Here is a 111,711-nt window from a genome sequence, read left to right as displayed (position 1 = left end):
GCCCGCACATCGCCTCCTATCGCCTGCCCGGCCTGTCGGCGGCGGCGCAACTCATCCGGTTCGACATGGCGGGAATCGCGGTGTCGGCGGGATCGGCGTGCTCGTCGGGGACGATGCGCCCCAGCCACGTGCTCGGCGCGATGGGGTGGGAGGGGGCGGCTGCGGGCGAGGTCATCCGCGTCAGCTTCGGGCGCGACACGACGCCTGCCGATATCGAACGCTTCATCACCGCCTGGGCGAACATCGCCCGCGAAGTGCGCGCGCGCGCCGCCACCACCACAGAGACGCCGGCGTGACCTATCTCGATTACCAGGCGACGACCCCGCTGGCCCCCGAGGCGCTGGCGGCGATGTTGCCCTGGCTGGAGCATCAGCACGCCAACCCCCATTCCGCCCACGCCCCGGGCCGTGCCGCGCGTGCCGCGGTGGAGGCGGCACGCGCACAGGTCGCCGCGCTGTTACCTACAGGGGGCACGGTCACCTTCACCAGCGGCGCGACCGAGGCGCTGAACTGGGCGATCAAGGGCACGCGCGGGGGCATCGTGACGCTGGCGACGGAGCATGCCGCGGTGCTCGACACCGTCACCGCGAGCGGACGCGCCGCCACCGTGTCGCCGGTCGACCAAGACGGGCGCGCCGACCCGAACATCCCCGCCGGCACCGGGCTGGTCGCGGCGATGCTGGTCAACAACGAGATCGGCGTGATCCAGCCAATCGCCGCCATCGCCGCGCGCGCGCGCGACGCCGACGCGCTGATGCTGTGCGACGCGGTGCAGGGCTATGGCCGCATCGCCATTCCCGACGGCTGCGACCTGATCGCCATATCCGCGCACAAGATCCACGGACCGAAGGGCATCGGCGCGCTCTGGATTCGCGACGGTATCACGCTCGCCTCGCTGCTTCACGGCGGCGGGCAGGAGGCGGCGGGACGCTCGGGCACGCTCAGCCCGGCGCTGTGCGCAGGCTTCGGTGCCGCGGCGAAGCTCGCCGCCGACCGATCCGACGCCGACGCCGCGCACGTCGCCCGCTTGTTCGACCGCGCGCTCGATCGGCTCGGGGCGGACTGGGTCGTCAACGGATCGCTCGAGCAACGCTACAAGGGCAACCTCAACATCCGCCGCGACGGCCTCGACGTGGCGCGGTTGATGAGCGAGTGCCGCGACATCGCCTTTTCGGCGGGATCGGCCTGCGCCAGCGGATCGGGGCGGCCCAGCCACGTGCTCCGCGCGCTCGGGCTCACCGACGCGCAGGCCCGCTCCAGCATCCGCATCGGCTTCGGACGCTACACCACGGAGGCCGAACTGATCGCCGCGCTCGACCGCATCGACGCCGCCGCCCGCGCCCAGCGGATCGCGGCATGATCCGCGTCCGTTTCGTCGCCACCGACGGCAGCGTGCAGGCGGTCGATGCGCCCGAGGGCTATGCCCTGCTCGAAGTCGGGCAAAACGCCGGCCAGCCGCTGGAGGGCACGTGCGAGGGGCAGATGGCGTGCTCCACCTGCCACGTCATCGTCGCGCCCGAGGATTTCGCCCGCCTGACCCCGGCAAGCGAGGAGGAGGAGGACATGCTCGACCTCGCCCTCGGCGCCTGCCGTACCAGCCGGCTGGCGTGCCAGATCGTGCTGACCCCCGAGCTCGACGGCCTGACCGTCCGCATGCCGCCCGGCGCGCGCAACATGCAGGGGCGGTAGGCCAAGCTGAACGAAGCGTTCAGGCGAGGCTCATGGCCGGGGCCTATCTTCACCCGAAGCCCGCGTAATGGGCGAGTTGAGGAGATGGACCATGAAATTGTTCGCTCTTGCAGCGGCCGGACTGGTCGCGGTGACCGGCATCGCCGCCACCCCGGCCGAGGCGCAGTACCGCGGTGACGGCTATTATCACCAGGACCGCGGCTGGAACGATAGCCGTGACTACCGCCGCTGGGACCGCGACCGCAACTGGCGCGACGACCGCGGATGGCGCGGCGACCGACACTGGCGCGGCAACCGCGGCTGGCGCGACCGCAGCCGCGTCGCGTGCCGCTGGGACCGCGGCTATTATGGCCGGGTGAAGCGGTGTTTCCGGGTGTATCGGTGAGGCGGGTGGATGGTTGAGGCCATCCGCCCAAACCACATCCGTTCGCTTCGAGTAGGGATCGAGCTTGTCGAGAGCCCGTATCGAGAAGGCCCCTCGATGAGGCACCCCCCTCTCGATACGTCGTCTCGACAAGCTCGACGACTACTCGACGCGAACGGAATTGGGGTGGGGAGCGGGACGCCAGGGTGTGTATCCGTGCTGCGGCGCATGGCGTAAGTTAACGACCCCTCTAGCGAACGACAGCTCAAGACCGCTTGCGACACACAACCGCTTGATCGCGCCGCGCTCTCCCCCTATCTGCGCCCACGGAAGTCGGGCGGACGGGGTCGTCGCCAACCTGGTCAGATCCGGAAGGAAGCAGCCACAACGATTTCGCCCCGGGTCGTCCGGCTTCCACCGCATAGTTTGCAAGAGCGCGATTGTATCGCGCCATGCAAACAAGCGCGGCCGGCGGGCCAAGCCCGTCCGACGACGCGGCTTCGCCGCGGCGCAGCCGCCCGGCAAATTACCCAGCAATCACAACGACTTGCGCTGATCAACTCGGATGCGCAGCACTTTCCTCGCTCGCCGGCGTCCGCCCGTTATCCTGAATCGCATCGCTATACGCGGCTGTTTCGTCAGCCACCCCGGCCTCCTCGATCTTCTTCGCCGCGTCTTTCGCATCGATGTCGGTCGGTTTCCGCTCGTCCATGCCATCCTCCTGTGTCACACCCCATCAACGCGCCGACCGCGGATAAGCCCCCCAAGTTTCGCTGTCCTAAGCATTCGCCCGGCGCTAATCCGGAACGCATGATCCCGCCGCTCCCGACACCTGCGACCCTGCCGCCCCGCACCCCCCCGATCGGCCGTCAACTTTGTCAACATTCGCGCAGGCACGCGGCGTGAGCGACGGCTTCGATCTCGGCGAGCCGCCGCAGCCCAAGGGCGCCGCCTACCGCGTGCTGGCGCGCAAATATCGGCCGCAGACGTTCAGCGAGCTGATCGGCCAGGACGCGATGGTCCAGACGCTGGGCAATGCCATCAAACGCGACCGGCTGGCGCACGCCTTTCTGCTGACCGGGGTGCGCGGGGTCGGCAAGACGTCGACCGCGCGGCTGATCGCGAAGGCGCTCAACTGCATCGGTCCGGACGGGCAGGGCGGGCCGACGATCGACCCGTGTGGCGTGTGCGAGCCGTGCCGCGCGATCGCCGAGGGCCGCCATATCGACGTTATCGAGATGGACGCCGCCAGCCACACCGGCATCGACGATATCCGCGAGATCATCGAGGCGTCGCGCTATGCCGCGGTGTCGGCGCGCTACAAGATCTACATCATCGACGAAGTCCACATGCTGTCGAAGGCCGCGTTCAACGGCTTGCTGAAGACGCTGGAGGAGCCGCCCGGCCACGTGAAGTTCCTGTTCGCCACGACCGAGGTGAACAAGGTGCCGGTGACCGTCCTGTCGCGGTGCCAGCGGTTCGACCTGAAGCGCATCCCCGCCGACCTGCTCGCCGATCACTTCGCGCGGGTGGTGAAGGCCGAGGGCGTCGAGGCGGAGGGCGACGCGCTCGCCCTGATCGCCCGCGCGGCGGAAGGCTCGGCGCGTGACGGCCTGTCGATCCTCGACCAGGCGATCGCGCATGCCGATATCGAGGGCGGGGCGGTGAACGCCGCCGCGGTTCGCGACATGCTGGGCCTCAGCGACCGCGGCGCGATCCGCGCGCTGTTCGCCGCGCTGCTGGCGGGCGAGGCGGCGCCGGCGCTGGCCGCGCTCCGCCAGCAATACGACCTCGGCGTCGATCCGGCGGCGGTGATGAAGACGCTGCTCGAAACGGTGCACGGCGTGACGCTCGCCAAGCTCGGGGCCGACATGGGCGCAGGCCAGGCGGCGGAGGAGCGCGAGGCGCTGGCCGACTGGGCGGCGGGGCTGTCGTTCCCGGCGCTCCATCGCCTGTGGCAATTGCTGCTGAAGGGCCATGAAGAAGTGTCGCGCGCCGCGCTGCCGATCGAGACGGCGGAGATGGCGCTGTTGCGCGTGATCCATGCCGCCAGCCTGCCCGATCCCGGCGAGCTTGCCCGCCAGATCGCGACCGGCGCCACGCCGACCGCGCCTGCGCTCCCTGATCGCGCCGCCACGCCCGCCGAATCGGCGTTGCCGAGCAGCGTCGCTGCGCTTGCCGACCTGCTGGAAGGGGCGAGCCGCCATGTCCTTGCCGCCGGGGTCCGCAACCGCCTGCGCCCGGTGCGCTACGACCCGCCCGAACTGGTGATGAGCAGCGCGGTGCCGATGCCCGCCGACTTCGCCCGCGACCTCGCCACCGACCTGCGCACGATCACCGGGCGGGCGTGGAAGGTGACGAGCGATCCCGCGCAGGGCGAGCCCACGCTCGTCGAGCAGGCCGCGGCGGTGAAGGATGCGGAGCGGGCCGCCGTGCTCGCCTCTCCGATCGTCGCGGCGGCGATGGACCATTTCCCCGATGCCGAGTTGATCGGCTGGACGAACAGCAAAAGGGCATGAAGCAGTGAAGAGCATCGAAGACATCATGGCGATGGCGCAGAACGTCCAGGCCGAGCTGACCAAGGCGCAGGCCAATCTCGACGAGATCGAGGTCGAGGGCGCGTCGGGCGGCGGTCTGGTCAAGGTGAAGGCGTCGGCGAAGGGCCGCATCATCGCGATCGACATCGACGCGTCGTTGCTGCAGCCGAGCGAGAAGCAGATGGTCGAGGATCTGGTCGTCGCCGCCTTCAACGACGCCAAGGCGAAGGCGGATGCCGCATCGCAGGCGGAGATGGGCAAGATGACCAGCGGCCTGCCGCTGCCCCCGGGCTTCAAGCTGCCGTTCTGATGCGATCGTTGCGCGGCGGGAACGTAATTCGCGCGGCGCCGTTATCGCCCCATCATCAAGTGTAATGAAGGGGATGCGTAATGAGCGATGATCGAGTGACCGAGACGACTGTCGTCCGTGAACAGCCTGTGCACACCACGACCGTCGTCGAGCGGAGCGGTGGCGGCGGCGGGCTGCTGATCGGGCTGATCGTCCTGATCGTGGTCGCGGTCGGTGCCTTCTTCCTGCTGACCCAGAACAGCAGCGAGACGCGCAAGAACAACGCCATCACCGCCGCGGCCAAGGACGTCGGGTCCGCCGCGAAGGACGTCGGCGATTCAGCCAAGAAGGCCGTCGAGTAACGCCATTCGCGTAGATGTAGGGCTGGAGTCGTGGGCGCAAAGCCTGCGGCTCCGGCCCTATCCTATTTCAGGCAGGCATCGAGCCCGTCGTTCCGCACGACCCCGATCCGCCGGCTGATCGTGTTGCCATATCGGCGCGTGAACCCCGTGGGGCTGATCCCCGCGCGCTTCTTGGGGAGCGGCAGCACCGCCGCCAGCTGCGCCGCCTCGCGCGGGGTCATTGTGCCCGCACCATGCCGGAAATAGCGCCGCGACCCGGCCTCGACCCCGTAGGTGCCGATGCCCGTCTCCGCGACGTTCAGATAGACTTCCATGATCCGGCGCTTGCCCCAGATCGTCTCGATCAGGACCGTGAAATACGCCTCCAGCGCCTTGCGCGCATAGCCGCCGCCCTGGAACAGGAAGACGTTCTTCGCGGTCTGCTGGCTGATCGTCGATCCGCCGCGGATGCGCCCGCCCTTGCTGTTGCGATACGCCGCCGCCGCGATCGCCTTATAGTCGAAGCCCGAATGCGCGCAGAATCGCGAATCCTCCGCCGCAATCGCCGCGCGGGGCATGTCGCCGTCGATCCGGCTGAGCGGCACCCAGTCCTTGGTCACGCCGTGCCCGCCGATGACGTCGCCGATCATCGTCCAGGTAATCGGCGGCGGCACGAAGCGGTAGAGGATCGTCATCCCGACCGATGCGAGCAGGAAGGCGAGCACGACTGCTCCGATCCAGCGCATAATTCGCTGGGTCAGCGTCGGGCCCGTCTTTCGACGGCGGCGTGCGGTGGTGGTGCGGGCGTGGGCTGGCATCACCCGACGCCTAGGAGCAATCGCCCGCGGGTTTCAACCCCGCCTGCGACAGGGGTCAGACGGCAAGCAGTCGCTTGCCGCCGGCCAGGCGCATCATCGCCTTCTGCAGCTTCTCGAACGCCCGCACCTCGATCTGGCGGACGCGCTCGCGGCTGACGCCGTACACCTGGCTCAGTTCCTCCAGCGTCTTGGGCTCGTCGGTCAGGCGACGTTCGGTCAGGATGAACTTCTCCCGATCGTTCAGGTCGTCCATCGCCTCGACCAGCATGTCGTGACGCACGGTCTTTTCCTGCGCGTCGGCGACGATCGTGTCCTGCAGCGGCGCATCGTCGGCCAGCCAGTCCTGCCACTGACCCTCGCCATCTTCGCGCATCGGCACGTTCAGCGACGTGTCGCCGCCCATCGCCATGCGGCGGTTCATCGAGGTCACCTCATCCTCGGTTACGCCCAGGTCAGTCGCGATCTTGGTGAGGTGCTCGGGTGACAGGTCGCCGTCCTCGAACGCATCCAGCTTCGACTTCATCCGGCGCAGGTTGAAGAACAGCTTCTTCTGCGCCGCGGTCGTGCCCATCTTCACCAGCGACCAGCTGCGCAGGATGAATTCCTGGATCGACGCGCGGATCCACCACATCGCATAGGTTGCGAGGCGAAAACCGCGATCGGGCTCGAATTTCTTCACACCCTGCATCAAGCCGATGTTGCCCTCGGAAATCAGCTCGCTGACCGGAAGGCCGTAGCCGCGATAACCCATCGCGATCTTCGCGACGAGGCGCAGGTGGCTGGTGACCAGCTGGGCCGCGGCCTCAGGGTCGCCATGCTCCTGAAACCGCTTGGCGAGCATGTACTCCTGCTCGGGCGCCAGAATCGGGAATTTCTTGATCTCGGCCAGATAGCGGTTGAGGCTCTGCTCCCCGCCGAGTGCAGGAATCGTCGCCGGGACGTTGCTGCCGTTTGCCATGACCTCGAATTCTCCCTTCAGCGCGCACCCGCCGTTCCGCGGCACCGCACAATATCTATACGAGAAGCTGGTTGAACAGTTCCTGCATGTCAGCAGGCATTTCGCTATCGAACGCCAAAGCGTTACTTGTGAGCGGGTGGATGAACCCCAGATGCGCCGCGTGCAATGCCTGCCGGCGGAAATCCAGCGTTTCCAGCAGCGCCCTATGGGCCGGTTTTGTTCTACCGTAAACCGGGTCGCCGAGCAAGCCGTGGCCGATCGACGTCATGTGGACGCGCACCTGATGCGTGCGCCCGGTTTCCAGCCGGCATTCGACGAGCGCCGCCTCCCGAAGCGGGCGGACCATGCGGTAGTGCGTTACCGCGCGTTTGCCGTTCGGCACGATCGCGACCTTCTTGCGGTTTTGCGCGCTGCGGGCGAGCGGCGCGTCGACGGTGCCTTCGCTTGGCGACGGACGCCCCGAAACGATCGCCTTGTAGCGGCGGTCGATGCTGTGCGCCTTGAACTGGCGGGCGAGGCCGACGTGCGCGCGGTCGGTCTTGGCGGCCACCATCAGCCCCGACGTGTCCTTGTCGATCCGGTGGACGATCCCGGGACGCGCGACCCCGCCGATGCCCGACAGCGATCCCCCGCAATGATGGAGCAGCGCGTTGACCAGCGTCCCGTCGGGATTGCCCGCCGCGGGATGGACGACGAGGCCCGCGGGCTTGTCGATCACGATCAGATGCTCGTCCTCATACGCCACCACCAGATCGATCGCCTGCGCTTCATTGTGGGCGGGCGCTGGGTCGGGCACCAGAATCGTGAACACCGCATCGGCAGCGGCCTTTCGTGCCGGATCTCGGATCAGGCCGTCGGGACCGGTGACCTGCCCGGTCGAGATCAGCGCCTTCAGCCGCTCGCGCGACATCGCCGGGACTGCATCGGCCAGCGCGCGATCAAGCCTCCAGCCATCGGCAGAGGCGGCGATGCGCGCTTCGATAGTGGAAACCCCCCGGTCCATGTGGCACGCGAGATGGGGATGACGCTCAGGATTTCAAGATCGGTGGCGGACGCCATCCTCGCCGAAGCGCGCGCCGGCGGGAGTCGCGAAGTGTGCGGCCTCCTGTTCGGCAGCGCGACGCGAATCGACACCGCCCTTCGCTGTGCGAACGTCGCCGAAACCCCCCACCGCGCGTTCGAGATCGATTCCGCCGCGCTGCTCGCCGCCCACCGTGCCGCGCGCGGCGGTGGGCCGCGGATCGCCGGTTGCTACCATTCGCACCCCTCGGGCACCGCCACGCCCTCACTACGCGACGCCGCCGCGGCGGCGCCGGACGGCTGGCTGTGGGTGATCGCCGGCGGCGGGGCGCTCGCCGCGTTTCGCGCGGTGGCCGCGGGCGCGATCCACGGGCGGTTCGATCCCGTCCCGCTCGTGATCGACGAAGGCTGAGCCGCTTGCGGCCAAGCCGGTTGCGGCCAAGCCGGTTGCGGCGGCGGCCAAGGTCCGCGTAAAGCCGGTGGATTGCCGGGAGCCCAACGCCTTGACCCTGTCCCCTACCGATTTCGCCAGCGTGCTCTGTTCGCGCCTGTGCCACGACCTGCTGAGCCCGGTCGGCGCGCTCAACAACGGGCTGGAGCTGCTGGCTGACGAGCACGACCCGGAGATGCGCGCGCGCTGCCTGGAACTGCTGTCGGAAAGCGCGAAGGCATCGGCAAACAAGCTGAAATTCTTCCGCCTAGCGTTCGGCGCGGCGGGCGGATTCGGCGAGAGCGTCGACACGCGGGAAGCGCGCGCAGCGATCAGCGGGCTGTTCGGCGACAACCACCGCGTCAAGGTCGGCTGGATGGTGGAGGAAGAGACGCTACCCAAGGGCGCCATCAAGGTTTTGCTGAACCTCGCGATGATAGGCGGCGACGCGCTGGTGCGCGGCGGGCAGCTGGATATAGGGGCTGAGACGGTCGGCGATCATGTCGAGATCGTGATCCGCGCGGAGGGTCAGCGCATCATCCTCGACGAGGAAATCCGCGCGACGCTGAGCGGTGAGGGCGACGGGGCGGTATCGGCGCGGTCGGCGGCGGCGCACCTCGCCCGGTCGCTGGTGCTGGAGGGCGGCGGCGAGCTCCAGGTGTCCGACGCAGACTCACCCGTGCTAATGTTCGGCGCAATTCTGGGCGCGGCGTAAACGGCGCCTTAACCAGCATCGTCCAAGGATCGTCCGTCAGTGCGGCGGGGACCGATGGACGAGCTTCTTCAGGAATTCATTGCCGAAACGCGCGAGACGCTCGAGGCTCTCTCGGGTGAGATCGTCGCGTGGGAGGCTGATCCGGCCGATCGCGCGCGGCTCGATGCGATCTTCCGCTTCGTCCATACCGTCAAGGGCAGCTGCGGCTTCCTCGACCTGCCGCGGCTCGCGCGGCTGAGCCATGCTGCGGAGGACGTGTTGGCCGCGGTGCGCGACGGCACCCGCACGCCCGACCGCGCACTCGTCAACGCCGTCCTGGCGATCGTCGACCGCATCGGCGAGCTGGCCGAGGCTATCGATGCCGAAGTCGCGCTGGACGACAGTGGCGAGGACATGCTGATCGCCGCGCTGGCCGAGGGGCAGGAGGCGATTGTCGCCACTGCGCCGACGGGGCCGCGCGCGCCGGCGCGCAGCGTCCGCCTGAACGTCGACCTGCTCGACCGGATGATGTCGGGCATGTCGGACATGGTGCTCGCCCGCAACGAACTCGCCCGGCGCGTGCGCGACGAGGATCCCGATCCGGCGCTGGAGGCGGCGCTGGAGCGGCTGTCGGCGACCGTCGCCGACATGCGTGATACCGTCACCCGGACCCGGATGCAGACCGTGGACGCGCTGTTCTCGGCCCTGCCGCGGATGGTGCGCGACACCGCCGCCAGCCTCGGCAAGTCGGTGACGCTGCACATCGAGGGCGCCGACGTCGAGCTCGACCGCGAGATGATCGAGGTGATGCGCGACCCGCTGGTCCATATCATCCGCAATTCGATCGACCACGGTATCGAGCCGCCCGCGATCCGCCGAGCCGCCGGCAAGCGCGAGAACGGGCGCCTGACCGTCAGCGCGCGCCAGTCGGGCAACCAGATCGTGATCGAGATCGCCGACGACGGGCAGGGGATCGACACCGACCGCCTGATCGCGAAGCTGGTCGCGAACGGCGCCCGCGACGAGCGCGAACTGCGCGCGCTGAGCGCCAAGGCCAAGCGCGAGCTGGTGTTCGAGCCGGGCCTGTCGAGCAAGGATATCGTCTCCGACGTGTCAGGGCGCGGCGTCGGCATGGACATCGTGCGCACCGCGATCGAACAGATCGGCGGGCGGATCGAACTGGACAGCGTCGTCGGCCACGGCCTGCGCATCGCCATCCACGTGCCGCTGACGCTGTCGATCATCCCGACGATCGTCGTCGGCGCGGGCGACCAGCGGTTCGCTATCCCCCGCCAGGCGATCGAGGAGATCGTGAGCGAACATGGCGAGGCGATCCGCATCGACCAGATCGGCGACAGCCAGGTGGTGACCGTCCGCGATCGCCGCCTGCCGCTGGTCGATCTCGCGGGACGACTACGGCTCGCCGCACCGGCGTCCGCGCAGCCGCGGATGCTGGTGATCGTGGGGATCGGCGTCGGCAGCTATGCCGTCGCGGTCGACGCGGTGCTGGACGCCGAGGAGCTGGTGGTAAAGCCCGCCGCGCCCGCGGTGATGGCGTGCGGCCTGTTCGCGGGCCAGACCCTGCCCGACACCGGGCGCCCGATGCTGCTGCTCGACTGCGCCGGGTTCGCAAACGACGCCGGGCTCCAGTTCGAGCGGGTCGCCGCGTTCGAGGACGACAGCGAAAAGATCGCCGATCCGACCGTATCGGCGCTGATGTTCCGCGACCTCGACGATCGGGTGCGCGCCATCGCGCTGGCCATCGTCGACCGCGTGGAAAGCGCCGCGCCCGATGCCATTTCGCATGCCGCCGGGCGCCTGCGCCTGACCGTCGACGGCCACATCATTCCGATCGCCGCGGTCGTCGATCCCGCCGGACACGGCACCGTCGGCATCCTGCGGCTGAAGGACGGGGCGAGCGAACTCGCCTACGCCATCGCCGAGCCGCTGGATATCGTGACCCTGCCCGCCGATGCGGTGTCCTCGGTCGGCGTCGGCCTGGTTTCGGGCGTGGTGCTGATCGACGACCAGCCGGTCGAGCTGCTCGACCCGCACTGGCTGTTCGCCACCCACGCCGCGTCCGCCGGCACCGCCGACGAACGTCCGCTCTGCCTGATCGAGGGCGATGCCGCCTGGTTGACGCATTTCGTCCGCCCGATGCTGGAACAGGCCGGATACCGCGTGACGGCGACGCTGGGCCGCGGCGATGCGCCCGCGGCGGTGCTGCGACTGGACGAGCCCGGCGATGCGGGCGGGGAGGGCGGGGGCGCCGTCATTCGCCTGGCCCACGCACCGGGCGGTATCGGCGGAATCTACCGCTACGACCGCAATGCCATCCTCGCCGCGGTGGCGGCCCGGGTCTCTGGAACCGCCGCATGATGGAAGACCTCTACCTGATCGCCCACGTCGCCGGTCGCACCGTCGCCATCGCCTCTGCGCAGGTCGAATCGGTGGTCGATATCGGCGAGGTCACCGCCGTGCCGCGCGCGCCCGACCAGGTCCGCGGTCTCGCCGCGCTGCGCAGCCGGGTGGTGACCGTCGTCGATACCCGCGCCGCACTGGGGCTGGAGGGGCGCAGCGCCTCGGGCCGCGCCATCATCGTCCATGACGAGGGGCATCATTACGCGATGCTGGTCGATGCCCTCGACGATATCGCGCCGTTCGTGCGCCAGCCGCTGGCGGGCGGCATCGGCCTGTCGCCGGCTTGGCGCCGGGTCGCGCTCGGCCTGATCGAGCGCGACGGCGAGCCGGTGCTGGTCGTCGACCTCAACGCGCTGATCCCGCGCGGGCTGGCGGCGGCGGCATGAAATCGTTTCGATTAACGCGACGCTTACGCTTGTGCGCCCATGAAGGGACGGCAACGCCTGCAACGGGAAGTGCGAACACATGAAGACCTGCCTCGTCGTCGACGATTCCAAGGTGATCCGCAAGGTCGCCCGTCACATCCTCGAAACCCTCGATTTCGAGGTGCGCGAGGCCGGTGACGGTCGTGAGGCGCTCGATGCCTGCATGGCGACGCCGCCCGACGTGATCCTGCTCGACTGGAACATGCCGGTGATGAGCGGCATGGATTTCCTGCGCGCGCTGCGCGACACCGACATCGGATCGAAGCCGAAGGTCGTGTTCTGCACGACCGAGAACGGCATGGCCTATATCCGCGCCGCGATCGAGGCGGGCGCCGACGAATATGTCATGAAGCCGTTCGATCGCGAAACGCTAGAGAGCAAACTCCAGATCGTCGGCATGGCCTGAGCGTTCCCGTGACGCTCGCCACCCATAATCGGATCGAGGCGGAGCCCGCGCCGTCGATCGCCAGCGTGCTGATCGTCGACGATTCGATCGTCGCGCGGGCGGCATTCGGGCGGATCATCGACGCGACCGCGCGCTTCGTGGTGGCGGGAGCCGTGGGCACGGTGGCCGCCGCGCTCGACTTCCTCGACCGGCACCGGGTGGAAATCGTTCTGCTCGACCTCGAATTGCCCGGCACCGACGGCCTGACCGGCCTGCCCGACCTGATCGCGGCGGGGCAGGGTGCGAAAGTGTTCGTGGTGTCCGCCGCCGCCGGCGAAGGCGCGGTCGCGACGCTGCAGGCACTCGCGCTGGGGGCCGCCGACACGCTGGTGAAGCCCGGCCTCGGCGCCGGGGGACGACGTTTCTCCGACGTGCTGATCGAGCGGCTCGAGCGGCTGGTCGATGCGAACCCCGATCCGCTGCCGGCAGCGCCGCCCCGTGCCGAGCATGCGCATCCGCCGTTGCCGCCGTTCGACATCGTCGCGATCGGCGCCTCGACCGGCGGCATCCACGCCCTCAGTGCGCTGCTGCGCGCACTGCCCGCGACCTTCGACGTGCCGATCCTGGTGACCCAGCATCTGCCGGCGTCGTTCATGCCCTATTTCGCTGCGCAGCTCGCGCTGCTCGCCGGGCGGCCGTGCGACGTCGCCGAAAACCATATGCGCGTCCGTCCGGGCCGGATCGTGATCGCGCCCGGCCACGCCCATATGCGGCTGGCGAAGATGGACGACGGCGCCTCGATCCGCCTGACCAGCGAAGCGAGCGCCAGCGGGTGCCTGCCCTCGGTCGATCCGATGTTCGCCTCGCTGGCCGAGGTGTACGGGAAGCGCGGCCTGGGCGTCGTGCTGAGCGGCATGGGCCGCGACGGCGCGATCGGCGCCCGCGCCCTGACCGCCGCCGGCGCATCGGTGGTGGTGCAGGACCGACGGACCTCGGTGGTCTGGGGGATGCCCGGCGCCGTCGCCAACAGCGGCGGCGCGACCGCGGTGCTGCCCCCCGACGCGATCGGTCGGCTGATCGCGCTCCAGCGGTCGGCGCCCGGTGCGGCGACGCTGGGCGTGGCGCGGTGATCCAGGCTCCGATCGCCCACCCGACCGGCTCGGCCACCGCCCTCGGCATGATCGCGCGGCTGCTGGAGGATCGCACCGGCCAGCAGATCGCGGCGTCGCGGGCATGGCGGCTGGAAACGACGCTCAAACCCCTCTTGCGGGACCACGGCATGACGACCCTCGATGATCTGGTGAGCGGCCTGGTGACGGCACGCGATGCGAAGCTGTCCGACCAGGTCGTCGATGCGCTGCTGAACCAGGAAAGCTCGTTCTTCCGCGACGCCGCGGTCATCGACCTTGCCGGCGATGCGGCGCAGGCGCTGCATGCCGAGCGCCAGCGCCGTCTGCGCATCTGGTCCGCGGGCTGTTCGAACGGGCAGGAGCCGTTGAGCCTCGCCATCCTGTGCGAAGAGCGCGGCCTTGGCGAGGATTCGGTCGAGATCGTCGCGACCGACGTGTCGCACGGCGCGATCGCCCGCGCGAAGACCGCAAGATTTTCGCAGTTCGAAATCCAGCGCGGCCTGTCGATCCGCCGCATGATGACCTGGTTCGAGGGCGGGGGCGAGGACTGGACCGCGCGCCGCGAGCTCGTCCGCCGCATCCAGTTCCGCCAGCAGAATCTGGTGACCGATCCGGCTCCGGCGGGGGGATTCGACATGATCCTGTGCCGCAACGTCCTGCTGTACCTGTCGCCGGAACTGCGCGCCGCGACGTTCGAGAACTTCGCCAAGGCGTTGCGCCCCGGCGGCGTGCTGGTGCTCGGCGCGAGCGAAACCGTGATCGGCCAGACCGACCGCTTCGCGCCGTCCGATCGCTGGCGCGGGCTCTACACGCTCGCTGCCCGGCGCGATTAGGTTGCGTTTCGCGGGCGTCCGCCGCAATCTCGCCCGCGATGGACTTCATCGACAGCCCCTCGCCGAATTTCGACGATCGCCTGATGCCGATATCGGCCATCGTGCTCCACTATACCGGCATGGAGGATGCGCCCGCCGCGCTCGCCCGGCTGTGCGATCCCGCCGCGAAAGTGTCGTCGCACTATCTGGTGTATGAGGACGGCACGATCCACCGCCTGGTGGCCGAGGACAAGCGCGCCTGGCACGCGGGGCGCTCGCACTGGCGCGGCCTCACCGACCTCAACAGCTCGTCGATCGGGATCGAGATCGTCAATCCGGGCCACGAGTTCGATTACGTGCCCTATCCCGATGCGCAGATCGACGCGGTCGTGCGGCTTGTGTCCGACATCAAGGATCGCCACCGGATCAGCCGCGGCAACGTCGTCGGCCATTCCGACATCGCGCCGGCCCGCAAGCGCGACCCCGGCGAGCTGTTCCCGTGGCATCGCCTCGCCCGCCTGCGCCTCGCGTTGCCGCGCCCGACCAAGAATTTGATGGACCCGGGCTGGACCGAGGCCGGGTTCCTGCTCGCGCTCGAACGCTTCGGCTATGACGTCACCAATCCGATGGCGGCGATCAGGGCGTTCCAGCGGCGTTTCCGCCCCGAGCTGATCGACGGCGAGATCGACGCGGAGTGCCGCATGATCCTGCTCGCGCTGCTGCTTCCCAAACCGACCGGCGACGAGTAGGACGGCCGTGTCAGAGGGTCGGGCGGCCGCCGGCCTGTGATGAAGCGACGGGGGCTTGCCCGCCGAAGCGTCGGCGCAGGCGGGAGGAAAGTCCGGGCTCCACGGAAACGACGGTGCCGGCTAACGGCCGGCCGGGGTGACCCGAGGGAAAGTGCCACAGAGAGCAGGTTGCCGACCTTCGGGTCGGTGAGAGTGAAAGGGTGCGGTAAGAGCGCACCGCGCGGCTGGTGACAGCGGCGGCACGGCAAACCCCACCGGGAGCAAGACCGAATAGGGACGGCACATGCGCCTCGTTCCGGCGCGTCGTCCGGGTTGGTTGCTGGAGGCGGCGCGCAAGCACCGTCCTAGAGGAATGGTCGCCCATCCCCGCGAACGTGGGGTGGACAGAACCCGGCTTACAGACCCTCTGACGCTTTACCTGCGCTTCGTCGTTCGCCATGCTGCCCCAAATAAAACAGGGGGTTGGAATGGGGTTTGAGGCAGGCGCGATCCTGATCGCGGCGATCGGCGTAGCGAGCGGGCAGGTGGCGCCCGCGTCCCAGACACCGCCGCCGGCGGCACCCCAGACCGTCCAGCAGGCCTATGAAGCGGCGACCGCGCTCGCCAACGCGCGCAAGGATGCCGAGGCGCTCGCCGCCTGGACCGCGCTCGAGCCGCGCGTGGCGAAGACGCCGCGCAGCATGGCGATCGTGCGCGTGCGCAAGGCGGTGGCGCTGCTGCGGCTCAACCGGCTCGACGAGGCGTCGGTCGCGGCGCGTGAAGGGCTCGCCGGCATGCCCACCACGGACGCGACGCTGCGCGCCGATCGACATAACGCGCAGATGACGCTCGGGCTGATCGACCGGGTCGCGCTCGATTACCCCGGCGCGCTTGCCCATTACCGCGAGGCGCTGGCGCTGTCGGGCGAGCCGGGCGAAACGCTGTCGGCGCTGGTCGGTATCGTCCGGACGGGCACGTTCGTGACGCCGGCAGAGGTGCTGCCCGAAGCCGCCCGGATCGAAACGATGATGCAGGTCGCGACCGTCGCCGCCGATGCGAAGGGCGCGATCGGCGCCGTGCTGAGCGAACTCTATCTGAACCTCGGTCGCTACGACGATGCGAAGCGGGCGGCGGGCGTCGCGGTCAAGAGCCTCGGCGGGTTGACCCTGAAGACCAGCGTCGCCGACGTCACCGCGCGCTGGGACTATGCGCTGGCCGCGCTGAAGCTCGGGCGCGACGAGGAGGCGCGCCAGTACCTCGCCTATACCGGGGCCGGGCGGTCGAAATCGGCGTTCGATCCCGCCGCGCAGCTGGTGTCGCCCGATTGCGGGGGCGATGCCGGCATCACGCCCGACGACGTTGCCGTCATCGAATTCAGCGTGGACGACGACGGCGCGGTGAGCGACAGCGCCCCCGTCTGGGGATCGCGGCCCGGCGCCATGCCGATCGCCTTCGCGCGCGCCGCGCGCGGCTGGTCGTGGACGCCCGAACAGGTGAAGGGCCTGCCGACATTCTACCGCACTCGCGTCCGGGTGGAGATGCGGTGCTCGACCGCGTTCGCACGTCCGGCGAGTGCGGATTATCTGCGCGACGGGCTGCGCGAGTTCCTGGCCACCAAGGGCGTGGCCCTCGGCGATCGCAGCACCACCGGCGATGCGTCGCGGCTGCCGGCGCTCCGTGCGGCGATGGCGTCGGCGCCGACGGGGGGCGTGGCCCCGCTGTCGCTGGCGCCGACGTTCTACGATCTCATCGAAAACGTCGCCAGCACGCGCGAGGAATCGGCCATCGCCGCCGAGCGGTTGCGCGCCAGCCTCATCGCGGCACAGGCACCGCCGGTGGCATTGCTGGCGGCGGAGGTGAAGGTCGCGTCGATGGCGGCGGTCGATCGCACCAGCAGCGAAAGCTATTTCGGGCGGCTCGCGGCGATGCGCGCGGCGCAGCCCTATGCCAGCGACGCCGAAGCACGCGGCATCCTGGCGCTGATGATGTCGGACGCCGCGCCTTATTCGAAAGCGGGCAAGCGTAGCGACATACGTGCGTATCTGGCGCAGGTCTCAAACGACCTCGCGCTCCCCGCCGCGCATCCGCTGAAGGTTGCGGCACTGGTCCGCTCCGCCTCGCTCGCGCAGGCCGCGGGCGACACCGCGGCGGCGCAGGCGGCGTTCGCGAAGACCGGGCTGGCCGCCAATCAATGCGCGCTGCTCGACAAGCCGCCGGCCTTCAAGTCGCTGGGCAACAACACGTTTCCGATGGAGGCGCTGCGCTGGGGCTTCGAAGGTTGGGGCAGGGTGCAGTTCGATATCGATGCGAAGGGCCGGACGACCGGTCAGCGCATCGTCGCGGCTTTCCCGCCGTTCGTGTTCGGCAAGGCGGCCATCGACACGGTCGCCGCGTCGCGGTTCGAGGAAAGCTATCGCCCCGATGGCGGCCTGGGCTGCGGCGGCACCATCCGCGGCGTTGTGTTCCGGCTGCCGGGGTGACGGGGAGCTAGACCAGCACCTTCTCCGGCCGGCCCACATCCTCAAGCACGGTGTTGCCGTCGATCTCCATCATCGGCTTGATGAGGCCGTCGCGCAGGTCATAAACCCAGCCGTGCAGGAACAATTCCTGCCCGCGGGCAAACGCGCCCTGCACGATGTCGGTCTGCGCCAGGCGGATCAGCTGATCGCAGACGTTGACCTCCACGAAGCGGTTGACGCGCGACTCTTCGGTGGGGCAGCCGTCGATCTCGTGCACGTGATCGCGGTACACATCGCGCGCGGGGGCCAGCCATTCGTCGACCGGCCCGGTCGTGCCACCCTTCAGCGTGGCGATCAGCCCGCCGCAGGCGTAATGGCCGCACACGATCACGTGCTTCACCCCCAGCACATCGACCGCATATTGCACGACTGACATCAGGTTCAGGTCGTCGGGATCGACCAGATTGGCGACGTTACGGTGGATGAACATGCCGCCGGGCTGGGTCTGCGTCATCTGTTCCGGCGACACGCGGCTGTCCGAGCAGCCGATCCACAGGAAGTCGGGCTTCTGTCCCGCCACCTGGCGCGAGAAGAACTCCGGATTCTCGTCGGTCAGCTCGGTCGCCCAGGCGCGGTTGGAGAGCAGGAGTTGGCGATAGTCCTTCATGCGAAGCGAACCTCTTGTGACGGAGCGTTAATCAGGGCGGCGCTGCGCTGGCTGATGTCGCCGCGGACGACGACGGTGATGTCGCGGAACTCGGCGCCCTTGATGAACGCGTTGATGATGTCGACGTTGTCGAGGTCGACGTAGCTGGTCGATGACAGGTCGATCATGACGTTCGAATTGTCGGGGATCTGCGTCAGCACGCGCTGCAACTCCACCTTGTGGATGAAATACAGGTTGCGCCGCGCGCGGACCAGCACGTCATGCCCTTCGTGGATGTAGGTGATCGCGGTGCGGAAATTGCGCGCGATCACGAACACGAAGCCGACGGCCAGACCGATGACAATGCCGACCAGCAGGTCGGTGAACAGGATCGCGCCGATCGTGACGACGAACGGCACGAACTGCGTCCACCCCTGGGCGTAGCGCTTCACGAACAGCTGCGGCTTGGTCAGCTTGTAACCGGTCGCGATCAGGATCGCGGCCAGCGCGGCGAGCGGGATAAGGTTCAGGACGGTCGGGATCAGCAGCACGCTCAGCAGCAGCCAGGCGCCGTGCATCATCGTCGACGCCTTGGACTGGGCATTCGCCTCGACGTTGGCCGACGATCGCACGATGACGGAGGTGACCGGCAAGCCGCCGAGCATTCCCGACACGATGTTGCCGCCGCCCTGCGCCATCAGCTCCCAGTTCTTGTCGGTGGTGCGGCGGCGGGGATCGATCTCGTCGATGGCCTTCACGCTCAGCAGCGATTCCAGGCTGGCCACGATGGCGAGCGTGGCGGCGACGGTCCACATCGCCGAACTGCCGATGGCCGAGAAATCGGGAAGCGAGAACAGCTTGGCGAATTCCCCGATCGATGCGGCGACGGGCACGCTGACGAGATGCGTCTGGCCGAGCGCAAGGCTGGGGGCGACCAGCCCGAACACGGCGTTCAGCCCGACGCCGAGCAGCACGACGACCAGCGGGCCGGGCAGGTAGCGCAGCGGGCCGTCCTTCGGCTTGTTGGCGTCCCACCAGAAGAGGAAGGCGAGGCCGAGGACCGCGATGATGACCGCGCCCGCCGACACGCTTTCGGCAACCGCGTACCAGATTGCGGTGAAGGTGTTCTTGCCGTCCGCCTGCCAGAACTGGAACGTCCCCTCGTAATCGCCGTCGTAGCCGAAGGCGTGGGGCACCTGCTTCAAAATCAGGATCAGGCCGATCGCGGCGAGCATGCCGGTGATGACCGACGACGGCACGAATTCGGACAGCACGCCAGAGCGGGTGGCCGAAAACGCGAGCTGGAGGACGCCAGCGAGCACCACCGACAGCAAGAAGACCTCGTAGCTCGGCAGGCTCTCGATCGCAGCCAGCACGATCACGGTCAGCCCGGCGGCCGGGCCGCTGACCGACAATGGCGATGTCGACAGGCCGCCGACGACGATACCGCCGACGATCCCCGCGATCAGCCCGGAGAACAGCGGCGCCCCCGATGCGAGCGCGACGCCCAGGCACAGCGGCAGTGCGACGAGGGCCACGACGATCGAGGCGGGCAGATCCGCCTTCAGGGTCGATGGAAACGATGCTTTGGGCGGCACATGGCCTCCTGATGACAGAATGAGACGAATTTTCCCCGCAGCATCTATGCCGCGACGCGCAACCGCGTGTGATGGCCGTGTGAGGAAGTGTTGCGGGCGCCGCCGCTTGCCGCTCGGCTTGCACTGGTCGGCGGTCCCACTATGTCGGGGCGATGGCGCGATCGACACGTTCGGATGACTGGGGCTTTCCCCGCTGGCGCGATTATGGTGCGGCGCGGGAGGCCGCGCGCGTCCGGATCTGCGACCGTCATGGTTGCGAGGAGCCGGGCAATTGCCCCGCGCCGAAATCGCCGAACAGCCCGGAGCGTTGGTATTTCTGTCAGGCCCACGCCGGCGAATACAACCGCGGCTGGGACTATTTCGAGGGGCTGAGCGCCGAAGACGCCGCCGCGCGCGAAGCCGACGAGCGCCGCGACGCGGGCGGGTTCGCGCAGTCGAAACACAATGCCTGGGCCGGTCGCGGCGACGGCAGCCGCTCGCGTGACGAGATGCGCGCGCTCGAGGTGCTCGATCTCGACCCCGACGTCGAATTCGAGGCGGTGCGCGCGGCTTGGCGCAAGGCGGCGAAGGACAGCCACCCCGACGTCAATCCCGGCGATGCGGAGGCGGCAAAGCGCTTCCAGGCAGTGCAGGCCGCGTATGAAGTGCTGAAATCCGCCGAGGACCAGCGCCAGTGGAAGCCCGCGTGATCCGCCACCTGCGGTCGGACTGGCAGGACGCGGTCATGGTCTGCGGGAAATGTTCGAAGAAGCTGGACGGCGGCTTCGGGCCGAAGGGCAAGACTTCGCTCGCCAAGCTGCTCCGCAAGGCGTTGCGGCTCGGCAAGGGTCGCAAGGCGCGGGTCGGGATCGTCGAGACGAAATGCCTGGGCGTCTGCCCGAGGAAAGCGGTCGTGGTCGCGCGGGCGGGCGAGTGGCTGGTGGTGCCGGCGGGCACGAGCGTCGGGCGGGTGGCACTGGCGCTTGGTTTGGCCAGGCCGCCTGCCGCGCGCGATCAGAAAGCCGCCTGAGGCATTCTTCTCACCGTTCGCACTGAGCCTGTCGAAGTGCGTGCCCAGGGCGCCACGCTCGCGGCCCGTGCTTCGACAGGCTCAGCACGAACGGCCTATGTCACGATCCGTACCGCTCCGCCGTCGCTCGGATCAGCGCGATCATGTTCGGAATCCCTTGCGTCCGGTTCGAACTCAGCTGGTTCTTCAAATCGAACGGGGCGAGCGCAGCCTCGAAATCGGTCGCCGATATCGACGCGGGCGCGGAATCCTGCACCGTCAGCAGGACCAGCGCGATGATTCCCTTCGTGATCGCGGCATTGCTGTCGGCCAGGAAATGGAGCGTGCCGTCGTCCCGAACCGTCGGGTAAACCCAGACCGAAGCGGAGCACCCCCTGACCAGTGTTGCATCGGTCTTCAGCGCGTCGGGCATAGGCTCCAGCGCGCGGCCCAGGTCGATCAGCAGGCGGTAGCGGTCGTCGGGTTCGAGGAAGTCATATTCCTCGGCAAGGTCGGCGATACGGGTCATCGCCGCGCGGTAGCCGGGGCGGGGAAGGGCGACAAGCGTTGCCGCCCTTACAGGTCCACCCCCGCCGCGATTGCTTCGAGCTTGCGGATACGCTCCTTCAGGTCGGCGATCTCGATGCGGGCGCTGGCATTGGGGGCCGGGGCATCCAGCGTTTCGCCGCGGTGCTGCGCCAGTTCCTGGCTTTTCAGCGCCAGCCACCCGCGCCACCCCGACAGGCCGGCGACGGTCACCATGCCCAGCCCGGCGAGGCCGGCAGTCGCGATGGTGATGTACAGGTTGGGATCGATCATTTCGCTGAACTCCCGGCATTAGTCGTGGCGAGCGTCGCGCAGCTTCTCGATCTCGCGATCGAGCCGCACGCTGCCCTCGGTGTCGGTGACGACGCGCTCCAGCACCTGGATGCGCTCCTTCAGGTTCGAGATCTCGCTCTTAAGGCGATAATTCTCGGCGGTCGCGGCGGCATCGTCGGCGACGCCGTAGTCGCGGCGATCGCGACGGCGGCCGATGCCCATCTTCGCCTTGATGATGCCTGAGAAACTCGCGATCAGGACGATCATCACGACCATCCACTGTCCACCACTCATCGTATCTGCTCCCCTCGAAATCCTGTGTGTGGCGCGCCTATTCGGCGGGCTGAAGCTCGGCCATTCGGGCCGCGCGGCGGCGGGGCCGGTCGATCCGCTCGGTCAGAAAGCAGCCGACCCCGGCCACCGCCGCCATGACGATGCAAAATACCAGCATTGTTCGTATCCTGTTATCCGGTCAGGCGGAAAAGTGTCCGCCCACACCCCTCGTTCAGTTCAGCGGTCGGCTCGGCTCCACGGTGCCGTCGCGCAGTTGTTCGATCTGGTCGGCGAGTTCGATCCCGCGATCGGTGGCGATACGCTCCAGCACCCGAACCCGCTGTTCCAGCTGCTCGGTGCGCGAGGCGTATTGGGCGGCCTTTTCTGCGACCATCTGCGCCTCCAGCTCCATGCGGCGGTGACGATAGGCGAACCAGGGCTTCACGAAGACGCCGCCGAAGATCGCCAGCAGGCCGCAGGATATTCCCAGGATCGGGACCAGCATCGGGCTCATGATCGTCAAATCCTTCAGTTGGCCGGGCCGCGCAGCATCTCGATCTCCCGATCGAGACGGTGGCTGCCGTCGGTCACGATGCGCTCTACGTTGGCGAGCCGGTCCTTGATGGCACCCAGCTCGGCGCGGAGCTGGCCGTTCTCCTGGGTCAGCAGCTTCACCCGCTCGACCGTCTCGTCGTTGCGGACGGGGTAGAGCGCCTGGCCCCACTGGCCGTCGAGCGGATAGCCGTTCTTGATCCGCATCCAGGTCGTGACGACCCAGCCGGTAACGCCGATCCCGACGATCGTGACGATCAGGGGGGCGGCGTCGAGGATGAACTGCAGTTTTTCCATCGTCTGTTCCTGTCGTTCGCTGCTCAGCGCAGCGCGTCGATATCGCGGGCGGTGCGGGTCGCGGGGTCGGTGGCGATGCGTTCCAGCACCGCGATCCGTTCCTCCAGCCGCCCGACCTGTCCGGTCAGCCGCGCATTCTCGTTGGTGAGAAGCGTCACCTTGCGCTCGCCCTCCGGATCGCCGCGGTGGGCGCTGCCCGACCATTCATTCTCGATCGGATAGCCGTGCCGCGCCCTGATCCAGGTCGTCAGCACCCACCCGATCGTGCTGATCGCGATGATCGCCAGCACGAAACCCGGTCCACCCCAGCTCATCGGTCGTCTCCTGTATCAGCCGGCCTGCGCTTCAGCGCAGCGCCTCGATCTCGTCGGCCAGGCGCGTGTTGCGGCTGGTGTAGTAGGTTTCGACATCCGCCAGGCGCCGGTCGAGCTCGCGGAACTTGCTGCGGACCTCGGCGGTGGTGCGCTTGGTGTTGGTGCGCACGCCCTGCCAGAACTTCTGGTCGTCGGCGGTCTCGTAAAGGTCGTACGGCTTGGCCGGTGCGAGCTTGCCTGCGGCGAAGTAGCCGATGATGGCGACGCCGTTGGTGACGACCGTCAGCAGGACCATCGCGACCCGGACGAAGGTGACGTCGATGCCGGTGTAATCGGAAATCCCGGCGCAGACGCCCATCCATTTGCCATTGGGCTTGTCGGTGTAGAATTTGGTGCGGCTGGCGGACATTTCAGTTCCTCCGGGAAAGCGAATAATCGGTGGCTTCGGTCAGGCTGGGCGGTGTCGGCGCCGACAGCTGGCGGAAATCGGGGTTGTCGGCGGCAACGATGCGTTCGATCGTCTGCACCCGGTCCTCGATACGGCGGGCGAAGTGATAGAGCTCGTCGAGCATCTTCTCGTCCTCGTCCGTGATCCGCGGCGCCTGCTTCCACTTGGTGATGTAATGGAACACCATCCACGGCAGCCCGACGAACAGCGTGGCGACGATCAAAACGACGTAAAAGCCTTCCATCGTCTCAACCCTCCTTGTTCAGGCGCGCTTTGAGCGCGGCGAGGTCGGCATCGACCCGGTCGTTGGAGCGCAGGTCGGCAATCTCGTCGTCCAGCGTGCGGATCGCTCCCAGCCCGGCGGCGTCGGCGCGGCCCTCGGCCTCGTCCACGCGGCGCTCCATCACGTCGAAGCGCGAGAAGGCGTCGGCGGTCTTGGCACCGGCATACATGTCGCGCAGGCGGTAGCGGTTGTTGGCGCTTTCCAGCCGCGTCTCGACCGAATTCTGCCGGGCGCGTGCCTCGCTCAATTTCTTCTGCAGCTTGGCGATGTCGACTTCGTAGGCGCGCAGCGCATCCTCGAGCACCGCGATCTCGGCGTTCAGCTGGTCGCACATGTCTGCGGCCTTCTGGCGCTCGACCAGGGCGGCCTTGGCGAGATCCTCGCGGTCCTTCGACAGCGCCAGCTCGGCCTTTTCGGTCCAGCTCGACTGCAAACCCTCCAGCTTGATGATGTGGCGGCGCATTTCCTTCTGGTCGGCGATGGTGCGCGCGGCCGACGCGCGAACCTCGACCAGCGTGTCCTCCATCTCGGAGATGATCATGCGGACCATCTTGGCCGGGTCTTCCGCCTTGTCGAGCAGGTCGGTGACGTTGGCGGCAATGATGTCGCGCGTGCGGCTGAAGATGCCCATGAAACGGTAACTCCTACTCGACTGTTTGCCGGGGCGGGGAGAGGGATCCCCACCCCGGCGCGCCGATCAAGGGGTCGATCGGCGGTTGCCAACAGCTCTGCACGCGCCGTGCCAGTTTCGAAAAACGCCTGAAATCAGCGATATGGCCGATAGTTGCTGACAGCGCGATTTTGCCGCTTGCCAACATCTGGCGAAATTTGCCAATCCTCCGGATCATGCAGCGCGCCACCCAGGTCGTCGGCCAGTCCGGAGCTTTTCTCGACGCGCTCGAACGCGCCAGTCGCGCCGCCGCGCTCGACCGCCCGGTGCTGGTGATCGGCGAACGCGGGACCGGCAAGGAACTCGTCGCCGAACGCCTCCACCGCCTCAGCCCGCGGTGGGACCAGCCACTGGTCGTGATGAACTGCGCAGCGCTGCCCGAGACGCTGATCGAGGCCGAATTGTTTGGGCACGAGGCGGGGTCGTTCACCGGCGCCACCAAGTCGCGTGTCGGGCGGTTCGAGGAGGCGGACGGCGGCACGTTGTTTCTCGACGAACTCGGCACGCTCTCGATGGCGGCGCAGGACCGCCTGCTCCGCGCCGTCGAATATGGCGAGATCACGCGCATCGGCGCGTCGCGTCCGATCCGCGTCGACGTTCGTATCGTCGCGGCGACTAACGAGCATCTGCCCGAACGGGTGGAGAAGGGCACGTTCCGCGCCGACCTGCTCGACCGGCTGAGCTTCGAAGTCGTGACGCTGCCGCCGCTCCGCGCGCGTGCTGGAGACATCCTCGTGCTCGCCGACTTCTTCGGGCGGCGCATGGCGTCGGAGGTGGGGCGCGAGACCTGGACGGGCTTCGGCCCGCGCGCGATCGACCAGCTGTCCGAATATGGCTGGCCGGGGAACGTCCGCGAGCTGAAGAACGTGGTCGAACGCGCGGTCTATCGATGGGAGCAAGCCGGGCCGATCGATGCGATCGAGATCGATCCGTTCGCCTCGCCCCACCGTCCCGGCGCCACCGTTGCGGCGCGCCAGAACCCGTCTTCCGCCCCGCTTAGCGCCGACGAGCCGGTCGTCGCGTGCGAGGAGGGGCCGTCCGATTTCAAGGCCCGCGTCGCGCGGTTCGAGCGCGAGCTGCTCAGCCGCTGCATGGCCGAGCATCGCTACAACCAGCGCGCTGCCGCCGCCGCGCTTGGTCTGACCTACGACCAGCTTCGCCACGCACTGCGTCGTCACGGGTTGCTCGGCTAGCCCCGCATCTCCATATCGCTGCCGTAACGAGCCCGGAGGGTGGGAGCCAACGCCCGCGCCCTGCGTTGCCCGCACGTCATTCCCACAAGGAGATTTGTCATGGCCTTCGAACTTCCGCCGCTCCCTTACGCCTACGACGCGCTGGAGCCGACGATCGACAAGGAGACGATGACGCTCCACCACGACAAGCATCACAAGGCCTATACCGACAAGCTGAACGAGGCGGTCGCCGCCGACAGCGGCCTTGAGGGCAAGTCGATCGAGGACATCCTGAAGTCGGTCGGGGGCAAGCCGCCGATCCTGCGCAACAACGGTGGCGGCTATTGGAACCACGACTTCTTCTGGAAATCGATGAAGGGCGGCGGGTCCGAGCCATCGGGCGCGCTGAAGGACGCGATCGACGCGAAGTTCGGTTCGGTCGATGCCATGAAGGAAAAGTTCAACGCCGCCGGCGTCGGCCAGTTCGGGTCGGGCTGGGTCTGGCTGATCGTGGGCGAGGACGGCGAGCTAGCCATCACCTCGACGCCCAACCAGGACAACCCGCTGATGGACGTCGCCGAGACGAAGGGCACGCCGATCCTGGGCAACGACGTGTGGGAACACGCCTATTACATCACCTACCGCAACGTCCGTCCCGACTATCTGAAGGCGTGGTGGAACGTGGTCGACTGGGACGTCGCCGGCCAGCGCTACGACGCGGCGAAGAAGTAATCGCTCAACCCTCGGGCGGCACCGGCGTTTCGTCGGTGTCGCCCAGGGTCAGCCCGTGCTTCAGCAGCATCGGTATGTTCGCGAGCGCGAACACGACCGTGATGATCGCGCAGCCCGGAAATTTGAAGAACACCCACTGATCGGTCGTGGTCGAGCGCCACACGACTTCATTCAGCACCGCCATCGCGGCGAAGAAGACGGTCCAGTTGACCGTCAGTTTGCGCCACCCGTTCTCGCTCAGGCCCGGATACGCCGACCCCAGCAGCGCCTGCAGCAACGGTCGCCCCGTCGCCAGCCCGAACCCCAGCACGCCCGCGAACAGCGCGTAGACGAACGTCGGCTTCATCTTGATGAAGCGTTCGTCGTGGAAATACAGGGTCAGTCCGCCGAACACCAGGATCAGAACCGCCGAAATCCACAGCATCGGCGAGACGTGGCGCGTCTTCACCCACGACACGACGACCGCCACCACCATCGCGACCATGAAAGCGATCGTCGCCGCCATGATCCGCGCGAGCGCCGGTCCCGGCGCGAAGAAATTGACCGCGAAGAACACGAGCAGCGGCCCGTAATCGATCGCGGCGCGCAGGCCAGCAGAGGGCGCGGGGTTCGGGGGCTTCGGAGCGGTCACAACAGTTCCTCGACCCCGGCGATGATCCGGGCGACTTCCATCGCGTCGAACGGGCGCAGGTCATCGACCTTTTCGCCGACACCGATCGCGTGGATCGGCATGCCGTATTTCTCCGCCGCCGCCACCAGCACGCCGCCGCGCGCCGTTCCGTCGAGCTTGGTCATGACGAGGCCGGTGACGCCGGCGACTTCCTTGAACACCTCGATCTGGTTGAGCGCGTTCTGGCCGGTGGTGGCGTCGAGCACGAGCACGACGTCGTGCGGCGCCTCCGGATTCAGGCGACCCAGCACGCGGCGGATCTTGGCGAGTTCGTCCATCAGCTCGCGCTTGTTCTGCAATCGCCCGGCGGTGTCGACGATCAGCACGTCGATGCCGGTCGCCGTCGCCTGCTTCACCGCCTCATAGACGATGCCCGCCGCGTCGCCGCCCTCCGGTCCGGTCACGATCGGCACGCCGATACGCTCCGCCCAGGTGCGAAGCTGCCCGATCGCGGCGGCTCGGAAAGTGTCGCCCGCCGCCAGCATGACGCCGTAATCCTGCTCCATGAACATGCTGGCCAGCTTGGCGATAGTCGTGGTCTTGCCGCTGCCGTTGACGCCGATGACCAGGATCACCTGTGGCCGCGGAAAGGCGTCGACCTCCAGCGGTTCGGCGACGGGGGCGAGCGCGCGGGCGACTTCCTCGGCCACCACCAGGCGGATGCCCAGCTCCTCCATGTTGCGTTCGAACTGCCCGTCGGCCAGCCGCTGGCGCACCCTGGCGGCGGTGGCGGGGCCGAGGTCGGACGCGATCAGCGCTTCCTCGATCTCGTCCAATGTCGCATCGTCCAGCCGCGCCGCGCCGAGCCCGGCGAGGTTGCCGACCAGCTTGTCCGACGTCCGCTTGAACCCGCCGATCAGCTTCTGGTGCCAGGAGGGAGTGGTGCTCATGCTGTCAGGGTTCCGTCGCTGGTCGCGGTGATGTGGGTGGTCAGGATGGTGCCGGGTTCGTGCCGTTCGGACAGGCGCACCTCGGCGAAGTTGGCGGCGTGGCCGCGGTCGCCGGGGCGCTCGACCAAGATGTGCTGCTGCGTTCCGCCAAGGCTGCGCAGCCACGCGCCCCGCCGCGCCGCCGCGCGCTCGCGCAGGTCTGCGGCGCGCGCCTTCACGACCGGCGGCGACACCTGCGGCATCCGCGCTGCGGGTGTGCCGGCGCGCGGCGAATAGGGGAAGATGTGGGCGTGGACGATGTCGCAATCGTCGATCAGCGCGCGCGAGTTGGCGAACATCGCGTCGTCCTCGGTCGGGAAGCCGGCGATCAGGTCGGCGCCGATCGCGATATCGCCGCGCCGCGCCTTCAGCCGCTCGACCAGCGCGACCGACTGCGCGCGGGTGTGGCGGCGCTTCATTCGTTTCAGGATCATGTCGTCGCCGGCCTGGAGCGACAGGTGCAGGTGCGGCATCACCCGCGGCTCGCCGGTCACCAGATCGAACAGCCGCGCGTCGATCTCGACCCCGTCGAGCGACGACAGCCGCAGGCGGGGCAGCGAGGGGACCAGGCGCAGGATGCGCTCGACGAGATGGCCGAGCGTCGGCTGCCCCGGCAGGTCGGCGCCGTAGCTGGTAACGTCGACCCCGGTCAGCACGATCTCGTTATGCCCCGCCGCGACCAGCGCCGCGATGCGCTCGACCAGCACGCCTGCCGGGATCGAGCGGCTCGGGCCGCGCCCCGCGGGAATCGCGCAGAAGGTGCAGCTGTGGTCGCAGCCGTTCTGCACCTCGACAAAGGCGCGGGCGTGGCCGGAAAATTGCGGGGCCGGCGCGTCGCCAATCGCCCCCCAGGCATCGGCGGTCAGCTTCGCCATGTTGCCGACCACCCGATCGACCTCGGCCATCGCGCCGATCCCGACCGGATCGATCGTCGCGGCGCACCCCGTGACCACCAGTTCGGCGTGCGGGCGCTCGCGCCGCGCCCGGCGGATCGCGGCGCGGGTCGCGCGCACCGCTTCGTTCGTCACCGCGCAGCTGTTCACCACCACCACGTCGCGGGAACCGAGCAGCGCGCGGATGCTTTCGCTTTCGGCGATGTTGAGCCGGCAGCCGAGCGTGACGATATGGGGGCCGGCAGGAGGAGCGAGCATGGGCGGGCATCTAGGGTCAGGGACAGGCGAAGTCCATGCGGCGGCACGGGCAGTGCTCGACTTCTGGTTCGATGAGGTCGGGTCGGACAACCACTTCGCGAAGGACGACGCGCTCGACCGCATCATCGCCGAGCGGTTCGGCGGGTGGCGCGACGACGTGCTGGCGAGCGATGCGCTCGGCTGGCGCAGCGAACCGGACACGCTGCTCGCCGCGATCATCCTGCTCGACCAGTTTTCCCGCAACATCCATCGCGGCTCTGCGGAGGCGTTCGCCGCCGATCCGCTGGCGGAATCGCTGGCGCGGGAGGGAATCGAGCGCGGCTGGGACCGGACGCTGCCGCCGGAGCGTGCCGTGTTCCTGCTGATGCCGCTGATGCATGCCGAGCATGCCGACGCACAGCTGTTGAGCGTCGCCAAGTTCGAGGCATTGGGGATCGAAACGAACGCCGAATTCGCGCGCGATCACGCGGCGGTCATTGTCCGGTTCGGACGGTTTCCGTCGCGCAACGCCGCACTCGGGCGCGCCTCAACCCCGGCGGAACGCGGCTATCTCAGCCAGCCCGGCGCCGGCTGGTAGCATCGATCGGCGCGCCTGCCGCCGGCGCCTGCGGGATCAGCCGCCGTTCGGCGAGCAGGCGGCGAGCGCCCGCGACCGACAGCGGCTTGCCGTAATACCAGCCCTGGCCCTTGCTGACGCCGATCGCGGTCAGCCGTTGTTCGATCTCGGCGTCCTCGACGCCCTCGGCGGTGACCGGCAGGTTCAGGCTTTCGCCCAGCCGCGCGATCGCGCCGACGATTGCCGCGGAATCAGCGCTCTCGATCAGCGAGGTGACGAAGCTCTTGTCGATCTTGATGCGATCGAACGGCAGCGCGCGCAGATGGGCGAGCGAGGAATAGCCCGTCCCGAAATCGTCGAGCGCCAGCCGCACGCCCTGGTTCTTCAGCGATCCGACGATCGACTGGGCGAGCGCGAGATTGTCGAACAATGCGGTCTCGGTGATCTCGATCTCGCAGCGGCGCGCGGGGAAGCCGGTTTCGGTCAGCACCTTGATGATCTTCTGCGCCAGCCACGCATCGCGCAGCTGCCAGGGCGAGATGTTGATCGAGATGATGAGGCCGGGATCCCAGTCGCGCGCGGCGGTGAAGGCCTGGTGCATCACCGACAGCGACAGATCGGCGATCATGCCCGTCTCCTCGGCGATCGGGATGAACGCCTCCGGGCTGATGAGCCCGCGCGTCGGGTGCTCCCACCGCGCCAGCACCTCGAAACCGGTCAGCTTCCCGCTGCCCAATTCCACCTGCTGTTCGAAATAGGGGACGATCTGGTGCCGCGGAATGGCGACGCGCAGGCCGCTTTCCAGCTCGTTCCTGGCCTGCAGGTCGCGCTCCATCGAGGCATCGAACCAGGCGTGGCGGTTCTTGCCCGATTTCTTGGCGGCGTACATCGCGATGTCGGCGGAGCGCATCAGCGTGTCGATGCCCGAACAGTCGATGTCGGAGCGCGCGATGCCGATGGAGGCCGAGATGTGGCACTGGATGCCGCCGGCGTCGAACGGCTGGCTCATCCGGCTGACCAGCCGTTCGGCGACGCGCTCGACGGTGTCGGGATGATGGGCGTCGAACAGGAATCCGCAGGCGAATTCGTCGCCGCCCAGCCGCGCGGTCAGTGCCACCTGCGGCATGATCGCCAGGATCTCCGCCGCGACGACGCGCAACAGGGCGTCGCCGACGGCGTGGCCGTGCATGTCGTTGACGGTCTTGAAATGATCGAGGTCGAGCAGCAGCAGCGCCATCGCCTTGCCGCGCTGGTTGGCGCGCGCGATCATCGCGGCGCCTTCCTCGCCCAGGCTGCGGCGATTGAGGAACCCGGTCAGCGGGTCGCGCGCGGCCAGCACCTGCGCGCGCTCCTCGGCGGCGGTGCGCACCGTCACTTCGCGACGCAGCGCGGTGTTGCGCCGCCAGCCGAGCAGGATCAGCGCGACGTTCAGCAGCAGCGCGACGACCAGCGGCTGATCGACCGGCGCGCCGCCGTTGACGTAATGATCGAGCGTCGTGGACAGCACCGAACTGGCGATGCCGACGAACATCAGGATGGCCGCGACGCTGATCGCGCCGGCGATCAGGTCGGTGCGCCGTATCGTCACGCCCGGGCGGGCGGCGTCGCCGTCGTCATATGCCATCCGGTCCCGTCATCCTCGCGCTACGCCGTGGCGGCATCCTGGCGGGTGCGAGGTGTAGATCGGGTTAAGGGCGTGCGGCCTTGCGTTTTGCCGGTGCCGGGGCTAGGAGCCGCCGCGTAGCGACCCTTCGGGACTCGTGACGCATCTGCCGCTCCCAGGAGCGACGCCGGCCGACGAGGTTTCGTCCGCCGGCGTTTTTCGCGTTACGGTTCTCGCAGGCAACTGGAGACGTGCATGTTCGATAGTCTGAGCGACCGGCTTGGTGGGGTGTTCGACCGCTTGCGCGGTCGCGGCGCGCTGACCGAGGCCGATGTCCGCTCGGCGATGCGCGAGGTGCGGGTCGCCCTGCTCGAGGCCGACGTCGCGCTGCCAGTCGCGCGCAAGTTCGTCGACGACGTCACCGAAAAGGCGGTCGGCCACAACGTCCTGCGCTCGATCACGCCGGGGCAGCAGGTCGTCAAGATCGTCAACGACGCGCTGGTCGAGATGCTGGGGTCGGAGAATACCGGCCTCGACCTCGACGTCACCCCGCCGGCGGTGGTCATGCTCGTGGGCCTCCAGGGCTCGGGCAAGACAACCACGACCGCGAAGCTCGCGAAACTGCTGTCGGGGCGCGAGCGCAAGAAGGTCATGATGGCGTCATTGGACGTCAATCGCCCCGCCGCTCAAGAGCAGCTGGCGGTGCTCGGCACGCAGGTAGAGGTTGCGACGCTGCCGATCGTCGCCGGCCAGCAGCCGGTCGATATCGCCCGCCGCGCGCTCCAGGCGGCCAAGCTCCAGGGCTATGACGTCCTGATGCTCGACACCGCCGGCCGCCTTCACGTCGACCAGGCGCTGATGGACGAGATGAAGGCTGTCGCCGACATCGCGACGCCCAATGAAATCCTGCTCGTCGTCGACAGCCTGACCGGCCAGGACGCGGTCAACGTCGCCCAGAACTTCAGCGACCAGGTGCCGCTGACCGGCGTGATCCTGACCCGCATGGACGGCGACGCCCGCGGCGGCGCCGCGCTGTCGATGCGCGCGGTCACCGGTAAGCCGATCAAGTTCGCCGGCGTGGGTGAGAAGCTCGACGCGATCGAGCCGTTCCATCCGGGCCGCGTCGCCGGGCGCATCCTCGGCATGGGCGACGTCGTCTCGCTGGTCGAAAAGGCCGCGCAGTCGATCCAGGCAGAAGATGCCGAGCGGATGGCCGCGCGGATCGAGAAGGGCAAGTTCGACCTCAACGACCTGCGCAGCCAGCTCGCCCAGATGCGCCGCATGGGCGGCCTCGGCGCGCTCGCCGGCATGATCCCGGGCATGAAGAAGGCGCAGGCGGCGATGGCGTCGGGCGCGGTGGACGAGAAGATCCTGCTCCGCATGGACGCGATGATCGGGTCGATGACCGTCAAGGAGCGCGCCAAGCCCGAGATCATCAGCGCCAAGCGCAAGATCCGCGTCGCCAAGGGGTCGGGCACCACGGTGCAGGACGTCAACAAGCTGCTGAAGATGCATCAGGAAATGGCGACCGCCATGAAGCGCATCAAGAAGATGGGCGGCATGAAGGGGATGCTGTCGATGCTGGGCAAGGGCGGCATGGGCGGCCTTGGCAATGCGCTGGGCGGTCAGGGTCTGGGCGACATGATGGGCAAGATGGATGCGCCCGGCGCGCTTCCTGGTCTCGGCGGGCCCGACGGCATGAAGCTGCCGCCCGGCTTCGAAAATCTCATCAAGAAGAAGTGAATTTCCCTGTCGTCACCCCAGCGAAAGCTGGGGTCTCAGGCGGCAAGGGCACGACAACAACCAAAAGATCCCAGCTTTCGCTGGGATGACGATTTGAAGAGAAGGAAGAATATCATGGCAGTTAGCATTCGTCTGTCGCGTGGCGGCAGCAAGAAGCGTCCCTATTACCGCATCGTCGTCGCCGACGCGCGGTCGTCGCGCGATGGCAAGTTCATCGAGAAGATCGGCACCTACAACCCGCTGCTCGCCAAGGACGATGAGAAGCGCGTCGTGCTCGACGGTGACCGCGCGAAGCATTGGCTGAGCGTCGGCGCGCAGCCGACCGACCGCGTCGCACGCTTCCTCGACGCCGCCGGCGTGCGTGAGCGTGCCGCCCGCAACAACCCGAACAAGGCGAAGCCGGGCGAGAAGGCCACCGAGCGCGCCGAGGAGCGTGCCGAGAAGCAGAAGGCCGCCGAGGAAGCCGCCGCCGAGGCAGCCGCCGCGCCTGCGCCCGAGCCCGAGGCTGCTGCCGCCGTCGAGAGCAACGAGTCGACCCCGAACAGCGACGCCGGCGACACGCCCGCCGCTGCCGACGGCGAGTCCGCGACTGCCCCGGCTGAGGGTGCCGAGGAAGAAGCCAAGGCATAATGGCAAAATCCCCCTCTCCCCGGCGGGGAGAGGGTCGGGGAGAGGGGCAGTCGGATCGCGCTGCCGGCTCCGGCGACCGCTCTCCCTCCACCGCGCGCGCCGTCACGCTGGCCGTCGTCACCGGCGCGCATGGCGTGGGCGGCGAGGTGCGGCTGAAGGTGTTCGCCGACGATCTGTCGGCGCACCGCAGCTTCAACGCCGGCACGCTGACTGCCAGGTCGATCCGCGTCACTCCGCAGGGCGCGATCGCGCGCTTTGCGGAGGTGGCGGATCGCACCGCGGCGGAGGCGTTGCGGGGCACCGAACTGACCGTCCCGCGCGACACCCTGCCTCCGCTTGGCGACGGCGAATATTACCACGCCGACCTGCTGGGCCTGCCCGCGGTGAGCGAAGCGGGCGAGACGATTGGCGCGGTCGTCGCCATCGACAATTTCGGCGCCGGCGACGTGATCGAGATCGAGCGCACCGGCGGCGGTCGTTTCATGGTTCCGATGAATGCGCAGGCCGTTCCCGACTGGAACGACCAGCGGCTGGTGGTGGCCGACGGCTGGGCCGAATGAGCCGCGTCGCGGTTCTCTCCGACATCCACGGGAACCTCCCCGCACTCGAAGCGGTCGTCGCGGACAGTGCCGCACGCGGCTGCGATGCCGTCCTCAACCTCGGCGACTGCGTGTCCGGTCCGTTGTGGCCCGCCGAAACCGCGACTTTCCTGATGGCGCGGGATTGGCCGACGATCGCCGGCAACCACGAACGCCAGTTGCTTGCCGACCGAGCCACGATGGGCGCCAGCGACGCCTTCGCCGCCGAGCGATTGTCGTCTGCGCACCGCGATTGGATCGCCGCCTTGCCGACCGGGCTGACGGTCGGCGACATGTGGATGTGTCACGGCACCCCCGCCAGTGATGTCGAGCACCTGACCGTCACCGTCACGCCGGATGGCCTGCGCCCGGCGACCGACGACGAACTCCTCATGCGGATCGCCGGCACGTCGGAAGCGATCGTCCTGTGCGGCCACACGCATATTCCGGCCCTGCGGTCGATTGGCCAGCAGCAGATCGCCAATCCCGGCAGCGTCGGGCTACAGGCGTTCACCGACGATCGCCCTTATCCCTACAGCGTCGAAGCCGGCAGCCCCGCCGCGCGCTATGCGATGGTCGAAGACGGCGTCGCCACGTTGCTGGAGGTCGCCTACGACCACCATGCCGCCGCAGCCAAGGCGCGGCGCGAGGGCTTCGACGGCTGGGCACGCTGGCTCGAGACGGGTCGCGTCTAACGCCTGATCGGCGCCCGCTCGGCCAGCAGATTGCGGATCGCGGTCGCGGCGACTCCGGCCTGGCCCATTGCGTTGCTGATCTGGTCCAGCCCTTTCACCACGTCGCCCGCCGCGAACAGGCCGGGGATGCTGGTGCGCTGGTGCGCGTCGACCTCCAGGCAGCCCTCCTCGTTCGCCTTGGCGCCCGCCGCGATCGCCAGTTTCGACCGGATGACCGAGCCGAGCGCGGGATACACGCTGTCGAACCGGCGTTCGCCGTCCGCTGTATCGACAATGATCTCGTCGCCCGCGACACGGATCGGGGTGCACGGGCCGTCGACCCAGTCGATCCCGGCGTCGGCCAGCGCCGCGCGGCATTCGGCGTCGAGGTCATGCTCGCCGTCATGCGCGATCAGCGTGACATGCGGGGTGAAGCCGCGCAGGAAGATTGCTTCCTGCATGCCGTGATCGCCGGTGCCGATCACGCCGACGCGCTTGTCGGTGACTTCGTACCCGTCACAGATCGGGCAATAGCGCAGCAGCCCGCGAGCGAGGGCCGCGTCATGTTCGGCGACGTCCATGTCCGGCCGGTTGTTGACGACCCCGGTCGCCAGCAGGATTGTGCGGGTAGGAAAGGCACGGTCGCCGGCGTGGACCACGAAGCCATCGCCCTCCCGCTCGATCGCGGTTACCTCCACGCCCTCGCGCACCGCGCTGAACCGCTCCGCCTGCCGCAGCATCAGTGCTAGCAGGTCCGGGCCCGGTATCCCCTCGGGATATCCGGCGTGGTTGTTCGTCCGCGGGATCAGCGCGGCGCGGCTCGATCCGCAGTCGAACAGCCGGATAGAGAGGTGAAACCGCGCGAGATAGATCGCCGCGGTCAGCCCCGCCGGCCCTGCGCCGATGATGATGCAATCGTCCATTGTGACGCTGAAGTAACGAACACCGCATTCGTTCCGCTTGGCGGCACGGGCACGCGCCGGTATCGACCGGTCGAACGACGGGGAGGGTGCGATGAAGGCGATGGCTCTGGCAGTGGCGCTGGTGATGGGCGGGCCGGCAGTTGCGCAGTCGACACCTGTGGAAACATCGGCGTCCGTACAGGCGCTCGAACCGCAGATCGGCCAGTTCTTCGAAACGTGGCTGCGCGAGCAGCACGCGCCGGGGCTGGTGTACGGCATCGTCAGGGACGGTCGGCTGGTCGCGGTGCGCGGGCTCGGCACGCAGGACCAGCAGGCGAAACGTCCGGTCACCGCGGACACTCGCTTCCGCATCGCGTCGATGTCCAAGGCGTTCACCGCGCTCGCGATCCTCGACCTGCGCGACCAGGGCAAGCTGCGCCTCGACGACTTGGCGGAAACCTACGTGCCCGAGATGCGCGGCTGGAAATATGCCACCAGCGATGCCCCCCGCATCCGCATCCGCGACCTGCTGACCCACACTGCCGGCTTCGTCGACGACAACCCTTGGGGCGACCGGCAGCAGGTGCTGACCGAGGCCGAGTTCACCGCAATGCTGAAGGCCGGCGTTCCGTTCAGCCGCCCACAGCAATCGGCGATGGAGTATTCCAACTTCGGCTACGCCACGCTCGGGCGCATCATCTCGAATGTGTCGGGCAAGCCGTACCAGCGCTACATCACCGAGCGCATCCTGACGCCGCTCGGCATGACGAGCACCGGCTACGACGTGCTCGCATCGCCCCCCGGCAGCCGCGCGATCGGTTATCGCTGGGAGAACGGCGCGTACCTGCGCGAACCCGACATGAAGGACGGCGCATTCGGTGCGATGGGCGGGGTCGAGACGACCGCCAGCGACTATGCCAAATACGTCGCGTGGCTGCTGTCGGCCTGGCCGGCACGCGACGGCGCCGAGCGTGGGCCGCTCAAGCGATCGACGGTGCGTGAGATCGTCCAGGGATCGAACTTCGCCGAACTCGCCGATCGCCGCGCCGGGCTGGGGGAGGGCGTGTGCAAGCAGGCGACGGCCTATGCGATGGGCTGGCGCGTCATCCAGGATTGCGACCTGTCCTACGTCACCCACACCGGCGGCTACCCCGGCTACGGATCGGTCGTGATCTTGATGCCGGAGGCGGGCGTCGGCGTGTTCGCCTTCTCCAGTCGCACCTACGGCGCGCCGGTGCCGCCCGCGTACAAGGTCGCCAGGCTGATGAAGGACGCCGGTCTCGCCACGCGGCGCCCGGTCGCGCTGACGCCGGGCATGACGACCGGTTACGCGGCGGCGCGCGATGTATGGCAGGCGGGCGACATCCTCGCCGCGCGCGACCGAATGGCGATGAACATGCTGATGGATCGCTCCGCGGCGAACTGGCGGGCGGAGCTGGCGCGGTTGCACGGACAGGTCGGCGCGTGCGCTACCGACACGCCGATCGAACCGGTAACCGCGATGGCGGGTCGCTTCCGCTGGCGCTGCGACAAGGGTGACCTGGCGGGCAGCATCCTGCTGGCGCCGACGCCCGTGCCCTCCATCCAGGAACTGCGGTTCGTGGCGGTGCCGCGCTGATGACCTTCGCCGCCACCGTCCTGACCCTCTATCCGGAGATGTTTCCGGGGCCACTCGGCGTGTCGCTAGCGGGCCGCGCGCTCACGGAGGGGCGGTGGTCGCTGAGCGTCACCCAGATCCGCGACTTCGCCATCGACCGGCATCGCACCGTCGACGGTACGCCGGCAGGCGGCGGGGCGGGGATGGTGCTGCGGCCCGACATCCTCGCCGCGGCGATCGACAGCGTCGGTGGGGGCGTGCCGGTGCTCGCGATGAGCCCGCGCGGGCGCCCCCTGACCCAGGCCCGCGTGCGAGAGATCGCTGCCGGTCCGGGCGTCGCCATCCTGTGCGGACGGTTCGAGGGGTTCGACGAACGCATCTTCGATGCCCGTGCGGTCGAGCCGGTGTCGATCGGCGACTATATCCTGTCGGGCGGGGAGATGGGGGCGCTCGTCCTGCTCGATGCTTGCATTCGGCTGCTTCCCGGCGTAATGGGCGCGCCGTCCAGCGGTGACGACGAGAGCTTCGAAAGCGGCCTTCTCGAATATCCGCATTACACCCGACCTGTCGAGTGGGAGGGCCGCACGATCCCGCAAGTGCTGCGATCGGGGGATCATGCGAAGGTGGCGGCGTGGCGCAAGTCACAGGCCGAAACCGATACACGGCTACGGAGGCCGGACCTTTGGGAGCGCCATGCCGGCGCTCGGGTCAAGCCTCCCTCTGGCGCGCGGCACACGTCAGAGGACGAAACGAAGTGAACATCATCCAGACGCTCGAAGCCGAGCAGGTCGCCAAGTTCCTGGAATCGAAGAAGGTGCCGGAATTCCGCCCCGGTGACACGCTGCGCGTCGGCGTGCGCGTGGTCGAGGGCGAGCGCACCCGCGTCCAGAACTACGAGGGCGTGTGCATCGCGCGCTCGAACAAGGGCATGGGCAGCAACTTCACCGTGCGCAAGATCAGCTTCGGCGAGGGCGTCGAGCGCGTCTTCCCTCTGTATTCGCCCAACATCGACTCGATCGAAGTCGTCCGCCGCGGCGTCGTGCGTCGCGCGAAGCTTTATTACCTGCGTGGTCGCACCGGCAAGTCGGCACGTATCGCCGAGCGCCGCGATCCGCGTCCGGCCAAGGGCACCGTCGCCGCCGCCGAGTAATCGCCGCGCAGGCGGCCGGTCACCGGCAGCTTTTTTCGAAACGGCCGTTCCCGCGTGCGGGAGCGGCCGTTTTTCGTTGCGGGTCCGTTCGGATGTGTGTTAGCGGAATGAAACACTCCGGGGGGAGGATACTGCCATGACCGACACCGTGATGACGACCGCCACAGAACCGGACGGCGCGCCGCGCGTCGCCGGGCTCGACATTCTGCGGGGCCTCGCGATCCTTGGCATCCTGTTCATGAACATCAACGACATGGGCGGGTCGATCTGGGCGTTCTGGGCGCAGGATATCCGCCACATGGGTTGGTCGCAGGCGGATCAGGTCGCGTGGTGGCTGCGCGAGGTCTTCGCCGATGGCACCGCGCGCTGCCTGCTCGAAATGCTTTTCGGCGTCGGCATGGTGATCCTGACCGACCGCGCGGCGCAGGCCGCGTCGAGCAAATGGGCGGTGCTGCGTAGTTATTACTGGCGCAACATCGTGCTGTTCGTGTTCGGGCTGGCCCACGTCTTCATCCTGCTGTGGCCCGGCGATATCCTCCACACATATGGCCTGGCCGCGCTGGTCGCGGTGTGGTTCCGCCGCCTGGGGCCGAAATGGCTGCTTGGCATCGGCCTGAGCCTGGCGGTGCTGCAATTGGGTGGCGGCGCTTACGGATATCTGACGGTGCCCGGAAAACGCGCAGAGGTCTCCCGGCTGGAGGCGGCGCAGAAGTCCGGGGTGAAGCTCTCGGCGGAGGACGCCAAAACGCTCAAGACCGGCCTCGACGCCCGCGCCAAGCGTGAGGAAGCGCAGGCGAAGGATGCCGCGCGCATCCCGGCGGAGGACCGGGCACGCAGTGCCGCGACCGGCACCTTTGACAGCTGGGCGCGCTCGGCCTGGGACTTCTTCCTCCACCTCGAGAAACAAGGTCTCGAGATCGCCTTCGTGCTGGAGGCGGCGACGACGATGTTGATCGGCGCCGCGCTCTACAAATGGGGCATCATTCAGGGTGCGCGCTCGCGCGCATTCTACGTCCGCATGACGCTCATCGCCTACGCCTTCGGCCTCGGCAGCCGCGCGATCGGCGCGTTCCAGACGATGCGGTTCGATGACGCGCCCAACATCATGTGGTCGCTGCACGAAGTTGCCCGCGTGGCCACGACCCTGGGGCATGTCGGGCTGGTCTATGTCCTGCTCGCGACTGTCACCGGTGCGAAGCTGCTGAAGCCGTTCGAGGCGGCGGGCCGCACCGCGCTGACGATCTACATCGCCCAAACGATGATCTGCCTCTGGATCCTCTACCCGCCATTCGCGCTGGGGCTGTACGGGACGCAGGGGTGGATGGCGCTGATGCTGACTGCGGCGGCGGTCAACATCGCGCTGCTGATCGCGGCCAACTGGTACGTCGACCGCTACCGGATCGCGCCGGTCGAATGGGCGTGGCGCTCGATCATCGCCGGCCGCGCGCTGCCGTTCCGCAAGGGCCGCGGGTCGTCCGCAGGCGGGGGCGTGCCGGTCACGGCATGAGGCTTGGCGTGGGGCGGGGGGCGCGTTAGACCCTGCCCCCATGCTTCGCACCCTGCTCGCGGCATCCGCCGCCGTCGCCGCTATCGCCATGACAGCACCCCCCGTCGCCCATGCGCAGGCCCAGAGCCCGGCCCCGGCACAGGCCCAGGACCTGACGCTCCAGCGCATCTTCGCCAGCCCCGACCTGGCCGGCGAGCAGCCGCGCGGCCTGCGCCTGTCGCCCGACGGCACGCTCATCACCTCGCTGCGCCCGCGCGCCGACGAGCGCGACCGCTACGACCTGTGGGCGATGGACACGACGACCGGCGCATGGCGGATGCTGGTCGACAGCAAGAAGGTCGGCACCGGCGCCGAATTGTCGGAGGCCGAGAAGATGCAGCGCGAACGCGCCCGCATCGGCGGCCAGCGCGGCATCGTTGCCTATGACTGGACGCCCGATGGCAAGGCGATCCTCGTACCGCTGGACGGCGACCTGTACCTCGCCACCCTCGACGGCAAGACCCGGCGGCTGACCAATACGCCCGGCGGCGAGCTGAACCCAGCGATCAGCCCGAACGGCGGCTATCTGAGCTTCGTGCGCGACCAGAACCTGATGACGATGGATCTCGCGACCGGTACCGAGCGCAAGGTGACGACCGACGGCGCCGGGACGGTCCATTGGGGCGAGGCCGAATTCGTCGCGCAGGAGGAAATGGATCGCTCGACCGGGTACTGGTGGTCGCCCGACGAGCGCCATGTCGCGGTCGAGCGGTTCGACGAGGCGCCGGTCGGCACCGTCGTCCGCGCCGCGATCGGCGCCAACGAGACCAAGGTCTTCGAACAACGCTATCCCGCCGCCGGCACCCCCAATGTGCTGGTCGACCTGTACGTCATGCGTCCCGACGGCACCGGGTCGGTGAAGGTCGACCTCGGCAGCGACCGCGACATCTACCTCGCCCGCGTCAAATGGGCGCCGGACGGCAGCGCGCTGTACGTCCAGCGGCAGAATCGGGATCAGACCCGCCTCGACGTGCTGAAGGTCGATCCCATGACCGGCCGCTCGACGATCCTCTTCACCGAGAAATCGGGCCCGAAGAGCTGGGTGAACCTGTCCAGCGTGTTCGCGCCGATGAAGGACGGCAGCATCGTCTGGTGGTCCGAACGTGACGGCCACGGCCACCTCTATCGCTTCGCGCGCGGCAAGTGGACGCAGCTGACGAAGGGCGCGTGGGACGTCGCCGGGATCAACGGCATCGACGAGGCCGCGGGCAAGCTCTACCTCAATGGCAACAAGGACGGCGTGCTCGAGCGTCACATCTACGCGCTCGACCTGAAGGCGAAGGGCTATCCGCTGACCCGCCTGACGCAGGCCGGCTGGTGGAACAATGCGTCCGCCGACAAGACCGCCAGCCGCTTCATCGTCTCGCGCTCCAGCCCCGACCAGCCGACCCAGGTTTATCTGGCCGACAACACCGGCCAGCGCATCGCGTGGATCAACGAGAACCGGATCGCCCCCGGCCACCCCTATTACCCCTATCTCGCCAGCCACGCGCAGACCCGCTTCGGCGAGTTGAAGACCGCGGACGGCGCGACGCTCTATTGGGAAATGCTGACCCCGGCGCTTGTGCCCGGCAAGAAATACCCGGTATTCTTCGAACATTACGGCGGGCCGCACAGCCAGACCGTCAGCCGCAACTGGGGCAGCCCGCTGCACCAGTATCTGGTCGACAAGGGCTATATCGTCTTCCAGATCGACAACCGCGGCTCCGCCAATCGCGGCAAGGCCTATGAGGATGCGATCTGGCACGCGATGGGCAGCATCGAGGTCAAGGACCAGCTCGCCGGCGCGAATTATCTGAAGTCATTGGATTTCGTCGATCCCAAGCGGATCGCGACTTACGGCTGGTCGTACGGCGGCTACATGACGCTGAAGATGCTGGAGGCGAACCCCGGCGTCTATGCGGCGGGCATCTCGGGCGCGCCGGTGACCAAGTGGGAGATGTACGACACCCACTATACCGAACGCTACATGGGCGCCGATCCGAAGGGCAAGGATGCCAAGGCCTATGCCGCGTCGAACGCGATCGACGACGCCGCGAAGATCGCCGACCCGCTGCTGCTGATCCACGGCATGGCCGACGACAACGTCGTCCTCGACAACTCGACCGCGTTCGCCGCGAAGATGCAGGCGACGAACACCCCGTTCGAGATGATGCTGTACCCCGGCAAGACCCATTCGGCGGGCCGCGACATCCACGTCTGGACGACGATCCTGAACTTCCTCGACCGCACGGTAGGCGAGAAGAAGTAACGAGACCTCGTGCTCCCGCGCAGGCGGGAGCCCAGGGTTGCAAGCGGCATCGATCGTGGCTCTGTGCTCCCGCCCGCGCGGGAGCACGGCCTTCTCTACAACCGCACCCGCCGGATCACGTACCGCGCATCCGGAGTGTACTGCGCCGCCGCATTCGCCGGACGCGCGGCGAGCAACGGTGCCGCAGCGCCGGGCAGGCCCATGTACATCCCGGTCATCGTCACAACCAGCGGGCGACTGCCGCGCTGGACCAACTCCACGATTGCGCCCTCACAACTGCAACCGGTGCAGCGCAGCGCATATTCCCCGGACGCGTCCGTCGCCGTGATCGGTCGCGGCGCCCCGGCCATGCCGATCGCCACGATCGCCGAGTCTGCCGGAAACTGGAGCAGCACGTTCGCCGCGCCGCCGCTCTGCAAGCGGAACCGCATCCGCCGCGTCGTGCCTTCCGCCGCCACCTGACGGTCGGCTGCGTCGAGCGCGGGCAGGGGCGTCATCGGCGCTGGGGCTACCCAGCGACGCCGACCGGAATAGGGAACGTCGACGCTGGTCCATGTGCCGAACCGGTCGAAGCTGTCCGGCAGGCGCACGCCATCGGTCGCCAGCCCCCAGCGCGCGGAGCCCGCGTTGGCGTCGGCGATGTGCTCGACCACGAAGCGCGCCTTGCGATAGGGGGTGGAGCGGGGGGTGACCAGCACGACGCCCCATGCCGCGACCAGTGCCACCGCGGCGACGATGGACGCGACGCGCGGACTCAGCGTGCCGCCCGCCGCCCGCGCCTCGACCAGCAACGGCAGCACCGCCAGCACGGTCACCGCCGCGGTCGCCCAGACCGGCCCGTTTACCAGCAACAGCTCGACCTGCGCGATCAGCTCGGCAAACGTCACGAACAGCCACAGCGCCGCGACGACGCCTGCGACCCGCTCGACCCGCGGGCCGAATATCATGCCGGCCAGCACGATCGCCGGCGCGATCAGGAAATAGATCGCCGCCCCCGGCGCGAACCAGCAGGCGACCGCCCCCAGCAGCACGAAGAACAGCCACGCGCCGACCCGCGCCTGCCCGGCCTCCAGCCGTCGCCCGATCGCAACCAGCATCACCACCGCTGCCATCACCGCGCCGGCATCGACCGCCAGCGCGGTGATGTGCGGATAGCCGCGCCAATATTCGCCGGTCCGCACCGCCGCCGCGATCCAGTTGCCGACCCACCCCAATGCCAGCGCCACGGCGACCGCCGCCGCCGGCACCGTCAGCCCGCGCCCGATCGCCCCGCGCCGCCACGCGACCACGCCCAGCGCAACGACCAGCAGCGCGAGCCCGCCGATCCCGACCGCCAGCGGCAGGACGATCAGCACGCGCGTCAGCACGTCGGCATAGATGCGCGTGCCCCCGCCTGCATGGTCGCGCCCCGCCGCCCAGTCGCGGGTCAGCGCCAGCACCTGCGTGCCCATGTGGTTCAGGCTGCGCCGGTCGAGCGCGGCGGGCACGTCGCCGGGGCTGTGGTAGCGGGTTTCGTTGGCGATGATCGCGAAGTTCAGGATCGACCAGGGCTGCCCCTCGAACACCGCCACGTCGGTCGAATTGGGGATCAGGCGGTAGAAATCGGTGCTCAGCGAATTGGCCACCGGTCGCGCGGCGGCGGCGCGGAAGGCGGCGATCGGCTGTGCATTCGGACGGCTCGTCTCGAACATGAACGCGGGTCCGGACACGCCGCGCGACTCCAGGTTGACGAGGTGCGTCACGCGCCGCGCGGTGGGATCGTTGTCGAGAAACGCCCGCGCCCCGATCAGTCCGGCCTCCTCGCCATCGGTCAGCAACAAAGTGATGCCGCGCGCCGGCGTCGTCCCGCGCAGCTGGTGCGCGACCTCCAGCAGGGACGCGACGCCGACGCCGTCATCCGACGCGCCGGGGCCGACCGGCGTGCTGTCGTAATGCGCGACCAGCAGCAATGTCGGGCCGGTCGCGGGCCCGATGTCGGCGAGGATGTTACGCACCCGCGCGCAACTGACCGCGCGGCTGGTGGCGCGACCGTTACAGGTGACCGCATCGGTCACGCGCGGGCTCAATCCCTCGCGGCGCATTTCGGCCAGGATGCGCGTACGCACGCCGTCATTGGCTGCACTGTCGACCGGGTGCGGCGCGCCGTCGCCGATGATCCGCTCCAATCGCGCCTGTGCCCGGTTCGCGTCAAACGCCCCCGCCGCTGTCTGCGCAGGCACCGGCGGCGGGGTCAGCAGCGTGCCCTTGAACGACAGCGCGATCAGGACCGCCGCCAGCGCCGCCAGCATAATCGTCGTCGCCCGCGCCATCCTATCCCCCAAACCCTGACCGCGAACGCTAACAGCTTTTCTTGGGGCGTCGAGGGTTGGTGGCGGCGCGCAGGCGTACTACAGCGCAGCGCCTGGGTTGCGGAGACGAATGATGGGGTATCGGGTGGTGGTCGCGGGCGCGACGGGCAATGTCGGACGCGAGGTGCTGGCGATCCTCGCCGATCGCGAATTTCCCGCCGACGAGATCGCGGTGCTGGCCTCGGCGCGCAGCCAGGGCGAGGAAGTCGATTACGGGGAGACCGGGCGCAAGCTGAAGGTCCAGAACATCGAGCATTTCGATCCTGCCGGCTGGGACATGGCGATCTTCGCGATCGGCAGCGAGGCGACGAAGGCGCACGCCCCGCGCTTCGCCGCGGCGGGCTGCACCGTCATCGACAATTCGTCGCTCTACCGCATGGACCCCGACGTGCCGCTGATCGTGCCGGAGGTGAACCCTGAGGCGATCGACGGCTATCGCGCCAAGAACATCATCGCCAACCCCAATTGCTCGACCGCACAGATGGTCGTGGCGCTCAAACCCATCCACGACGCCGCGACGATCACGCGCGTCGTCGTTGCGACCTACCAGTCGGTCTCGGGCGCGGGGAAGGCGGGGATGGACGAGCTGTTCGAGCAGAGCCGCAACATCTTCGTCGGCGACAGCGCCGAGCCCCGCAAGTTCACCAAGCAGATCGCCTTCAACGTCATCCCGCACATCGACGTTTTCCTCGACGACGGATCGACCAAGGAGGAATGGAAGATGGTCGTCGAGACCAAGAAGATCATGGGCGCGAAGATCAAGGTCGTCGCGACCTGCGTCCGCGTGCCCGTGTTCGTCGGCCATTCCGAGGCGATCACCATCGAAATGGAGAACGAACTTTCCGCCGCCGACGCCCAGAAGATCCTGCGCGAGGCCCCCGGCATCATGCTCGTCGACAAGCGTGAGGACGGCGGATACGTGACCCCGATCGAGTGCGTCGGCGAATACGCCACCTACGTCAGCCGCGTGCGCGAAGACCCAACCGTCGAGAACGGCCTGGCGCTGTGGTGCGTCAGCGACAACCTCCGCAAGGGCGCGGCACTCAACGCCGTGCAGATCGCCGAGCTGCTAGGCCGGCGGCATCTGAAGAAAGCGGCGTGACGCGCGTCGGAGTGCCTGGCTGATGGAGGATTCCCCGGTCGTCATCGGCCTGAAATGGTTCGCGACCGGCACCGGCATCGTCGCGGCGCTGATGATCGCGTGGGATCATGGGCGGCGGACGACGGGGCTGGGGTTCGTCATCTTCGTCGCGTCGAGCATCGCCTGGATTTTGGGCGCGGTACTGGCGGGGGACGGGGCGTTGGGGACGCAGAACGCGGTGTTGCTCTGCATCAACGTCTTCGGCGTGTATCGCTACCTGATCCGCCGGAAGGATGTCTGAGGTCGCGCTTTGGCCGATCGCGCTGGGGGTGCTCGGCGCGGTGTTCGGTAGCTTCATCGCGACGCTGGCGATCCGGTGGCCGCAGGGGCGGTCGTCGCTCAGCGGACGATCGGAGTGCGATGGCTGCGGTAGGACGCTGACAGCGCACGAGCTGGTGCCGCTGCTGAGTTTTGCGGCCCTGCGCGGACGGTGCGCGACGTGCGGCGCGCGGATCGCACCGTCGCACGTCATCACCGAAACCCTCGGCGCGCTCGTGGGCATCGCCGCCGGCCTGATCGCGCCCGGCATCGATGGTGTCGCCGGGGCCGTGTTCGGCTGGATGCTGCTCGCGCTCGGGGCGATCGACTTCGCCGCCTTCTGGCTGCCCAATCCGCTGACCCTCACGCTGGCGATGCTGGGGCTGGCTAGCGGCCTCGCCGGACTCGCCCCGTCGCTCACCAACCGCGCGATCGGCGGCGTCCTCGGCTTCGGCTCGCTCTGGCTGATCGCTGCCGCCTACAAACGCCTGCGTGGTCGCATCGGCCTCGGCGGGGGCGATGCCAAGCTGTTCGGGGCGATCGGGCTGTGGCTCGGATGGCGCGGGCTCGCGCCGACGCTGTTGATCGCCGCGCTGCTGGGCCTCGCCGTCGCCATCGCCACGCGTAAAGCGATGGGCGACCGCCTGCCGCTCGGCACGCTGCTCGCGGCGGGTGGATTTGCGATGTGGCTCGCGTATCATTGGCCGGTGACGGGAGGCGTGCGATGGACCTGACGGCGACACTGGCCGCGCAACGCGCCGCCTTCATGGACGAATTGCCGGTCACGCTCGCGACCCGCAAGGACCGGCTGAAACGCGCCGTCGCGATGATCGCCGACAATGCCAACCGGCTGTGCGACGCGCTGTCGGAGGATTTCGGCCATCGCAGCCGCGACCACTCGATGCTGACCGACATCGCCGCGTCGATCGCGCCGCTCAACCACGCGCTGAAGCACGTCGACGCCTGGGCGAAGCGCGAGCGCCGTCGCGTCACCTTCCCGCTCGGCCTGCTCGGCGCGCGGGCGTGGGTGGATTACGGGCCGAAGGGCGTGGTCGGCGTGATCGCGCCGTGGAATTTCCCGGTCAACCTGGTGATGGGGCCGCTCGCCGGCATCCTCGCCGCCGGCAACCGCGCGATGGTCAAGACCAGCGAGTTCACGCCTACCGTCGCCGCGACGTTCGAGGATATCGCCCCCCGCTATTTCGCGCGCGACGAACTCGCCTTCGTCTCGGGGGGCGCGGACGTGGGCAAGGCGTTTGCGGCGCTGCCCTTCGATCACCTGATCTTCACCGGCGCGACCGGGATCGGGCGCCACATCCTCCACGCCGCCGCGGACAACCTGACGCCGGTGACGCTGGAACTGGGCGGCAAGTCGCCGGTCATCCTCGGTCGCTCGGCCGATCTGGACCGCGCCGCCGACCGCATCGTCATGGGCAAGATGATGAACGCGGGGCAGATCTGCCTCGCGCCCGACTATCTGCTGGTGCCCGCCGAGCAGGAGGATCGCGCCGTCGCCGCGCTCGTCGCGTCCGCCTCGGCGATGTACCCGCGGTTGCTCGACAATGCCGACTACACCTCGGTCATCAACGACCGCCACCATCAGCGGCTGAGCGACTGGATCGCCGACGCCCGCGACAAGGGCGGCGAGGTCGTCACCGTCAACCCCGCGGGCGAGGACTTCGCCGCCAGCAACGCGCGCAAGCTGCCGCTGACGATCGTCCGCAACCCGACCGACGACATGCTGGTGATGCAGGAGGAAATCTTCGGCCCCATCCTGCCCGTGCGCCGCTACGACGGGATCGACGACGCCATCGCCCAGGTGAACCGCCGCGACCGCCCGCTCGGTCTCTATTATTTCGGCACCGACGCCGCAGAGCGCAGCCGCGTGCTTGATCGCACGATCTCGGGCGGGGTGACGCTCGACGACGTGATCTTCCATGTCTCGATGGAAGATTTGCCGTTCGGCGGCATCGGCCCGTCCGGGATGGGGGCGTATCACGGTCACGACGGCTTCCGAACCTTTAGCCATGCCCGCAGCGTGTTCAAACAGGCGCGCGTCGACGTGGCGAAACTGGCCGGACTGAAGCCGCCCTATGGCAAGGGCACGCGCCGCACGATCGCCCAGCAGATGAAGGGTTGATGCGCGTGGCGAAGCACAGCGGGCTCAGCCTCGACAGTTTCCTGCCCTACCGCCTGTCGGTGACGTCGAACCGTGTGTCCGATGCCATCGCCGACACCTATCGCGCGCTGTTCGGACTGCGCATCCCCGAATGGCGTCTGATCGCGGTTTTGGCCGAGAGCGAGGGGCTGACCCAGCAGGCGCTAGGTGCGCGGACGCGGATGGACAAGGTGACGGTCAGCCGCGCTGCCATCGCGCTTGCCGACCGCGCGTTGATCGCCCGCACCCCGAACCCCGCAGACCAGCGGTCCCATCGTCTGGCGCTTACCCCGGCGGGGCGAGCGCTCTATGCCGAAGTCGCACCAAAGGCGCTCGAGATGGAGGCGCGGATTTTCGGCGAATTGGGCGCCGAGGATCTCGCCCGGTTTCGCACCGTCCTAGACCGGATCGAGCAGGCGGTGGCCGATGTCGAGCAGGGGGCGGCGGCATCTGATTGAACGACAAAGATAATTGACCGCGCGATGGGAGCAAAATAGGGACCCGGGCGTTGAGGCGGGAGCCGCCGATACTCCGATAATGAGGGACGTGCGGCGGCAAGGGGTGGCTTTACCGGTGCCAAGGGGTTGGGGTTTCAGGACTATTTTGCTGTCCGGTGCAGTGATGCTGCCGACGATGGCGCATGCGCAACTAGCGCAGCCCGGTGCCACACAGGGCGCGCCGTCTCGTCAGCCGGCACCGGCGACGCCGACCAGCCCGAACCCTGTTGCGCCCGTCATCGGTCAGGATACGCCGATCGTGCCCGACGCCGAATTCGAGAAGCAGATGCCGGCGCTATCGAACGATATCAATGCACCGCTGGAATCGATCGAGGCGTTCGATGCGCCGCCGCCCGCACCCGCAGCCGGCACGCCCGCCCCGGCTGTCGCGGCGCAGGATCCGGAACTGACCCAGCCGCTCGTCCCGCTCGGCAGCTTTGACGTCACGCCGGTCGAGATCGCGGGCGTCGATGACCAGAAACCCGTCGAGATCCGCTATTCGGTTAAGGTCGACGGCCTCGACGCGATCGGCCTGACCGCGCGGTTCAACGAGCTGTCGGCCCTGAAGGACGACAAGGACGCGCCGAACGCCGCGGTCGTCTCTGCGCGGGCCAAGGAGGACGAGCAGCTCGCAATCCGCCTGATGCGCTCGCTCGGCTATTATGACGCCACGGCGTCGTCGGCGATCGAGCAGCTGCCGGGCAACCCCGGTCGCGTCCGCGCGACGCTCACCGCGCTGCCGGGCACGCTCTACACGCTCGGCTCGGTCAAGGTCGTGGCCGACGCTACGATCCCGCCCGATTTGCCCGCGCGCGAACTGGCGCTGAAGATCGGCGATTCGATCGATGCCGAGCGCATCCAGGCGGCGGAAGCGAACGTCAGCCTGCGCCTGCCGCAGCAGGGCTATCCCTTCGCCGAGGTCGGTCAGCGCGACATCCTGCTCGACGAACAGGTGTTCAAGGGCGACTATACCCTGCCGGTGACGGTCGGCCCGCGCGGCAGCTTCGGCGCCATCGTGACGAAGGGCGATTCCGTCTTCGCGGTCGATCACATCGACGTCCTGCGCCGTTACAAGGAAGGCGAGTTGTACGACGCGCGCAAGGTCGACGACCTGCGCGAGGCACTGGTCGCGACCAGCCTGTTCTCCAGCGTCGCGGTCGAGCCGCAGCGCACCGGGCGCACCAATCCGGACGGGACAGAGGCGGTCGACCTGCTGGTGACGCAGAACAAGGGGCCGGCGCGCACACTGGCGGCGTCGGCGGGCTATGGTACGGGCCAGGGCTTCCGGCTGGAGGGCAGCTGGACCCACCGCAACCTGTTCCCGCCTGAAGGCGCGTTGATCGTGGCGGGCGTGGCGGGCACGCAGGAACAGGGGTTGTCGGGCACCTTCCGCCGCTCCAACGCCGGCAAGCGCGACCGCACCTTCACGATCATCGCCGCGGCCAACCACTCGAACTACGACGCGTTCGAAAGCTTCACCGGCACGCTCGCCGCCAAGATTTCCTACGATTCCACGCCGATCTGGCAGAAAAGGTTCACCTATGCGTTCGGCGTCGAGCTGACCGGCACCAACGAGGACCGCTTCGTGCCCGCCACCGGCCTGCGCGAACGGGGCACCTATTTCATCGGCGCGCTGCCGGTGCAGGGCCAGTGGGACACGTCGGACAATCTGCTGAATCCGACCAAGGGCTTCCGATTCAAGGCGAACGTCAGCCCCGAGGCATCGATCAACAGCGGCATCCGACCCTACGCCCGCGTCCTGCTGGAGGGCACGGCCTATTATCCGGTCGCGAGCAACATCGTCATAGCCGGTCGCCTGCGCGGCGGGTCGATCGCGGGCATTTCGCGCGACGACCTGGCACCGTCGCGACGCTATTATTCCGGCGGCGGTGGGTCGGTGCGCGGCTTCGGCTATCAGGAGCTCGGGCCGAAATCGATCGAGGCCAATCCAAACTTCGACCCGACGGATCCCGACGAAAAGGATCCGCCCACGGTCGCACGCCCCTTGGGCGGGCGCAGCGTGAACGAGGCTGCGATCGAGGTGCGCTACCGCTTCGGCAACTTCGGCATCGTGCCGTTCGTCGATGTCGGCCAGGTCTATGACAGCGTGCTGCCGAAGGGTTCGGACCTGCGCTTCGGCGCCGGCATCGGCGGGCGCTACTACACCAATTTCGGGCCGTTCCGCATCGACGTCGCCACCCCGATCGGGCGGCGCGCCGGTGAATCGAAGATCGCACTCTACCTCGGCATCGGGCAGGCATTCTGATGGCTGAGGAACAGGTCGTCGTCGTGGAGCGTCGCCCGGTGTGGCAGACGGTCGTCAAATGGGTCGGCATCGTGCTCGCCGCACTGGTGCTGCTGGCGATCGTCGTGGTGCTGGGGATCAACACCCAGCCGGGGCGGCGCTTCGTCGCCGATCGCCTGTCGGCCTATACGCTCGCCAACGGCCTGAACGTCCGCGTCGGGCGGATCGAGGGGTCGATCTACGGCGCGATGGTGCTGCGCGACGTGCGCGTGCAGGATCAGAAGGGCACGTTTCTCATGTCGCCCGAACTGCGCGTCGACTGGCGTCCGTTCGCGTTCGCGCGCAATCACGTCGATGTGCGCTCGCTGACCAGCCCGCTCGTCAGCATGAGCCGTACGCCCGAACTGAAGGCAACGCCGACCGATCCGAACGCACCGACGCTGCCCGACATCGACATCGACGTGAATCGCTTTGCGATCGACCGCATCGACCTGGCGCCCGCGGTCAGCGGCGCGCGTCGCCTCGCCCGTGTGCAGGGCAGCGCGCATATCGCCGACGCCCGCGCGCAGGTGGTGCTGAACGGCGCGACGCTGACCGCGCCCGGCATCGCCGGCGGCGACCGCGTCGCGCTGACGCTCGATGCTGTCCCGGATCGGGACAGGCTCGACCTCGACCTGAAGCTGAACTCTCCCGCCAACGGCCTTGTCGCCGGCATGGCCGGGCTGAAGGCGCCGCTGACCCTGTCCGTCGACGGCCGCGGCGGCTGGTCGTCCTGGACCGGTCGGGCGATCTCGACCCTCGGCGGCGGTCAACTCGCAAATCTCGCGATAAGCGCGAAGAACGGCAATTTTCAAATCCGCGGCACCACTCAACCCGGCCTGTATCTCCAGGGCCCGGTCGAGCGCCTCACCGCGCCGCGCCTCGACGTCGCGATCGACGCGGCGCTGGCTGAACGCATCGTCGATGCCAAGGTGCAGCTGCGCTCCGCCGCGCTACAGGTGTCGGGCGACGGCAAGATCGATCTGGCACAAAGCCGCTTCGACGATTTCCGGGTGGAGGGCGTGCTGCTTACCCCCGGCTCGATCGCGCCGAACCTCAACGGCCGCTCGGTCCGCACCGCGCTGGCGCTCGACGGTGCGTTCGCGACGCCCGTCGTCGATTACAAACTGCAAGCGGCGGCATTAGGCTTCGGAGAGATCGTCGCGCAGGGCGTCTATGCCGAGGGTCGGGCACAGATCGATGCCGACCGCATCATGGTCCCGATCACCGCGCGGGCGACGCGCATTTCGGGGCTGAACGCCGCTGCCGGCGGGCTGCTGACCAATGTCTCCATCAAGGGTGACTTGGCGATCGACGGCGGGACCGAGATCCTGTCCGACAATCTGCGCCTGCGTTCCGACAAGATCGACGCGACTGCGATCATCGCCGCCAATCTCGCCACGGGCCGCTATGCGGGTGCGCTGAAGGGGCGGATCAACGATTACCGGATCGACAGTTTCGGCATCGTGAACCTGACCACCGACGCCAGCCTGTACACCGCCCCCGCCGGCGGTTTCGGCATCCGCGGGCGCGTGGTCGCGCAGACCAGCCGCATCTTCAACACCGGCGCCCGCGACTTCCTGGGCGGCAACGCGATCGCGCGGGTGGACCTGAACTACACGCCACAGGGTATCATCCTGTTCAACAACGTCCGCGTCACCGCACCGCAGTTCCGCGTGCTGCGCGGGTCCGGCCGCTACGATCCGGCGGGGCCGCTGCTGGTCGATGCCGATGCCTATTCGACGCAATATGGCCCGATCAGCGCGCGCGTTACGGGCACGCTGACCGCGCCGGTCGCCGTCGTCCGCGCCGCGCGCCCCGGCCTCGGTGTCGGGCTGGTCGATGTCGTCGCGACGATCCGCGGGCGCGGCGACAGCTATGCCATCGTCGCGCGCGGTGGGTCCGAATACGGCCCGTTCAGCGCCGACCTGCTGCTGCGTCCCGGCGCACCGCTGACCGCCGACATCCGCACCGCGCGCTTTGCCGGCATCGATTTCAACGGTCGCATCCAGCAGACCCCGGCGGGGCCGTTCGCGGGCCGCCTGCGCTTCGCCGGATCGGGCGTCAGCGGCACGCTCTCTCTCGCGTCGCAGGGCGGCTACCAGCGCGCCGACGTCGATGCGCGCGCCAGCAATGCCGTCATCCCCGGCACCGCCGGGCTGACGATCGGTCGCGCGATCATCGTCGGCACCGCGGTTCTCTATCCGAACCAGCCGACCGTCACCGGCGACGCCCAGATCGCCAATCTGAAGATGGGCGAGTTCCTGCTCCGCACCGCGCGCGCCAAGGTCGACTACCGCGGCGGCAACGGCACGGCGCAGGCGTTTGCCGAAGGGTCATCGGGCGTCCCCTTCCGCATCGGCGCGAACGCGCGCTTCTCGCCGCGGCTGTGGGTCGCGGCGTTGCAGGGCACCGCCAGCGGCATCAATTTCCGCACCGCGTCGCCGGCGCGGATCGAGCCCGGTCGCGACGGCTATCGCCTGCTGCCGACCCGCGTCGATTTCGACCAGGGCTCGGTGCGGCTTGCCGGCCTCTATGGCCGCACGACGAGTCTGCAGGCAAGGCTCGACCGGCTTGACCTCGCGATCGCCAACGCGTTCGTGCCGGGTCTCGGCATCGGCGGCAACGCGACCGGCAGCGTCGATTACAGCCAGGCCGGCAATGCCTTCCCCGCGGCTCGGATGAAGCTCGATATCGCCAACTTCACCCGCTCCAGCCTGGCTTCGGTATCGACGCCGGTGAACGTCCAGATGGCCGGCGCCCTCGAAGCCAGCGGCGGCGATCTGCGCGCGCTGGTGAAGCGGGGCACGACCACCGTCGGCCGCATGGTCGCATCGCTGCGCCCGGTTGGGGCCGGCGCGGGCAGCTGGGTCAGCCGCATCACCGCCGCGCCGCTTTCGGGCGGCATCCGCTACAACGGGCCGGCGGGCGTGCTGTTCTCGCTCGGCGGATTCGCCGGACAGCAATTGTCGGGCCCGATCGGCGTCGCGGCGGACTTCGGCGGGCGGGTATCCGCGCCGCAGCTGACCGGCATCGTCCGCGCATCGAACCTGACGTACGAGAACGAGATCTACGGCACGCGCCTGACAAACATGCGGGTGAACGGGCGCTTCACCAACGACCGGTTCGAGCTGACCGAGCTGAACGCCCGCGCCGGCGAAGGCACCGTCGCGGCGCAGGGGACGGTCGGGCTGTCGTCTGTCGCCGGCTTCCCGATCGACGTTCGCGCGACGCTGAACGACGCCCGCCTTGCGAGGAGCGACGCGCTCGGGGCGACCGCGACCGGTACGATCCGCGTCACGAACAGCGCGGCGAACGGTGGGCTGATCCAGGGTGAACTGATCCTGCCCGAAGTCCGGTACGAAGTGATCCGCCAGGGTGCCGCCGAGGTGCCCGAGCTGACCGGCGTGCGCCGCAAGAGCGACGCCGCCCGCGCCACCGCGGCGCAGCAGGCCGCGCGCGCGTCGCCGCCGGGACTGTTCAAGCTCGACCTGCGCTTGCGGGCCGACAACCGCCTGTTCGTCTCTGGCATGGGGCTGGAATCCGAATGGCTCGCCGACATCCGCGTCGGCGGCACGTCGGCGGCGCCGCAAGTGACCGGCCAGGCGCGTGTCGTTCGCGGCACCTACAGCTTCGCGGGCAAGCGGTTCGACCTCTCGCGCGGGATCGTCCGTTTCGAGGGCGGGCCGCTCGGCAATCCGGCGCTCGACATCGCCGCGACGACAACGACGGAGGGTATCACCGCGACGATTACGATCGCCGGCAACGCGCTGTCGCCGCGATTGAGCTTCACGTCTTCGCCGAACCTGCCGCAGGACGAGGTGCTGTCGCGGCTGCTGTTCGGCAGTTCGGTCACGAACCTGTCGGCGACCGAGGCGATCCAGCTCGCCGCCGCGCTCAATTCGCTGCGCGGGTCGGGCGGAGGCGGGCTCAATCCGCTCGGCAAGCTGCGCTCGGTGACCGGTATCGACCGCCTCCGGATCCTGGGCGCGGACGAAGCGACGGGACGCGGCACTGCGTTGTCGGCGGGCCAGTATCTGACCGACGACATCTACATCGAGATCATCACCGACTCGAAGGGCTTCACCGCCACCCAGCTGGAGATCGCGCTGACCAAGGCGCTCAGCCTGCTGTCGTCGACGGGGTCGTTCGGCGGATCGAACGCGACGCTGCGCTACTCGAAGGACTATTGACGCCGCTTCCCCGCCGAACTTACAATCGTGTAAATAGTCGGCGGAGATGGGTGTGAGCGAGTGCGTCGATGTCTTGGTGGTCGGGGCCGGCATTTCCGGCATCGGCGCCGTCTATCACCTCCAAACCCGCGCGCCGGATCGCAGCTACGCGATCCTCGAGGCGCGGGGCGACTTGGGCGGCACGTGGGACCTGTTTCGCTATCCCGGCATCCGGTCGGACAGCGACATGTACACGCTGGGCTTCGCGTTCAAGCCGTGGACGAATGCCAAGGCGATCGCCGACGGTCCGTCGATCCTGGCGTATCTGCGAGAGACCGCAGCGGAGTACGGCATCGACCGCCACATCCGCTATCGTCACCGCGCGGTCGCCGCGGCATGGTCGAGCGCGGACGCGACGTGGACGGTGACGATCGAGCGCGGGGAGGCGCGCGAACGGAGCGAAATCCGCTGCAACTTCCTATACATGTGCTCCGGCTATTACGACTACGCCAAGGGGTACGCGCCCGATTTCCCCGGCAGCGATCGCTTCGCGGGGCGCATCGTGCACCCGCAGTTCTGGCCCGAAGACCTCGATTATGCCAGCAAGCGCGTGGTCGTGATCGGCAGCGGCGCGACCGCGGTGACGTTGGTGCCCGAGATGGCGAAGACCGCGGCGCACGTGACGATGCTGCAACGCTCCCCCACCTACGTCGTGTCGCGCCCGAGCGAGGATGCGCTCGCCAACTGGCTGCGCGCGAAGCTGCCGGCGAAGACGGCCTATGGGCTGACGCGGTGGAAGAACGTGCTGCTCGGCCAGTTCTTCTTCGGGCGGGCGCGGAAGTATCCCGCTAAGGCGAAGCAACGGTTGCTGGGCTGGGTGCGCGAGCATCTCGGCCCCGACTACGACGTTGATCGCCACTTCACCCCGCGCTACAACCCGTGGGACCAAAGGCTGTGCCTGGTGCCTGACGCCGACCTGTTCACCGCGATCAAGGCTGGGGATGCGAGCGTCGTGACCGACACCGTCGACAGCTTCACCGAAACCGGCATCCGCCTGACATCGGGGGAAGAGGTGCCCGCGGATATCATCGTCACCGCTACGGGGCTCGAAATGCAGTTGATGAGCGGGATCGCCCTGTCGGTCGACGGCACGGCGATCGATCCGGTCAGGTCGATGAATTACAAGGGAATGATGCTGTCCGACGTGCCCAATCTGGCGCTGTCGTTTGGATATACCAACGCGTCCTGGACGCTGAAGGCGGATCTGACGTCGGGCTATGTCTGTCGCCTGCTGAACGCTATGCGGGCCCGCGGCATGCGGCAGGTGACGCCGCGTCTACGGGATGATGACGTCGAGCCGGTCGATTTCCTCGACTTTTCGTCAGGCTATGTCCGGCGCGCGATGGATCGGTTTCCCAAGCAGGGATCGAAGGCGCCGTGGAAGCTCCACCAGAACTACACCAGGGATCTGATGGCCCTGAAATTCGGATCGGTGGACGACGACGCGATGGAGTTTTCCAACCCGGTGCCGAAGGGTCAGGCCGCGGCCTGATCCCTGGATTTCAGCAACGCGCTGCGCAGGCATTCGCAGGTGACCTGATCGCGCTGGTTGATGAGGCGGTGGCGGAACGTGACTATGCCTTGGCCGGGGCGCGACTTCGACGGGCGCAGCTCCACCACCTCGGTCTCGGCGCGCATCGTGTCACCGATGAAGACCGGGTTGGGCATCACGACCTTGTCGTATCCGAGGTTGGCGACGAGCGTGCCGAGCGTCGTGTCGCCGACCGACAGCCCGACCATCAGCGCGAAGGTGAAGGTGCCGTTGACGAGGATGCGGCCGAACTCGCTCGCGCCCGCGACCTCGGCGTCGAGGTGCAGCGGCTGCGGGTTGTGGGTCATCACCGTGAACAGCAGATTGTCGGTTTCGGTGACGGTGCGGGTCATGTCGTGGCGGATCGTGTCGCCGACCTGCCATTCGTCGAAAAAGCGTCCGGCCATCAGCGTAAATCCCCGAAATGCAACTTGAACCCCAAATGGCTCTGATCCCAGCCGAGCCGGGTGTAGAAACGGTGCGCGGCGGTGCGGTCGGATTGCGAGGTCAGCTGCACGAACTTGCAGCCGCGCTGACGGCAGCGGGCGACCGCCCATTCGATGAGTTGCCGGCCCAGGCCGTGCCCGCGCAGGTCGCTGGCGATGCGGACCGATTCGATCTGTCCGCGTAGCGCCCCGCGGAAGGCGAGGCCGGGGAGGAAGCTGATCTGGACCGTGCCGACGATGCGATCCCCCTGCTCGGCGACGATCAGCTCCTGATTGGGATCGGCATCGATCGCGGCGAAGGCGGCTTCGTAGGCGGGGTCGATCGGCAGCGACGCATCCTCGCGGCGGGCGCCGTTCACGTCGTCGGCCATCAGCGCGACGATGGCGGGGACGTCGGCGAGAGTGGCTGGGCGGATGGCAAGGGTCATTGCGTCCCGCCCATCGTGCTCCCGCGCCGCCGGGAGTCCAGAGTTACAATGCGCAGCGCCCGTGGCTCTGGGTTCCCGCCGGCGCGGGAGCACGGGGAGGGGGGCCGCTCGCTCACGCTTCGATCCGTTCGATCCGCACCAGCATGCGGCCTTCGCCGACCTGTTGCCCGGCCTCTGCATCGAGTTCGGCGACGGTACCGTCGAACGGCGCGGTCAGGCCGTGTTCCATCTTCATGGCCTCGAGCGTGACGAGCTTCTGGCCCTTGGTCACGGTATCGCCCGCAGCGACCTCGACCGCGATGACGCGGCCCGGCATCGGCGACAGGATCGCACCGTCCGCCGCCGCGCCGCCGGCGCTGCCGGTCGCGCGGTAGGGCGCGATCCGCCAGGTCTGGCCGCCTTCGGTCAGCAGCACGCCGTCACCGTCGACGGGCTCGCCGCCGTCCGCCGCGCCCGATGCTTCGCCCTCTACCGGCACGCCGTCCGCGAGCATCCGCACGCGGGTGCAGGGTGCGGCATTCAGGCGGAAGCCGGCGAGGGGCTGATCCTGCACGAATAGCGCCGCGGCTTCGTTGAGCGCCTCCGCGCTCGGCAGCGCCTCGGGCAGCAATGCGTCGCCCTCGCGCGCGATGAAGCCTGTGTCGAGATCGGCAGTCACGAAGGCCGGATGGTCGAGCGCGCGGACGAGGAAGCCGGCGTTCGAGCGGATCGGCCAGACGACCGCGCCTTCCAGCGCCGCAGCGAGTGCCTCGCGTGCTTCCTCGCGGTCCTCGCCCCAGGTCACCACCTTGGCGATCATCGGGTCGTAGAAAGGCGACACCTCGCCGCCTTGCTCGACACCGGTTTCGATGCGCGCGTCGTCGCCCAGGTCGAATGCGTCGAGCCGCCCGACGCTCGGCAGGAAGCCCTTCGCCGGGTCTTCGGCATACAGCCGCGCCTCGATCGCCCAGCCGTCGATCGCGAGTTCGTCCTGACGCTTGGGGAGCGGCTCCCCGCTCGCCACACGCAACTGCCATTCGACCAGATCGACGCCGGTGATCTCCTCGGTCACCGGGTGTTCGACCTGCAGGCGCGTGTTCATTTCCATGAACCAGATGCGGTCGGCGCGGAGACCGTCGCTGGCGTCGGCGATGAATTCGATCGTGCCGGCGCCGACATAGTTGACCGCCTGCGCGGCGCGGACTGCGGCGGCGCAAATGTTCTCGCGCGTGGAGTCGTCCATGCCGGGGGCGGGGGCCTCTTCGATCACCTTCTGATGGCGTCGCTGAAGCGAGCAGTCGCGTTCAAACAGGTGGACGACCTGGCCATGTTTGTCGCCGAAAACCTGCACCTCGATGTGGCGCGGCGAGAGGATGTATTTCTCGATCAGCACGCGGTCGTCGCCGAAACTCGACGCCGCTTCACGCCGGCAGGATTGCAGCATGTCGTCGAATTGCTGCGCAGCATCGACGCGGCGCATGCCCTTGCCGCCGCCGCCCGCGACCGCCTTTATAAGCACCGGATAGCCGATCGCATCGGCCTCACTGCGCAGCCGCTCAGGGCTCTGGTCGTCGCCGAGATAGCCGGGAGTAACCGGCACGCCCGCCGCGATCATCCGCGCCTTGGCGGCATCCTTCAGGCCCATCGCGCGAATGCTGTCGGGGTTGGGTCCGACCCAGACGAGCCCGGCGTCGATCACCGCCTGCGCGAAGTCGGCATTCTCGCTCAGGAAGCCGTAGCCGGGATGAATCGCCTCCGCACCGGTTTCCTTCGCGGCGGCGATGATGCGCTCGCCGACCAGATAGCTTTCGCGGGCCGGGGAGGGGCCGATGTGGACGGCCTCGTCGGCCTGCCGCACGTGCAGGGCATTGGCGTCGGCATCGGAATAGACCGCGACGGTGCGGATTCCCATCGCACGCGCGGTGCGGATGATGCGGCACGCGATCTCCCCGCGGTTGGCGATCAGCAGCGATGTCAGCATGTTTCGAATTTCTCGAAGGTCGTGCGTGTGCGCGACAGAAAAAGCGCGGAAGTTTCGGGAAGCGTCATGTGTCGGACGCTAGTCGACGGACGGCAAGTAGGACAGGCGCGGTGGGCGGTCATGGCGCGGGGCAATCGGTGGTGCGCTGCGTCCAAGTGATGTTGAGCACCCTCCACCCGCCGGCATCGCGCACCATGTCGAAATGATCGGTGCCGCAATGACTTGACTTGCCGTCGATGGTGAAGACGTACGGGCTCCAAACGACCGCGATGTCGCCATCGATATCGACCGAGGGGTTGATGAGCCGCTCCTCCAGCCGCTCGGTGCCCTTCGGCACGCCAGCGGCAAACTCGGCCCAGCTGAGCGTACGCACCACCTTCGTCCCGTCGGCCCTCGTCACCACTGCGGTCGCGCGGCCGTCCGCGCGGGTCTGCGCGGCGATCTGCGCTGCGTCGCGCGCGGTGAGCGCGGCGAACATCCGGTTGATCGGCGCGAGGACGGCGGCGCTGTCCGCGTCCGGCGGCGGCAGCGGCACCGCCTTTGGCAGAGGCTGGATGGGCGTGGTCTGGAGCAACAGGGCGAGGAGGATCATCAGAGCGTTCCTTATGCGGGCGGGCGGCGGTCGGTTCGGATCACATCCGGAACACGCCGAACGCCGGGCGTTCGGGGATCGGGGCGTTGAGCGTGGCGGCCAGCGCGAGGCCGAGCACGTCGCGGGTCTGCGCCGGGTCGATGATGCCGTCGTCCCACAGCCGCGACGTGGCGTGCCAGGGATTGCCCTCATCCTCGTAGCGTTCGCGGATCGGCTGCTTGAAGGCTTCGGCCTGTTCTGGCGTCCAGCTGTCGGCGTCGCGGTGAACGGTCGCCAGCACGCTCGCCGCCTGTTCGCCGCCCATCACCGAGATGCGACTGTTGGGCCAGGTGAACAGGAAGCGTGGGGAATAGGCGCGCCCGCACATGCCGTAGTTGCCCGCGCCGAAGCTGCCGCCGATCAATACGGTGATCTTCGGCACGCTGGCGGTCGCGACGGCGGTGACGAGCTTGGCGCCGTGCTTGGCGATGCCCTCCGCCTCATACTTGCCGCCGACCATGAAGCCCGAGATGTTCTGGAGGAACAGCAGGGGGATGCGGCGCTGGCACGCGAGCTCGATGAAATGCGCGCCCTTCTGCGCGCTTTCGCTGAACAGCACGCCGTTGTTGGCGAGGATCGCGACCGGCAGCCCGTGAATGTGCGCGAAACCGCAGACGAGGCTGGCGCCGTACAGCGCCTTGAATTCGTGGAATTCGGACCCGTCGACGATCCGCGCAATCACCTCGTGCACATCATAGGGCGCGCGAACGTCCTGCGGGATGACGCCGTAGAGTTCCTGCGGGTCGAACTTGGGCGGCTGCGGATCGATGACGTTGACGTCCGGCAAATGCTGCGGCTGCAGCGTCGAGACGATGTCGCGCACGATCGTCAGCGCGTGTTCGTCGTTTTCGGCGACGTGATCCACGACGCCCGACTTGCGCCCGTGGGTGTCGGCGCCGCCCAATTCCTCCGCCGAGATGACTTCGCCGGTCGCGGCCTTCACCAGCGGCGGGCCGGCGAGGAAGATCGTGCCCTGGCCGCGGACGATGATCGTCTCGTCCGACATGGCGGGGACATAGGCGCCGCCCGCGGTGCAGCTGCCCATGACGCAGGCGATCTGCGGGATGCCCGCCGCCGACATCTGCGCCTGGTTGAAGAAGATGCGCCCGAAATGCTCGCGGTCGGGGAAGACCTCGGCCTGGTGCGGCAGGTTCGCGCCGCCGCTGTCGACCAGGTAGATGCAGGGCAGGCGGTTCTCCAGCGCGATCTCCTGCGCGCGGAGGTGCTTCTTCACCGTCATCGGGAAATAGGTGCCGCCCTTCACTGTCGCGTCGTTGCAGACGATCATGCATTGGCGGCCGGAAACGCGACCGATGCCGGCGATCATGCCGGCACCGGGCACTTCGCCATCGTACAGGTCGTGTGCGGCAAGCTGGCCGATTTCGAGGAAGGGCGAACCGGGATCGAGGAGGTGCTCGACGCGGTCGCGGGGCAACAGCTTGCCGCGCGCGGCATGGCGGTCGCGCGACTTCGCGTTGCCGCCCATCGCAGCCGCCGCCACATCGCTGCGCAGCCGCTCGACGAGTGCAGCATTGTGCGCAGCATTGGCGCGGAAAATATCGCTGTCGGGGGACAGCGCGGTGGTCAGGACGGGCGCGCTCACTGCGCCACCCGCTCGTGCGCGCCGATCAGTTCGCGGCCGATCAGCATGCGGCGAATCTCGTTGGTGCCGGCGCCGATATCGAGCAGCTTCGCATCGCGGAAATAGCGTTCGACCGGCCAGTCCTTGGTATAGCCGGCGCCGCCCAATGCCTGGATAGCCTCGCCCGCGACCTTCACCGCATTCTCGCTCGCCAGCAGGATCGCGCCGGCAGCGTCGAAGCGCGTGGTCTTGCCCGCGTCGCACGACCGCGCGACGGCGTAGACATAAGCGCGCGCCGAATTGAGCGCGACGTACATGTCGGCGACCTTGGCCTGCATCAGCTGGAAGCTGCCGATCGGCTTGCCGAACTGCTTGCGCTCGCGGACGAAGGGCACGACCACGTCGAGGCAGGCCTGCATGATGCCGAGCTGGATACCCGACAGCACCGTGCGCTCGTAATCGAGGCCCGACATCAGCACGCCGACGCCGCCGTTTTCCGGACCCATGACGTTCTCGAACGGCACCTCGCAATCGTCGAACACCAGCTCGGCGGTCGGCGATCCGCGCATGCCCATCTTGTCGATCTTCTGCCCGATCGAGAAGCCGGGCATGCCGCGCTCGATCAGGAAGGTGGTGATGCCGCGCGATCCCTCGCCGGTCTTGGCGTACACGACCAATGTGTCGGCATAGGCGGCGTTGGTGATCCAGAATTTGGTGCCGTTGAGGACATAGCCGCTGTCGGTGCGGCGGGCCTGCAGCTTCATCGACACGACGTCGGAACCGGCGCCGGCCTCCGACATGGCGAGGCTGCCGACATGTTCGCCGGAAATCAGCTTCGGCAGGTATTTCGCCTTCTGCTCGGGGTTTGCCCAGCGCGCGATCTGGTTGACGCACAGGTTGGAATGCGCGCCGTAGCTGAGGCCGATCGAGGCCGAGGCGCGGCTGACTTCCTCACAGGCGATGACATGCTCGAGGTAGCCGAGCCCCAGGCCGCCGTCATCCTCCGGCACGGTGATGCCGTGCAGGCCGAGCTCGCCCATCGCGGTCCACAATTCGTCGCGCGGAAACCAGTCGTCGGCGTCCACCTTCGCGGCCAGCGGCGCGATGCGATCGGCAGCGAAGCGAGCCGTCGTCTCGCGGATCATGTCGGCATTCTCGCCCAGGCCGAAATCGAGCGTCGCTTCCATCAGTCTCTCCCATGCGCGCGCACGCGCTCGCCGATCCGATTGGGGCAGGCGGGGCGATTTGCCAAGGGGTTGCGGCGCGCGAACGCCGCGGGAGAGCGAATGAAACGGGGCGAGCGTCAGGCGCGCCGGGCGGCGATGATCGGTCCGCCGCGACCCTGTTGCAGCAGCAGCGCGGTGGCGAGGCCGGGGACGGCGGGCGGCAGGGCATAGCGTTTCGCCGCGCCCGACCAGCTGCCGAGCGGGGTCAGCTCGCGCACGATGTTGCGGTGCGCGATCGTCCGCCCGCCATTCTCGCCCGCGCGGATCGCGACCTGAAGCGTGCGCGGATCGTAGCGGACGAGCCACAGCGTCGCGGGCGCGCCCGTGCGGGCCGCGGGGATGCCGATCGTCGATCCGTTGACCAGGATCGCGGGGCCGGGGCGGTTGTTGCGTGCTCGGGTGATGACGGCATCGACCTCCGCCGCGCGGCTGCCGACGATGGCGGTGCGCCCATCGACGATCATCTGCGGCGTCGACACGTTGCCGCGCCCCGCGGCGCGCGCATAGTCCCACTGCCGGTCGGTGAAAGCGGGCCGGGCGAAGCTGTCCTTCCACCCCAGCCGGTCCCAGTAGGTGACCGCGAAATTGAGCGCGATCACGTCGCTGCGGGCGGCGAGCGCGTTCAGGACCGCATCGGCGGGCGGGCAGGAAGAGCAGCCCTGACTCTGGTAGAGTTCCACCACGACCGGCGCGGCGACCGGCGGCGCCGCGGGCGCGCCCGACGTGCCGGCGAGCAGGGCAAGCGCGGCGATGAAGGCGGTGCGCATGTCTAGAACTCCTTAGTGAGGATATGGTGGACCAGCCCGTCGGCGAACCAGCCGCCGAGCAGCCGCCCGGCGAGCGCCACGCCGTCGGCCTCGCCGCGCGCGGTCACCAGCATGGCACAGATTTCGGCGAAACCGACGCCGGCGGACGCGAGGGTGATCGCGCCATATTCGATCATCTCGATCGTGCGGAAACAGGGCGTGAAGCCCTGTCGCCAGACGATGAGCATGGCGGGTTCGGGCAGCAGCGTGGCGGCTGGCGGCGCTTCCCCGGCGGCCAGCGCCGACCAGATCGCGCCGGCATTGGAGCGTACCGGCAGGGTGGCGAGATCGGGCACGAGGGCGAGCGCCGCTGCGTCCCAGTCGATGCGGGCGATCTCGGCAGGGGACAGGGGCGTCACGTCGGCGGCCTCGAAACAGCGTCCGAGCATCCATTCCAGAGCGGCGAGCTCGGCCACTTCGGGATCGTCGCGGTACCGGCGCGCGAGCGTGCGGTCGAACCCCTCTCCATAGGCGCCGAGCGTCCATCCGGCGGGGGGCGTCACCGCGATATGATCCTGCATCGCCGCCAGAAATGCCGGGCCGCCCAGCCACGCATGCGTCTGCGGATAGTGCGCGGCCAGACATTCGGTCAGCTGGACGCGGTAGGCGTTGTGATAGACCTCCAGCCCCGGCGCCGCAGCATCGGTCCAGTCGCCGATGGCGCCGGGAGCGTCGACGAGATGGCGGTGAAAGCCGCGCTGCAGGGCGAGCAGGCTCATGCCGCCATCCGGTCGCGCGCAGCGGCGATGCGGCGGGCGCAGTCGAGTTCGGCGAGCAGGTCGGTGAGCGGCGGGATAGCGTCGTCGCGCTCGATCATCGTCGCGACCGGCCCGACCAGCGCCAGCGCGGCGTCGTACAGCGCCCACACCGACGCCGGCACCGGCGTGTCGTGCGTGTCGATCAGCAGCGTGCGGCCCTGGCTGTGCCCGGCGAGGTGGATCTGGCGAACGCGGTCGGCGGGTACGCCGCGCAGATACTCCATCGCGTCGAAACCGTGGTTGGTCGCGCTGACATGGATGTTGTTGACGTCCAGCAACAGGTCGCAGCCGGTGCGCGCGCACATCTCCGCCATGAACTGCCACTCGGTCGCGTCGCCATCGAAGCGGATGTAGCTCGACGGGTTCTCGATCAGCATCGTCCGCCCGAGCCGGTCCTGCGCCCGCGAAATGTTGGTGCAGACGACGTCCAGGGCTTCGCGCGTGTAGGGCAGCGGCAACAGGTCGTGCGAATTGAACCCGTCGATGCGGGTCCAGCACAGGTGATCCGACACGAACAGCGGCTCGATGCGGTCGACCAGCGCCTTCAGCCGGTCGAGGTGATCGCGGTCGAGCCCGTCGGCGGACCCGATCGACATCGACACGCCGTGCAGCGCCACCGGATGGCGCGCGCGAACCCGCTCCAGCACGTCGACCGGGCGCCCGCCGTCGATCATGAAGTTTTCCGAGATCACCTCGACGAAATCGACCGGGACGGCGCTATCGAGGAAATCGGGGTAATGCTGTGCCCGCAGCCCCAGGCCGAAGCCGTGGAACGGGGTATTTGGCGTCTGCGTCATGGGACTTTCCCGCTACAGGGGCGGGCCCGGCGGTGATGCGCCGGGCCCGCGGGAAATCACTTGGCCTCGGTCAGGCTGCCACCCGCCTTGGCGCAGGCCTTCGCCGACATCGCCTTGAAGCCCTGGCCCTTGCAGGCGTTCTGGCCCTTGCACTCGTTGGCCGCGGTCTTGCAGTCCGAGGTGCCCTTGCACGTGTTGACGCCGTAGCAGTGGACCTGCTTCGCGCCCTTCGCCGCGGCGGGGGTCGCGGTGGTGACGGCGCCGGCGGCGATGACGGCGGCGGTGGCGGCGAAGCTGACGCCGAGGATGCGGGTGTTCATGGTCGAGGTCTCCGAAGGAATTGGGCCGAGAGCGGCACTGGTCCATTCGGTCGGCGCCGGGCGGCGGTTACATCACCAGCGCAACAATCGCGGGCCGATCAGCGCCCCCACCGCGGCGGCGGCGAGGATGCCGAGCGAGTACCAGACGAGGATGAACAGCGCCGACACCTCGGGGCAGTGCAGGCCGTAGAGGGTCGCCGCGCACGCCCCGGCGGCAAGACCGGCGACGGCACCCGTCAGGCGCAGCCGCGTCGGCGCGAACGCGCGGAACGCCAGCATCAGCCCACCAAGGATCGGCAGCGACAGCGTCGCGACCTTCATCGAACAGACGCGCCAGCTGCGCCCCTGCCACAACGCCGTCCAGTCGCCGGGCGGCGTTGCCAGCAGCTGCACAATCGCCAGCACGGCGAGCACGCCCACCGGCACCGCCAGCCAGCGCAAGCCACGCGCATCGGTCACCTCGGGCCGCGCCAGATGCGCGACCGCCGCCACCGCGATCGCGCCGAGCGAGATCGTGTAGCCCCACTTCATCCAGAATGGGAAACCGCCCACCGCCTGCGGAAGGTCCGGCCGCAGCCCGAGCCAGGCGGCGACCAGCGCCAGCGTGAGGGCTCCGCTGGCGGCGATGGCGAGCGCGATGCGTCGCGGAACCGCGCCGCGCGGGACCGCACGGGACTGTGCCGCAAGCGCCGCGACCAGATCCTCGGTCCGCATCAGGCACCGCCCCGAATGCGGCGGGCAAGCGCGGTCAGGCCGCGGTGGGCCGATACCTTGACGTCGGATTCGCCGATGGTGCCGCGCCGTGCGGCCTCGGCCGTCGTCAGCCCCTCGATCCTGGTTTCGCGGATGATGCGCGCCTGCTTGGGGGACAGGGTGCCGAGCAGCCGGTCGATATCCATCCGCGCGCAGGCCGCGTCCTCGAACCCTTCGGCGACCAATATGTCCTCGAGCGCGTCGATCGGCACCGTCACCCGCCGGCGGCGGAAGAAATCGACCATCTTGTGGCGCGCGATCGCATAGCACCACGCCGAGAAGACGCGGTTGCGGTCATAGCTGGCGCGGCGGGTGTGGAGAGCGATCATCGTGTCCTGTACCAAATCCTCGACGTCCTCCGCGGCACCCGTCAGGCGCCGCGCGAAAAAGGCGCGCAGCATCGGCACGAGCGCGTCGAGCAATGCGGCATAGGCGCGCGAGTCTCCATCGAGACCCCCGATCATCCACCGCCTGAGCTGGTCCTCGCTCGCCCTCACATGCACTCCCGAGCCGGTATTCGCTGGGATCGCGCGATCGGTTACATCGCCGGCGCGGTCCCGGTTGCCGCGCGATCGCGGTCTTGAGTGTAACCGATGTCGGCGCCGGCGCGAAACACTGGACGTGACCCTGCCCCCAAAGGCCTCCCCGGGTCACCGTGCGGCGGGCCGTCCCTTTGGCTCGCCGCACGTAGAGGCCGCTGCCAAGGAAATCACCGTGACCAACACTCCCGCCACGATCGCCGCCGCGCTTGCGCTCAGCATCGCCCTCGGCAGCGCCGCCACCGCCCAGAAGGCGGGCAAGGCGATGGAGAAATGCTACGGCGTCTCCCTCGCCGGCAAGAACGACTGCAAGGCGGGCGCCGGCACCAGCTGCGCCGGCACGTCGAAGGTCGCCTATCAGGGCGATGCGTGGAAGCTGGTGAAGGCCGGTACCTGCACCGCGATCAAGACGCCCAAGGGCAATGGCTCGCTGACGCCCAAGGCTTAAGCCGCGAGCGGCCCGACGGATGGAGAGCGTGATGATCGACGATACCAATGTGTACGCACGCGCGGCGGCGCGCCTGAACCGCGCGATCCCGCGCGACCTGCTGCTGCTCGTCGCGCGGCTCGGCATCGCCGCGATCTTCTTCCTGTCGGGCCGCACGAAGGTGGAGGGGGTGCTGACCATCACCGACGGTGCCCGCGACCTGTTCGCGAACGAATACGTCCTGCCGCTGATCCCGCCCGACGTCGCGGTCTATGCCGCGACATATTCGGAGCACCTGTTTCCGATCCTGCTGGTCCTCGGCCTCGCCACCCGCGGCGCCGCCGCCGCGCTGCTCGGGATGACGCTCGTCATCCAGCTGTTCGTCTATCCCGACGCTTGGCCCACCCACCTCAGCTGGGCGGCGATCCTGCTTCCCCTGATCGCACGCGGCCCGGGCCGCTGGTCGCTCGACCGCGCGTTGGGACTGGAGACTGGCGCGTAGGCCAGTCGGAAAGCGCCGGCGAGACCATCCTCGCGCGCGCTCATTCAAATTTTGCGAGATTGGTGACCCCTACGGGAATCGAACCCGTGCTTCAGCCGTGAAAGGGCCGCGTCCTAACCGCTAGACGAAGGGGCCACGTGCCGTGGCAGAGGCGCCGGTTAGGGAAAGGTGGGCGCGGGGTCAAGCGGTCTTCGGATCAATCGCACCAGGCGGCGTCGTCGAGGTGGAGTTCGGCGGCGGGGCGGCTGCCCCAGTCGTCCAGCTTCGCGCGTCCGGCGACCCACAGGCGGCGGTGCGGGGGCGCGCCGATCAGCGCGGCGCCCAGCGGCGTGTCGGCGCTGCGGAACGCCATCGCCTTCAGGCTGCGACCGTCGTCTCCGGCGACGATGGCGCGGACGTGGCCGTTGCCGACCACATCGGCCTTCACCACCCGGACCGGGCCGGCAGCGACGCGGGGCGCGGGCCAGCCCATGCCGTAGGGGCCGCCCGCCTCCAGCGCGCCGACCAGGTCGGGGGACACGCCGCCGGGCGCGAGCACCGCGTCGAGCAGCAGCGCGCGACCATCCGCCGAGCGTGCCACCGCTTCGGTCAGCCGCTCCTCCAGGAAGTCGGCGAACGCGGCGACCCGGTCGGCGGCGATGGTCAGCCCCGCCGCCATCGCGTGGCCGCCGCCTGCCACGAGCAGGCCGTGTTCCTTGGCCGCCAGCACCGCGGCGCCGAGATCGACACCGGGGATCGAGCGGCCCGAGCCCTTGCCGACGCCGTGCTCATCGATGGCGATGACGATCGCGGGGCGGCCGGTCTTTTCCTTCAGCCGGCCCGCGACGATGCCGATGACGCCGGGGTGCCAGCCCTGGCCGGCGACGACGGCAACGGCGCGGTTGTGCTGTGCGGCGATCAGCGCCTCGGCCTCGACCTGAACGCCCGCCTCGATCGCGCGGCGTTCCTCGTTCAGCCGGTCGAGTTCCTCGGCGATGGCGCGCGCTTCGTCGGGGTCGTCGGTGGTGAGCAGGCGCACACCGAGGTCGGACTTGCCGACCCGCCCGCCGGCGTTGATGCGCGGGCCGAGCGCGAAGCCGAGGTCGCTGCACGTCGGCGCGCGGGTGAGGCGCGAGGCGGTGATGAGCGCGTTCATGCCGACGCCGCGCCGGCCAGCCATGACCTTCAGGCCCTGTGCAACGAACGCGCGGTTCAGGCCCTTCAACTGCGCGACGTCGGCGACGGTGCCGAGCGCGACGAGATCGAGGAGGTCGAGCAATCGCGGTTCGGGTCGACTCGCGAAAAAGCCGCGTGCGCGCAACGTGCGGAGCAACGCGGCGCCGAGCAGGAAGGCGACGCCAACGGCGGCAAGGTGGCCGTGGGCGGCGCCATCGGTTTCGTCGAGGCGGTTGGGGTTCACGAGCGCGTGGGCGACGGGCAGCGCACTGGCACATTGGTGGTGATCCACGACCACCACGTCGATGCCGGCGTCGGCGGCGGCCTGGAGCGGGGCAAACGCTTGCGCTCCGCAATCGACGGTGACGATCAGCCGCGCGCCCTCCGTGCCCAAACGGATCAGCGCGGCGCTGGTCGGGCCATAGCCTTCGGTCATTCGGTCGGGGATGTAAGCGGTGGGCGACAGGCCCAGATCGCGCAACAGGCGGATGACGACGGCCGCCGAGGTCGCGCCATCGACGTCGTAATCGCCGAACACCGCGACTTGCTCGCCCGCGACCACGGCATCGGCCAGGCGATCGGCGGCGCGGTCCATGTCGCGGAAGATCGAGGGGTCGGGCATGAAACCGCGGATGCTGGGGCTGCGGTACATCTCCAGCGCGTCGCGCGGGCAGCCGCGCGACAGCAGCAGGCCGGTGACGAGATCGTCGGGGACGAGGCCGTCGCGGCGGTCGTCGGCAAGCCCGCGCCAACGCCACGGCTGGCCGAGGATCGATCGTTCTATGCCAAGGACATTGCTCATCGCGGACCCCTGTAGCCGCGATGCGTCAGCGCAACCAATGGCCTTCGCGAAACCATTTGGTGATGACGTATTTCGTGCCCTTCGTCACCGCGGTACCCTCATGCAGGGTGAAGGGATTGGGGCTGCCGTCGGCGGCCATGTTATTCCAGGCGAGCAGCAGGCGCTTGCGCGGCGGGATGCGGATGCCGGCCTGGGGAAACCACGTCGTGCCGCCTTCCTCGACGTCGCTCAGGTAGATCATCGCGGTCCAGGTGCGCTGGCCGCCCTCTGCTTCCATGCGCGGCCAATAGGGCATGTCGGAGCGGAAATGGTCGTAATGCGCGCGGAACTGCTGTCCGGGGGCGTAGCGCTGGCCCTGCATCGTCTCGCCGTGCGCATGGGGAATGCCGAGCAGGTCGGCGATGCGCTCGTCGATGCGGCGCACCTGCGGGGTGTAGCGATGGAGGTCGCAGCTTTCGCTGGTGCGGAATTCGCTGTCCTGGGTTTCGGAGAGCAGGGTGGACGGACGCCGGCCCTTGTCGATCAGGAAGCACAGGCCGTGGCATTCCTCGTCGGTCACGAAGTCGGCCATGTAATAGACCTGCGCGGTGTCGATCTTCGCGCGCTTGACGCCGGGCATCGCATCGAGCCGGGCGCCGACGTCGATACCGAAGCGGGCGCGGGCGGGGGAGGGCTTGTCGGGGTTGGTGAGCGCGATCGTCATGACGCTGCCCAAGTCGCTCCACTGCCTCGCAAAAGCAAGGGGCCAGCCCGCTGACGGACCGGCCCCGTGCCGAGTTACCAGAAGATGTCGTAGATGACGTCGACGACTTCACCCGAATAGACATCGACCAGCAGCGCATCATTGTAATAGCGCACCCAGCGATACGGGCCGTACGCTTCGGGCAGGCGGTACTGCCACGGATCGTCGATCCAGTAGTTGCGCGAGTACAGCATCGCGCCGAGCGTCAGGCCGATCCCGAACCGCTGGTAGCCGTAGTGGTACCCCTGCGGCGCGTAGTAGCGCGGCAGGCGGTAGGCACCCCGGTTGCGGCTGCGGAAATCCTGCCAGTCGTAGCGGTTGTCGTTGCGCCACGTCCGGTTCCACCGCTGAGCGTTGGAGCGGTTGTCGCCGCGGCTCCAGTTGCTGCCGTTCCAGCCCGAGTTGCCGTTCCACCCGGAATTGCCGTTCCAGTTGCCGCGGCGGTCGTCACGCCGGTCGTCCCGGCGATCATCGCGCCGGTCATCGCGCCGGTCGTCCCTGCGGTCACCGCGCCAGTCGGGGCGGCGATCCTGGCTGTAGGTCGGGCGCGCCACGCCGTTGTTGCGCAGATACTGGCCGTCGGGCTGGCGATCGACCTGACGATCCGGGCGGCCGCGGTTGAAGTCGCGGACTTCGCCACGCTGTTCGCGGTTGAACACCGGTGCCGGCTGTTGCTGCTGCGGCTGTCCGCCACCACGCCAGTCGCGGCGCGGCTGCTCGGCCTGCTGCACCTGAGCGGGCGCCGGTTGGGCCTGACGCGCGGCGCGTTCTGCCTGACGCTGGGCGCGGAAGGCTTCGCGGTCGAAGGTCTGGCCTTCGGCACGCACCTCTGCCCGAGCCTCGGCGCGGGCGCCGCGCCCGTCCTGTTGCGACTGGTCACCGCCGCGGTTGCCGCGTCGGCCCTGCCATTCCTGTGCGCTCGCCGCGATCGGCACCAGCGCGGTCGCCGCGATCAGCGCAACCAAGATCGGCTTCTTCATGCCTGTTACTCCACTGGCCGGATCCCCGGCGTTGTCGGTAAAGCCGGGTTAGGCCTGCGGGGATGAGCCGTGGCTGAATTGCGTTGAAAGCAATCCGTCAGGATTGCGGGCGCGCAGGCGGCGGGGCGAGCGCGGGCACGTCGCGCGCGGCCTCCGCCGGGTCGACGTCCGGGCGCGGCGTCGGGGCGATCGTCTCGTCCCCGCGCATGACGCTGGCGGCCTGCAGGATCGCGTCGGTCAGGCGGGGATAGATGCCGCAGCGGCACAGGTTGGTGATGCTGCGGCGGACATCGTCCTCGCTGGGATTGCGGTTACGCCGCAGCAGCGCCTGCGCGGTCATCACGATGCCGGGGATGCAGTAACCGCATTGCACGACGTTCGCCGCCAGCAGCGCCTGTTGCAATGGGTGGCTGCGATCGCGCGACAGCGCCTCGATCGTGGTGACGAACGCGCCCTCAATACTGCCGATGGCGACCGTGCAGGATCGTACCGCGACACCGTCGATATCGACCGTGCACGCCCCGCAATCGCCGCTGCCGCAGCCGTATTTCGTGCCGGTCAGGTTCGATGCGTCGCGCAGCGCCCACAGCAGGGGGGTGGCGGGATCGAGGCGGTACTGGACCGGCTGGTTGTTGACCGTGAAGCGCGTCATCGGATCGCTTGGTAGCGCGGGCGCAGCGAATGGCAAACCGCGCCGGAACGCTCTCGCGCTCGCGGGGTTAGGCACCACAAATCCTGCAAGTGGAGAGTTTCGATGGCCAAGACCCTGGGGCAATTCTCGATCACGGCGGAAGCCGACGGCTATCTGCTGCATCTGGAGGACGAGGACGGCGAGACGGTCGAGTATGAAGCGACGCTGGAACAGCTGGACCTCATCAGCGAGGCGATCGAGGAGCAGCTGGAGATGGAGGACGCCGACGACCTCGACATGGAGGACGAAGACGAGGCGGCGCTCGAGGACGAATAGTCAGCGGGTGCGCGGAACCGGCGTGGCCGTCGGCTCGGGGCTGAGCGGTCGCGGGCCGTCCGTAGTCGCATCGAGCAGCGCGTCGCCGCCGATCGTCCGGTAGAGATCGACGAGGTTCTGAGCGCGGACCAGCCGCGTCGCCACCAGCGACCGCTGGGCATTGTAGAGCGACCGCTGCGCGTCGAGGCTGTTCAGGAACGTGTCGATCCCGCCGCGGTAACGGAGGTCGTTGAGCGCATAATTGTCCTGCGCGGAGGCGACGAGGCCGATTTGCGCGCGTGCCTGATCGGCGACGGTGCCGCGGCGGGCGAGCGCGTCGGAGACTTCGCGGAACGCCGTCTGGATCGCCTTTTCGTAATTGGCGAGGGCAAGGTCGCGCTGGGCGCGGGATTGGAGCACGCCTTCGCGTCCGGCCCCGGCATTGAAGATGTTGTAGTCGGCACCGGCGCTCGCGCTCCAAGTGAAGGCGTCGCCGCTGAACAGCGATCCTAGCGCGCCCGAGGCGACGCCGAGCAAGCCGGTCAGGCTGATGCGCGGGAACAGCGCCGCGCGCGCCGCGCCGATCTGGGCGTTGGCGGATCGGAGCGAATATTCGGCCTGCACCACGTCGGGACGGCGCAGCAGGACGCCCGAGTCGAGGCCCGCGGGCAGCTCGGCGAGCGTGGTCTCGACCGATTCGATCGAGGCGGGGAGCAGGGTGGCATCGACGTCAGCGCCAACCAGCAGCCTTAGCAGATTGGCGTCCTGTGCGAGCGCCGTGCGCTGCTCGGCAAGGTCGGAATTGGCTTGCGCGAGTACCAGTTCGGCTTGCCGCAGGTCGGTACGCGGCACGATGCCGCCTTCCAGTCGCAAACGCGTCAGCCGGACGCTTTGCATCGCGCTTTTCGAGGTGTTTTCAGCGATCAGCATCAGGCTACGGTCGGAGGCATAGGTCAGCCAGGCATCGGCGATGTCGCTGACGAGGGTCAAGCGCGTGGCGCGTGCGGCGGCTTCGGTCGCGAAATAGTCGTTGAGCGCTGCGCGGCTGAGCGAAGCGACGCGTCCGAACAGGTCCAGCTCGAACGCGGTGACGCCGACGTCCGCCGAATAGCTGTCGGACACGCCGCCGCCGGTCGAAACCGAGGTGCCGGTGCCGGTCGTACCCTGGCTGGTGCCGCGCCGGATGCCTGCGGTCGCGCCGGCCGTGACATTGGGCAGGCGGTCCGCGCGCTGGATGCGATACTGCGCGCGGGCGATGGCGATGTTGGCGGCGGCGGCGCGCAGGTCGCGGTTGTTGGCGAGTGCGCTTTCGATGATGCGCTGGAGCCGCGGGTCGCGGAAGATATCGCGATAGCTGACCGCGGGCAGCGCCGCCTCGCTTTGACGAAGATATGCGTCGCCGACCGGCCACGATGGCGGCACGGGCGTCGCGGGCCGCTCATAGGCGGGCGCCAGCGAACACGCGCCGAGCGCGAGCGCCGACGCGGCGGTGGTAAGGGCGCGGATCATGCGGTTTCCTCGCGCGGCTGGAACCCCGTCGGCTTGCCGCGCATCTTCGCCAGTCCGTCGCGCACGCCGCGGCGGACGAGCACGAAGAACAGCGGGATGTAGAAGATCGCCAGGATCGTCGCGGTCAGCATGCCGCCGATCACCGACGTGCCGATCGCGATACGGCTGTTCGCGCCCGCGCCGGTGGAAATGGCGAGTGGCAGCACGCCGAAGATGAACGCGAGGCTGGTCATCAGGATCGGGCGCAGCCGCAGGCGCGCCGCCTCGAGCGCGGCGTCGATGACGCGCTTCCCCTTCTTCTCGGCCTGTTCGGCGAATTCGATGATGAGGATGGCGTTCTTCGCGGTCAGGCCCATCGTCGTCAGCAGCCCGATCTGAAGGTACACGTCGTTTTCCAGCCCTCGCAGCGTCACTGCGAAGATCGCACCGACGAGGCCGAGCGGGATGACGAGCAGGACCGCGAACGGGATCGACCAGCTTTCATAGAGCGCGGCGAGGCACAGGAAGACGACAAGCAACGACAGGCCGTAGAGCAAAGGCGCCTGGCCCGAGGACAGCCGTTCCTGGAAAGAGAGCCCGGCCCAGGCGACCGACGTGCCCGGAATCTGTGCCGCAAGCTCGGCGATGCGATCCATCGCTTCGCCCGAACTGGTGCCCGATGCTGCCTGTCCCTGGAATTCGAATGCCGGCACGCCCGAAAAGCGCGAGAGGGTGGTGGGCGCCTGCGACCAGGAAATCGTGGCGAAGGACGAGAACGGCACCATCTGACCGTCCGACCCGCGGACAAACCATTTCTGGATATCCTCGGGCGCGGCGCGGTAGGGGGCGTCGCCCTGCACGTACACGCGCTTAACCCGCCCGCGGTCGATGAAGTCGTTGACGTAGCGCCCGCCCCACGCGGTCGACAACGTGGCGTTGACGTCGGCCTGCGTGAGGCCCAGCGCGGCGAGCTTGGTCGGATCGACGTCGACGCGCAGGGTGGCGATGTCGGGCAGGTCGGACAGGCGCACGCGATCGAGCATCGGGTCGGCGTTGGCGGCGGCGAGCAGGCGTTCGCGTGCGGCGACGAATTGCTCGCGCGACAGGCCGCCGGTGTTCTGCAGCTCCATCGTGAAGCCGCTCGACTGGCCGAGGCCGCGGATGGCGGGCGGTACGAGCACGAAGACCTCGGCATCGCGAAGTCCGCGGAAGGCCCCCGACGCGCGCTTGGCGATGGCGTCGGCGGTATTGTCGGCGCCCTTGCGGTCGGCCCAGTCGGTCAGGTTGATGAAGCCCTGACCCGTGTTCTGGCCCGACGCGCCGCCACCACCGCCGCCGGCGACGGTCAGCATGACCTTCGCGTTCTTGCTCTCCGGCCCCAGGAAATAATCCTGCACCTGTTCCTGCACGACGCGGGTGCGGTTCTGCGTCGCGCCTGCGGGCAGGCGGAACTGGACCGATACAGTGCCCTGATCCTCACTCGGCAGAAAGCTGGTCGGCAGGCGGAAGAACAGGATCACGAGCAGCGCGAAGACGCCGGCGTATATCAGCAGGAAGATCCACTTGCGGTCGATGACCCGCTGCGATGCGGCGACGTATTTCTCGCTCGCGACCTCGAAACCGCGGTTGAATTTTTCGCCGGCGCGGTGGACCAGATGCGCTGCGCGCGGGAAGCGGCGCTCGGCCCAGCCCTCGCGCTTTTCGGCATGGCGCTGCTTCAACAGGTTTGCGGTGAGCGCCGGGCTCAGCACGAGTGCGACGACCACCGACAGGATCATCGCCGAAATGACGGTCAAGGAAAACTGGCGGTAGATGACGCCGGTCGATCCGCCGAAGAAGGCCATCGGCAGGAAGACCGCCGACAGCACCAATGCGATCGCGATCAGCGCGACCGTGATCTCGTTCATCGATTCGATCGTCGCCTCCCGCGGCGACATTTCGGGGTTTTCCTCCATCAGCCGCTCGACGTTCTCGACGACGACGATGGCATCATCGACCAGCAGGCCGATCGCGAGGACGAGGCCGAACAATGTCAGCGTGTTGATCGAGAAACCGGCGAGCGCGAACACCGCGAAGGTGCCGAGCAGCACAACCGGCACCGCGATCGTCGGGATCAGCGTCGCGCGCCAGCTTTGCAAAAACACGAACATGACAATGACGACCAAGATCACCGCCTCGATCAGGGTCTTCACGACCTCCTCGATCGACAGCTTGATGAAGGCGGTGGTGTCGTTGGGATAGGCGTAGGTCAGGCCATCGGGGAAGTTCTTCGCGGCACCCTCGACGAATGCCTTCACATTCTCTGCCGTCTCCAGCGCGTCGGCGCCGGGGGCGAGGCTGACCGCAATGCCGGCGCCGGGGTGACCGTTGACGCGGCTGACCGCGGCATAGCTTTCCTGGCCCAGCTCGATGCGGGCGACGTCGGCCAGGCGCACGGTTGCGCCGCTCTGCTGCGTCTTCAGGATGATGTTCGCGAACTGCTCGGGCGTCTGCAACCGCGACTGGGCGGTGACGGTCGCGTTCAGCATCTGCTCGGCGGAATTGGGCAGGCCGCCGACTTCGCCCGCCGCAACCTCGGTATTCTGGTTGGTGATCGCGGTGATGACGTCCCCGGGGATCAGCCCGACGCTGGCCAGCCGCGCCGGGTCGAGCCACACCCGCATCGCATATTGCGACCCGAACACATTCGATTCACCCACACCCGGCACGCGGCCGAGCGCATCCTGCAGGTTCGAGACGAGATAGTCGGAGACGTCGGCGTTGGTCCGCTTGTCGCTTTCGTCATAGACCGCAACGATCATCAGGAAATCGGGGTTCGACTTGGTGACGCGCAGTCCCTGCTGCTGCACCTGCTGCGGCAGGCGCGAGATCGCCTGCTGCACGCTGTTCTGGACCTGGACCTGCGCGATGTCGGGATCGGTGCCCTTGTCGAAGGTCGCCGAGATGGTGACCGCGCCGCGCGAGGAAGAGGACGAGGTGAAATACAGCAGCCCGTCGATGCCGGTCAGCTGCTGCTCCAGCACCTGCGTCACGCTGTTTTCCAGCGTTTCCGCCGACGCGCCGGGATAGGTGGCGCGGATGTTCACCTGTGGCGGGGCGACGTCGGGATATTGCGCGATCGGCAGGCTGAACATGGCGCCCAGACCCGCGAGCATGATGACGATCGCGATGACCCACGCAAAGATCGGCCGGTCGATGAAGATGCGGGAAATCACGCGTTCAGCCGCCCGACCTTGTGGCGCCGCCGCCCGGCTGGGCCTTGCCGCTTGGCGCCTGCACCTTCTGCGGCGTGTTGGCGGGGACCGGCCGGATCGCGGCGTTCGGCTTCAGCTTGGCGGTGCCCTGCACGATCACCTTGTCGCCGGGGTTCAGCCCCTGGGTCACGACCCAGAAGGCGCCCTGCGCCCGCTCGGCGACGATCTGGCGCTGGACCGCTTTGTTGTCGGGGCCGACGACGTACACGGTTGCAGCGCCCCTCGCGTCGCGGGCGACCGCCGGCTGGGGGACCAGGAACGCGTTCTGGTTCACGGACTGCGCGAAGGTCGCGCGGACGAACATGCCGGGCAGCAGCAGCCCCTGCGGATTGGGGAAGCTGGCGCGCAGCGTGACCGTGCCGGTCGCCTGATCGACGGTGACCTCGGCAAACTGGACGGTGCCGGCAAAGCCATAGTCGCTGCCGTCCTCCAGTTTCAGGCGGACGTTGGCGCTGGCGGGCGCGACGTCACCCTGCTGGAGCGAGCGGCGCAGCGCGAGCAGGTTCGCGCTCGACTGCTGGATGTCGACGAACATCGGGTCGGTCCGCTGGATGACCGCCATCGGATCGGCCTGGTTGCTGCTGACGAGCGCGCCGACGGTCGCGAGGCTGCGACCGATTCGACCGGTGATCGGGGCGGGCACGCGGGTGAAGTTGAGGTTGATCCGCGCGGTTTCGAGCGCAGCGCGGTTCTGCGCGATCGACGCCTCGGCCTGGCGCTGCGTCGCGACGGCGTCGGTATAGTCCTGCTTGCTGACCGCCTCGGCCTGCGCGAGCGGGCGGTAGCGATCGGCGCGGATGCGCGCGGCCTCCGCGGTGGCGGCGGCGCTCGACAGATTGGCCTGCGCCTGGTTCGCCGACGCCTGATAGAGGCTGGGGTCGATCTGGTAGAGCGTCTGTCCGGCGCGGACCATCGCGCCTTCGGTGAACAGGCGGCGGCGAATGATGCCGGTGACCTGCGGGCGCACCTCCGACGTTTCGAACGCGGCGGTGCGACCGGGTAGCTCGGTGGTCGAGGCGACCGACGTCGGCTGGACGACCACGAAGCCGACCGCGACGGGGCCGCCGGCGCCGCCCTTGCCCTGCGCGCTGCTGTTCGCCGCCTCGTCGCCGGCGCCGCATGCCGCGACCAGCAGCGCCAGTGCGACCGCGCCGGCCGATTTGCTTAGTTTCCTATCGTTCACCGCGCTGGCAACCCCGAAGTCCGATCTTGGTTGCCCCTAGGACCGGAATTTCGGCATTGCAGCAAGGTCCGGCGCGAGTCGTGAGACATGTTGCGACAATTTTATCGGGAGGAAGCGAGCATGATCCTGCACGATTACTGGCGGTCTTCGGCGGCGTATCGCATTCGTATCGCCCTGAATCTGAAGGGCTTGGCCTACACCCAGGTCGCGCACGACCTGCGGCGCGGCGAACAGTCCGATGCGCGGTACCGCTCCATCGCGCCGCAGGGGTTGATTCCGGCGATCGAGATCGATGGCATGGTCCTGACGCAGAGCCTGGCGATCATCGAATGGCTCGACGAGACGCACCCGGAGCCGCGGCTGTTGCCCGACGGCGCCGGCCCGCGCGCGATCGTACGGGCGATGGCGCAGGTGGTCGCGTGCGACATCCACCCGGTCAATAATCTGCGCATCCTGAAGGCGCTGAAGGCCGATTTCGGGGCCGAGCAGCCGGCGATCGACGCGTGGATCCGGCATTGGGTGGGTGAGGGGTTCGCGGCGCTGGAGGCGATGGTCGCGGCGCACGGCGGGCACTTCTGCTATGGCGACACGCCCGGCATCGCCGACGTGATGCTGGTGCCGCAATGGTATAATGCGGAGCGGTTCGCGACCGACCTGTCGCCCTATCCGCGCCTTGCCGCGATCGTGGCGGAGGCGCGCGCGCTGCCCGCCTTTGCCGCCGCCCGGCCCAAGGCGCAGCCCGACGCCGATTGACGCACCGCACAACCGGGCGTAACCGCCGCGACAGATGGTGCCCGCAAGGGTGAAAAGGGAAGCCGGTGCAACTCCGGCGCTGTGCCCGCAACTGTAAGCCGGGAGCCGAAGGCCAATCATGTCACTGGGGCGTCGAGCCTCGGGAAGACGGCCCAAGGTGACGATCGGCAAGCCAGGAGACCTGCCATCGCGTCGTTCGTCGCCCGGCCGGGTCCAGCCGTGCGCGATGGGGACGTATCCCTTCGTAACGACATCCGATGGCCGCAGTCGCGCCGTTCCCTTCTGGGGCGGCGGGCCCAGACATGTCGTTGCTGCTCCGCCCGGTTCGACGCCGGTCGGGCGAGGACCGTTACCCATGAAAGCCACGTATCTCCTGCTCGCGCCCGGCCTGATCGCCGCCGCCACGCCCGCGCTTGCCCAGACCGAAACCCGCGCCGACCCGATCGTCGTCACCGCCAACCGCGACGCGCGCCCGATCGATGAGGTCGGCCAGTCGGTGACCGTCATCGATGCCGAAGAGATCGCCGCGCGTCAGTCGCAGGCTGTGATCGACCTGCTGCGCACCGTGCCGGGGGTCGGCGCCACGCGCGCGGGCGGACTTGGCACCGCTGCCTCGGTCAACATCCGTGGCGCCGACCCGCAGCAGACCCTGTTGCTGGTGGATGGCGTGAAGCTCGACGATCCGGCGAGCCCCTCGGGCGGGTTCGACTTCGGCAATCTGCTGGTCGGCAACATCGACCGGATCGAGGTCGTGCGCGGGTCGCAGTCGGTGATCTGGGGCAGCCGCGCGATCGGCGGGGTCGTCAACGTCATCACGCGCGAGGCGGGCGAACAGCCGGAGCTGCGGGCGTCCGCCGAATATGGCTGGCGCGACACCGCCAATGCCGTCGCCAACGCATCGGGCAAGTTCGGCCCGGTCAGCGCCAGCATCGGCGGGCAGTATCTGCGCACCGATGGCTTTTCCGCCTTCGACCAGCGGCTGGGCGGGCGGGAGCGCGACGGGTATCGGCAGTACGGTGCGAACGGCAAGGTCGCGGTCGCGATCGGCGACGCGCTGACGGTCGAGGCGCGCGGACGCTTCGCCGACGGGCGAGTCGACCTCGATGGCTTCGCCCCGCCGACCTATGCGTTCGGCGACACCGGCGACTATTCGACCACGCGCGAATTGAGCGGCTATGGCGGCGTGCGGCTGAAACTGTTCGACGGCAAGTTCCTCAACCGCGCCGGCGTCGCCTATTCGCGGATCGACCGCACCAACCGCGACGCGACCGATTTCGCGACATTCGATTCGCGCGGGCTGAACCGGCGCTTCGAATATCAGGGCACCGTCGATCTCGATTACGTTGCGGCGGTGTTCGGGGCCGAAAGCGAGCTCTCGACCTTCCGCGCGGACAGCTTCGGCACCCTGCTCGGCGCGCGCAACACCATCGACAGCTTCTATGGCGAAGTGACGGTGAAGCCGGTCGCGGGCGTCGCCCTGACCGGGGGTGTGCGCAATGACGACCACAGCCGCTTCGGCAGCGCGACGACCTTTGCGGTGAACGGCACCGCCAGCCCCAACGGCGGCGCGACGCGGCTGCGCGCGAGCTATGGCGAAGGCTTCGGCTCGCCGTCGCTCTACCAGTTGTTCGGCGATTACGGGAACACGACGCTCGTCCCCGAACGCTCGAAGAGTTGGGATGCCGGCGTGGTCCAACGGGTACTGGGCGAAGCGGTCGAGGTCGGTGCGACGTACTTCCACCGCGATACCGAGAACCAGATCGATTTCGTCTCGTGCTTTGGCGTGGTCGGCGGCATCTGCACCAACCGCCCGTTCGGCACCTATGACAATGTCCGCAGCACGCGCGCGGAAGGGGTCGAGGCGGTGCTGACGCTGCGCCCGGTCGCGCCGATGAAGGTCGCCTTCGCCTATACCTATCTCGATGCCCGCAACCGCCTGACCGGGCGCGAGCTGGCGCGGCGCCCGCGCGAGAGTGTCAGCATGGTCGCCGACTATGCCTGGGCTTTCGGGCTGTCGGCGGGGGCGACGATCGCGCATGTCGGCGACAGTTTCGACGATCCCGCGAACGCGCGGCGGCTCGACGGTTATGTACTGGTCGATCTGCGCGCGGCCTTCCCGGTCACGCGCAACATCGAACTGTACGGCCGCGTCGAAAACCTGTTCGATGAGGCGTATGAGACCGTCTTCCAATACGGCACCGCCGGGCGGGCGGCCTATGCCGGCGTGCGGCTGAAGCTGTGAAATCCGGGCTGGCGATCTGCCTGGTACTCGTGGGGTGCGCGCCGGCGGTGCCGGTGCGCCCGGCGGTGAAGCCGATGCGGGTCGTCAGCCTCGATTACTGCGCCGACCAATATGTGCTGAAGCTGCTGCCCGCCGCGCGCATCGCTGCGGTGTCGCCGGACGCGCGTGCGGAGTTTTCGTACATGCGTGGCGCAGCGGCGGGCGTGCCGCAGGTGCGGGCGAGCGCGGAGGATGTGCTGTTGCTGCGGCCCGACATGGTGGTGCGCAGTTATGGCGGCGGGCCGAACGTCGCGCCGCTGCTGGCGCGGGCGGGGGTGCCGGTGTTGCAGCTTGGCTATGCCGAGGATCTGGCCGGCGTAAAGCGCGTGCTGATCGAGGCGGCGGACGGGCTTGGCGAGCATGCCGCGGGTGCAGCGATGGCGGCTGAGATCGACGCGCGCGTGGCGAAGCTCGCGAAGGCGTCTGCCGCGCGATCGGCGCTCTACGTCACGCCGGGCGGGGTAACGACGGGGCCGGGATCGCTGGTCGATGCGATGATGCGGGCAGCGGGGCTGCGCAACTTCCAGACGCAGGCCGGGTGGGCGCCGCTGCCGCTCGAGCGGCTGGCCTATGCCAAGCCCGATGTCGTCGCCGCCGCCTTCTTCGACACGCGCTGGAACCGCGCCGACCCGTGGAGCGCGACCGCACACCCGGTCGCACGCGCGGCGTTCCGCGGGCGCCCGACCGCGGCGCTGCCCGGTGCGTGGACGGCGTGCGGCGGCTGGTTCGTGCTCGACGCGGTCGAGGCGATGGCGAAGGTGGCGCGGTGAGGCTGACCCTGTTCCTCGTCGTCGCCAGCATCGTCGCGATCGTCGCGGCGTGCTTCCTGGGATCGGTGCCGCTGCCGCCCGCGCGCCTGCTTGCCGCGCTGCTCGGCGGGGGGACGCCCGAGGATCGCATCGTCGTCTGGCTGATCCGCCTGCCGCGAGCGGTCGCCGCGTTCACGGCGGGGGCGGCGCTGGGGTTGAGCGGGGCGGCGCTCCAGGGGCTGCTGCGCAATCCGCTGGCTGAGCCGGGGGTGCTCGGCGTGTCGGCCTGCGCGACGCTCGCCGCGACGACGACGCTCTATTACGGGCTGGCGGGGGCATCGGCGTTCGCGCTGCCGTTCGCATCGATCGTCGGGGCGCTCGCCGGGACCGCGCTGATCGCCGCGGTCGCGCTGCGCACGTTGTCGGTGACGACGCTGATCCTGATCGGAGTCGGACTGTCGAGTTTCGCCGGCGCGATCATGGCGCTGCTGCTCAACCTTGCGCCCAATCCGTTCAGCCTGGCCGACATGATAAACTGGACGCTGGGTTCGGTCGCCAACCGCAGCTTTGCCGAAATCGGCGCGGCGCTGCCGTTCATCGGCGGCGGGGCTGCGATCCTGCTGGCGACGCGGCGCGGACTGTCGGCGCTGACGCTGGGCGAGGAAGCGGCGGCGGGCGTCGGGCTGGATCTGAAACGCCAGCGGATCGCGGTGGTACTGGGTGCAGGGCTCGCCACCGGCGGCTCGATTGCGCTGGCGGGGGCGATCGGCTTCGTCGGGATCGTCGCGCCGCATCTTGTGCGCCCGTGGGTCGGCTATGACCCGGCGCGCAGCCTGGTACCCTCCGCGCTCGCCGCCGGGCTGTTCGTCACGGTCGCCGACATCGGCGTGCGCGTGATCCCCAGCGTCAACGAATTGCGGCTGGGCGTCGTCGCCGCGATCGTCGGCGCGCCGCTGTTCATCCTGATCGCGGTGCGGAGGCGGGGGGCATGATCGTCGGCGCTGGCCTGACCCGCGATGGCATCGTCACCGACGCGTCGTTGACGGTCGCGCCGGGCGAGATGGTCGTGCTGCTCGGCCCCAACGGCGCGGGCAAGACGACGCTGCTGCGGATGCTGCTCGGGCTGGCCGCTGCCGATCGGGGTGAGGCGACGGTCGATGGGGTCGCGGTGAGTGCCCTGTCACCGGCCCGTCGCGCACGGCGCGTCGCCTATCTGCCGCAGAGCCGTCCGCTCGCGTGGCCCTCGCGGGTCGTCGACATCGTCGCGCTCGGCCGCTTCGCGCATGGTGCCGCGCCGTATCGGCTGGGCGGGCAGGATGCTGCGGCAGTCGCGGCGTCAATGGCCGCGGCAGAAACTGCGCATCTGGCGACGCGCTCCGCCCATACGCTGTCCGGCGGCGAACTCGCCCGCGTCCATCTCGCCCGCGCGCTGGCGTCGCGGGCCGGGTATATCGTCGCCGACGAGCCGGTCGCCTCGCTAGACCCGCGGCACCAACACCGCGTGCTCGGGCTGCTGGCGGACTTCGCCAAGGCCGGGGGCGGGGTGCTGGCGGTGCTCCACGACCTCGACCTCGCCGCGCGATATGCCGACCGGCTGGTGTGGATCGACCGCGGGCGCATCGTCGCCGACGGCAGCGTTGCGGACACGATGACCGCGGAGAGGATCGCCGCGATCTACGGTGTCGCCGCGCACGTCGAACGCAGCGGCTCCCGACTGTCGGTCATCATCGACGGTGCGATCGCCTAGCTAGCGTCGCCCAGAGCCTCGCCGAGGAACGCGATGAACGCCGCGACCGCGGGCGGCGGGTTGGGGCGATAGGGATGGACGGCGTGGATCGCCAGGTCGCTCGGCCCTTCCCAATCGGGCAGGACGCGAACCAGCCGGCCATCGGCGAGCGCGTCGCCGACGTCCCACAGCGAGCGCAGCGCGATGCCGACTCCGGTGATCGCCAGTTCGCGGACGACTTCGCTCGAATTGGTGCGGACGTGGCTGCGCCCATCGACACTGCGGGCGCGGCGTCCATCGGTCAGCTGCCACGGCAGTTGCCCGTCCGCGGCAAGCAAGCGATGCTGCTGGAGCGCGGCGATCGTATCGGGCATGCCGTGCGCGGCGAGATAGACGGGGCTCGCGCACAGCACGCGGCGGTTCGACCCGATGCGGTGCGCGACCAGATTTGCCGGCACATCGGCGGCAATGCGGATCGCCACGTCGACGCGCCCGCCGAGCAGATCGACATAGGCGTCGGTCAGGTCGATCTCCAGCGCCACGCGCGGATGGCGCACGAGGAAGGCGTGGAGCAGCGGCACGACATGCAGCCGCCCGAACGACGTCGGTGCGGAGACGCGCAGCGCCCCCTGCGGCTCGTCTCTGTCGCCGGTCACGCGCGCTTCAGCCTCGCGGACTGCCCGCAGGATCGCGACGACATCGCCGTGAAACCGCTCGCCCGCCTGCGTCAGCGCGAGGCGCCGGGTGGTGCGGTGGATCAGCATCACGCCCAGCCGCGCTTCCAGCCGCGCGAGGCGTTTCGACGCCATCGCCGGAGAAATGTGCAGCGCGCGAGCGGCGGCGGACAGGCTGCCGCCCTCGACCACGCTAGCGAACAGGTGATAGTCCGGGTCGATCATTAGTTCGTCCTGGGAACAGGTGCTTGTCGATTTGGGTCTCTACCGCGCAGATGGCACTCGGGCTATCGGTGTCGGACTATGGACGCGATGAGGGCGATGCGATGACCGAAACCTATGAGGATCGCGCGGGGCTGAAGGTCGCGGCGTCGCTCGCGGCATTCGTCGAGCAGCGCGCGCTGCCGGGCACAGGTGTCGATACCGCCGCGTTCTGGCAGGGAGTGGCGGACATCTTCGCCCGGTTCGCGCCGGAGAATGCGCGGTTGCTGGCGGCGCGCGACGATTTGCAGGCGCGGATCGACGCCTGGCACGATGCCCGTGCCGGGCAGCGGATCGACCACGCCGAATATCAGGCGTTCCTCCGCGGGATCGGCTACCTCGTGCCCGAGCCCGCGCCATTCACGATCGAGCCCGGAAATGTCGATGCGGAGATCGCGACGCTGGCGGGTCCGCAACTGGTCGTGCCGATCCTCAACGCCCGCTTCCTGCTGAACGCCGCGAATGCGCGCTGGGGCAGTCTGTACGATGCGCTCTACGGTACCGACGCCATTCCGGGGCGCGCGCAGGGGGAGGGATATGATGACGCGCGCGGCGCGCAGGTGATCGCGTGGGCCAAGGCGTTTCTCGACCGCGCGGTGCCGCTGGCGGCGGGGTCGTGGAGCGACTGGGCGGGCGGCGATCCGGTGCTGGCGGACCCCGCGCAGCTGGTGGGCCGCGCCGGAGAGACGCTGTTGCTGCGGCACCACGGGCTGCACATCGAACTGGTCGTCGACCGCGATCATCCGATCGGGCGCGACGATCCGGCGGGGCTGGCCGATGTGGTCCTCGAATCCGCGCTATCGACCATCGCGGACCTGGAGGATTCGATCGCCGCGGTCGATGCCGCGGACAAGGTCACCGCCTATGCCAACTGGCTCGGCCTGATGCGCGGCGACCTGGAGGAGACGTTCGAGAAGGGCGGGCGGTCGATGACCCGCCGGCTCGCGCCCGACCGTCGCTACACCGCGATCGACGGTAGCGCGCTGACGCTGCCGGGACGCAGCCTGATGTTCGTGCGCAATGTCGGCCACCTGATGACGACGCCCGCGATTCTGCTGCCCGACGGCGGCGAGGCGCCAGAAGGGATCCTCGACGCGATTCTCACGTCGCTGATCGCGCTGCACGACGTCAACGGCCCCCGCACCAACAGTCGCGCTGGCAGCATCTACATCGTCAAACCCAAGATGCACGGCCCCGCCGAGGCCGCCTTCACCAACGCGCTGTTCGACGCGGTCGAGGATCTACTCGGCCTCGCCCGCCACACGATCAAGGTCGGCGTGATGGACGAGGAACGCCGCACCTCGGCCAACCTCGCGGCGTGCATCCATGCGGTGAAGGACCGCATCGTCTTCATCAACACCGGCTTCCTCGACCGCACCGGCGACGAGATGCACACGTCGATGCGGGCCGGCGCGATGATCCGGAAAGGCGAGATGAAGGGCGCCGACTGGATCGCGGCCTATGAAGACCGGAACGTCCAGATCGGGCTTGCGTGCGGTCTCAGCGGGCGGGCGCAGATCGGCAAGGGGATGTGGGCGGCGCCCGATCGGATGGCCGACATGCTGGAGCAGAAGGCGGCGCACCCGCGGACCGGTGCGAACACCGCCTGGGTGCCGTCGCCGACCGCGGCGACGCTGCATGCGACGCATTACCACGATACCGACGTCTTCGCGCGTCAGGCCGAGCGAGTGGCGGAGGCGGTGGCGCCACTCGACGCGCTGCTGACGATCCCGGTCGCGACCGGGCGCAACTGGTCGGCGGAGGAGGTCCGCGAGGAACTCGACAACAACGCGCAGGGCATCCTCGGCTATGTCGTGCGCTGGGTCGACCAGGGCGTGGGGTGCTCGAAGGTGCCCGATATCCACGACGTCGGGCTGATGGAGGATCGCGCGACGCTGCGCATTTCGTCGCAGCACGTGGCGAACTGGCTGCGGCACGGCGTCGCGACGCGGGACGATGTCGATGAGGCGCTTCGACGGATGGCGGCGAAGGTGGACGCGCAGAACGCCGGCGATCCGCTCTACGTGCCGATGGCCGGGCGCGAGGACGCCAGTTTGGCCTTCCGAGCAGCGCGCGCGCTGATCTTCGAAGGGGAGGCGCAGCCGAACGGCTACACCGAGCCGCTGCTCCACCGCTTCCGGGCGATGGCAAAGGCTCAGGCATGAGGGTGGACCGCTGGTGACCCCTACGAGAATCGAACTCGTGTTTTCGCCGTGAGAGGGCGACGTCCTAACCGCTAGACGAAGGGGCCGTTGAGCGGAGGCGGGCGAATAGGGCGGGCGGGCGATTTCGTCAACCCGCCCAGCCGCCGATTACGCCGCGGCCTTCCGCCGCTCGCCCATTTCGACGTTGAGCATCTCGGCGAGCAGGAACGCGAGCTCCAGGCTCTGCCCCGCATTCAGCCGCGGATCGCAGTGGGTGTGATAGCGGTCGGCGAGCGACTGTTCGGTCACGTCGATCGCGCCGCCGGTGCATTCGGTGACGTTCTGCCCGGTCATCTCGCAATGGATCCCGCCGGCGAACGACCCCTCGGCACGGTGGACCGCGAAGAAGCCACGGACCTCGGCGAGGATGCGGTCGAAGGGGCGCGTCTTGTAGCCGTTGGCGGCCTTGACGACGTTGCCGTGCATCGGGTCGCAGCTCCACACGACGCTATGCCCCTCGCGCTGCACCGCGCGGACGAGTTTCGGCAAGCCCGCCTCGATCTTGTCGTGGCCGTAGCGGGTGATGAGCGTCATGCGGCCGGGGACGCGCGCCGGATTGAGGGTGTCGAGCAGGCGCAGCAGCGCATCGGGCTCCAGGCTAGGCCCGCATTTCATGCCGATCGGGTTGCCGATGCCGCGCAGGAACTCGACATGCGCCGATCCTTCGAACCGGGTGCGATCGCCGATCCACAGCATGTGGGCGGAGGTGTCGTACCAGTCGCCGGTGAGCGAATCCTGCCGGGTCAGCGCCTGTTCGTAGCGGAGCAGCAGCGCCTCGTGACTGGTGTAGAAGCTCGTCGCCTTCAGCTGCGGCACGCGGTCGGCATCGATCCCGCACGCGGCCATGAAATCGAGCGCCTCGCCGATGCGGTCGGCGAGGTCGGCGTATTTCTTGGCCCACGGGCTGCGGCCCATGAAGTCATGGGTCCACCGCTGGACCTGGTGGAGGTTGGCGTAGCCGCCGCTGGCGAACGCGCGGAGCAGGTTCAGCGTCGCCGCCGACTGCGAATAGCCGCGGATCAATCGCTGCGGATCGGGAATGCGCGCTTCGGGGGTGAAGGCGATGTCGTTGACGATGTCGCCGCGGTAGCTGGGCAGCTCGACGCCATCGATCGTCTCGGTATCGGTCGATCGCGGCTTGGCGAACTGGCCGGCCATACGCCCGACCTTGATGACCGGGAGCTTCGACGCATAGGTCAGCACGACCGCCATCTGCAGGATGACGCGGAAGGTATCGCGGATGTTGTTGGGGTGGAACTCGGCGAAACTCTCGGCGCAATCGCCGCCCTGAAGCAGGAACGCCTTGCCCGCCGCGACCTGGGCGAGATCGGCGGTCAGCTCGCGGGCCTCGCCAGCGAAGACCAGCGGGGGATAGCGTTGCAGCTCGGTGGTCGCGGCATCGAGCGCGGCGGCGTCGGGATAGTGCGGCATCTGGCGCGCGTCGGCGGCGGTCCAGCTGTCGGGGGACCAGGCGGCGGCCATATCATTCTCCGTGCGGGCGCCGACGAACCAGTCGGCGTGGTCGGCGATGCCGTTGGCGGCGATCTGGTTGGCGACCTTGGCGCTCGCGCGCTTGCCCTCCTCCTCCCAGCCCTGGACGGTGCTGCCGGGCGTGTCGAACCAAGCACCGAACGCCGCCCGGCTGAGGCCGCGGTCACTGCGGAAGGTGCGAATCTTGAGGCCGGCTTGCGTCGTCATGTCCGCCGCTTACCCCGCACGGGTAAACGCCGCAAGCGCGTATTTCCCCTACGGGGTAAATCAGCTCAGGCGGCGCTGGTAGCGATCGTCGAATTCCTCGTCGGACATGATCAGGTAGCGGATCATGTCGACGAACGCCCAGACGCCGGTGATGACGATGCCCAGCAGGGTGCAGGTAAGCACCAGCATCAGGATGCCGGTGCCGGTGCGACCAAGATAGAAACGGTGGATGCCGAAGATGCCGAGAAAGAAGGCGAGCAAGGCGGCGACGATCTTGTTGCGGTCGCTGCCGCGGCGCGGGCGGGGCTGGGCGTGCTCGGCGACGACATGGGCAGGCACGGTGCCGGGAACGCGGTAGACGCTGAGCGCACGGTTGTCCTGCGCCTCGAAATCGACGTCGGCGCCGACTGCCGGGCCGATCTTGTCGCCCCAGTCGTCCTGGCGGAAGCGATAGCGCTGCCCGTCCGAACCGGTGATGAGGCCCTCACCGCTGCTGCGATCCACCCCAAGTATCTGTCCGCGCATTCCATCCCCCTTGTCGTGCCGTGACGTGGCGGGAAGGGGGGTGCCTCGTCAATATCCCGCGTCGAGATCGACCGTATTTTTGAGCGGTTTGCCGGTCAGGAACGCGTCGAGATTGTCGAGGAACAGCGCGGCGGCACGGGCGAACATCTTTGTCTGGCTGCGCCCTGACAGGTGCATCGTCAGGATCGCGTTGGGCGTGGTCCACATCGGATGGTCGGCGGGCAGCGGCTCGGGCGTCACGGTATCGAGGAACGCGCCGGCGATGGTGCGGGCGTGGAGCGCGGCGATCAACGCATCCTGATCGACCATGTCGCCGCGCGCGATGTTGATGAGCCACGCTGACGGCTTCATCGCTTCGAGTTCCGCCGCGCCAAGCATCGCATGGGTGTCGCCGGTCGACGGGGCGGCCAGAATCACCCAGTCATATTCGCCGATCCGCGGTTTCCACTGGTCTGGCGTCAGCGTGCCGTCGCGGCCCGACCGGGTGACGGCATCGACGGCCACTCCGAACGCCTGCAATCGCTCGCCGATCAACCGTCCGATCGCGCCGTAGCCCACGATCAACGCCTTCGTCTCGTAGAGTTCGGTGGTGCCGGGCGCGGCGATGGTCCACTCGCGGGTGTCGGCCTGACGCACCACCTGGTCGAAGCGCTTCGCGGCGACGAGCACGCCCATCACGGCATATTCGGCGACCGCAAGCGCATTGATGCCGACCCCGTTGGTCAGGATCGCACCGCGCCGTTTCAGCAACTGCGTGTCGAACGCATCGATGCCGGCGTAGAGCGTGGAGGCCCATTTGAGCTTCTCTGCGCCCGCGACCGCCTCTGCGGTCCAGGCGGAGCGCTGCATGTCCGCCCACACGATCTCGGCATCGCGCGCCATCTCCGTGGCTTCCTCTCGCGTGGAGAACCAGGCCACGTCGAGCCCGGTGGGCAGCCGCGGTTGGAGCATCGGGCGGGCGAGCGCGGGGAGAACGGCTTTCATGGGCGTGGCCTAGCAAATCCTCCCCGGCACGGGGAGGGGGACCGAGAAGCGGTGGAGGGGGCATGCCGCGGGCGTTGCGCTGGTTGGATAGCCCCTCCGTCGCCGCTGCGCGGCGCCACCTCTCATGCCGGGGAGGAGTTAGAGGTCCAGTTTCCATTCCCAGGCGAGCGGGTCGCCGTCCATCACCTCGACCCCCGCCGCCGCCAGTTCGTCGCGAATCGCGTCGGACCGCGCGAAGTCCTTCGCGACGCGGGCGGCCTTGCGCTCGTCCAGCCGCGCCTCGATCGCATCCTCGTCGATCGTCGCGTCCTTCGGGCGAACGCGCAGTTCGTCGCGGGTGATCATCGCGAGCCGCAGGCCGAGCACCCGATCGATCTTGCGCGCGGCGAGCAGTCGGTCGGCAGCGTGGCCCTTGCCGCTGACGACGGTCTCCAGCAGCACCAGCACGCGGGCGGTGTTCAGGTCGTCGCCGACTGCTTCGCGCGCCGCCGCCACCTCGGTGACGTCCAGCGTCCCGCGCGGTTCGGCGTCGTGGCGCTCGCGCAATTTCTCCACTGCCTGCACCAGCCGCTTCAGCCGGGTCAGCGCGGCGGCGAGATTGTCCCAGGTGAACTCCAGCTCGCTGCGGTAATGCGCCTGAAGGCACAGCAGCCGGTAGGCGAGCGGGTGGACGCCGGCATCCACCAGCGTCTGCAGCGTCAGGAACCCGCCCGCCGACTTCGACATCTTGCCGCCGCGGTCCACAAGGAAGTTGTTGTGCATCCAAATCCGCGCGCCGGGGTCGTCGCAGGCGCAGAACGCCTGGTTCTGGGCGATCTCGTTCGGGTGGTGGATCTCGCGGTGGTCGATGCCGCCGGTGTGGATATCGAACGGATGGCCAAGTCGCGCGTGGCTCATCACCGAACATTCGAGGTGCCAGCCGGGGGCGCCCTTACCCCACGGCGAATCCCATTCCATCTGGCGCTGCTCGCCCGGCGGCGACGTGCGCCAGATCGCGAAGTCGGCGGCGTTGCGCTTGCCGTCGACGGGGTCGATGCGGCTCTCGCCCTCGTCGCTGACGGCGCGGGCGAGGCTGCCATAATTGGGCACCTTCGACGTGTCGAAATACAGGCCGGTGTCGAGCTGATAGCAGTCGCCCTCGATCGCCTTTGCGAACTCGATCATCTGCGGCACGTAATCGGTGGCGACGGTCCATTCTGCGGGTTGGGTGATGTTCAGCCGGCGCACGTCCCGCTTGAAGGCATCGGTGTAGTGCGCCGCGATATCCCAGATCGATTTCGCCTGCTGGGCGGCGGCCCTTTCCATCTTGTCCTCACCCGCGTCGGCGTCGCTGGTCAAATGGCCGACGTCGGTGATGTTGATGATGTGGGTGAGGTCGTAGCCATGCCATTTCAGCACGCGACCGAGCGTGTCGGCGAAGATGAACGCCCGCATGTTGCCGATATGCTGGTAGTTATAGACCGTCGGCCCGCAGGTATAGACGCGCGCCTCCCCCTCATGGATCGGCTGGAAGGTTTCGAGGCCGCGGGTGAGGCTGTTGTAGAGCTTGAGCGTCATGGGGAGCGCCCTAGCCGCGTCGCCACCACCCGCCAAGACCGCGCGACCGCAGGATCGCCTTGGCCGCATTGTGCCCCGGCGCCCCGGTGACGCCGCCGCCGGGATGCGTGCCGGCGCCGCACATCCAGAGGCCGGCGATCGGCGCGCGGTAGCTGCCGTGGCCCAGCACGGGGCGCGCGCTCCACAATTGGTCGAGGCTCATGCGCCCGTGGAAGATGTCGCCGCCGGCAAGCCCGAACTTGCGTTCGAGGTCCAGCGGGGTGTGGATTTGCCGCGCCACCACCGATGCGGTGAAGCCGGGCGCGTAGCGTTCGACGACCGCCAGTACGGCATCGGCGGCGCCATCGCGCTCGTTGTCCCAGTCGCGCCCGGCGGGCAGGGTGGGGGAGAAGCCCTGGCAGAACAGGCTGGCGACATGCGCGCCGGGCGGGGCGAGGCTGTCGTCGAGGGTCGAGGGGATCAGCATCTCGACCACCGGATTGCGGCTCCACCCGTCGGCCCGCGCCTCGTCGAACGCGGCATCCATATAGTCGAGGCTGGGGGCGAGGATGATGCCGGCGGACAGATGCTCGCCGACTCCGGGCTTGGCGGTGAAGCTGGGCAGCGCAGACAGCGCGACGTTCATGCGCAACGTGCCCGAGCCGACCGCATAGCCGGCGATGCGGGTGCGGAAGTCGGCGGGCAAGTCGGACGGATCGACCAGTCGCTCGTACAAGGGCTTCGGCCCGACGTTGGCGACGACCAGCGGCGCGGCGATTTCCTCACTCGAAACGAGTTTTATGCCAGCGGTCTTGCCGCCATCGACGAGCACCTTCGCGACGGGTGTTTCGAGACGGATTTCGACCCCGGCGGTGCGGCAGGCCGATGCCATCGCCTGCGTGATCGCGCCCATGCCGCCGATCGCGTGGCCCCATGCGCCGCGCGCACCGTTCACCTCGCCGAACACATGGTGGAGCAGGACATAGGCCGATCCCGGCGTGCTCGGCCCGGCGTGGTTGCCGACGACGGCGTCGAAACCGAACACCGCCTTCACCGGATCGCTCTCAAACCAGCGGTCGAGCAACTCGCGCGCGCTCCTGGTGAACAGGTCGATCAGGTCGCGCTGACTCTCGATCCCCAGGCGCGCGAAGCGGCGCCCCTGGCGGGCGGCGTCGAACAGGGTGGCAGCGCCGTCGCCGATGTTGGGCGGGATTTCGAGTGCGAGGTCGCGGATGACGTCGGCAATCCGGTCGAGCGATTCGCCGTAGGGTTCGAGCGCGTCGGCGTCGCGGGCTGAGAACTTCGCGACTTCGGCGCGGGTGCGCTGCGCCGAGCCGCCCATCGTCAGCGATTCGCCCGAGGGCAGCGGCAGGAAATTGGCGACCGGACGCAGCACCGCACGGTAGCCGTGGTCGTGGAGCGCCATGTCGGCGATGACCCGCGGCTGCAGCAGGCTGACGGTGTAGCTGGCGGTCGAGTTGCGGAAGCCGGGGGCAATTTCCTCGGTCACCGCAGAGCCGCCGACGACGCCGCGCGCCTCGACGACGCAGACCTTCAGGCCTGCGCGCGCGAGGTAGAAGGCGCAGACCAGCCCGTTGTGGCCGGCGCCGACGACGACCGCGTCGTAGCGCGCGGTCATGCCGGGGTGAGCGTCACCAGCCCCTCGCGCTCCAGATCGCGCAGCATCGCCAGCACGTCGGGCTGCGCGTCCGCGGGATCGACCGCGAATTCCTGCGCCAGCGTCTCGCACAGCGCGGTGAGCGTCGTCGGCGTCTCGATCAATGCCCACACCCGCGTCGCGGTGGGGTTGAAGCCGTAGCAGGCGCCCTTGTCGACATGCAGGCCGAGCAGTTCGCCATCGACCTCCGCCTCGAGCAGTCCGGCGTTGCGCGCGACGTTGTAATCCTGGGACAAGCGATCCTCCGACAATGGGTTGCGCATCTCTAGGGGCACCGGGCCGCCGCGCGCAATCCGTCGGCGCGGTTGATGTCGACGCGGTTGACAGGGCGGGCGTTCCTGCGCATCTGCCCGCCTCCACCGTATCGAGGCCCGATGGCGGAGTGGTGACGCAGCGGACTGCAAATCCGTGCACCCGGGTTCGATTCCCGGTCGGGCCTCCAGCGGTGCACTTCCCGACATCGGTGCATTCCCAAGGCTTGGCGAGCGCGCGGCTGCGCGATAGGGCGATGGGCGGATCAACAACTGTATTGCATGACTAACACGGTTGTGCGACACCGGAGACGATGATGGCTTCGATTGCACCCACCGGTTTCGATACCGCCCGCCAGGCGATGGTCGCGAGCCAGCTGCGCACCAGCGCCGTGAACGACACGCGCGTGATCGCGGCGATGGCGGCGGTGCCGCGTGAGGAATTCGTGGGCGCGCAGAATGCCGCGGTCGCGTACCGCGACACGCCGCTGGCGCTGGCCAGCGGGCGCCGGCAGAACGCGCCGCTGACGACCGGGCGCCTGCTGACCGAGGCGCGGATCGAGAGCGGGGACCGCGTGCTGCTGATCGGCACGGCGGGCGGCTACACGGCGGCGGTGCTGGCGCGACTGGCCGCAAGCGTCGTGGCGGTCGAGAGCGATGGAGATCTGGCCGCGGCAGCGACGATGGCGCTGGCCGAAGTGCCCGGCGTGACCGTGGTGAACGGCGCGCTGGAGGCTGGCGCACCCGAATCGGCGCCGTTCGACGTGCTGGTGGTGGACGGCGCGGTCGAGGCGCTGCCCGCAAGCCTGACCGATCAGGTTCGCCCCGGCGGCCGGATCGTCGCGGGCCTCAGCGACCGCGGCGTGACCCGGCTGGCGACCGGAGTGCGCGGCGCGGGTGCGGTCGTGCTCGAACCCTTTGCCGACATCGATTGCGTGGTGCTGCCGGGGTTTGCCCGGCCGCGCACGTTCCAATTTGCAGGATGACCATGCGACGCATTCTTCTATCGACCGCGGCGAGCGCGATCCTGTGTCTGGCCGGCGCGACGCCCGCGACCGCCCAGACCACGACGCTGCGCGACGCGCTGGTCGAGGCGTACAAGACCAACCCGACGATCACCGCCCAGCGCGCGACCCAGCGCGCGAACGACGAGAATGTGCCGATCGCCCGCGCCGCGGGCCTGCCGGGCGTCACCTCGGGCGGCGGCTATAGCGAGAATCTCTATGACACCGCCGGCGGCGCGGGGCCGTTGCGATCGGCGACGGCGCGGGTCGACCTGAGCGTGCCGGTCTATACCGGCGGCGCGGTGCGCGGGTCGGTGCGGGCGGCGGAGACGCGCGTCGAGGCCGGTCGCGCGACGTTGCGCGGTACCGAGGCGGACGTGTTCACGCAGGTCGTCGCCGCCTACAACGACGTCATCCGCGATGAGGCGATCGTGCGCCTCAATCAGCTGAACGTCCGCGTGCTCCAGACCAATCTGCAAGCCGCGCGCGACCGGTTCGAAGTCGGCGACCTGACCCGCACCGATGTCGCCCAGTCGGAGGCGCGCTATTCGCTGGCCGAGGGGCAGCTGCGCAGTGCCGAGGCGACGCTGGTCGGCAGCCGCGAAACCTATGTGCGGGTCGTCGGTTCGCCCCCGGGCGCGCTGTCGCCCCCGCCGACGCTCCCCAATTTGCCGACCGATCCGCAGAGCGCGGTGCAGGTGGCGATGGCGAACAATCCCGATCTGGATGCGGCCAGCAAGCAGCGCGACGCCACCCGCTACGACATCGCCGTGGCGAAATCGCAGCGCCTGCCGCGCGTCAGCGTCAGCGTCGGGTCGGCGTATCAGAACTACCTCGGCTCGGTGGGTAACCAGGCCGCGCTCGCCGGTTTCCGCAACGATTCGCTGGGCTTGACCGGTGGCGTGAATCTGTCGCTGCCGCTGTTCCAAGGCGGGCGCCCGGCGGCGCAGGTGCGCCAGGCCGAGGCGCGGCGATCGGCGGCGATCGAGCAGGTGACCGACACCGAACGCTTCGTGATCGCGCGCACCCGCTCTGCCTACGCCAACTGGCAGTCGTCGCTGCAGGTGATCCGATCGAGCGAGATCGCGGTCGACGCGAACAAGCTGAGCCTGGAGGGCGTCCGCGCCGAGAACAGCGTCGGCACGCGCACGATCCTCGACATCCTGAACGCCGAGCAGGAATTGCTGAACTCGCAGGTCACGCTCGTCAGCGCGCGGCGCAACGCCTATGTCGCGGGCTTCGCGCTGCTGGCGGCGATGGGCAAGGCCGAGGCGCGCGACCTGAACCTCGATGGCGGGCCGCTCTACGATCCGGTCGTCAACTACGACCGCGTTCGCCGTCGCATCAGCGATTTCGGCAGCGATGGAGAGCCGGCACCGGTGGCAACCCGCACCAGCGACACCGCGGCGCAGACGCCGGCGGTGACGGTCGATCCGGCGCTCGCCGATCCCGCGCTCCAGCGCCCCGCGGCGACGATGCCGGCACAGCGCCCGGTTGACACGCGCCCCTCCAATCCCGCAGGTGTTCGCCGTTAAGCATCTTTTCGGCGACATTTTGCGGCAGGAACACGACATGGGGGATGTCAGCAGCGAGCCGACGATGGAGGAAATCCTTTCCTCGATCAAACGCGTGATCGAGGAAAGCGAGAGCGCCCCCGCAGCTGCGCGCAGCCGCCGGGCGGCGCGCACGACGTCCGCCCGCGATGCCGAGCGCGACCTGGACCGCGACATCGACGAGGTGCTGGAACTGCACGAGCGCGTGCCGTTCCCCGCCGCCGATGCGTTGCCGCCGCGCGAAGTCGTGCGCCCGGAGCCGCCGATCGCCGCCGACGCGCCGGCACCCCGCGCCCCGGAACTTCGCACGCCCGGACCGCGCCCTGCACCGCGCAGCGAATCGATCCTGTCGGCCAATGCCGCCGAGGCGAGCCGCGGCCCGCTGGAGGCGCTGTCGCGGCTGATTGTGAAGCCCGATGTCGCCGGCAGCGACACGCTGGAGGGGATGGTGCGCGAGATGCTGCGCCCGATGCTGCGCGAATGGCTCGACGCGCAACTGCCCCAGATCGTCGAGACGATGGTCGCGCGTGAGATCGCGCGTATCTCCGACCGGGGCGCCTGACGACGCGCCGGTAAAGCCCGGCTTGCAACTGGCGCGGCTTCGCTTAGTCATTGCGCCCATGATAAAGCCCTTGCACGCAGCCCTGCTCGCCACCGCCGCCGTCACGGTCGCGGTCGCTACCCCCGCCACAGCGCGTCAGCTGACCATCGACGACGTGACGACGCTGTCGCGCGTCGCCGCTCCGACCGTGTCCAAGGACGGACGCTGGCTGGTCTGGCAGCAGCGCGAAACCGACCTTGCCGCCAACCGCGGGCGGTTCGACCTCTGGCGGCTCGACCTCAAGCGTAAAGGCGCGAAGCCGGAAAAGCTGGCGGCGGAGGCCGACGTCAACGAAACCGGCCCGCAGATCGTCGGCGAGACGGTGTATTTCCAGTCGGACAAGGGCGGCGACGATGCCGTCTGGTCGGTGCCGCTGGCCGGCGGCGCGCCGCGCAAGCTCACCGGCTTCCAGGGCGGCTTCGGCGGGTTCAAGGTCGCGCCGACCGGGGACAAGATCCTGATCTGGGCCGACCGCAAGCCTGGCGCGCCGACGCTCGCCCCTGCGATGGAGAAGAAGGACGCGAACGCGGGCTCCGCGCGCCTCTACGACAAGTTGTTCGTGCGCCACTGGGACACTTGGGCAAGCGGCGACCGGTCGCAGCTGTTCGTGCTGCCGCTCGGCATCGACGGCGCGCCGGGAGACGGCACCGCGATCGGCGGTCGGTTGATGGGTGACACTCCGTCCAAGCCGTTCGGGGGCGGTGAGGAAATCGACTGGAGCGCCGATGGCCGCACCGTCTTTTTCGCGCTGCGCGAGGCTGGGCGGATCGAGGCGACGTCGACCAACCTCGATATCTTTTCCGCGCCCGCCGACGGATCGGCGGCTCCTGTGAACCTGACCGCCGACAACGATGCGACCGACAATTTCCCGAGCGTGTCGCCCGACGGTCGCTGGCTTGCCTATGCGGCAATGAAGCGTCCGACTTACGAAGCCGACAAGTTCACGCTGATGCTGCGCGACCTGCGCACCGGCCAGGTCCGCGCGCTGACCGACAACTGGGACCGCTCGGTCGGGGCGATCGGCTGGTCGGCGGACGGTAAGCGCATTCTGGTGACCGCCGAGGACACGCAGGAGAACCCGATCTGGTCGGTCGATCCGGCGAGCGGGAAGGCGACGCGGCTGACCCAGCTCGGCAACGTCACCGCGATGGCACCCGTCACGGGCGGCGCCACGGTGTTCGCGATGAACAGCCTGACCGCGCCCGACGATTTCTACCTGCTGCCCGCCAAGGGCGCGGCAAAGCGGCTGACCAATGTCAACGCCGACAAGCTGGCCGGCATCGACATGCCGACCGTCACGCGCTTCAATTTCAAGGGCGCGAACAACGACACCGTCTGGGGCTATGCGGTGAAGCCCGCCGGCTCGACCGGCAAGGTGCCGGTAGCGTTCATGGTTCACGGCGGGCCGCAGGGGTCGAGCAACAACAGCTGGTCCTACCGCTGGAACCCGGCGGTGTTCGCGGGCGCGGGCTTCGGCCTGGTCGCGGTCGATTTCCACGGGTCGACGGGGTACGGTCAGGCCTTCACCGACGCGATCCAGAATAACTGGGGCGGCTGGCCGCTCGAGGATCTGCAAAAGGGCTTGTCCGCGGCGACGACGAAGTTCGGCTGGCTCGACGGTGACAACGCCTGCGCATTGGGCGCGTCCTACGGCGGCTACATGATGAACTGGATCGAGGGCCAGTGGCCCGATCGCTTCAAATGCATCGTCCAGCATGACGGCGTCTTCGATGCGCGCGCGATGGCGTACGAGACCGAGGAGCTGTGGTTCGACGAGTGGGAACACGGCGGCAAGACCTATTACGAGGATCCGCAGGCGTTCGAAAAGTGGAACCCGGTCAACCACGTCGCCAAGTGGAAGACGCCGATGCTGGTCATCACCGGCGAGAAGGATTTCCGCATCCCGTACACGCAGGGGCTGGCGAGCTTCACCGCGCTCCAGCGGCGCGACATTCCGTCGAAGCTGGTGGTGTTCCCGGACGAGAACCACTGGGTGCTGAAGGCGAAGAACTCGCGGCAATGGTATGGCGAGGTGCTGGGCTGGCTGAACCGGTGGACCGGCAAGGGCGAAGTTGTCGTGCGGACCTGCGAGGACAAGCCCTGCCCGCCGAAGTGACGACCGGGTTCGTGACATGGGGGTGGTGCGAGGCGCCTTACCTCGCTTAAAGCGCCCCCATGACCGAACTCGCCAAGACTTTCGACCCCGCCGCCATCGAAGCCAAATGGTACGCCCATTGGGAAGACGGCGGCCAGTTTCGCCCCGGCCGTCCGGGTGCGGAGCCGTGGACGATCGTCAATCCGCCGCCAAACGTCACCGGCTCGCTCCACATCGGCCACGCGCTCGATAACACGTTGCAGGACATCCTCGTCCGCCACGCGCGGTTGCAGGGCAAGGATGCGTTGTGGGTGGTCGGCACCGACCATGCCGGCATCGCCACGCAGATGGTGGTGGAGCGCCAGATGAATGCGGTCGGCCAGAAGCGCACCGACCTGTCGCGCGAGGACTTCATCGCGAAGGTCTGGGAATGGAAGGCGGAAAGCGGCGGCGAGATTACGTCGCAGCTGCGCCGCCTCGGCTGTTCGATGGACTGGGCGAACGAGCGGTTCACGATGGACGAGGGCTTTTCGAAGGCCGTCCTGAAGGTCTTCGTGGACCTGCACAAAGAGGGGCTGCTGTACCGCGACAAGCGGCTGGTGAACTGGGATCCGGGCCTCGGCACCGCGATCAGCGACCTTGAGGTCGAGACGCGCGAGATGCAGGGCAAGTTCTGGCATCTGCGCTACCCGCTGGAGGATGGCAGCGGCTTCATCTCGGTCGCGACGACGCGGCCCGAGACGATGCTCGCCGACATGGCGGTGGCGGTGAACCCGTCGGACGAACGCTATGCCGCGCTGGTCGGCAAGAAGGTGCGCCTGCCGATCACCGGGCGGCTGATCCCGATCGTGACCGATGAACATGCCGATCCCGAACTGGGATCGGGCGCGGTGAAGATCACGCCGGGGCATGACTTCAACGATTTCGAGGTGGGCAAGCGCGCCGGCATCGCCGCCCGCGACATGCTCAACATGCTCGATGGCGCGGGCCGGATCGTCCAGTGTGGCGACATTCCCGAGGAACTGCTCGGCCTCGACCGGTTCGAGGCGCGCAAACGCGTGGTCGAGATGCTCGACGGCGCCGGCTTCCTAGAACGCGTCGAGGACCGCGTGATCCAGACCCCGTACGGCGACCGATCGGGCGTGGTGATCGAGCCGTGGCTGACCGACCAATGGTACGTCGATGCGGCCACGCTCGCCAAGCCGGCGATCGAGGCGGTGCGGTCGGGCGCGATCAAGATCGTACCGAAGACGTGGGAAAAGACCTTCTTCAACTGGATGGAGAACATCCAGCCGTGGTGCGTGAGCCGGCAGCTGTGGTGGGGGCACCAGATCCCGGCGTGGTTCGACGCCGACGGCAACGCCTATGTCGCGGAAACCGAAGCCGAGGCGCAGGCGCAGGCCGGGGAGGGCGTGACGCTCACGCGTGATCCGGACGTGCTGGATACGTGGTTTTCGTCCGCGCTTTGGCCGTTCGCGACGATGGGTTGGCCTGACACACAAAGCCCGCTCGTTTCGAGCGAAGTCGAGAAACCTGCGATTGGGACACGTGTCTCGACTTCGCTCGACACGAACGGGGGTGGGGGTGCGCTTAAATCCCCAGAATGGCAGCGTCGCTATCCCAACGACGTGTTGATTTCCGGCTTCGATATCCTGTTCTTCTGGGATGCGCGGATGATTATGCAGGGGATGCATTTCCTGAAGGACGTGCCGTTCCGCACGCTCTACCTCCACGGTCTCGTCCGTGCGGCGGACGGGCAGAAGATGTCCAAGTCGAAGGGCAATGTCGTCAACCCGCTCGGGCTGATCGACAGCTACGGCGCCGATGCGCTGCGGTTCTTCATGGCGGCGATGGAGAGCCAGGGCCGCGACATCAAGATGGATGAGAAGCGGGTCGAGGGGTATCGCAACTTCGCGACGAAGCTGTGGAACGCCAGCCGCTTCTGCCAGTCGAACGGCATCGGCGCGAGTGCGCAAATCGAGCCGCCCGCGGCGACGCTGGCCGTCAACAAATGGATCATCGGCGAGACGGTTCAGGCCATCCAGGCGGTCGACCTGGCGCTGGCGGACTATCGCTTCGACGGGGCGGCGGACGCGATCTACCAGTTCGTGTGGAGCCGCTTCTGCGACTGGTATCTGGAGCTCATCAAGCCGGTGCTTTCGCCCGCGCCGGGCGAACGCGGCGAGGGGCCGGATGCGGACGAGACGCGCGCCGTTGCCGGCTGGGTGCTCGACCAGATCCTGGTGCTGCTCCACCCGTTCATGCCGTTCATCACCGAGGAACTGTGGCACGCGATGGGCCAGCGGTCGTGCGACCTGATCGTCGCGAAATGGCCGATGGCGGACGCGCGGGCGCTCGATCCGGAGGCGAGCCGGGAGATCGACTGGCTGATCCGCCTCGTCGGCGAGGTCCGCGCGGCGCGGACAGAGTTGAACGTGCCGCCGGGTGCGCGGCTGATCGGATATTCGGAGGATGCAGACGACGCGTTCGCGCGACGTATGGCCGATCACGATGCGGTCTTCACCCGGCTGACTAGGGTGTCATGGCAACCCGTTGAAGGGGGGCGGGGCGGGGCATGCCTACGCATTCCGGCCGAAGGCGGAACATTGGTCATGCCCCTTGATGGTGCGATCGACCTCGCCGCCGAAAGTGCGCGCCTGACCAAGGCGATTGCCACGGCGGAGAAGGAGCGGGATGCGCTGGCTGGGCGCCTCGGCAACGCAAGCTTCGTCGAGCGCGCCAAGCCCGAGGCGGTGGAGAAGGCCAGGGCCGATCATGCCGAAAAGTCGGCGGAGGCCGAGCGGCTGACGGCGGCGCTGGGGCGGTTGGGATGACCCGACTCCCATTCGCTTCGAATGAAGCCCGTTTCTCGACTTCGCTCGAAACGAACGGATAGGCGTGGCCCGTCCACGCGACCTCACTGCCGGTCCGATCACCGGCACGCTCCTCGCCTTCGCGTTGCCGACGCTCGGCAGCAACGTGCTGCAATCGCTCAACGGGTCGATCAACACGATCTGGGTCGGGCATTTCCTGGGCGAAGCGGCGCTGGCGGCAACGTCGAACGCGAACATCATCATGTTCCTGATGTTCGGCGCGGTGTTCGGGTTCGGGATGGCGGCGACGATTCTGGTCGGGCAGGCGGTCGGGCGGCGCGATATCGATGCGGCGCGGCGGGCGTTCGGGTCGGCGGTGGCGCTGGTGCTGGGCGGCGCGGCGGTGATCGCGGCGCTCGGCTGGGTGTTCGCGCCCGAGATACTGACGTTGCTGGCGACGCCGGGCGGGGCGTTTCCGCTGGCGCTTGCGTACCTGCGCGTGATCTTCCTCAGCCTGCCGGCGTCAATGCTGAGCGTCCTGCTGATGATGGGGCTGCGCGGTACGGGCGATTCGACGACGCCCCTGTGGTTCATGGGGCTGAGCGTCGCGATCGATGCCGGGCTGAACCCGTTCCTGATCGCTGGGATCGGGCCGTTCCCGCAGATGGGCATCGCCGGGTCGGCGACCGCGTCGCTGATCGCGAATCACGTGTCGGTGCTGGGGCTGATCGCCTATATTTACTGGCGCGACCTGCCGCTCAGGCTGCGTAGAGCGGAACTCGGCTACCTTCGACCCGACCCGGCACTGGTCCGCGTCATCACCACCAAGGGCCTGCCGATGGGCGCGCAGATGCTCGTCATGTCGTCGGCGGGGCTGACGATGGCGGGCTTGGTTAATCGCCAGGGCGTCGATACGGTCGCTGCGTTCGGTGTCGCGCAACAGCTGTGGACCTATATCCAGATGCCCGCGCTCGCGATCGGCGCGGCGGTCAGCGCGATGGCGGCGCAGAATATCGGGGCGGGGCGATGGGACCGTGTCGATCGGATCACCCGCGCCGGCCTCATCACCAACCTGGCGCTGACCGGGGTGATGGTCGCGGTGACCACCGTGTTCGACCGACTGGTGCTCGGGCTGTTCCTGCGTGAGGGCAGCGCGGCCATGCCGATCGCCGAGCATATCCAGCTGGTCGCGGCCTGGGGTTTCATCCTGTTCGGCGCGACGATGGTGCTCTTCTCGACCGTGCGCGCGAACGGCGCGGTGCTGGCGCCGCTCGTCATGTTGTTCGTGTCGATGTACCCGGTCCGCATCGGCTTTGCCGCGGCGTTCCTGCCGTCGTGGGGCGCCGATGCGCTGTGGTGGAGCTTCCCGCTCGGGTCGGTCGCCAATCTGGTAATGGCGGCGCTTTATTATCGTTACGGCAACTGGCGGCGCGGCGCGCTGATGGTGGCGCCTGCCGAATGCGAGGAGCAGGCCCACGCCGACGCAGAGCCGGCGGGCATGGTCAGGCCGACGGCGTAGCGGGCACCATCACGTCGATCGCCGCGGCGGCGATCTTCACGGTGGCGGGGGTGTGGGCGAGTACTTCGCCGTCGATCGAGATCGGCAGCCGCGGTTTGGTGTCGATACGCAGCGATTTGCCGCGGAAGACGACGATATCCTCACGCCGCGCCTTCAACTTCAGGACCGTCGCCGCCCAGTTCGCGACCAGGCGCCGTTTGAAATGGCCGCGGACGCATTCGATGACGATGTCGCCGCTGTCGATCTCGGCCTCGTCCATCATTTCCTCGCCGCCGTGGAACCGACCGTTGGCGATGCGGACCTCGACGACCTTCAGATGCTGCGGTCCGGCGCCCGCATCCACGGTCAGCCAGAAGGGGCGGAATTTCAGGAACTGGATCGCCGCCCAGCTGAGATAGCCCAGCCGCCCGAGATATTTCTTCAGATTATGCGGCACCGTCTCGGCGATCTGCGGCGCGATGCCGAGCGTCGCGGCATTGGCGAAATAATCGTCGCCGATCATCCCCAGGTCGATACGACGCTTCTGCCCGGTCCGGATCACCGCGACCGCGCCGGGGATGTCGAGCGGGATGCCGAGCGTGCGGCAGAAGCTGTTGGCGGTCCCGAGCGGCAGCACGCCCAGCGTCACGCCCTTGCCCACCAGATGATCGACCAGCCCCGAAATCGTGCCATCCCCGCCGCCCAGGATGACGAGCTCGGGCTTCTTCGCCAGCGCGCGCTCGATCGTCGCCTCGAGCTGGTCGGGATCCTCCACGGCGTGGGCATCGACGGGAAAATCGACCGCATCGAGCGCCTGGCACGCCTGTTTGAACAGCGCCTGACCCTTGCGGGACTTGGCATTGACGATGAGCGCGGCGGAGGAAAAGCTGGTCATGGTGCGTCGCAACGCACGGGTTGCGGTTTCGGGTGCGTAACGCTTGATCGACCGCGTCACAGGGCGCAAAGCCCTTGCCCATGTCGCATTATCCCGCGCTCCGCTTGCGTCGCACCCGCGCCTCCGCCTGGAGCCGCCGGCTGCACGCCGAAACCGTCCTGACCCCCGCCGACCTGATCTGGCCGCTGTTCGTCAGCGAGGGCGCCGACGAAGAGCCGATCGCCAGCCTGCCCGGCGTGTCGCGCTGGTCGATTGCCAATATCGTCGCGCGGACGCGCGAGGCGCGCGACCTAGGCATCCCGTGCATCGCCTTGTTCCCGAACACGCCCGCCCACCTGCGCAGCGACGACGGGGCGGAGGCATTCAATCGGGACAATCTGATGTGCCGCGCGGTGAAGGCCATCAAGGACGCGGTGCCCGAGGTTGGCGTGCTGACCGACGTCGCGCTGGACCCCTATACCAGCCACGGGCACGACGGGCTGGTCGATGCCGCCGGCTACGTCCTGAATGACGCCACCGCCGACGTGCTGGTGCGTCAGGCGCTGGTGCAGGCGGAGGCGGGGGCCGATATCGTCGCGCCGTCGGACATGATGGATGGGCGCATCGGGCTGATCCGCGAGGGGCTCGAAGGCGCCGGCCACGGCAATGTGCAGATCATGTCGTATGCCGCCAAATATGCGAGCGGTTTCTACGGCCCTTTCCGCGACGCGGTCGGCAGCCGCGGGCTGCTGAAAGGCGACAAGAAAACCTACCAGATGGACCCCGCCAACGCCGAGGAAGCGATCCGCGAAGTCGCGCTCGACATCGCCGAGGGCGCCGATAGCGTGATGGTGAAGCCGGGGCTCCCTTATCTCGACATCATCGTCCGGGTGAAGGCGGAGTTCGGCGTCCCGGTGTTCGCGTACCAGGTCAGCGGCGAATATGCGATGATCGAGGCGGCGGCAGCGGCGGGAGCGGGGGACCGCGACGCGCTGGTGCTGGAGACGCTGATGGCGTTCAAGCGGGCGGGCTGTTCGGGCGTGCTGACCTATCACGCAGCGCATGCGGCGCGGCTGCTGGGGGCGTGATCAAAACTGAACGACTGCTGCTGCGCCGCTGGCGGGCGGCGGATATCGATCCGTTTCACGCGATGGGGCAGGACGCGGAGGTCATGCGCTTCATCGGCCCGGCAATGTCGCGCGCGGATTGTGCCGCGGCGGCGGAGCGGATGAACGCGGTGCTCGACGCGACAGGAACGTGCTTCTGGGCGATCGAGCGGCGCGCGGACGGCGCGTTCCTGGGATTCTGCGGCATCAAGCCCGGACCCGCGGGTACCCCGATCGCCGACCTGCCGGAAATCGGATGGCGATTGCGGCGCGATGCCTGGGGCGCGGGCTATGCGCGCGAAGCGGCGCAGGCGAGCATCGACCGGGCGTGGTCGGAGGGCAACGCGGGCGAAATCTTTGCGATCACGGTGGCGGCAAACACGCGCAGCTGGGGGCTGATGGAACGGCTGGGCATGGCGCGCGTCGCGGACAGCGACTTCGATCATCCCGCGCTGGCCGAGGACGATCCGCTGCGGCGGCACATAACCTACCGGATCGCCCGGCCGGCATGACCGCCGCCGCGATCGGGGTTGCGCCGGTACGCTCTCGCCGGGCGCTGTTCGTGGCGACGATCCTGACGGGGTCGTTCCTGCTGTTCCTGGTCCAGCCGATGGTCGCGCGGATGGCGCTGCCCAAGCTCGGCGGGGCGCCGGCGGTGTGGAATTCGGCGATGCTGGTGTATCAGGCGCTGCTGCTCGGCGGCTATGCCTATGCGCACTGGCTGGCGACGCTGTCGCAGCGGCGGGCCGCGACGATCCATCTGGGCGTGCTGGCGCTGGCCGCCCTGTGGCTGCCCCTGGGTCTGTTCGCCAGCGGCATGCCCGCCGGGGCGGAGCCGGCGCTGTGGGTGCCGTGGCTGCTGGGCGCGTCGATCGGGCCGCTGTTCTTCGCGGTGTCGGCGCAGGCGCCACTGATGCAGCGATGGTATGCGCTCGCCGAGCCGGGGCGCGACCCCTACGCCCTCTACGCCGCCTCGAATGTCGGCAGCTTCGGCGGGCTCATCGCCTATCCCCTGCTGGTCGAGCCGGGGCTGGCGCTGAAGATGCAGAGCCTGGTGTGGAGCGGCGGCTATGTGCTCCTGATCGCGCTGGTTGCGCTGTGTGCCTGGCGACTGCCGCGCGGCGACGATGCGATCGCTGCAGCCGCCACCGTCAGCCCGCCGCCGCCGCGCCGACGCGTCGCGCACTGGATCGTGCTGGCAGCGGTGCCCTCGGGCCTGATGCTGGCGACCTCCACCTTCCTGACGACCGATATCGTCGCGGTGCCGCTGCTGTGGGTGCTTCCGCTGGGGCTGTACCTGCTGAGCTTCACGGTCGCCTTCGCCGCCGATAGCAGGGTCGCGAAGCTGGTGACGACGTTCGCGCCGGTGATGATCCTGCTGTTCGGTGGCGCGGTGATCGCCGGACGGCAGGACACGCCGTATCTGAACGCATTGATGGCGCTCCTGCTGCTGTTCGCGGTCGCGGTGGCGCTGCACGCACGAATGTATGCGCTGAGGCCCGAACCCGACCGGCTGACCGGCTTCTATCTGGCGATGGCGATCGGCGGCGCGCTGGGCGGGGTGTTCGCCGGGCTGCTGGCGCCGGTGATTTTCGACTGGACCTACGAATATCCGCTGCTGATCCTGGCCGCCGGCGCGCTGGCGCCGCAGCTGTTCCTGCTACCGTTCGTCGGGCGGTTCTGGCGGGTAGAGGGGTGGCCGCGTTCGATCCGCATCGCCGCGGTCGTGGCGCTGACCGGTGCGCTGATCCTCGTCGGCCTGCGCAATCCCGGCGGATGGCTGGGGCACACGCCGGAGAACTTCGCGTTCCTGGCGCTCGCCGTGCTCGGGGTGCTGACGGTCGGCGCCCGTATTTCCTATGTCGTCGTGCTGGCCGGCGCGCTCTTCCTGTTCGGCGGGTACCGTGCGCTGGAAGTCACGATGCAGGGCGACCAGCGCACCCGCAGCTATTTCGGCGTGTACACGATCCGCGACTATCCCGATGTGCGGACGCTGGCGCACGGTACGACGCTGCACGGCGTCGAGCTGACCGGATCGCCGCTGCGAGAGCGCGTGCCGACGAGCTACTATACGCCGGGGTCGGGGGTCGGGCGCGCGATGATGGCGGTGCCGGCGTTGTACGGCCCCAACGCGCGCATCGGCGTGGTCGGTCTGGGGACGGGGACGCTCGCCTGCTACGCACAGCCGGGGCAGGACTGGCGTTTCTTCGAGATTGATCCCGCGGTAGTGCGGATCGCGCGAGACCCGGCCAAGTTCCGCTTCCTGTCACGGTGCGCGCCGGACGCCACGATCGTGGTCGGCGACGCGCGCCGGCAATTGCTGGAACAGCCGACCAGCGGGCTCGATCTGCTCGCGCTCGACGCCTTTTCGTCGGACGCGGTGCCGATGCATTTGATGACGCGCGAGGCCTTCGCCACCTACGCCCGCGCGCTCCAGCCGCGCGGGCTGCTCCTCGTCCATATTTCGAACCGCTTCCTCGACCTCGAACCCGTCGTAGGGGCGGCGGGAGCGGGCGGCGGCTGGTACGGCGCGCAGATCACGTTCGAACCCGGCATCGACGACGGCACATCCGCCTCGACGTCGGACTGGATTGCGCTCAGCCGCGATTCGGCGGTGCTGGGCGCGCTGGTCGCACAAGGCGGCGCGTGGCGACCGCTGCGGCTGCGAAAGGGTTTCGTCGGCTGGACCGATGACTACGCGACGATCCTGCCGCTGTTGCGGGGCTGGCGATAGCTCAGTTGGGCAGCAGCGCGCGCAGCCGCTCCTCGGCGACCGCCGCAGCGTCCGACCGGGCCTGTGCCGCGGCGATCGCCGAATCGAGCGCGGGGTAGGGCGGGGCCAGCGCCTCCGCTCGCGCGATCGCCAGCGATTCGATCGCGGCCAGCGCGGTGTCGATCGCGGCATGCGCCTGGCCGATCTCCCCGATCGCGGTCTGGCCGTCGAACCAGGCGGGCGTCCCCTCCGCCGCGCGCGCGCAGGCCTTCACCGCCGGCCCGCGCGCCGCGACGATCCGGTCGAAATCGGCGGCTGCCGCGTCGAACTCTTTTCGGCGGGAGGCGATGGTCGCGTCGAGGGTCGCATCCGGCGTCGCGACGGCGGCGGGCCGCTCGGGCTCGGCAAAGCCACGCCCCTCGACGGCGCGCGGCGCGAGCGACGGGGTATTGGCCCGCGGCGCGGCGCAGGATGCAAGCGTGACGGAGAGGGCGAGGGCGGCGAGACGGGCGGTCGACATGGCCACCGGGGTAGGCGTGCAAATTCTCTCACGCAACGGGGTTGCATCCCCCGAAAACCCCTTCTATCAGCCCACCTCCATTGCGCGCCCGTAGCTCAGCTGGATAGAGCATCAGACTACGAATCTGAGGGTCGGACGTTCGAATCGTTCCGGGCGCGCCATGGTTTTCCTGCACATCGTCGCTGGCGTCTAGCGCGACGGCACGCCCTTCGCGGCCAGTCGTCGTCAGCGCGACGCCAGGCCCGCTGCGGCGACGACCGCGAGCAGCCCCACCGACATGCCGCGCACGCTTTCGGGCTTGGCGACGTCGATCCATTCGTCCGGCGCGTGGGCGCGCCCCGCCTGGCCACCCGATTCGATCGTGACCGCAGGGATGCCGAGGTTCATCGCGACGTTCGAATCGGTCGAGCTGGCGTTGAAGTCGGGCGTGAAGCCCATCGCCGCGACCGACGCCGCCGTCGTCGTTACCAGGGGAGCGGTGCGGGGCGTCGCGCCGGCAGGGCGATCGCCGATCACCTCCCGCACCGCGCTCACCGTGCCGAAGCGGGTCGATCGCGCGACATTCTCCGCAGCCACGGCGCGGTCCACGATCGCGAGGAACCGCTGTTCGAGCCGGGCGAGCTCGCCGCCGTCCTCCGAGCGCATGTCGACATCGACGAAGACGCTGTTGGGTATCGCGTTGACCGACGTGCCCCCGCCGACGACGCTGGCGGCATAGGTGGTGCGCGGCGTCTTGGCCGGGACGACCGCATAAAGCTCGGCGATCGCGCCCGCCATCGCGGCTGCGGGGTTGACGATGCCGAACGCGCCATAGCTGTGCCCGCCCGGTCCCTTGAAGGTCACGCGGTAGCGTTTCGAGCCGACGCCGCCGATCGTGACGCGCGACGGGTCGGCACCGTCCATCGAGAAGAAGGCGCCGACGCGTCCGCGGTAGGGGCCCTTGGTCAACAGGTGGCGCACGCCGCGCAGGTCGCCGCGCCCTTCCTCGCCAACGGTGCCGACGAACAGGATCGGCGCGCGGGTCGCGACCTTGGCCGCGTCCATCGCGCGGGCGTAGGCGAGCAGGACCGCCAGGCCGCGGGTGTCGTCGCCGATGCCGGGTGCGAACAGCTTCGTGCCTTCACGCCGCACCGTCACGTCGGTACCCTCCGGAAACACGGTGTCGAGATGCGCCGAGAGCACCACCAGCTTCGCCGCGCGATCGGTGCCGGGGCGAAGGCCGGTGACGTTGCCCTCCGCATCGATGCTCACGTCGCGCAGGCCCGCGGCACGGAATTTCGCGGCATAGGCGGCGGCGCGCGCCGCTTCCTTGAAGGGCGGGGCGGGGATCTGCGTCAGCTCGACGATTTCGGCGACGGTGGCATCGTGGGTGCGGTCGAGCTCGGCAAGCGCCGCGCGCACGGTGGCGGCATTCCTGACGGGCGCGATATCGGCGGTCGCCGCCTGCGCGGCGGCCAGGGTGACGAGCAGCAACAGCATCCGGACGACCTCCACCGGGGCGAAGCGGCTCGCCCATGCGGCGATGGTGTCGTCAGGCGCGGGCGTTGGCAAGCCGCGCGCGGATTTCGCCCGCGCCGCCCGGCACCGCATCGCCGAGCGCCAGCAGCCGCCGGGCCTCGAACGGCCCGGGCAGCCGCCACGCACCCGTGCGATCGGCAGAAAAGTCGAAGAAACGGGCGTAATATTCGGGATCGCCGACCAGCATCAGCGCGTCGTGACCCCGCGCGTCGCTGCACGCCGCGGCATCGAGCATGTGGCGGGTGAGCGCGCGCCCGATGCCGCCACGCTGGATGGCCGGCTCGATCGCCACGGGGCCGACCATCACCATCGGCACGACGCGCCCGTTGTCGCCGGCGAATTCGACCGGCCAGCACTGGATGGTCCCGGCAAGCGCACCGTCGTCGTCGAGCGCGGCGAAGCTCAAGGCCGCGATCGCCTGCGTCCCCGCGCGCACGCGATAGGCGGTGCGCGTGTGCCGGTCGGTCCCGAACGCGCGGTCGAGCAGCGCCTCGATCCGGGGCGCGGCGACGGTGGCGAGGGGGACGATGGTCATTGCGGCACGATCCTGACGGGAAGGGCGCGCGCTTTACGGCGTTCCCCCGCCGACGCAAGGGTTTCGGATGCCGGGCGATCTGCTATCGCGCGGGCTGCCTTATATTGCTGCCGGAAAGTCCGTCCTTGCCCGATTCCCTGACGTTGCAGGTCCACGACCTCGAGACGATGGTTCTGACCGGCGTCTATTCGGAGGAGACGCACCTGCCGCAGCCGCTGCGCATCTCGCTCGACGTCGATATCGATTGCGCGGCGCAGTTCGCGCCCGACACGCCGCTCGACGCGTCGAAAAGCTATCTCGACCTGCGCCACGCGGCGACCGACGGCTTGCCCGAAGGCGTCCATTTCACCCTGATCGAAGGCGTGGCCGACCATATCGCCGAAACCCTGTTCCTCCAGGATCCGCGGGTGTCGCGGGTGCAGGTGAAAATCGTGAAGCTGGCGATTTCGGAGGCGGGCGAAGCGATCGGCATCACGCTGGTCCGGCACCGGCGCTGACGATGGCGGGGCTTGCGCTCGTCACCGGGGGATGCCGGCGGGTGGGGGCGCATATCGCCGCGCGGCTGGCGAAGGCGGGATACGATATCGCGCTGCATGCCGGTCACGATCCGCAGCCGGAACCCTGGTTGGTCGAGGCGCTGGCGGGACGCCGGTGGCATGTCTTCACCGCCGACCTGTCGGACGCAGGCCAGGTCGCCGCGCTGCCGGGGGACGTCGTGGCGCATTTCGGCGCGCCGATCGACGTGCTCGTCAACAGCGCGTCGCGCTTCGCCGCGATCGATGACGGCGGCGTCGCCATGCCCGACGTGATGGCGCATCTGTCGGTCAATGTGGCGGCGCCGGTCGCGCTGGCGCAGGCTGTGGCGGAGGCCGCGGGCACTGAGGGCGCGGCGATCGTCAACATTCTCGACCAGCGTGTCGCCAATCCGCCGCGGGACCAAGTGGTTTATACGATTTCAAAGCAGGCGCTGGCGGAGGCGACGCGGACGCTTGCCATCGCACTGGCGCCGCGCGCGCGGGTCAACGGCGTGGCGCCGGGGCTGGTGATGCCGACCGGCGACTATGCCGAGGGGCAGGGCGACCGGCTTGCCGCGCTGATGCCGCTCGAGCGGCTGG

109 protein-coding genes, 4 tRNA genes, 2 other RNA genes and 1 riboswitch (2 of these 116 only partly in view) are annotated in these 111,711 nt (G+C 68.6%); of the genes, 62 read left to right on the top strand and 53 right to left on the bottom strand.

Annotation, left to right across the window (positions count from 1 at the left end; genetic code table 11):
* From M9980_RS06075 to ffs, 5 genes are all read left to right on the top strand, one after another.
* On the top strand, positions 1–296 hold the 3' end of the coding sequence (locus M9980_RS06075; protein WP_250754796.1) for a cysteine desulfurase family protein. 811 nt of this gene lie to the left of the window's left edge; 296 of the gene's 1,107 nt are visible here — the last part of the coding sequence; its start codon lies off the left edge, out of view; the stop codon is at positions 294–296.
* A complete protein-coding gene (locus M9980_RS06070; RefSeq protein ID WP_250754439.1) occupies positions 293–1,360 on the top strand; it encodes a cysteine desulfurase family protein in 1,068 nt (355 codons plus the stop codon). Before M9980_RS06075 ends, M9980_RS06070 begins: the two co-directional genes overlap by 4 nt.
* Positions 1,357–1,689, top strand: a complete 333-nt coding sequence (locus M9980_RS06065; protein WP_250754437.1) for a 2Fe-2S iron-sulfur cluster-binding protein — start codon at positions 1,357–1,359, stop codon at positions 1,687–1,689. Before M9980_RS06070 ends, M9980_RS06065 begins: the two co-directional genes overlap by 4 nt.
* Before the next feature lie 91 nt (positions 1,690–1,780).
* Positions 1,781–2,074: a hypothetical protein gene (locus M9980_RS06060; RefSeq protein ID WP_250754435.1), complete on the top strand. Its 294-nt coding sequence runs from the start codon at positions 1,781–1,783 to the stop codon at positions 2,072–2,074.
* A 305-nt stretch (positions 2,075–2,379) separates the two neighbouring features.
* Positions 2,380–2,474: signal recognition particle sRNA small type (ffs, locus tag M9980_RS06055), an RNA gene on the top strand.
* 135 nt (positions 2,475–2,609) lie between these two features.
* Here ffs and M9980_RS06050 read toward each other — a convergent pair.
* Entirely contained in the window at positions 2,610–2,765 is a 156-nt protein-coding gene (locus M9980_RS06050; RefSeq protein WP_250754433.1) for a hypothetical protein, read from the bottom strand.
* 190 nt (positions 2,766–2,955) lie between these two features.
* Between M9980_RS06050 and M9980_RS06045 the strand changes: the two genes are divergently transcribed.
* The 3 genes from M9980_RS06045 (at position 2,956) to M9980_RS06035 (ending at position 5,241) form a co-directional block, all read left to right on the top strand.
* Positions 2,956–4,572, top strand: coding sequence for a DNA polymerase III subunit gamma/tau (locus M9980_RS06045; RefSeq protein WP_250754432.1), 1,617 nt, complete (start codon positions 2,956–2,958; stop codon positions 4,570–4,572).
* Between the two features lie 4 nt (positions 4,573–4,576).
* Positions 4,577–4,900 (top strand): YbaB/EbfC family nucleoid-associated protein, encoded by a 324-nt coding sequence (locus tag M9980_RS06040; protein ID WP_250754430.1) that lies wholly within the window; start codon positions 4,577–4,579, stop codon positions 4,898–4,900.
* 80 nt (positions 4,901–4,980) lie between these two features.
* On the top strand, positions 4,981–5,241 hold the full coding sequence (locus M9980_RS06035) for a hypothetical protein (protein ID WP_250754428.1): 261 nt from the start codon (positions 4,981–4,983) through the stop codon (positions 5,239–5,241).
* Positions 5,242–5,303: 62 nt separating this feature from the next.
* On the opposite strand, the gene mtgA is transcribed toward M9980_RS06035, so the two are convergent.
* The 3 genes from mtgA to M9980_RS06020 form a co-directional block, all read right to left on the bottom strand.
* Positions 5,304–5,966, bottom strand: coding sequence for a monofunctional biosynthetic peptidoglycan transglycosylase (gene mtgA, locus M9980_RS06030; protein WP_250754794.1), 663 nt, complete (start codon positions 5,964–5,966; stop codon positions 5,304–5,306).
* A 127-nt stretch (positions 5,967–6,093) separates the two neighbouring features.
* Entirely contained in the window at positions 6,094–6,996 is a 903-nt protein-coding gene (rpoH, locus tag M9980_RS06025; protein ID WP_250754426.1) for an RNA polymerase sigma factor RpoH, read from the bottom strand.
* Positions 6,997–7,051: 55 nt separating this feature from the next.
* Positions 7,052–7,999 carry an RluA family pseudouridine synthase gene (locus tag M9980_RS06020; protein WP_250754425.1) on the bottom strand — a complete coding sequence of 316 codons (948 nt, stop codon included), beginning with the start codon at positions 7,997–7,999 and terminating at the stop codon, positions 7,052–7,054.
* Here M9980_RS06020 and M9980_RS06015 point away from each other — a divergent pair, their 5' ends adjacent.
* The 10 genes from M9980_RS06015 to M9980_RS05970 all read left to right on the top strand — a co-directional run bounded on the left by M9980_RS06015 (position 8,000) and on the right by M9980_RS05970 (position 17,521).
* Positions 8,000–8,428: a M67 family metallopeptidase gene (locus M9980_RS06015; protein ID WP_422921391.1), complete on the top strand. Its 429-nt coding sequence runs from the start codon at positions 8,000–8,002 to the stop codon at positions 8,426–8,428.
* A 91-nt stretch (positions 8,429–8,519) separates the two neighbouring features.
* A complete protein-coding gene (locus tag M9980_RS06010) occupies positions 8,520–9,161 on the top strand; it encodes a histidine phosphotransferase family protein (RefSeq protein ID WP_250754423.1) in 642 nt (213 codons plus the stop codon).
* 54 nt (positions 9,162–9,215) lie between these two features.
* Entirely contained in the window at positions 9,216–11,519 is a 2,304-nt protein-coding gene (locus M9980_RS06005; protein ID WP_250754421.1) for a chemotaxis protein CheA, read from the top strand.
* Positions 11,519–11,947 (top strand): chemotaxis protein CheW, encoded by a 429-nt coding sequence (locus tag M9980_RS06000; RefSeq protein WP_250754790.1) that lies wholly within the window; start codon positions 11,519–11,521, stop codon positions 11,945–11,947. The genes M9980_RS06005 and M9980_RS06000 overlap by 1 nt, the downstream gene beginning before the upstream one ends.
* Positions 11,948–12,026: 79 nt before the next feature.
* The gene (locus M9980_RS05995) at positions 12,027–12,392 is read left to right on the top strand and encodes a response regulator (protein ID WP_250754420.1); all 366 of its coding nucleotides are present in this window, start codon (positions 12,027–12,029) and stop codon (positions 12,390–12,392) included.
* A gap of 8 nt (positions 12,393–12,400) precedes the next feature.
* Positions 12,401–13,501 carry a chemotaxis protein CheB gene (locus M9980_RS05990; RefSeq protein WP_250754418.1) on the top strand — a complete coding sequence of 367 codons (1,101 nt, stop codon included), beginning with the start codon at positions 12,401–12,403 and terminating at the stop codon, positions 13,499–13,501.
* Positions 13,498–14,334 (top strand): CheR family methyltransferase, encoded by an 837-nt coding sequence (locus tag M9980_RS05985; protein WP_422921390.1) that lies wholly within the window; start codon positions 13,498–13,500, stop codon positions 14,332–14,334. The genes M9980_RS05990 and M9980_RS05985 overlap by 4 nt, the downstream gene beginning before the upstream one ends.
* Before the next feature lie 38 nt (positions 14,335–14,372).
* Positions 14,373–15,062, top strand: a complete 690-nt coding sequence (locus M9980_RS05980) for an N-acetylmuramoyl-L-alanine amidase (RefSeq protein WP_250754417.1) — start codon at positions 14,373–14,375, stop codon at positions 15,060–15,062.
* Positions 15,063–15,072: 10 nt separating this feature from the next.
* Positions 15,073–15,476: RNase P RNA component class A (gene rnpB / locus M9980_RS05975), an RNA gene on the top strand.
* A gap of 53 nt (positions 15,477–15,529) precedes the next feature.
* Positions 15,530–17,521 (top strand): energy transducer TonB, encoded by a 1,992-nt coding sequence (locus M9980_RS05970; RefSeq protein WP_250754416.1) that lies wholly within the window; start codon positions 15,530–15,532, stop codon positions 17,519–17,521.
* 7 nt (positions 17,522–17,528) lie between these two features.
* Here M9980_RS05970 and M9980_RS05965 read toward each other — a convergent pair whose 3' ends face one another.
* Both M9980_RS05965 and M9980_RS05960 read right to left on the bottom strand, forming a co-directional pair.
* A complete protein-coding gene (locus tag M9980_RS05965; RefSeq protein ID WP_250754415.1) occupies positions 17,529–18,167 on the bottom strand; it encodes a carbonic anhydrase in 639 nt (212 codons plus the stop codon).
* Positions 18,164–19,744 carry a SulP family inorganic anion transporter gene (locus tag M9980_RS05960; protein ID WP_250754414.1) on the bottom strand — a complete coding sequence of 527 codons (1,581 nt, stop codon included), beginning with the start codon at positions 19,742–19,744 and terminating at the stop codon, positions 18,164–18,166. The genes M9980_RS05965 and M9980_RS05960 overlap by 4 nt, the downstream gene beginning before the upstream one ends.
* 152 nt (positions 19,745–19,896) lie before the next feature.
* Here M9980_RS05960 and M9980_RS05955 point away from each other — a divergent pair, with 152 nt between their 5' ends.
* Together M9980_RS05955 and M9980_RS05950 are read left to right on the top strand one after the other, a co-directional pair.
* Positions 19,897–20,433 (top strand): J domain-containing protein, encoded by a 537-nt coding sequence (locus M9980_RS05955; protein ID WP_250754413.1) that lies wholly within the window; start codon positions 19,897–19,899, stop codon positions 20,431–20,433.
* Positions 20,430–20,753: a (2Fe-2S) ferredoxin domain-containing protein gene (locus M9980_RS05950; protein WP_250754412.1), complete on the top strand. Its 324-nt coding sequence runs from the start codon at positions 20,430–20,432 to the stop codon at positions 20,751–20,753. The genes M9980_RS05955 and M9980_RS05950 overlap by 4 nt, the downstream gene beginning before the upstream one ends.
* 100 nt (positions 20,754–20,853) lie before the next feature.
* Here the strand turns inward: M9980_RS05950 and M9980_RS05945 are convergent, their stop codons facing one another.
* The 9 genes from M9980_RS05945 to pspA form a co-directional block, all read right to left on the bottom strand.
* Positions 20,854–21,261, bottom strand: coding sequence for a SufE family protein (locus M9980_RS05945; RefSeq protein WP_250754411.1), 408 nt, complete (start codon positions 21,259–21,261; stop codon positions 20,854–20,856).
* Positions 21,262–21,308: 47 nt separating this feature from the next.
* Positions 21,309–21,551: a hypothetical protein gene (locus tag M9980_RS05940; protein ID WP_250754410.1), complete on the bottom strand. Its 243-nt coding sequence runs from the start codon at positions 21,549–21,551 to the stop codon at positions 21,309–21,311.
* Positions 21,552–21,569: 18 nt separating this feature from the next.
* A complete protein-coding gene (locus tag M9980_RS05935; protein ID WP_250754408.1) occupies positions 21,570–21,845 on the bottom strand; it encodes a hypothetical protein in 276 nt (91 codons plus the stop codon).
* Positions 21,846–22,056: 211 nt separating this feature from the next.
* A complete protein-coding gene (locus tag M9980_RS05930) occupies positions 22,057–22,338 on the bottom strand; it encodes a hypothetical protein (protein ID WP_250754407.1) in 282 nt (93 codons plus the stop codon).
* A gap of 14 nt (positions 22,339–22,352) precedes the next feature.
* Complete coding sequence (locus tag M9980_RS05925; RefSeq protein ID WP_250754405.1) at positions 22,353–22,673, bottom strand: hypothetical protein; 321 nt, start codon at positions 22,671–22,673, stop codon at positions 22,353–22,355.
* A 23-nt stretch (positions 22,674–22,696) separates the two neighbouring features.
* Positions 22,697–22,987, bottom strand: coding sequence for a Ctf8 family protein (locus tag M9980_RS05920; RefSeq protein WP_250754403.1), 291 nt, complete (start codon positions 22,985–22,987; stop codon positions 22,697–22,699).
* A 31-nt stretch (positions 22,988–23,018) separates the two neighbouring features.
* On the bottom strand, positions 23,019–23,396 hold the full coding sequence (gene pspC, locus M9980_RS05915) for an envelope stress response membrane protein PspC (RefSeq protein WP_250754402.1): 378 nt from the start codon (positions 23,394–23,396) through the stop codon (positions 23,019–23,021).
* A gap of 1 nt (position 23,397) precedes the next feature.
* Positions 23,398–23,679 carry an envelope stress response membrane protein PspB gene (gene pspB, locus M9980_RS05910; protein WP_250754400.1) on the bottom strand — a complete coding sequence of 94 codons (282 nt, stop codon included), beginning with the start codon at positions 23,677–23,679 and terminating at the stop codon, positions 23,398–23,400.
* A gap of 4 nt (positions 23,680–23,683) precedes the next feature.
* Positions 23,684–24,349 (bottom strand): phage shock protein PspA, encoded by a 666-nt coding sequence (gene pspA, locus M9980_RS05905; protein ID WP_250754398.1) that lies wholly within the window; start codon positions 24,347–24,349, stop codon positions 23,684–23,686.
* 215 nt (positions 24,350–24,564) lie between these two features.
* Between pspA and pspF the strand changes: the two genes are divergently transcribed.
* Together pspF and M9980_RS05895 are read left to right on the top strand one after the other, a co-directional pair.
* Entirely contained in the window at positions 24,565–25,581 is a 1,017-nt protein-coding gene (gene pspF / locus M9980_RS05900; RefSeq protein WP_250754396.1) for a phage shock protein operon transcriptional activator, read from the top strand.
* 99 nt (positions 25,582–25,680) lie between these two features.
* Complete coding sequence (locus M9980_RS05895; RefSeq protein WP_250754394.1) at positions 25,681–26,292, top strand: superoxide dismutase; 612 nt, start codon at positions 25,681–25,683, stop codon at positions 26,290–26,292.
* A gap of 4 nt (positions 26,293–26,296) precedes the next feature.
* On the opposite strand, the gene M9980_RS05890 is transcribed toward M9980_RS05895, so the two are convergent.
* From M9980_RS05890 to M9980_RS05880, 3 genes are read right to left on the bottom strand one after another with little or no spacing between them, the layout of a single operon-like run.
* Positions 26,297–26,923: a septation protein A gene (locus M9980_RS05890; RefSeq protein WP_250754392.1), complete on the bottom strand. Its 627-nt coding sequence runs from the start codon at positions 26,921–26,923 to the stop codon at positions 26,297–26,299.
* Positions 26,920–27,852, bottom strand: coding sequence for a signal recognition particle-docking protein FtsY (ftsY, locus tag M9980_RS05885; RefSeq protein ID WP_250754391.1), 933 nt, complete (start codon positions 27,850–27,852; stop codon positions 26,920–26,922). The genes M9980_RS05890 and ftsY overlap by 4 nt, the downstream gene beginning before the upstream one ends.
* The gene (locus M9980_RS05880; RefSeq protein ID WP_250754389.1) at positions 27,849–29,042 is read right to left on the bottom strand and encodes a MiaB/RimO family radical SAM methylthiotransferase; all 1,194 of its coding nucleotides are present in this window, start codon (positions 29,040–29,042) and stop codon (positions 27,849–27,851) included. Before M9980_RS05880 ends, ftsY begins: the two co-directional genes overlap by 4 nt.
* Here M9980_RS05880 and M9980_RS05875 point away from each other — a divergent pair.
* Positions 29,041–29,619 (top strand): DUF924 family protein, encoded by a 579-nt coding sequence (locus tag M9980_RS05875; RefSeq protein WP_250754387.1) that lies wholly within the window; start codon positions 29,041–29,043, stop codon positions 29,617–29,619. The two genes, M9980_RS05880 and M9980_RS05875, sit on opposite strands and share 2 nt — an antisense overlap.
* On the opposite strand, the gene M9980_RS05870 is transcribed toward M9980_RS05875, so the two are convergent.
* The gene (locus M9980_RS05870) at positions 29,594–31,222 is read right to left on the bottom strand and encodes a putative bifunctional diguanylate cyclase/phosphodiesterase (RefSeq protein ID WP_250754385.1); all 1,629 of its coding nucleotides are present in this window, start codon (positions 31,220–31,222) and stop codon (positions 29,594–29,596) included. The genes M9980_RS05875 and M9980_RS05870 overlap by 26 nt on opposite strands.
* Positions 31,223–31,456: 234 nt before the next feature.
* Between M9980_RS05870 and ffh the strand changes: the two genes are divergently transcribed.
* From ffh to M9980_RS05850, 4 genes are all read left to right on the top strand, one after another.
* A complete protein-coding gene (gene ffh, locus M9980_RS05865; protein ID WP_250754383.1) occupies positions 31,457–32,944 on the top strand; it encodes a signal recognition particle protein in 1,488 nt (495 codons plus the stop codon).
* A 114-nt stretch (positions 32,945–33,058) separates the two neighbouring features.
* The gene (rpsP, locus tag M9980_RS05860; RefSeq protein ID WP_250754381.1) at positions 33,059–33,574 is read left to right on the top strand and encodes a 30S ribosomal protein S16; all 516 of its coding nucleotides are present in this window, start codon (positions 33,059–33,061) and stop codon (positions 33,572–33,574) included.
* Positions 33,574–34,134: a ribosome maturation factor RimM gene (rimM, locus tag M9980_RS05855; protein WP_250754380.1), complete on the top strand. Its 561-nt coding sequence runs from the start codon at positions 33,574–33,576 to the stop codon at positions 34,132–34,134. The genes rpsP and rimM overlap by 1 nt, the downstream gene beginning before the upstream one ends.
* Positions 34,131–34,847, top strand: coding sequence for a metallophosphoesterase family protein (locus M9980_RS05850; protein ID WP_250754378.1), 717 nt, complete (start codon positions 34,131–34,133; stop codon positions 34,845–34,847). Before rimM ends, M9980_RS05850 begins: the two co-directional genes overlap by 4 nt.
* Here the strand turns inward: M9980_RS05850 and M9980_RS05845 are convergent.
* Positions 34,844–35,749, bottom strand: coding sequence for an NAD(P)/FAD-dependent oxidoreductase (locus tag M9980_RS05845; protein ID WP_250754376.1), 906 nt, complete (start codon positions 35,747–35,749; stop codon positions 34,844–34,846). The two genes, M9980_RS05850 and M9980_RS05845, sit on opposite strands and share 4 nt — an antisense overlap.
* A gap of 37 nt (positions 35,750–35,786) precedes the next feature.
* Here M9980_RS05845 and M9980_RS05840 point away from each other — a divergent pair, with 37 nt between their 5' ends.
* The 5 genes from M9980_RS05840 to M9980_RS05820 all read left to right on the top strand — a co-directional run bounded on the left by M9980_RS05840 (position 35,787) and on the right by M9980_RS05820 (position 42,272).
* Positions 35,787–37,346: a serine hydrolase domain-containing protein gene (locus M9980_RS05840; protein ID WP_250754375.1), complete on the top strand. Its 1,560-nt coding sequence runs from the start codon at positions 35,787–35,789 to the stop codon at positions 37,344–37,346.
* Positions 37,346–38,083, top strand: coding sequence for a tRNA (guanosine(37)-N1)-methyltransferase TrmD (trmD, locus tag M9980_RS05835; protein ID WP_250754373.1), 738 nt, complete (start codon positions 37,346–37,348; stop codon positions 38,081–38,083). Before M9980_RS05840 ends, trmD begins: the two co-directional genes overlap by 1 nt.
* Positions 38,080–38,475 carry a 50S ribosomal protein L19 gene (gene rplS / locus M9980_RS05830; RefSeq protein ID WP_250754371.1) on the top strand — a complete coding sequence of 132 codons (396 nt, stop codon included), beginning with the start codon at positions 38,080–38,082 and terminating at the stop codon, positions 38,473–38,475. The genes trmD and rplS overlap by 4 nt, the downstream gene beginning before the upstream one ends.
* 136 nt (positions 38,476–38,611) lie before the next feature.
* Complete coding sequence (locus tag M9980_RS05825) at positions 38,612–39,982, top strand: DUF418 domain-containing protein (RefSeq protein ID WP_250754370.1); 1,371 nt, start codon at positions 38,612–38,614, stop codon at positions 39,980–39,982.
* A 40-nt stretch (positions 39,983–40,022) separates the two neighbouring features.
* Positions 40,023–42,272, top strand: a complete 2,250-nt coding sequence (locus M9980_RS05820; protein WP_250754368.1) for a S9 family peptidase — start codon at positions 40,023–40,025, stop codon at positions 42,270–42,272.
* 95 nt (positions 42,273–42,367) lie between these two features.
* Here M9980_RS05820 and M9980_RS05815 read toward each other — a convergent pair whose 3' ends face one another.
* Positions 42,368–44,581 (bottom strand): M28 family peptidase, encoded by a 2,214-nt coding sequence (locus tag M9980_RS05815; RefSeq protein WP_250754367.1) that lies wholly within the window; start codon positions 44,579–44,581, stop codon positions 42,368–42,370.
* 112 nt (positions 44,582–44,693) lie between these two features.
* On the opposite strand from M9980_RS05815, the gene M9980_RS05810 reads away from it, so the two are divergent.
* The 8 genes from M9980_RS05810 (at position 44,694) to M9980_RS05775 (ending at position 56,682) form a co-directional block, all read left to right on the top strand.
* A complete protein-coding gene (locus tag M9980_RS05810) occupies positions 44,694–45,722 on the top strand; it encodes an aspartate-semialdehyde dehydrogenase (protein ID WP_250754787.1) in 1,029 nt (342 codons plus the stop codon).
* A 22-nt stretch (positions 45,723–45,744) separates the two neighbouring features.
* Positions 45,745–46,002 (top strand): hypothetical protein, encoded by a 258-nt coding sequence (locus tag M9980_RS05805; protein WP_250754366.1) that lies wholly within the window; start codon positions 45,745–45,747, stop codon positions 46,000–46,002.
* Positions 45,995–46,753, top strand: a complete 759-nt coding sequence (locus M9980_RS05800) for a prepilin peptidase (RefSeq protein WP_250754365.1) — start codon at positions 45,995–45,997, stop codon at positions 46,751–46,753. Before M9980_RS05805 ends, M9980_RS05800 begins: the two co-directional genes overlap by 8 nt.
* On the top strand, positions 46,744–48,159 hold the full coding sequence (locus tag M9980_RS05795) for a coniferyl aldehyde dehydrogenase (RefSeq protein ID WP_250754364.1): 1,416 nt from the start codon (positions 46,744–46,746) through the stop codon (positions 48,157–48,159). The genes M9980_RS05800 and M9980_RS05795 overlap by 10 nt, the downstream gene beginning before the upstream one ends.
* A gap of 5 nt (positions 48,160–48,164) precedes the next feature.
* A complete protein-coding gene (locus M9980_RS05790) occupies positions 48,165–48,635 on the top strand; it encodes a MarR family winged helix-turn-helix transcriptional regulator (RefSeq protein WP_422921389.1) in 471 nt (156 codons plus the stop codon).
* Between the two features lie 175 nt (positions 48,636–48,810).
* Complete coding sequence (locus M9980_RS05785; RefSeq protein WP_422921394.1) at positions 48,811–50,940, top strand: autotransporter assembly complex protein TamA; 2,130 nt, start codon at positions 48,811–48,813, stop codon at positions 50,938–50,940.
* Entirely contained in the window at positions 50,940–55,151 is a 4,212-nt protein-coding gene (locus M9980_RS05780; RefSeq protein ID WP_250754362.1) for a translocation/assembly module TamB domain-containing protein, read from the top strand. Before M9980_RS05785 ends, M9980_RS05780 begins: the two co-directional genes overlap by 1 nt.
* Before the next feature lie 46 nt (positions 55,152–55,197).
* Positions 55,198–56,682 (top strand): flavin-containing monooxygenase, encoded by a 1,485-nt coding sequence (locus tag M9980_RS05775; protein ID WP_340689115.1) that lies wholly within the window; start codon positions 55,198–55,200, stop codon positions 56,680–56,682.
* Here the strand turns inward: M9980_RS05775 and M9980_RS05770 are convergent.
* From M9980_RS05770 to M9980_RS05715, 12 genes are all read right to left on the bottom strand, one after another.
* Positions 56,667–57,128: a MaoC family dehydratase gene (locus tag M9980_RS05770; RefSeq protein ID WP_250754360.1), complete on the bottom strand. Its 462-nt coding sequence runs from the start codon at positions 57,126–57,128 to the stop codon at positions 56,667–56,669. The genes M9980_RS05775 and M9980_RS05770 overlap by 16 nt on opposite strands.
* Positions 57,128–57,595: a GNAT family N-acetyltransferase gene (locus M9980_RS05765; RefSeq protein ID WP_250754358.1), complete on the bottom strand. Its 468-nt coding sequence runs from the start codon at positions 57,593–57,595 to the stop codon at positions 57,128–57,130. The genes M9980_RS05770 and M9980_RS05765 overlap by 1 nt, the downstream gene beginning before the upstream one ends.
* A gap of 112 nt (positions 57,596–57,707) precedes the next feature.
* Positions 57,708–59,555, bottom strand: a complete 1,848-nt coding sequence (locus M9980_RS05760; RefSeq protein WP_250754356.1) for an acetyl/propionyl/methylcrotonyl-CoA carboxylase subunit alpha — start codon at positions 59,553–59,555, stop codon at positions 57,708–57,710.
* Between the two features lie 118 nt (positions 59,556–59,673).
* Positions 59,674–60,147 (bottom strand): nuclear transport factor 2 family protein, encoded by a 474-nt coding sequence (locus M9980_RS05755; RefSeq protein ID WP_250754354.1) that lies wholly within the window; start codon positions 60,145–60,147, stop codon positions 59,674–59,676.
* A 40-nt stretch (positions 60,148–60,187) separates the two neighbouring features.
* On the bottom strand, positions 60,188–61,789 hold the full coding sequence (locus M9980_RS05750) for a carboxyl transferase domain-containing protein (protein ID WP_250754352.1): 1,602 nt from the start codon (positions 61,787–61,789) through the stop codon (positions 60,188–60,190).
* Entirely contained in the window at positions 61,786–62,955 is a 1,170-nt protein-coding gene (locus M9980_RS05745) for an isovaleryl-CoA dehydrogenase (RefSeq protein WP_277998317.1), read from the bottom strand. The genes M9980_RS05750 and M9980_RS05745 overlap by 4 nt, the downstream gene beginning before the upstream one ends.
* Before the next feature lie 116 nt (positions 62,956–63,071).
* Complete coding sequence (locus M9980_RS05740) at positions 63,072–63,761, bottom strand: DUF1223 domain-containing protein (protein WP_250754350.1); 690 nt, start codon at positions 63,759–63,761, stop codon at positions 63,072–63,074.
* Between the two features lie 2 nt (positions 63,762–63,763).
* A complete protein-coding gene (locus M9980_RS05735) occupies positions 63,764–64,519 on the bottom strand; it encodes an HvfC/BufC family peptide modification chaperone (RefSeq protein WP_250754348.1) in 756 nt (251 codons plus the stop codon).
* Positions 64,516–65,355, bottom strand: coding sequence for an MNIO family bufferin maturase (gene bufB / locus M9980_RS05730; RefSeq protein ID WP_250754347.1), 840 nt, complete (start codon positions 65,353–65,355; stop codon positions 64,516–64,518). The genes M9980_RS05735 and bufB overlap by 4 nt, the downstream gene beginning before the upstream one ends.
* Before the next feature lie 56 nt (positions 65,356–65,411).
* Positions 65,412–65,675, bottom strand: coding sequence for a BufA2 family periplasmic bufferin-type metallophore (gene bufA2, locus M9980_RS05725; RefSeq protein WP_250754346.1), 264 nt, complete (start codon positions 65,673–65,675; stop codon positions 65,412–65,414).
* 72 nt (positions 65,676–65,747) lie between these two features.
* Positions 65,748–66,389: a DUF1109 domain-containing protein gene (locus tag M9980_RS05720; protein WP_250754345.1), complete on the bottom strand. Its 642-nt coding sequence runs from the start codon at positions 66,387–66,389 to the stop codon at positions 65,748–65,750.
* A complete protein-coding gene (locus M9980_RS05715; protein ID WP_250754344.1) occupies positions 66,389–66,925 on the bottom strand; it encodes a sigma-70 family RNA polymerase sigma factor in 537 nt (178 codons plus the stop codon). The genes M9980_RS05720 and M9980_RS05715 overlap by 1 nt, the downstream gene beginning before the upstream one ends.
* A gap of 217 nt (positions 66,926–67,142) precedes the next feature.
* Here M9980_RS05715 and M9980_RS05710 point away from each other — a divergent pair, with 217 nt between their 5' ends.
* Positions 67,143–67,415, top strand: a complete 273-nt coding sequence (locus M9980_RS05710; RefSeq protein ID WP_250754343.1) for a BufA1 family periplasmic bufferin-type metallophore — start codon at positions 67,143–67,145, stop codon at positions 67,413–67,415.
* A gap of 31 nt (positions 67,416–67,446) precedes the next feature.
* A complete protein-coding gene (locus tag M9980_RS05705) occupies positions 67,447–67,896 on the top strand; it encodes a DoxX family protein (RefSeq protein WP_250754341.1) in 450 nt (149 codons plus the stop codon).
* Positions 67,897–67,956: 60 nt separating this feature from the next.
* Here M9980_RS05705 and M9980_RS05700 read toward each other — a convergent pair.
* From M9980_RS05700 to M9980_RS05680, 5 genes are all read right to left on the bottom strand, one after another.
* Positions 67,957–68,031 (bottom strand) — tRNA-Glu (locus tag M9980_RS05700).
* A 61-nt stretch (positions 68,032–68,092) separates the two neighbouring features.
* Positions 68,093–69,853 carry a single-stranded-DNA-specific exonuclease RecJ gene (gene recJ / locus M9980_RS05695; RefSeq protein WP_250754339.1) on the bottom strand — a complete coding sequence of 587 codons (1,761 nt, stop codon included), beginning with the start codon at positions 69,851–69,853 and terminating at the stop codon, positions 68,093–68,095.
* A 25-nt stretch (positions 69,854–69,878) separates the two neighbouring features.
* The gene (locus tag M9980_RS05690) at positions 69,879–70,556 is read right to left on the bottom strand and encodes a 2OG-Fe(II) oxygenase (RefSeq protein WP_250754337.1); all 678 of its coding nucleotides are present in this window, start codon (positions 70,554–70,556) and stop codon (positions 69,879–69,881) included.
* A 74-nt stretch (positions 70,557–70,630) separates the two neighbouring features.
* Positions 70,631–71,575: an RcnB family protein gene (locus tag M9980_RS05685; protein ID WP_250754335.1), complete on the bottom strand. Its 945-nt coding sequence runs from the start codon at positions 71,573–71,575 to the stop codon at positions 70,631–70,633.
* A 97-nt stretch (positions 71,576–71,672) separates the two neighbouring features.
* Positions 71,673–72,227: a (2Fe-2S)-binding protein gene (locus M9980_RS05680; RefSeq protein ID WP_250754333.1), complete on the bottom strand. Its 555-nt coding sequence runs from the start codon at positions 72,225–72,227 to the stop codon at positions 71,673–71,675.
* Positions 72,228–72,329: 102 nt separating this feature from the next.
* Here M9980_RS05680 and M9980_RS05675 point away from each other — a divergent pair, with 102 nt between their 5' ends.
* Positions 72,330–72,542 carry a hypothetical protein gene (locus M9980_RS05675; protein WP_250754332.1) on the top strand — a complete coding sequence of 71 codons (213 nt, stop codon included), beginning with the start codon at positions 72,330–72,332 and terminating at the stop codon, positions 72,540–72,542.
* Here the strand turns inward: M9980_RS05675 and M9980_RS05670 are convergent, their stop codons facing one another.
* Genes M9980_RS05670 through M9980_RS05660 form a run of 3 tightly spaced genes read right to left on the bottom strand, consistent with a single transcriptional unit; the run spans position 72,543 to position 78,446 of the window.
* Entirely contained in the window at positions 72,543–74,030 is a 1,488-nt protein-coding gene (locus tag M9980_RS05670) for an efflux transporter outer membrane subunit (protein WP_250754330.1), read from the bottom strand.
* A complete protein-coding gene (locus M9980_RS05665; protein WP_277998316.1) occupies positions 74,027–77,224 on the bottom strand; it encodes a multidrug efflux RND transporter permease subunit in 3,198 nt (1,065 codons plus the stop codon). Before M9980_RS05665 ends, M9980_RS05670 begins: the two co-directional genes overlap by 4 nt.
* 4 nt (positions 77,225–77,228) lie before the next feature.
* A complete protein-coding gene (locus M9980_RS05660) occupies positions 77,229–78,446 on the bottom strand; it encodes an efflux RND transporter periplasmic adaptor subunit (RefSeq protein WP_422921388.1) in 1,218 nt (405 codons plus the stop codon).
* A 120-nt stretch (positions 78,447–78,566) separates the two neighbouring features.
* Here M9980_RS05660 and maiA point away from each other — a divergent pair, with 120 nt between their 5' ends.
* From maiA to M9980_RS05635, 5 genes are all read left to right on the top strand, one after another.
* Positions 78,567–79,199 carry a maleylacetoacetate isomerase gene (gene maiA / locus M9980_RS05655; RefSeq protein ID WP_250754328.1) on the top strand — a complete coding sequence of 211 codons (633 nt, stop codon included), beginning with the start codon at positions 78,567–78,569 and terminating at the stop codon, positions 79,197–79,199.
* 19 nt (positions 79,200–79,218) lie between these two features.
* A riboswitch (cobalamin riboswitch) is annotated at positions 79,219–79,402 on the top strand.
* Positions 79,403–79,554: 152 nt separating this feature from the next.
* Positions 79,555–81,441, top strand: a complete 1,887-nt coding sequence (locus M9980_RS05650) for a TonB-dependent receptor plug domain-containing protein (RefSeq protein WP_250754326.1) — start codon at positions 79,555–79,557, stop codon at positions 81,439–81,441.
* Positions 81,438–82,250, top strand: coding sequence for an ABC transporter substrate-binding protein (locus M9980_RS05645; RefSeq protein WP_250754324.1), 813 nt, complete (start codon positions 81,438–81,440; stop codon positions 82,248–82,250). Before M9980_RS05650 ends, M9980_RS05645 begins: the two co-directional genes overlap by 4 nt.
* Positions 82,247–83,221 (top strand): FecCD family ABC transporter permease, encoded by a 975-nt coding sequence (locus tag M9980_RS05640; protein ID WP_250754322.1) that lies wholly within the window; start codon positions 82,247–82,249, stop codon positions 83,219–83,221. Before M9980_RS05645 ends, M9980_RS05640 begins: the two co-directional genes overlap by 4 nt.
* Positions 83,218–83,976 carry an ABC transporter ATP-binding protein gene (locus M9980_RS05635; RefSeq protein ID WP_250754320.1) on the top strand — a complete coding sequence of 253 codons (759 nt, stop codon included), beginning with the start codon at positions 83,218–83,220 and terminating at the stop codon, positions 83,974–83,976. Before M9980_RS05640 ends, M9980_RS05635 begins: the two co-directional genes overlap by 4 nt.
* On the opposite strand, the gene M9980_RS05630 is transcribed toward M9980_RS05635, so the two are convergent.
* Complete coding sequence (locus M9980_RS05630; RefSeq protein WP_250754318.1) at positions 83,973–84,854, bottom strand: LysR family transcriptional regulator; 882 nt, start codon at positions 84,852–84,854, stop codon at positions 83,973–83,975. The genes M9980_RS05635 and M9980_RS05630 overlap by 4 nt on opposite strands.
* Positions 84,855–84,955: 101 nt before the next feature.
* On the opposite strand from M9980_RS05630, the gene M9980_RS05625 reads away from it, so the two are divergent.
* Positions 84,956–87,055 (top strand): malate synthase G, encoded by a 2,100-nt coding sequence (locus tag M9980_RS05625; RefSeq protein WP_250754316.1) that lies wholly within the window; start codon positions 84,956–84,958, stop codon positions 87,053–87,055.
* 11 nt (positions 87,056–87,066) lie between these two features.
* Here M9980_RS05625 and M9980_RS05620 read toward each other — a convergent pair.
* The 7 genes from M9980_RS05620 to M9980_RS05590 all read right to left on the bottom strand — a co-directional run bounded on the left by M9980_RS05620 (position 87,067) and on the right by M9980_RS05590 (position 93,751).
* Positions 87,067–87,141: transfer RNA gene (locus M9980_RS05620), tRNA-Glu, on the bottom strand.
* A 61-nt stretch (positions 87,142–87,202) separates the two neighbouring features.
* Positions 87,203–88,576, bottom strand: a complete 1,374-nt coding sequence (locus tag M9980_RS05615) for a class II 3-deoxy-7-phosphoheptulonate synthase (protein WP_250755077.1) — start codon at positions 88,574–88,576, stop codon at positions 87,203–87,205.
* Positions 88,577–88,852: 276 nt separating this feature from the next.
* On the bottom strand, positions 88,853–89,317 hold the full coding sequence (locus M9980_RS05610; protein WP_250754314.1) for a TM2 domain-containing protein: 465 nt from the start codon (positions 89,315–89,317) through the stop codon (positions 88,853–88,855).
* 48 nt (positions 89,318–89,365) lie between these two features.
* Positions 89,366–90,301, bottom strand: coding sequence for a D-2-hydroxyacid dehydrogenase (locus M9980_RS05605; RefSeq protein ID WP_250754312.1), 936 nt, complete (start codon positions 90,299–90,301; stop codon positions 89,366–89,368).
* Positions 90,302–90,439: 138 nt separating this feature from the next.
* Positions 90,440–91,858, bottom strand: coding sequence for a cysteine--tRNA ligase (gene cysS, locus M9980_RS05600; protein ID WP_250754310.1), 1,419 nt, complete (start codon positions 91,856–91,858; stop codon positions 90,440–90,442).
* Between the two features lie 10 nt (positions 91,859–91,868).
* On the bottom strand, positions 91,869–93,476 hold the full coding sequence (locus M9980_RS05595; protein ID WP_250754308.1) for a phytoene desaturase family protein: 1,608 nt from the start codon (positions 93,474–93,476) through the stop codon (positions 91,869–91,871).
* Positions 93,473–93,751 carry a PqqD family protein gene (locus M9980_RS05590; RefSeq protein ID WP_250754306.1) on the bottom strand — a complete coding sequence of 93 codons (279 nt, stop codon included), beginning with the start codon at positions 93,749–93,751 and terminating at the stop codon, positions 93,473–93,475. The genes M9980_RS05595 and M9980_RS05590 overlap by 4 nt, the downstream gene beginning before the upstream one ends.
* A gap of 132 nt (positions 93,752–93,883) precedes the next feature.
* Between M9980_RS05590 and M9980_RS05585 the strand changes: the two genes are divergently transcribed.
* The 7 genes from M9980_RS05585 (at position 93,884) to M9980_RS05555 (ending at position 103,351) form a co-directional block, all read left to right on the top strand.
* A tRNA-Cys gene (locus M9980_RS05585) sits at positions 93,884–93,957 on the top strand.
* A 123-nt stretch (positions 93,958–94,080) separates the two neighbouring features.
* The gene (locus tag M9980_RS05580; RefSeq protein ID WP_250754304.1) at positions 94,081–94,752 is read left to right on the top strand and encodes a protein-L-isoaspartate O-methyltransferase family protein; all 672 of its coding nucleotides are present in this window, start codon (positions 94,081–94,083) and stop codon (positions 94,750–94,752) included.
* Entirely contained in the window at positions 94,749–96,305 is a 1,557-nt protein-coding gene (locus M9980_RS05575; protein WP_422921387.1) for a TolC family outer membrane protein, read from the top strand. Before M9980_RS05580 ends, M9980_RS05575 begins: the two co-directional genes overlap by 4 nt.
* A 37-nt stretch (positions 96,306–96,342) precedes the next feature.
* Complete coding sequence (locus M9980_RS05570; RefSeq protein ID WP_250754301.1) at positions 96,343–96,885, top strand: DUF2497 domain-containing protein; 543 nt, start codon at positions 96,343–96,345, stop codon at positions 96,883–96,885.
* 58 nt (positions 96,886–96,943) lie between these two features.
* Positions 96,944–99,040 carry a S9 family peptidase gene (locus tag M9980_RS05565; protein WP_250754299.1) on the top strand — a complete coding sequence of 699 codons (2,097 nt, stop codon included), beginning with the start codon at positions 96,944–96,946 and terminating at the stop codon, positions 99,038–99,040.
* 59 nt (positions 99,041–99,099) lie between these two features.
* Positions 99,100–101,853, top strand: a complete 2,754-nt coding sequence (locus M9980_RS05560; RefSeq protein WP_250754297.1) for a valine--tRNA ligase — start codon at positions 99,100–99,102, stop codon at positions 101,851–101,853.
* Positions 101,854–101,917: 64 nt separating this feature from the next.
* Positions 101,918–103,351, top strand: coding sequence for an MATE family efflux transporter (locus M9980_RS05555; protein WP_250754295.1), 1,434 nt, complete (start codon positions 101,918–101,920; stop codon positions 103,349–103,351).
* On the opposite strand, the gene M9980_RS05550 is transcribed toward M9980_RS05555, so the two are convergent.
* Positions 103,335–104,225 (bottom strand): diacylglycerol/lipid kinase family protein, encoded by an 891-nt coding sequence (locus M9980_RS05550; RefSeq protein WP_250754293.1) that lies wholly within the window; start codon positions 104,223–104,225, stop codon positions 103,335–103,337. The two genes, M9980_RS05555 and M9980_RS05550, sit on opposite strands and share 17 nt — an antisense overlap.
* 80 nt (positions 104,226–104,305) lie before the next feature.
* On the opposite strand from M9980_RS05550, the gene hemB reads away from it, so the two are divergent.
* Genes hemB through M9980_RS05535 form a run of 3 tightly spaced genes read left to right on the top strand, consistent with a single transcriptional unit; the run spans position 104,306 to position 108,044 of the window.
* The gene (gene hemB, locus M9980_RS05545) at positions 104,306–105,292 is read left to right on the top strand and encodes a porphobilinogen synthase (protein ID WP_250754291.1); all 987 of its coding nucleotides are present in this window, start codon (positions 104,306–104,308) and stop codon (positions 105,290–105,292) included.
* Positions 105,289–105,822 carry a GNAT family N-acetyltransferase gene (locus tag M9980_RS05540; protein WP_250754289.1) on the top strand — a complete coding sequence of 178 codons (534 nt, stop codon included), beginning with the start codon at positions 105,289–105,291 and terminating at the stop codon, positions 105,820–105,822. Before hemB ends, M9980_RS05540 begins: the two co-directional genes overlap by 4 nt.
* The gene (locus M9980_RS05535; protein WP_250754287.1) at positions 105,819–108,044 is read left to right on the top strand and encodes a spermidine synthase; all 2,226 of its coding nucleotides are present in this window, start codon (positions 105,819–105,821) and stop codon (positions 108,042–108,044) included. Before M9980_RS05540 ends, M9980_RS05535 begins: the two co-directional genes overlap by 4 nt.
* A gap of 1 nt (position 108,045) precedes the next feature.
* Here the strand turns inward: M9980_RS05535 and M9980_RS05530 are convergent, their stop codons facing one another.
* Complete coding sequence (locus tag M9980_RS05530) at positions 108,046–108,543, bottom strand: hypothetical protein (RefSeq protein WP_250754285.1); 498 nt, start codon at positions 108,541–108,543, stop codon at positions 108,046–108,048.
* 84 nt (positions 108,544–108,627) lie between these two features.
* On the opposite strand from M9980_RS05530, the gene M9980_RS05525 reads away from it, so the two are divergent.
* A tRNA-Arg gene (locus M9980_RS05525) sits at positions 108,628–108,704 on the top strand.
* 64 nt (positions 108,705–108,768) lie between these two features.
* On the opposite strand, the gene M9980_RS05520 is transcribed toward M9980_RS05525, so the two are convergent.
* Together M9980_RS05520 and M9980_RS05515 are read right to left on the bottom strand one after the other, a co-directional pair.
* A complete protein-coding gene (locus tag M9980_RS05520; RefSeq protein WP_250754283.1) occupies positions 108,769–110,094 on the bottom strand; it encodes a M20/M25/M40 family metallo-hydrolase in 1,326 nt (441 codons plus the stop codon).
* Entirely contained in the window at positions 110,075–110,596 is a 522-nt protein-coding gene (locus M9980_RS05515; protein WP_250754281.1) for a GNAT family N-acetyltransferase, read from the bottom strand. Before M9980_RS05515 ends, M9980_RS05520 begins: the two co-directional genes overlap by 20 nt.
* Before the next feature lie 125 nt (positions 110,597–110,721).
* On the opposite strand from M9980_RS05515, the gene M9980_RS05510 reads away from it, so the two are divergent.
* Both M9980_RS05510 and M9980_RS05505 read left to right on the top strand, forming a co-directional pair.
* Positions 110,722–111,093, top strand: coding sequence for a dihydroneopterin aldolase (locus tag M9980_RS05510; protein WP_250754280.1), 372 nt, complete (start codon positions 110,722–110,724; stop codon positions 111,091–111,093).
* Positions 111,094–111,095: 2 nt separating this feature from the next.
* Positions 111,096–111,711: the 5' portion of an SDR family oxidoreductase gene (locus tag M9980_RS05505; protein WP_250754278.1), read on the top strand. It continues 134 nt past the right edge of the window; 616 of the gene's 750 nt are visible here — the first part of the coding sequence; it begins with the start codon at positions 111,096–111,098; its stop codon lies off the right edge, out of view.

The sequence above is a fragment of the Sphingomonas donggukensis genome, assembly GCF_023674425.1.
GTDB lineage: Bacteria > Pseudomonadota > Alphaproteobacteria > Sphingomonadales > Sphingomonadaceae > Sphingomonas > Sphingomonas donggukensis.
Note: the sequence above shows the minus strand (reverse complement) of the source record. Positions and strands in the feature narration are given on the sequence as shown.

What these genes read in the sequence shown, in the direction of transcription:
- M9980_RS06065 (WP_250754437.1), top strand. Translation starts at nt 1,357, where the DNA reads ATGATCCGCGTCCGTTTCGTCGCCACCGACGGCAGCGTGCAGGCGGTC.
- M9980_RS06060 (WP_250754435.1), top strand. Translation starts at nt 1,781, where the DNA reads ATGAAATTGTTCGCTCTTGCAGCGGCCGGACTGGTCGCGGTGACCGGC.
- M9980_RS06050 (WP_250754433.1), bottom strand. Translation starts at nt 2,765, where the DNA reads ATGGACGAGCGGAAACCGACCGACATCGATGCGAAAGACGCGGCGAAG.
- M9980_RS06035 (WP_250754428.1), top strand. Translation starts at nt 4,981, where the DNA reads ATGAGCGATGATCGAGTGACCGAGACGACTGTCGTCCGTGAACAGCCT.
- mtgA (WP_250754794.1), bottom strand. Translation starts at nt 5,966, where the DNA reads ATGCGCTGGATCGGAGCAGTCGTGCTCGCCTTCCTGCTCGCATCGGTC.
- rpoH (WP_250754426.1), bottom strand. Translation starts at nt 6,996, where the DNA reads ATGGCAAACGGCAGCAACGTCCCGGCGACGATTCCTGCACTCGGCGGG.
- M9980_RS06020 (WP_250754425.1), bottom strand. Translation starts at nt 7,999, where the DNA reads ATGGACCGGGGGGTTTCCACTATCGAAGCGCGCATCGCCGCCTCTGCC.
- M9980_RS06005 (WP_250754421.1), top strand. Translation starts at nt 9,216, where the DNA reads ATGGACGAGCTTCTTCAGGAATTCATTGCCGAAACGCGCGAGACGCTC.
- M9980_RS06000 (WP_250754790.1), top strand. Translation starts at nt 11,519, where the DNA reads ATGGAAGACCTCTACCTGATCGCCCACGTCGCCGGTCGCACCGTCGCC.
- M9980_RS05995 (WP_250754420.1), top strand. Translation starts at nt 12,027, where the DNA reads ATGAAGACCTGCCTCGTCGTCGACGATTCCAAGGTGATCCGCAAGGTC.
- M9980_RS05980 (WP_250754417.1), top strand. Translation starts at nt 14,373, where the DNA reads ATGGACTTCATCGACAGCCCCTCGCCGAATTTCGACGATCGCCTGATG.
- M9980_RS05970 (WP_250754416.1), top strand. Translation starts at nt 15,530, where the DNA reads ATGGGGTTTGAGGCAGGCGCGATCCTGATCGCGGCGATCGGCGTAGCG.
- M9980_RS05965 (WP_250754415.1), bottom strand. Translation starts at nt 18,167, where the DNA reads ATGAAGGACTATCGCCAACTCCTGCTCTCCAACCGCGCCTGGGCGACC.
- M9980_RS05955 (WP_250754413.1), top strand. Translation starts at nt 19,897, where the DNA reads ATGGCGCGATCGACACGTTCGGATGACTGGGGCTTTCCCCGCTGGCGC.
- M9980_RS05945 (WP_250754411.1), bottom strand. Translation starts at nt 21,261, where the DNA reads ATGACCCGTATCGCCGACCTTGCCGAGGAATATGACTTCCTCGAACCC.
- M9980_RS05940 (WP_250754410.1), bottom strand. Translation starts at nt 21,551, where the DNA reads ATGATCGATCCCAACCTGTACATCACCATCGCGACTGCCGGCCTCGCC.
- M9980_RS05935 (WP_250754408.1), bottom strand. Translation starts at nt 21,845, where the DNA reads ATGAGTGGTGGACAGTGGATGGTCGTGATGATCGTCCTGATCGCGAGT.
- M9980_RS05930 (WP_250754407.1), bottom strand. Translation starts at nt 22,338, where the DNA reads ATGAGCCCGATGCTGGTCCCGATCCTGGGAATATCCTGCGGCCTGCTG.
- M9980_RS05925 (WP_250754405.1), bottom strand. Translation starts at nt 22,673, where the DNA reads ATGGAAAAACTGCAGTTCATCCTCGACGCCGCCCCCCTGATCGTCACG.
- M9980_RS05920 (WP_250754403.1), bottom strand. Translation starts at nt 22,987, where the DNA reads ATGAGCTGGGGTGGACCGGGTTTCGTGCTGGCGATCATCGCGATCAGC.
- pspC (WP_250754402.1), bottom strand. Translation starts at nt 23,396, where the DNA reads ATGTCCGCCAGCCGCACCAAATTCTACACCGACAAGCCCAATGGCAAA.
- pspB (WP_250754400.1), bottom strand. Translation starts at nt 23,679, where the DNA reads ATGGAAGGCTTTTACGTCGTTTTGATCGTCGCCACGCTGTTCGTCGGG.
- pspA (WP_250754398.1), bottom strand. Translation starts at nt 24,349, where the DNA reads ATGGGCATCTTCAGCCGCACGCGCGACATCATTGCCGCCAACGTCACC.
- pspF (WP_250754396.1), top strand. Translation starts at nt 24,565, where the DNA reads ATGCAGCGCGCCACCCAGGTCGTCGGCCAGTCCGGAGCTTTTCTCGAC.
- M9980_RS05895 (WP_250754394.1), top strand. Translation starts at nt 25,681, where the DNA reads ATGGCCTTCGAACTTCCGCCGCTCCCTTACGCCTACGACGCGCTGGAG.
- ftsY (WP_250754391.1), bottom strand. Translation starts at nt 27,852, where the DNA reads ATGAGCACCACTCCCTCCTGGCACCAGAAGCTGATCGGCGGGTTCAAG.
- M9980_RS05875 (WP_250754387.1), top strand. Translation starts at nt 29,041, where the DNA reads ATGGGCGGGCATCTAGGGTCAGGGACAGGCGAAGTCCATGCGGCGGCA.
- M9980_RS05880 (WP_250754389.1), bottom strand. Translation starts at nt 29,042, where the DNA reads ATGCTCGCTCCTCCTGCCGGCCCCCATATCGTCACGCTCGGCTGCCGG.
- M9980_RS05870 (WP_250754385.1), bottom strand. Translation starts at nt 31,222, where the DNA reads ATGGCATATGACGACGGCGACGCCGCCCGCCCGGGCGTGACGATACGG.
- ffh (WP_250754383.1), top strand. Translation starts at nt 31,457, where the DNA reads ATGTTCGATAGTCTGAGCGACCGGCTTGGTGGGGTGTTCGACCGCTTG.
- rpsP (WP_250754381.1), top strand. Translation starts at nt 33,059, where the DNA reads ATGGCAGTTAGCATTCGTCTGTCGCGTGGCGGCAGCAAGAAGCGTCCC.
- rimM (WP_250754380.1), top strand. Translation starts at nt 33,574, where the DNA reads ATGGCAAAATCCCCCTCTCCCCGGCGGGGAGAGGGTCGGGGAGAGGGG.
- M9980_RS05850 (WP_250754378.1), top strand. Translation starts at nt 34,131, where the DNA reads ATGAGCCGCGTCGCGGTTCTCTCCGACATCCACGGGAACCTCCCCGCA.
- M9980_RS05845 (WP_250754376.1), bottom strand. Translation starts at nt 35,749, where the DNA reads ATGGACGATTGCATCATCATCGGCGCAGGGCCGGCGGGGCTGACCGCG.
- trmD (WP_250754373.1), top strand. Translation starts at nt 37,346, where the DNA reads ATGACCTTCGCCGCCACCGTCCTGACCCTCTATCCGGAGATGTTTCCG.
- M9980_RS05825 (WP_250754370.1), top strand. Translation starts at nt 38,612, where the DNA reads ATGACCGACACCGTGATGACGACCGCCACAGAACCGGACGGCGCGCCG.
- M9980_RS05820 (WP_250754368.1), top strand. Translation starts at nt 40,023, where the DNA reads ATGCTTCGCACCCTGCTCGCGGCATCCGCCGCCGTCGCCGCTATCGCC.
- M9980_RS05815 (WP_250754367.1), bottom strand. Translation starts at nt 44,581, where the DNA reads ATGGCGCGGGCGACGACGATTATGCTGGCGGCGCTGGCGGCGGTCCTG.
- M9980_RS05810 (WP_250754787.1), top strand. Translation starts at nt 44,694, where the DNA reads ATGGGGTATCGGGTGGTGGTCGCGGGCGCGACGGGCAATGTCGGACGC.
- M9980_RS05805 (WP_250754366.1), top strand. Translation starts at nt 45,745, where the DNA reads ATGGAGGATTCCCCGGTCGTCATCGGCCTGAAATGGTTCGCGACCGGC.
- M9980_RS05800 (WP_250754365.1), top strand. Translation starts at nt 45,995, where the DNA reads ATGTCTGAGGTCGCGCTTTGGCCGATCGCGCTGGGGGTGCTCGGCGCG.
- M9980_RS05795 (WP_250754364.1), top strand. Translation starts at nt 46,744, where the DNA reads ATGGACCTGACGGCGACACTGGCCGCGCAACGCGCCGCCTTCATGGAC.
- M9980_RS05785 (WP_422921394.1), top strand. Translation starts at nt 48,811, where the DNA reads ATGGCGCATGCGCAACTAGCGCAGCCCGGTGCCACACAGGGCGCGCCG.
- M9980_RS05780 (WP_250754362.1), top strand. Translation starts at nt 50,940, where the DNA reads ATGGCTGAGGAACAGGTCGTCGTCGTGGAGCGTCGCCCGGTGTGGCAG.
- M9980_RS05775 (WP_340689115.1), top strand. Translation starts at nt 55,198, where the DNA reads ATGGGTGTGAGCGAGTGCGTCGATGTCTTGGTGGTCGGGGCCGGCATT.
- M9980_RS05770 (WP_250754360.1), bottom strand. Translation starts at nt 57,128, where the DNA reads ATGGCCGGACGCTTTTTCGACGAATGGCAGGTCGGCGACACGATCCGC.
- M9980_RS05765 (WP_250754358.1), bottom strand. Translation starts at nt 57,595, where the DNA reads ATGACCCTTGCCATCCGCCCAGCCACTCTCGCCGACGTCCCCGCCATC.
- M9980_RS05760 (WP_250754356.1), bottom strand. Translation starts at nt 59,555, where the DNA reads ATGCTGACATCGCTGCTGATCGCCAACCGCGGGGAGATCGCGTGCCGC.
- M9980_RS05755 (WP_250754354.1), bottom strand. Translation starts at nt 60,147, where the DNA reads ATGATCCTCCTCGCCCTGTTGCTCCAGACCACGCCCATCCAGCCTCTG.
- M9980_RS05745 (WP_277998317.1), bottom strand. Translation starts at nt 62,955, where the DNA reads ATGGAAGCGACGCTCGATTTCGGCCTGGGCGAGAATGCCGACATGATC.
- M9980_RS05740 (WP_250754350.1), bottom strand. Translation starts at nt 63,761, where the DNA reads ATGCGCACCGCCTTCATCGCCGCGCTTGCCCTGCTCGCCGGCACGTCG.
- M9980_RS05735 (WP_250754348.1), bottom strand. Translation starts at nt 64,519, where the DNA reads ATGAGCCTGCTCGCCCTGCAGCGCGGCTTTCACCGCCATCTCGTCGAC.
- bufB (WP_250754347.1), bottom strand. Translation starts at nt 65,355, where the DNA reads ATGACGCAGACGCCAAATACCCCGTTCCACGGCTTCGGCCTGGGGCTG.
- bufA2 (WP_250754346.1), bottom strand. Translation starts at nt 65,675, where the DNA reads ATGAACACCCGCATCCTCGGCGTCAGCTTCGCCGCCACCGCCGCCGTC.
- M9980_RS05720 (WP_250754345.1), bottom strand. Translation starts at nt 66,389, where the DNA reads ATGCGGACCGAGGATCTGGTCGCGGCGCTTGCGGCACAGTCCCGTGCG.
- M9980_RS05705 (WP_250754341.1), top strand. Translation starts at nt 67,447, where the DNA reads ATGATCGACGATACCAATGTGTACGCACGCGCGGCGGCGCGCCTGAAC.
- recJ (WP_250754339.1), bottom strand. Translation starts at nt 69,853, where the DNA reads ATGAGCAATGTCCTTGGCATAGAACGATCGATCCTCGGCCAGCCGTGG.
- M9980_RS05690 (WP_250754337.1), bottom strand. Translation starts at nt 70,556, where the DNA reads ATGACGATCGCGCTCACCAACCCCGACAAGCCCTCCCCCGCCCGCGCC.
- M9980_RS05685 (WP_250754335.1), bottom strand. Translation starts at nt 71,575, where the DNA reads ATGAAGAAGCCGATCTTGGTTGCGCTGATCGCGGCGACCGCGCTGGTG.
- M9980_RS05680 (WP_250754333.1), bottom strand. Translation starts at nt 72,227, where the DNA reads ATGACGCGCTTCACGGTCAACAACCAGCCGGTCCAGTACCGCCTCGAT.
- M9980_RS05675 (WP_250754332.1), top strand. Translation starts at nt 72,330, where the DNA reads ATGGCCAAGACCCTGGGGCAATTCTCGATCACGGCGGAAGCCGACGGC.
- M9980_RS05670 (WP_250754330.1), bottom strand. Translation starts at nt 74,030, where the DNA reads ATGATCCGCGCCCTTACCACCGCCGCGTCGGCGCTCGCGCTCGGCGCG.
- maiA (WP_250754328.1), top strand. Translation starts at nt 78,567, where the DNA reads ATGATCCTGCACGATTACTGGCGGTCTTCGGCGGCGTATCGCATTCGT.
- M9980_RS05650 (WP_250754326.1), top strand. Translation starts at nt 79,555, where the DNA reads ATGAAAGCCACGTATCTCCTGCTCGCGCCCGGCCTGATCGCCGCCGCC.
- M9980_RS05635 (WP_250754320.1), top strand. Translation starts at nt 83,218, where the DNA reads ATGATCGTCGGCGCTGGCCTGACCCGCGATGGCATCGTCACCGACGCG.
- M9980_RS05630 (WP_250754318.1), bottom strand. Translation starts at nt 84,854, where the DNA reads ATGATCGACCCGGACTATCACCTGTTCGCTAGCGTGGTCGAGGGCGGC.
- M9980_RS05625 (WP_250754316.1), top strand. Translation starts at nt 84,956, where the DNA reads ATGACCGAAACCTATGAGGATCGCGCGGGGCTGAAGGTCGCGGCGTCG.
- M9980_RS05615 (WP_250755077.1), bottom strand. Translation starts at nt 88,576, where the DNA reads ATGGCCGCCGCCTGGTCCCCCGACAGCTGGACCGCCGCCGACGCGCGC.
- M9980_RS05610 (WP_250754314.1), bottom strand. Translation starts at nt 89,317, where the DNA reads ATGCGCGGACAGATACTTGGGGTGGATCGCAGCAGCGGTGAGGGCCTC.
- M9980_RS05605 (WP_250754312.1), bottom strand. Translation starts at nt 90,301, where the DNA reads ATGAAAGCCGTTCTCCCCGCGCTCGCCCGCCCGATGCTCCAACCGCGG.
- cysS (WP_250754310.1), bottom strand. Translation starts at nt 91,858, where the DNA reads ATGACGCTCAAGCTCTACAACAGCCTCACCCGCGGCCTCGAAACCTTC.
- M9980_RS05595 (WP_250754308.1), bottom strand. Translation starts at nt 93,476, where the DNA reads ATGACCGCGCGCTACGACGCGGTCGTCGTCGGCGCCGGCCACAACGGG.
- M9980_RS05580 (WP_250754304.1), top strand. Translation starts at nt 94,081, where the DNA reads ATGATGGCTTCGATTGCACCCACCGGTTTCGATACCGCCCGCCAGGCG.
- M9980_RS05575 (WP_422921387.1), top strand. Translation starts at nt 94,749, where the DNA reads ATGACCATGCGACGCATTCTTCTATCGACCGCGGCGAGCGCGATCCTG.
- M9980_RS05570 (WP_250754301.1), top strand. Translation starts at nt 96,343, where the DNA reads ATGGGGGATGTCAGCAGCGAGCCGACGATGGAGGAAATCCTTTCCTCG.
- M9980_RS05565 (WP_250754299.1), top strand. Translation starts at nt 96,944, where the DNA reads ATGATAAAGCCCTTGCACGCAGCCCTGCTCGCCACCGCCGCCGTCACG.
- M9980_RS05560 (WP_250754297.1), top strand. Translation starts at nt 99,100, where the DNA reads ATGACCGAACTCGCCAAGACTTTCGACCCCGCCGCCATCGAAGCCAAA.
- M9980_RS05550 (WP_250754293.1), bottom strand. Translation starts at nt 104,225, where the DNA reads ATGACCAGCTTTTCCTCCGCCGCGCTCATCGTCAATGCCAAGTCCCGC.
- hemB (WP_250754291.1), top strand. Translation starts at nt 104,306, where the DNA reads ATGTCGCATTATCCCGCGCTCCGCTTGCGTCGCACCCGCGCCTCCGCC.
- M9980_RS05535 (WP_250754287.1), top strand. Translation starts at nt 105,819, where the DNA reads ATGACCGCCGCCGCGATCGGGGTTGCGCCGGTACGCTCTCGCCGGGCG.
- M9980_RS05530 (WP_250754285.1), bottom strand. Translation starts at nt 108,543, where the DNA reads ATGTCGACCGCCCGTCTCGCCGCCCTCGCCCTCTCCGTCACGCTTGCA.
- M9980_RS05515 (WP_250754281.1), bottom strand. Translation starts at nt 110,596, where the DNA reads ATGACCATCGTCCCCCTCGCCACCGTCGCCGCGCCCCGGATCGAGGCG.